Genomic DNA, 82426 nt, shown 5'->3' on the forward strand with positions numbered 1-82426 from the left:
GTGCTACCATTCGTGTCGTGGAGTCAGCGGAGGGGTGGGTGGTGCGCGGGCGGAGAGACAGGATTAACGGGATGGCATGATTGACAGGATTAACGGAGGTGGATGGATAGACGGATGCGGGCGTTGTGAGCAGGCGAGGCATTCCTGCGGGGGGGATCCGGAATTGAGTGGCCGCAAAGAGGCGTAAAAAAGGAGGGGAAAAAAGGGATTCTGAAGGAACGGAGCCTTGTTCGCGGAGGCTGCGAAGGACAGGGTGGCGGAGGGGTTCACGGGGGTGTTACTCCTGTTCGGAAGGACACAAAGGACGGAAGGGACTGAAAGGACGGCGTGTTCTAGGACAGTTGGATGTTTGGCGCTGTTCGTGCGTAAACGCTGTTCGTGCGTAAACTTTGGATAGTGGTTGCCTCGGCGTTGTGGAGGGGCAGTTTGAATCATTGTTCACCCATGAAAGAAAAAAAAGAAACCATCCCGGCCTGGTACGTGGTGCATACGCGCCCGAAGTGCGAGCATATCGCGGCTTCGCTGATGGTGGGGCTGGAGGGTGTGGAGACGTACTGCCCGCGCATCCGGTTTCAGAAGAACACGCGGCGGGGCAAGGTGTGGTTCGTGGAGGCGCTGTTTCCGAGCTACTTTTTTGCGCGATTCATTCCGAATGATTCGATGCGGGCGGTGAAGTACTCGCAGAGTGTGATCAAGGTGGTGGATTTCGGGGGCAACCTGACGTCGGTGCCGGACTCGGCCATCGCGGCGCTGAAGGAGGAGATGAAGGACCTTGAGATTTGCGAGGTGGAGGTGGGTGTGAAGGTGGGTGACACGGTGGAGCTGACGGAAGGGCCGATGCGCGGGATGAAGGGGATCGTGAATGCGATGCTGACGGGTGTGGAGCGTGTACGGATTTTGCTGGAGTTTTTGGGACGGGAGAATGCGGTGGAGGTGCCGCTGTCGAAGATCCTGACGGAGCATACGCCACGGACGGTGCTTGCGGCGTCGCGTTGAGAACGCCGGCGGCTTTTGCGGCCATTGCGGACGAGTGTGGAGCCCTAGTTTTGACAAAGGAATGTCAGGCAGAGGAATGGTCTGCATTCAGGCGGTCATTCCGGGAGGAATTGCAGGAAGATGAGGAGAGTTTTTAACCGCTGATTTGACGCTGATGAGACGCTGATCAAGGCATCCAGAAAATCCTGAGTTTTGGATTGTTAGTTCGGTGACTGGGTGGCGCGTGTGGAGCCGTTGGTTTTAGCAAAGGAATGGGTGAGCAAGGGAATGACTGAGGTGAGAGCTTGGGGATGAGACAGAGTGGGATTTGAACCACTGACTGGACACTGACTGACACTCATCAAGGCAGCGGAAAATTTGGATTCTGGATGGTTATTCGATCACTGGCAGTGGGTATGGGGCTTTGGTTTTTGGCAAAAGAATGGTGGGCAAAGGAATGGCAGAGAAAAGAGCTTGGGGAGGTGGTTGTTTTGTCTGGTTGCTGCACGGTGCCTGGTTTTTGCACGAGTGAAAAACGGGCTTCATTGAGCGGCCTTCCGGTGTGGCATCTGCGGTGGAGTACGACCGCTGTGCACGCGAGGTGCGATTTTTTACAGGGCAGCGCTGTGGCGTTGTTCACTCCATCAAAACCCAACACCCTTATTTATGAAAACGTTCATTCTTAACGCGATGGCCGTGGTTTCTCTGGCCTCCTGCGCCACCGGGCCAAACGCCCAAACCGGCTCTGTGATCGGCGGCCTGGGAGGTGCGGCCGTGGGCGGCATCATTGGCAATCAAAGCGGACGCGGCCTGGAAGGCGCGGCGATTGGCGCCGGCCTGGGAGCTCTCGCAGGCAACGCGATCGGCAACTCGCAAGACCAGCGCCGGTACTACAACACGGGCTATGGCTATGGGCCGTATTACAACCGCCCGTACTATAACCGTCCTTACTACGGGCCCGGTCCGGGCTACTATCGTGGGTATTGATTGTTGAAGCGCCTCATTGCGGACGTTTCGTTCGATGTGAATCGCCGCTGATTGGGGTGGTGGTTGGTACGCCGCCCTTTTTCAGTCTTGCCTCCAAGCCTGCCGGCAGCAAGTCCTGCTGCTTTGACAATTGCCGCTTGGGGTGCTTTTGCGGCCATTGCTGACGTGTGCGGAGCCCTAGTTTTGACAAAGGAATGTTAGGCAGAGGAATGATCTGCATTCAGGCGGGTCATTCCGGCAGGAATTGCAGGCTGAAGATCAGAGTTTTTAACCGCTGATTTGACGCTGATTCAGAATCGGAATCAGTCCCATGATCGCGCTGGGCGATGGACAGAGGGTTTTGACATTACGTATGTGCTGAGAATTGTTTCTGAATCAGGCCGCTGCGCGGCTGCTTCACGCGGTCTTTCCTGAGAAATCGTTTTTTTTCCAAACAAAGTCTTAAATTCATTTGTGGAATGGGTCATTTGGGTGATTATCACCTGTGACTTTTACACAAAAAAGCATAGGTTGCCGAAATGGCAGAGCCTGCGCTGCGCGGAAAGAGCGCGCTGGATCGCCAAGGTCGAGATCGCAGCAGAATATTATCGATCAAAGAATCACCGCGAAAAATCTACATTTTGCCCGGCCTCTTATCGAAAGGTCGGCTCACGGTGGGCATGAGAACCTCCATGACTCTCTCGACCGATCCCAGGCCTTATTCTGTATCCGCCTCTTGACTTCATATTGCCAAAACTGTTCATATGAGTATCATTTTTGCAATGAGCCTAGAATACCGAGCGCCCCACGTCATTGGATTTTTGTGCACCGAAATCCGGTTACTGCACAAATCAACGGAACGCGATTGCATACACAAATTTATGTGCGAAAGAACATTAAATCATGTGCCAACAGCCAAAGGTTCCGTGACGTACTCCACATTCATAGACGAACTCGATAGGGCAGGACTCACTGTTCGTGGGTTTGCAGATATCATCTCTATGAATCGCAACTCTGTATCAAACTATGCGAGCCAAGGCATGGTTCCCCACCACCTAGCAGTTATTGCCGCGCTACTAGGCGAGATGAAATCCAAGGGCGTAGATTTTACGACTGTTCTGAAGCGCGTCGAAGGAACAAAAAAAAGGCCCCGAGGCAGAGCTCGAACTGGGAGATTTGGAGGCGACCCCCAAGAGCAACTTGAATTTAACTAATCGTCTATTTTGAACTCCGCACACAAAATTAAATTGGTGGAAAAAATGCCAAGTCTGAACAAAAGCAAGAAAGGCCGCAAAGCAGTCGCAACAACTCCGACTGCTGAATCGATCCCTCTCAACTCTTTTTTTGCTGGCATTGGAGGCTTTGACTTGGCGTTTAAACGCAATGGCTTTGAGACTTCATTTTATTGCGAAAACAATCCATTTTGCAGAAGTGTGCTGGAACGGCATTGGCCAGGGATCAAGAATGCCGACGATATATTAAACCTAACCGCTGATAATATCCCCAAGTCAGACATTTGGACGGCGGGCTTCCCTTGCCAGGATCTCTCACTAGCTCGTACGCCTCATGGCTCCCGAAGTGGGTTAAGCGGAACGAGATCCGGCTTGTTCTACACGTTTGCCAATTTATTAGCTGCTCACAAACCACGAGTAGTTCTCCTTGAAAATGTGGTTGGATTGCTCAATGCACACAAGGGAGCCGACTTTAATAGTATTTTGGACTCACTAACCGCGCTAGGATACGCAGTCTCTTGGCGAATACTGAATGCCCGGTACTTTGGCGTGCCGCAGTCTCGTCCGCGTGTGTTTATTTGTGCCTGGCTCAATTCACCTGAGCAAGCACTGAATACTTTGTTTGAACCAGAGGAAGTGCTCGCGCCCTCAGATGTCAGGCTAGGATTTTTGGAAGAATCAAAATGTCCTAAATCTGGAATTTCTGTGCCTCAGGTATCTTTTTGTATTTCCGCGACTTCAGGCCGACACACTGGGCTAGATTGGGCAAGATCATACGTTACATATCCCGATGCTGTTAGGAGACTCACTCCCGTTGAATGCGAGCAACTACAAGGGTTCCCGAAAAATTGGACCCTGCCCGGTGATGATTTGAAAATTGCGACCCGCCGAATCGAAAGCAGTAGATACCATGCGGTCGGCAATGCTGTTTGCGTACCGGTTGTTGAATGGATAGCCAAGCGCATTTTGGCCCAATTTAATAATCCAATAGAATATGGGGAAGCAATAACGCCCGCTCAACACGCGGTATTCAGCAAACTAAGCCCAAACTATTTACCGGGAACGTTACGCCCTCAGAGCGACACGACGGCTTCCATCACTCATACATGGAGGTCTGGCGGTGTCGCATATGGTCAACATTTCATCACAGGCGCAGTGCCTCCTTGCCCGGTCAAAAGTGTCACATCTCGATTCATTGACATCATCGAAAAAGACAATGTCAGCCCTCACTATTTTCTAAGCGTAAATGCCGTTAAGGGGATTATACGTCGCGTGGACAATCTTGGTCGAACACTGTTCCCCCCCCTTGACTCGACACTGCGTTCGCTAGTAGGTGACCCCGTACGAGACCGCCGACCGGTTTTTATTTCCGCTAAGAGGAACGAAATACGTGCATCAGCATAGAATCGCTAAGATCAATAAAGGGAATGCAAAATTTTTTCATCATCCGGCTCGGCGCTGATAGCGAAAGCGAGATTCGTAATATCGATTCGTTCACGCAATATTTTACCGGGGAACTACCAATCAGCGTTCTTTGCAAGCAGGTTCCAACGGATCTGCATGAAGACGATTTCGCAATCGTCTGGCTTGGGACCAATAATAACAAGGGCGGCAAGACCTCTTGGATACAAGGAATACGCGCCGTAGGAAAGATAACACGCGTTTCTATTGGAGGGGGGTATTCAGATACAAAATCAGTAAAGATTAGCATCGGAACAATCCTTCCTCGATCCATTACAAAAATCGAAATCATAACCAAGCAACCGCTGTTATATACCAAGCTTGTGGAGATGCCGGTCTTAGGCGCAAATAACTATAGCAGTCAGGTTATTCAGCGGATACATTTGGATAATAAAAACCAAGATATCAATGCGTTATTTGTAGCGCTCGATTATATCGCCCCTGGATTCCAATCGACAATTTGCTCCGCGTATCCCGATTTATCAAACTTTTTTCAATACCCCATCCCTTTAGGCGATTTACAAACTATTGATGTCAATAAAGCAGACTCTACTGGCATTGAAACGGACGACGCCTTCGAAGCTGAGAGCGACTCTGGATCTGATATTATTGAGGTTCCTTTTGATCCCTCAAAGATTGATATCATTGCCAAGCCTATGACGATTAGCAGCTTGGAGGACCGCCTAGACAATGAAGAACTGGACTTAACACCCGAGTTTCAACGACAAGCCAACCTTTGGGATATAAAACGTAAATCCCGTTTGATAGAATCGATCTTGCTCAAGATTCCACTGCCATCATTCTACTTTAGCGAAGATTCTAATGGTAGCTATGCAGTGGTTGACGGACTTCAGAGGCTATGCGCCGTATTCCATTTTAAAGACAATGCTTTACTCAACAGGGTGACTGGCGTTCAGCTCGCACCTCTCGCTCTATCAGGGTTGCAATATCTGAAGGAACTTGAGGGTAAGTTGTACATAGATCTTGAACGCAAGTTTCAACGCAGAATATCTGAATTGGAGGTCACTGCGAATGTGATCCGTGCTAACACGCCTTCTGCTGTCAAATTCAATGTCTTTGCCAGACTGAACCAAGGCGGGATGCCTTTAATCGCTCAGGAAATTAGAAACGCCATTTTTCCAGGTCCCTGGCGGAATGAGGTCCGAAAAATGGCCGAGAGCCAAGAATTTCGAATTGCCACAGAATATAAAATACCCAAAGCACGGCAAGAGGACATGGAACTGGTTCTGCGTTTCGTTAGTCTTTGGCAACTTGGATCTTCATTTTCAAGGCCAACAAATCAAACTCTGGATGAGTTCCTTAATTCTGTCGTAGAACATACATTAGTTCAGTGGAAGTCAGAGCAATGGGACGATGCCCGGCAGGCATTTTATCGTGGCTTAACTCTCTCTACGCAATTATTTGGCAAACACGCATTCCGCAAAAGCGTAGGCTCAAAAGCTCGAACACCGATCAATAGAGGGCTCTTTGAAGCTGAAATGGTCGCTCTGGCTGAGCTAGATTCCGGTCATGCCTCAGTTTTACTCCGAAAAAGCCAAAGCCTTGAAAAGGACCTTCATGAAGCGCTTAGCTCAAACAAGAGCTTTGTACAATCCTTACTTTCTGCGACGGGCTCAGCAGAAGCCTCGAATATGAGAATAAGTACGCTAAGAGAACTGATCTCACGAAACCTAAAATGATTAAACGTCTTGAATTAAGAAATTTTAAGTCGGCTCAAAAGATCGACTTAAATTTTGGGACACTAACAGTTCTAACTGGGCTAAACGGCTCAGGAAAGAGTTCTGTACTTCATTCCCTAGCCCTGATTCGTCAGAGCATAGAGAATCGTAATCGTATTCCACGACTGCTTTTAGGGGGAGAATTGCTATGTCTAGGTCGAAGCGAAGATATAAGATTCGAAGCTGCCTTGGAGGATGACATCGGAATAAAGGTTGTAACCGAAGACGGCACATTGTCTATAGTAGCACATGCTACACAAGGTAGCGATACTCTTAAAGTTACATGTATTCCAGAAGACGTCAGCGTGGTGGCTAAATTATTCTTGGAAGGGTTCCAATACATCCAGGCGGACCGAATAACACCGGCAATTCAATACTTGGTGACGAATACTTCTCAACGTGAATCAGGCTGGTTAGGGTGCCGAGGCGAATTCACTATTGATTATTTACTTCAAAATTACGGCAAGAAAGTTTCATGCAAGAGGCAATTTCCAACGGATCACAAATCTGTCTCGCCAGAACTTCTAGTTCAAGTTGCTCCAACTGATGGACTCCTTGACCAATCTTCAGCTTGGCTCCAGCTCATTAGTCCTGGTGCGAGATTGAGAATTGCTGCGGTAGATCTGGCTGATGTAACGTCTCTCCGCTTTGCATATACAGGCACAACTGTTGATTCTGGTAGTAGGGAACACCGACCAACGAATGTGGGATTTGGATTGACTTACGTACTGCCAATCATTGTTGCGGCGCTCTCAGCTGCTCCAAACGCCCTAGTTCTTGTTGAGAATCCCGAGGCCCATTTGCATCCCCAAGGACAGTTCGCCCTAGGACAGCTTTTGGCACGCTGCGCCGCCGATGGAATACAGATTGTCGTTGAAACCCATAGTGATCACCTTCTTAACGGCATACGTGTTGCAGCTAAGAATGGCATTGTTTCACACGAAGCCGTAGCAGTCCACTTTTTCACCCGTGATATAGAGTCAGGCGCGTCCAAAGTGGATTCTCCAGTTTTGTTTTCAACCGGGCGTTTCAGTGAATGGCCTGATGGATTTTTCGATGAATGGAGCAAGGCTCTGGATGAACTTCTCGATATTTGAGTCATGAGCATTCCTCTCTTATTTTTGGATTCTGCCTCGTGTGGGCGGCGCAGCATGGGAAAAGACGAAGCAACGAAAGCGATTACAACGCTCTTAGATGTGCTCAAATCGCTACGACGAGTTAATAAAAAGATCTCTTTGAACTGCGATTGCCCTGTTGGACAACTCGCAATTTCTACCGAATGGACTATTTCTGCTCTCCTAGGAGGAAATGAATTCAAAGAAGAATGGGGATTTATCCGAGATTTAAACGCGAGGTCACCAATCGGCATAGGACTAGAACAGCTAAGGACGACAGTTGATGGTGCTGAATTTAAAACAGACCCTTCCGGCATAATCTCAATCGCCGTCGTATGGGCCATCCTAGCTGATACTGGAATTGTCAGTTTGGTCAGTCACCCGGATTGGTCTGAGGCATATATTGTTGGTGCATATCGATCTCTCGGTGAGGATGCTGATATTCTGGAGCAAAATAGGTCCGTGCGAAATATGTCGTTAGAGACACACGTCGTAGTCCATGAAGAATGGCTTGGAAAGCTAGGATTTCGTCGTTACCCCAATGTTGAAGAGCTGTGGGAGAAAAGAGACGAGCTATTTCCTTCCGTTATCTTACTGCCGAACGTGAAAAAAAATCTGGAGGACTTAGTGGCAAGCACTCTCGCATACCGGCAAGCTTTAGATACCCTAACGGAAATCTCGACAGCGTTGCAAACGTGGGATCCTCGCCGTCCAATCAAAGAGGTCCTTGCTCATGCCACTCCAGAAGGCGAGACTCGAAAACGCGTTTGCTGGTTCAAAGATCCATTCACTGGTGAAAAGGAGCTTTTTGATATGCATGTTCGCTTTACCGGAGGTATTCCTGGACGAATACATTTTCGGACGGACGGGAGTGGTTCTCTGTATGTAGCCTATATTGGATGGAAGATTCCTGATCCATAACTGTACACAGAGTGTGTGGACCATACCTCGCTGGGTTTTGTTGGGCCGAAGTCTTTATGGCGGAGCGGCTCTGGCGAATTCCGAAGTGATTTCCAAAAGGGGGGCACGGGGACGTTTGGCGGCGGTTGGAGGACCAAGCGCCCAACCTGCGTGCTTTGCGAGGGCCTCCTACTTGTGAACGCGAGAATGGTCGCGAATAAGGGGGAATCAGAATTCAAGGCTGCGGCTTGATGCTGAGCGTGCTTTTTCGTGTGGAGGAGATTGGGGGAGGTGCGAAGGTTGTTCTTGGTGCGGGGTGGCAGGCCGGAGCCGATTAAAAATCGGCGCTCCCAGTACGGATCCGGAGGCGGCCTGGGGCATGCTTGGCCTTGCAAGTGGCGTGGGGTGAGGTAGCTGATCTGCCCCCATGCTTACCATTCGCGACGTCACCAAGACTTTCAATGCCCGCACGCTGTTCAGCGCGGCATCCATGACCATCAACTATGGAGAGCGCGTGGCGCTGGTGGGGCCGAATGGGGCGGGGAAATCGACGCTGTTTTCGCTGATCCTCAAAACCGATGTGCCGGATGCGGGTGAGGTGATCCGGGATGAGTGGACGACGGTGGGATTTCTGCCGCAGGAGAGCGAACCGGTGGGTGACGAAACTGTGCTGGAAGTGGCAACGGGCAAGGCGGGGGAGATTGAGGCGCTGGAGAAGGCGCTGAGCGCCTTTGAGGCGGCGGGGGATGTTTCGAGCCCGGAATATTTCGAAGCGCATGCGAAGCATGATGCGCTGCAGGACCCGCAGACGGAGGCGAAGGCGAAGCGCATTCTGAAGGGACTGGGCTACAAGGAGGAGGATTTCGCACGGCCGGCGCGGGAGTTCAGCGGTGGCTGGGTGATGCGTGCGCATATGACGCGGCTGCTGGTGATGGAGCCGGATCTGCTGCTGCTGGATGAGCCGACGAACCATCTGGACCTGCTGTCGCTGATGTGGTTCCGGAATTACCTGAAAAACTACCCGGGGGCGCTGCTGATCATCTCGCATGACCGTGACTTCATGGATGAGCTGGTGCAGCAGGTGTATGAGATCGAGGAGGGGAAGCTGCAGTCCTACCAGGGGAACTACAGTGACTACCTGAAGCAGCGCGAGGAGAACTACGAGCGCGCGATGCAGTCGTACAAGAATCAGCAGAAGGAGATCGAGCAGATCCAGGACTTCATTGACCGGTTCCGGTCGGTGGCATCCAAGGCATCGCAGGCGCAGAGCCGTGAGAAGCAGCTGGCGAAGATGGAGAAGCTGGACAAGCCGCGGCCGCTGCGGAAGGGCTTCCGCTTTAACTTCCCGCAGCCTCAGCGGAGCGGGCAGCGCCTGATCGCGCTGACGGACATTCATCAGGCGTATGGCACGAAGCAGGTGTACAAGGGCCTGGACCTGGAGATCGAGCGTGGGGAGCGGACGGTGCTGGTGGGGCCGAACGGATCTGGGAAATCGACGCTGATCAAGATTCTGGCGGGCGAGGTGCCGTTTCAGAAGGGTGAGCGCAAGCTGGGGACGAATGTGAAGCTGGGGTATTTCTCGCAGCACCGGGCGGATACTTTGGACCCGGACTGCAGTGTGCTGGAGGAGCTGAAGCGTGTGGCGCCGGAGCTGCGTGAGGATGAGGCGCGGAGCATTCTGGGGTCGTTCCTGTTCAAGCGTGAGGACGTGCACAAGAAGTGCCGGGTGCTGAGCGGTGGTGAGAAGAGCCGGGTGAACCTGGTGAAGTTTCTGGTGGATCCGCCGAACCTGCTGCTGATGGACGAGCCGACGACGCATCTGGACATTTGGGCGATCGAGGGGCTGATCCTGGCGCTGCAGAAGTTTGAGGGGACGCTGGTGTTCATCAGCCATGACGTGCATTTCATTCGGTCGCTGGGAACGAAGGTGCTGCACATCGTGGATGGGAAGGTGACGGCGTATGCGGGGGATTATGATTATTACCTGCAGAAGACGGGCGCGGAGGAGAATGCGCGTGCGGCGGTGGTGGCGGGGTGAGAATGACGGAGGGCGGAGGTGGCCGCAAAAAGGCGCAAAAATGGGGATTCGTTTTTGCTGAGGGTGTGTTTTGCGGTTTTTGTGACTGAGCTTTTGCGGAGGGGTGGGGCGGAAGGGTGGTTTGTGGACGTTCGTCCGGAACCGCCTGAAGGCGGGACTACAATACGTATGCTGGGTTTGCGAGGGTCGGGGAGGAGGTGTGCGGCGGTGGGGATGAGGTGGCCGCAAAAAGGCGCAAAAAAGACGCAAAAATGGGGATTCGTTTTTGCTGAGGGTGTGTTTTGCGGTTTTTGTGACTGATCTTTTGCGGAGGGGTGGGGCGGAAGGGTGGTTTGTGGACGTTCGTCCGGAACCGCCTGAAGGCGGGACTACAATACGGGCGCTGGGTTTGCGAGGTCGGGCAGCAGGTGCGCGGCGGTGGGGATGAAGTGGCCGCAAAAAGGCGCAAAATGGGGATTCGTTTTTGCTGAGGGTGTGTTTTGCGGTTTTTGTGACTGAGCTTTTGCGGAGGGGCGGGGCGGAAGGATGGTTTGTGGTCGTTCGTCCGGAACCGCCTGAAGGCGGGACTACAATACGTATGCTGGGTTTGCGAGGGTCGGGGAGGAGGTGTGCGCCTCCAGAAACCGCACTCGGAGAGTGCGGACCAGTTCACGCTGGTTGGGCGAGAGGATGATGAGCGAATGATCAGTTTCGGGACCCGTTGCGGCGCATGGGTCCAAGGCATTGCCATGCGACAGGACGCACCTTTGGTGCTGATGAACGGGGTCGGGCTGCGAAGCCGCGAAGCGAAACCCCGTCGCCTTGGGCACGTAATTCGCGCGGTCTACTTCGGCGGGGCGGGGACGAGGAGTTTGGCGCGGTCGGCGGCGTCGCGGTCTTTGGGACGGAAGCGGAGGAGCTCGCGGGCGGCGGCGGGGGAGCCCTGCTGCTTGAGGGAGGCGAGGTAGTCTTCGAAGGACTGGCGCTCGAAGGGTGATAGGGGGCGGGTGGAGGTGGTGGCGAGGAGCCAGCGGGCCCAGGTGACGGCGGTTTCTTCGCCTTTGGCGGGCGTTTTGGGAATGGCGGCGACGGCGGCTTCGTAGTCCTCCAAGGACAATTCTTCCATGTTGCCTGCCGGGGTGAGGCGAAGGCGGGCGAGGCCTTCGGCGAGCTGCAGGAACCACTCGGGCAAGGTGGTGCCTTTGGGGGGCATGGCGGCGCTGAAGAAGCCGTGGCCGGCGACGCGGAAGAGGACGCTGCTGCCGTCATCTGAGACGCGGGCGACGACGATGCCTTCTTCCTCATTGTTGCTGCGCGGGGTATCGCGGATGCCGGGGGTGAGGCAGTCTCCGGTGCGGAGCTCCCAGACGCGGAGTTCGCCTTCATCCGTGACGGTGACGAGACGCTGATCATCGGGACTGAGGGCGATCACCGGTACATAGGAGTGGTGCTGCATGGTGACGATGTTTTGGCGAGTGGCGATGTCCCAGACGCGCACGGCGCGATCGCGACCGGAAGTGATGAGGAGTTTTTCATCCTGGCTCAGGGTGACGGCTCCGACGGCCGGCGGATGATGGAAGGGCTTGCCGAGGGGCTTGAGCGTTTTGGCATCGTAGATGAAGACCGTGCCGTCTGGATCTGCGGCGGCGTACATGGTCTTTTTGCGGTTGGCGCCGCCGGCTTCGGAGTAGCGGAGCTGCTCGGGCGAATTGTCCGGGCCTTTGATGCGAGTGATGAGATTTTTGTCGAGGACATCGACGAATTTGCGACCGGACATGCGCTCATGGACGTCCCAGGCCTGGACGAAGGGATTGCCGCCGGGAGCGAGGACGAGGAGAGAGCCGTCGCGGGTGAATTTGGCGTCTTTGACGGTGTGATCGATGTGGGAGGAGAGGAGGGCTCCGGTTTGGATGTCGAACACGCTGACATCGCCATGCCTTGAGACGGTGGTGATGAGGCTGGTGTCCGCGGCGGGCATGGCCTTGATGATTTCGCCGTCATGCTTGCGGATGGGATAGCGGAGCTGGCCGTTGCTGAGATTCCAGACGTGGACGTAACCGCCCCCGTCGCCGACGACGACGGACTGGCCATCGGCGCTGAAGGCGAGCGAGGTCACGGAGGAAGGATGCACCAGAGCTGGCAGGACCTCGCCCGCATTGCGGAAGCTGCCGACAAAGACTTCGCCTTTGCTCATGCCGAGGGCGACCAACTCCTGCACGGGCTCGATGGCGACATGGAGGAGGCCTTTGTCCACCTCGATGGGATCGCCGACGGCCTTGCCGAGACGGAGATCCCAGGTGGTGGCGGCGCCGCCTGGGCCGGTGGGGTCGATGAGGCTGCCGCTGAAAATGGAGGCGGCAAAGACGCCGTCGTTGTCCACGGCGATCTCGCCGACGGCGCCTTTTTGCTTCATGACGACGGCGGGGTCCTGCGGCTGGCGGAGGTCCCAGAGGTGGATGGAGCCCATGTCGGCGGCATCGACTTCACTGCCGGCGAGGAGCTTGGTACCATTGCCGGAGAAGGCGATGCAGGTGACGATGTTTGGCAGGCGCGGCTGGAGGGTGCGGCGCTTGCCGTCTTTGAGGGTCCAGAGCTCGACATTGCCATCGTCGCGTGCGACGACGGCGTGCTGGCCGTCGGGGGTGACATCGAGGCAGGTGACTTCCACGCCGGGCGGGACGGGATGATCGGTGCGCTCCCCGGTTTTCATGTCCCAGATGGAAATGATTTCACGGCGGGGTGCGCGCACGGCCACCTGGCCGGGGGTGGCCTTGGGCTTGAGGAAGGAGGCTGCGACGACCTTGTTTGTCTCACGACTGACGGCCACCTTGGCGGCTTCCACGGTTCCTTCGGGCAGGGCCAGCGGGGCGGTGTCCGGACGAATGAGGTGAACGTTTGCCAGGAGCGAGAGGAGATTGGTGGAGGAAAGCTCGTTCGTGGGATCTGTGCGCAAGGAGCGCGTGAGATAAGCGACGGCGTCATTGTACTGACCGCGCTCGGAGAACTGGCGGGCCATCTGCTCGTCGGAACGGCTGAAGGATTTTTTGAGGTTTTCGCGGCCGAGCTCGGCTTCGATGCGGTTGCGCTCCGCTTTGAAGTACAGGGCGGTGCTGGTGATGCCGCCGATGAGGACGGCGAGGGAGATGGCGATGGCGGCGGCGACGCCGACACGGTGACGGCGGACGAACCGGGCGATGAGGTAACTTCTGCTGGGCGGACGCGCGGTGATGGGCTCGTAGCTGAGGTAGCGCGTGATGTCGTCTGCGAGATCGTCGGCGCTGCCGTAGCGGCGGTTGGGGTCGCGTTCGAGGGCCTTGAGGGCGATCCAGTCGAGGTCTCCCTGAACGGTGGGCTCGATGGTGGAGGGCTTGGGGGGATCTTTTTCCGCGAGATCGCGCAGCAGGACGTGGATGGGCTTTGCGGCGATGTCCGAAGGGGTGATGAGAGCGCGGCCGCAAACGAGCTCGAAGAAGACGCCGCCGAGGGCATAGACGTCTGAACGGGTATCGACATGCGAGCTGCCGTTTTCGATCTGCTCCGGGCTGATGTAGCCGGGGGTGCCGACGAGTTGATCGACGCCGGTGGCGATGGTGTGGCCGGAGCCTTCGCCTTCGAGAACCTTGGCGATGCCGAAGTCGATGACTTTGGGGACGGCCTTGCCGGCTTCGTCCATGACCATGATGTTGCCGGGCTTGATGTCGCGATGGATGATGCCCTTTTGATGGGCATGATTCACGGCGCGGCAGACCGGAATGAAGAGGGCGAGGCGCTGGCGCAGATTGAGATCGTTCTGCTTGCAGTAGCTGGTGATGGAGCGGCCTTTGACCATCTCCATGACGAAGAAGGGAGCGCCGATGTCTGTCTCGCCCGCGTCCAGAATGCGGGCGATGTTTGGGTGCTCCATGATGGCGAGCGTGCGCTGCTCAATGGCGAAGCGGCCGAGGATGTCTGAGGAGGTGACGCCTGCCTTGACGATCTTGATGGCGACGATGCGGTGGATGGGCTTCACCTGCTCGGCACGATAGACGACGCCGAAGCCGCCTTCGCCCAGTTTGTCGAGCAGACGGTAGCGATCGCCGATCCAGCCGTCGTTGCCGGTGAGGGACTCCATGTGGGAGCGCGGCCTGGACGTGGTGCCCATGGAGGCCATGGAGCCCGCCGTGGCGGCAGGGAGGCCGCCGTGGCTCGGCATGGTGGAGGCGCCGGGAAGCGTGGCGGCACCGGGCAGGGTGCCCGGTTTGCCCGTGTGGATGGCAATGGTCTGATCCTCCGGACCGAGCGTGATGTTGCCGGTGTCCAAAGAGGGCGCAAATTTTTGATTCGATCCGCTGCCCATCGTAGCCGCAGGGAGACTGCGGCTGGGATTGGGGATGGCGATGGTCTGATCTTCGGGGCCCAGGGTGATATTGCCGGTGGGTAGCTCGGGAGCGGGAGGCTTGGGCGTGACTGGCGGGGTCACGGGCTTGAGATTGGGAATCGCGATGGTCACGTCCTCCGGGCCCAGAGTGATCATTCCTGTCGGTGCCTCAGCGGGTGGCATGAACTTCGCATCCTCGTTTGAGGAGGAGGGTGGAGCTGGCTTGGCCGGATCAGGGTTCACGGGTGAAGAGGAAATACGGGGGCAATGTTTCAGAGAACCGGGGTGCGGGCAAGCCTTGTAAGCCGGGGGAGGTAAAAAGGTTGGACCCACGAATGAGGGGGCGGTCTGGCAGGATGCTTTTGTTATCAAGGCACGGCGTGGACTGCTGGCGCGTTTTTCCGGACTGAGCTGAAGCTCAGCAGTACTTTACTTGAACTGACGCAGGCGCAGGCTGTTTAAAATCACTGACACGCTGCTCAAGGACATGGCCACACTGGCGATCATGGGATTGAGCAGCCAACCGGTGAAGGGATAGAGGATGCCGGCGGCGAGGGGGATGCCGAGGCCGTTGTATAAAAACGCGAACATGAGGTTCTGGCGGATGACCTTCATGGTGGCGTGGCTGAGGGCGAAGGCCTGATGGAGGGCGCGGAGGTCTCCCTTCACGAGGGTGACGCCGGCGCTTTGAATGGCGACTTCGGTGCCGGAGCCCATGGCGATGCCGACATCGGCGGCGGCAAGGGCGGGAGCGTCATTGATGCCGTCTCCGGCGAAGGCCACATGGCGGTCTTTGCCGCGTGCCTGATAGACGTGGAGCAGTTTTTCCTTGGGAGAGACTTCGGCGGCGACTTCGTCGATGTTCAGATCTTTGGCGACGCGCTGCGCGGTGGCGAGGGCGTCTCCGGTGATCATCTGCAATTTCAAACCGAGCGCGTGAAGCGATGCAATGGCTGCCGGGGCGGACTCCTTGATCTTGTCCTTGATGGCGATGAGGCCGAGCGGTTTCTCGTTGAGCACGACGACCACGACGGTGCAGCCCTCTTCCTGCATTTTCACCGATTGGGCGCGGCATTCGGCGCTGATGAAGACGCCGTTCTTTTTCAAGAAGGACTCCTGACCGATGAAGACTTCGCTATCACCGACATTTCCCAGCACACCGCCTCCGGTGACTGACTGGAAATCGGTGACGGCAGCGATGGGGATGTTGCGCTCCTTCGCGGCATTCACGATGGCGGTGGCGAGGGGGTGCTCGCTCATGGATTCGACTGCGGCGGCGCAGGCGAGGAGATCGCGGGCGGAGAGACCGGGGAGTGGGAAGACTTCTGTGACTGAGGGTTTGCCCTCGGTGAGGGTGCCGGTTTTGTCGAGCATCACGATGTCGATCTCGTGAAGGCGTTCGAGAGTTTCGGCGTTCTTGATGAGCACGCCCAGCTGCGCGCCACGACCAAGGCCCACGGTGACGGCCATGGGTGTGGCCAGACCGAGGGCGCAGGGGCAGGCGATGATGAGGACAGCGACAGCATTGACCACGGCAAAGGCGAAGGAGGGCTGCGGGCCAAACTGCCACCAGAGGAGGAAGGTGAGGACTGCCACGCCCACGACTGCGGGAACGAACCAGGCGGAGACGCGGTCTGCGAGACGCTGCACTGGGGCGCGACTGGCCTGCGCCTTGGCGGTCATTTCCACGATCTGACTCAGGAGGGTGTTCGCGCCGACGCGATCCGCACGCATGAGGAAGGTGCCGCTGCCATTCACCGTTCCGCCGGTGACTGAAGCGTTCGCTTCCTTTTTTTGCGGCATGGATTCGCCGGTGAGCATGGACTCATCCACGGTGGAGGAGCCTTCGGTCACGCTGCCATCGACAGGAATGCGCGAGCCGGGTTTGATGCGGAGGACATCGCCGATTTGGATATCATCCACAGGGGTCTCGATTTCCTCGCCATTCCGAATGAGCAGCGCGGTTTTGGGCGCGAGATTCATCAAGGCGCGAATGGCGGAGCCGGTGGCCTTGCGGGCGCGGAGTTCGAGGAGCTGGCCGATCAGGACGAGGACGGTGATGACGGCGGCGCTTTCAAAGTAGAGCACCATGCCGCCGTGGGTGGCAGCGTGGGGAAGCAGGTTCGGCGCGGCCAGCGCGACGGTGCTGTAAAGCCATGCGGCGAGCACGCCGAGGCCGATGAGCGTGAACATGTTGAAGCGCAGGGTGCGCAGCGAATTGGCAAAACGCACCAGCAGAGGCCAGCCGACCCAGAAGACGACGGGCGTGGCCCAGACGAACTGCATCCAGCCGGAGGCTTCGTGGGGGATGTCGCGGATGAGCGGCAGGTCCATGCCCATCGAGAGGAGGACCACCGGAGCGGTCATCGCGGTGCTCCAGCGCACGCGCCACCAGAGATCATTCACTTCGTCGTCACCGCCGTCGCCGCAGCATTCGGGCTCGTTGCGGTGGGCCAGTGGATTTTTTTCCAGAGCCATGCCACACATCGGGCAGGCGCCGGGTTTGTCAGAACGGACGCCCTCGCACATCGGGCAGATGTAGGCGGCGGGAGGCAGGTTTTCCTTCACAGCAGCGGCTGGCTGCGCCTCGTGCGAGGAGCAGTGCGGGCAAGGTGTGGGTGCGTTGGGAAGCATCGCGGTGGTAAGGTAGCCGCACAAACAACGCCATCACCAGCCGATTTTTGGCGAAAGGTGCGCTATGCCCGAGGTTTGCGGGGTGCGGGGAAGAGCGTGGGATGTGTTGTGACAGGAGGTGCTGGGTGGCGCGTCCGGAACCGGCTAAAGCCGGGACTACAATACGTACATTGAGGAATGCGGTGCGTGCGGCAGGTTTGGCGGGACGCCGCTTTGGGTGGCTGGAGGAAGGGTTGAGGACGGAGGCCATTTAATAGCCTGCGAAAGCGGTAGCTCCGATGCAGGCTTGCGCCTTGCATCTGCGCGACCGCACTCCAAAAGGCTGTCGCGTGGCTGCACCTAATCTCCAAAAAGCATGATGTATGTTCTTTACTGGCCGGGTGTCGTTCAAGCCTGACATCAGCCTTTGGTGATGCACTCGTCGAGATTGAGGATGGTGCTGGCGATGGCGTACCAGGCGGCGAACTCGGCGGGGGGGAGGTTTTTGGGGAGTTCTACGTCGGCGCTGAGTTCCTGGGTGGCTTTGGGGTCTGTTTTGGCGGTTTCGAACTGGGTTTCCCAGAGAGTTTTGAGGACGGTGAGTTCCTGGGGTTTGGGTGCGCGCGCGAGGGCGAGACGGAAGGCGTGCTGGAGGCGGGAGTCGAGATCGGTGCCGGGGGATTCGGCGACGATGCGTTTGGCGAAGGCCCGGGTGGCTCCGACGTAAACGGGATCGTTGAGGAGGGTGAGGGCCTGGAGCGGGGTGTTGCTGCGGGAGCGGCGCACGACGCAGGCCATGCGGGCGCTGGCGTCGAAATTCATGAAGCTTGGATAGGGTGAGCCGCGCTTGAGCACGACGTAGAGGCCGCGGCGGTATTGCTCGGCTCCGGGGCTGACGACGTAGTTGTACTGCTGGCCGCCGACTTTCTTCCAGAGGCCTTCGGGCTGAGGCGGGCGAATGGGGGTGCCGCCCTGCTTGAGATTGAGGAGGCCGGCGATGGACAGGGCGTTGTCGCGGATGGTTTCGGCGTCGAGGCGGAAGCGAGGGCCGTGCCAGAGGAGGGAGTTGGAGGGATCGACGGAGGCGGAATTTATGATTTTTGATTTATGATTTATGATTTCCGGAGAGGGAGGCGCGTTGGCCAAAGGGTGGATGGAGCTGCTTTGTTGGTAGGTGGCGCTGAGGACGATTTTTTTGAGGAGGTGCTTCATGTTCCAGCCATTGTCCGCGAACTCGGTGGCGAGCCAGTCGAGGAGTTCGGGATGAGTTGGAGGCGCGCCTTTGATGCCGAAGTCTTCGAGAGTGGAGACGATGCCGGAGCCGAAGAGCTCGGCCCACCAGCGGTTGACGGTGACGCGGGCGACGAGGGGGTTGTCGCGGCTGGCGAGCCATTTGCCGAGGGTGATGCGGTTGGGCGGGCCGCTGAGTTTGCTGTTGAAGATGGCCGGGACTGAGGCGGTGACGGGGTCGGCTGGATCGGTGTAAACGCCGCGTTTGAAAATGGCGCTCATGCGCGGCTGGGGCAGTTCGCGCATGACCTCGGTGGTGGGGACGGCGAGAGCGGTGATCTGCTTTTGCAGTGCGATCTTTTGTTTTTCGAGCTTGGCTAGTTCGGGGTCTTTGGAAAGCGGTGCGGGTGCGGCTTTGCCTTTGCGCCCCTTTTGAACGACGGGCGCGGGCTCTTCGACGTCGGGGAGGCAGGCGGCGACACTGCCTGCGATGCTGGAAATGCGCAGGCAGCCAATGACCAAGCCGTTGCCGAAATTTTGCGCCATGTGGATGCTGAGCTTGGTGCCGGGAGTGATGGCCACGGGCTGCTGGAGTTCAAAGGCGGCCCAGTGAGGTTCGTGGAAGCGCTGGCCGATGGCCCAGGCGCTTTTGCCGGTCTTGGTGATGAGGCTGGCGACTTCGTAGCCTTTTTGCGAGTAGTCGGCGTAGGCGGTCTTGAAGGTCAGCGGCTGTGTTTTGCCGTCGGGGGTGGTGAGGGTGCAGTCGAAGGAGTGGAGAACGAAGTTGGGGCGATTGACCCCTCCCCTTCCCGGCCCATCGCCGGGGATGGAGGTGTGGGTGAGGGTATCGAGCATGAGACCGCTGAGTTCGCCGGCGGTGAGTTCGGTTTCGAATGTGTAGGTGTCTTTGTCGGGGGCGGGGCCGGTGAGAAGGACGCTGCCGTCGGGCTGGAGTTCGGACTCGGCATCGCTCTCGGTGATGAAGGTGGTGGGCTTGAGGGCTTTGACGGCGCTTGATGGGGCGCTTTTGTCGGAGGGTTTGCCGGTGGTGGCGACCTGCTTTTGATAAGCGGCGAGCTGCGCATTCAAGGACTTCATCTGCGCGGCGAGCTGCTCGCGCTGGGCGTCTCCACCGGAGTCGCTGATTTTAAAGGGCGAGCCCTTGAACTGAATGGAGCCGGGTGTGGTGGGGCTGGTGCGCTCGGCCTCTTTCTCGGTGTTGTTGTAGTAGGCGAGGAGTGAGTAGTAGTCGCGCTGGCTGAAGGGGTCGTATTTGTGGTTGTGGCACTGGGCGCATTCGAGCGTGGTGCCGAGCCAGACGGCACCGGTGGTGTTGACGCGGTCGATGACCTGATTGATGCGGCTTTCCTCGGGTTCGGTGCCGGCTTCGACGTTGGTGGGGGTACAGCGGTGAAAGCCGGTGGCGATGATTTGTTCTGGCGTGGCGTTTGGCAGGAGGTCGCCGGCGATTTGTTCGAGGGTGAACTGATCGAAGGGCATGTTGGCATTGAGCGCGTTCACCACCCAATCGCGCCAGGCCCAGACTTCGCGGAGGTCATCGCGCTGGAAGCCGTGGGAGTCGGCGTAGCGAGCGAGATCGAGCCAGGGGCGGGCCCAGCGGACGCCGAACTGATCGGAGGCGAGGAGGCGGGTGGCTAGATGCTCGATGCTAGATGCTGGATCCTGGATGTGTTCCTGAGTGAAGGCGGCGACTTCGGCGGGGGTGGGTGGGAGGCCGGTGAGGTCGAGGGAGAGGCGGCGGATGAGGATTTCGGGAGGGGCGGGGGGAGAGGGAGTGAGGTTGTTGGCTTCGAGTTTGGCGAGGATGAAGCGGTCGATCTCGTTCTGGGGCCAGGATTGGTTTTTGACGGCGGGCAAGGCGGGGCGCTGGGGCGGGATGTAGCTCCAGTGCTGGAGGGTTTCGAGTTTATCGGGCCAGTGGGCGCCGGCGGTGATCCAATCGCGGAGGTGGGAGATTTCGGCGGTGGTGAGGCGGTCGCCGCGTTTGGGCATGGCGTCCTTGTCTTCCTTGGGCAAGGCGACGCGGCGGAGGAGGTCGGAGCCGATTTTGAGGTGTTGCGGAGAGGGGGTGTCGAGGCGGAGGTCGGCTTTGTGGTGCTCGGGGCCGTGGCATTCGAAGCAGGCGCGCTGGAGGACGGGATAGACGTCTTTGGAGAAGTCGGTGCCTGCGGCGTGAAGGGTGGCTGTGGTGAGCAGCGCGATGAAGGCGGGACGGAGCATGCTGCTGTATGAACGAGGCGCGGGGGGCGGACTTTCGGGATCTGTAGAGGCGGGAGCGTGTGCTACAGCAAGAGTGCGCAGGATGAATCGTCAATCTGCGGCGCTCAGGAGTTCTGCGGGCGTGAGTGATTGACGATTGTCGAACAATCGATTGTTGATTTTTGAAGTATCGATCACAGCCTAATGAGAGCGTGTTTGGCGTGATGCATCCTCAGGTGAAAAGCATGGCATGCTGGAATGCCATTCCGTGATGGGTGGTCATCGGAGGCTGGGGTGGCATTGGAACGTCGTCAGACAGCGGAGCCAATCTGCGGCGGCACTGGTTGCAGACGCTGCTGGTGAGCTCTGGGTGCGGTGAAGTGCTGGGTTTGCTTCCCGTGTGGTTTTGGCACTACCCAGGGTCGCCTCGCTGAGGCTCGGCTGACCCTGGGCTGTAATCCGCAGCTCCGTTGGAGCTGGTGTAATGCGGAGCGAAGTGTGGGAAGATGCGTTAGTCAGACAAGGAAGCCAGCGTGCAGGGCACGATGCGCTTTGATCGCCTGAGGCTGGGCATTATGGCGTAGCACTGATACGAATGCGACAGCGTCTGGGAAACGAAGCACAGCGGGTATGTGTGCGGCAAAGTTGGGCGCGAAGTCGCTTTCGCAAACTGGACAGCGGGTTAAGGACGAAGCACATTCTTTACCCCGCGAAAGCGGCAGCTCCGATGCAGGCTTGCGCCTTGCATCTGCGCGACCGCACTCCAAAAACGATGTCGCGGCCTTGGTGGCTGAGTGTTCAATGCACACTGCACATCCCTAGACGAGTGCCGTTCCTTTTATCCAGTTAAGGAATCCCGATGGTTCTGCTACAAGAGGCGGCGGGCGTTGCGGAGGCCGTCGGCGGTGACGACGGCTTGATTGCGGGCGGCGACCATGAAGTCGAGGTAGTTTTGCCACTGCATGGGGCGCAGGGAGGCGAGGCCCATGCTGCGGCGGCTGTAGCCGTAGTCGGCAATTTCCCAGCCGAAGTCGGAATGGCGGTTGCGGTAGTCGGTGCGGTGAATCCAGGCACCGAATTCGTCTTTGCGCCAGACTTCGGGGTCGTTGCCGGGAATGACCTGGGCGAGACTCCAGACGCTGCGGACGACTTCGAGGTCGTAGCCTTCGGCGCTGTGGCTGGAGAGGGGTTCAGACATGGAGAGAATGGAGGATAACAGGGTGAGCTTATTTGGAAGCTGTTTGCATGAACTCAGTTTCCAGATTCCGGCTGAAGCCGGGACTACAATACGTACGCTGGGTGCTTCAGATTTGGGGTGATGCGGGGCTTCCAGAACGGGCTACGATCCCGAATTACGTACTCAGAGGAACTGCTGATTTGTTATTCGGGAGATTTTCCTGAAGAGGACTGAGGTGCATGGACTTGTTCAGCGATTCGTTGCTTACTTCAATTCGATGTTGTCGATGAGACGGGTGGTACCGAAGAAGACGGCGACGGCAATGACCACGAGTTCGGTGGTGGCGGACACGGGCTGTAGGGTCGTGGCATCTGCGGATGCCACGTAGTCGATGCGGCTGGAGGGGGCCTTTTCCTGAATCGTTTTGGTGATGAGACGCTCCAGAGCGGCGGGGTCACGCTCGCCGTTTTTCCAGGCGTCACGTGCAGCAATGAGCGCGGTGCGGAGTGCGGGGGCTTGCGCGCGTTCTTCGGGGGTCAGGTAGCGGTTGCGGCTGCTCATGGCGAGGCCGTCTGCTTCACGAACGGTCTCGATGCCATGCAGCACGACGTTGAAATCGAGGTCGCGCACGAGGCGGCGGATGATGGCGAACTGCTGGTAGTCTTTTTTGCCAAACACGGCGTCGTCGCACTGGACGAGGTTGAAGAGCTTGGCGACGATGGTGCAGACGCCTTCGAAATGGCCCGGGCGGCTGGCACCGCAGAGCAGCTTTGACAGGCTGGTCTCGTAGAGGGCGATGCTGCGATCTGCGGGATAAAGATCATCGGCCTTGGGCGCGAAGATCATGTCTGCGCCGTTATCACGGCAGAGGCTGAGGTCCTCGATGAGGGTGCGAGGGTATTTGCTGAAGTCTTCGCCGGGACCAAACTGGAGAGGATTGACGAAGATGCTGACGGCGACATTGCCGCTCTGTCCGGCGATCTCCCGTGCGGCACGGATGAGCGCGGCATGACCCTCATGCAAAGCGCCCATGGTGGGCACCAAGACACAGCGCGATCCTTTGTTGATGGTGCTCCAGGAACGAAGCTGGCGGATGTTGTTGATGACGTTCATGATTTTAAGTCTCTGGATTCAAATACGGCGTAGCCCAGGGTAAAGAGCGTAACGTTTACGGCGAGCAGCACTGCAAAGCTTCGCGCAATGATCGGCCAGTCGATGGTCTCAGCGAGAACCCGGGCCCAGACGGAGATGTGCTTGGTCAAAAGGAGATGCTCGTACCTTTCCATGAACCGGCTCTCACGCAGAATCATGTCCACCAGAGAATAAGATAATGCACCAATGGTGGCGGCGGCGGGTTTGATGGGGAAGCAGGAGAGGAAAAACGCGATGCTGCTGATCGTCGTCATGCCCAGACCGAGTGTGATGGCCGCCAGCATGTAGCGCTGGAGCCCGGGCAGCCAGTCATAGAAGGCAATGACATTGATTTCCGGGGCAAACGCGAAGAATCCGCCCCCAGGCCCCTTCATGGCAATGCCAAGCAGGAAGGCCACAAAGAACAAAAAGAAAATCAACAGCACCGCATACGAACTGGCGGTGAAGTATTTCAGCAGCAGCAGCCGAAAGCGGCTGACCGGACGGGCCAGCAGCAGACGCAAGTGGCCGTCCTCCGCCTCCTTTGCCACGATGTCTCCCGCCACGAGGGTGAGGTAAATGCCGCCAAGGATGAACACGGCCAGCTTCACCACGATGAATGCAAGAGTCAGGGCAGAGATGTAATATTCGAACGAATCCGTCTGGGGCGCGATGACCTTGGCCATCCATTTTTCGAAGCCCAGGGTTTTCAGCATGACCAGAATGACCACCTGTAAAACGGAAAAGACCCCGAACCCAATGTAGGTGCGCTTTCGTGCAAAGAGCTTCAAGAGCTCGCCATACCACTGCTGGAAGAAGAGCGTCATGATCTTGAGGAGAGTCCCATGTAAAGTTCTTCCAGCGTGTGATGATGCGTCTGCCAGGCATTGACCTGGACTTTGCCATTCACGAGTGCGGTGACGAGTTCATGGGGCTCCATGTTGAGCGGGACTTCGACGATGCCGTGTTTGTCCATGGTGGCGCCGCAGCGGTCGAGGACTTCGCGGGCGAGGCCGATGTCGTTGGTGTCGAGCTGGAAGATGCGGCGGGATTTTTCCTGCGAGGGGACGGGGCCTTCGAAGACTTTTTTGCCGTCCTTGAGGATGACGCAGCGATCGCACATCTGCTCGACTTCGCCGAGGAGATGGGAATTGAGCATGATGGTCATGCCATGGTGCTTGCGCAGGTGGAGGATGAGTTCGCGGAACTCGCGGATGCCTTCGGGATCGAGGCCGTCGGTGGGTTCGTCGAGGAGGAGGATCTTGGGCTGGGGCAGCAGGGCCTGGGCGAGGGCGAGGCGCTGGCGCATGCCGTGGCTGTAGGTGGCAGTTTTTTGCTGGATGGCGCGGGTGAGATTGACCATCTGCACGACGCGTTTCACCTCGGCCTCGTCCCACCAGCCGGAGAGGGAGCAGAGGACGCGGAGGTTTTGCCAGCCGCTGAGGTAATCGTAAAAAACGGCGGCTTCATAGATGGCGCCGATTTGCTGGAGGGCAGCGCCGCGATTTTGCTGCACGCTGCGGCCGCCAATGCGGACCTCCCCAATATCCGGGCGCACCATGCCGAGGGTGATGCCCATGATGGTGCTCTTGCCGGCGCCGTTGTGACCGAGGAGGCCGAGGATCTCGCCTTCGCGGACTTCGAAGCCGACGTCATCCAAAGCGAGCCGCCCGGTGGGCCAGCGCTTGGTGAGGTGTCTTACTTCGAGGAGTGCCATGGGGTGAGACAGTGGCGAGATGGTGCTGCGGATGCGAGTTTTTATGCGGATTCCAGAGTCGATTTGCGGGGTGGGGTGAGTGGCGCTTTCAGAACGACGTGCGGATGCGTTGGCGGCTGGCGCTGCGCGGTGCCTACCGTTTCCTGTTCGGCCAGTAAAATACTGGCGCTCCCAGTAAAGAGCGCCTTCGGCGCAGAAGAAGTCGCCAAATTCGCGTTTACACCGCCGCTGCCCGACTGCATTACTGCGGCCTGTCCACGCCCCTCTTTTTGCCATGCAGTTTTATTTCCCCACGACCCTCAATCTCGGCCAAGAACATAGCGAAGGCTTTCACCAGGAACTGCTGCGTGGGCTTACTCACAAGCTGAACAACCTGCTGGCGGTGATCCAGGGCTTTAGCAGCCTGATTTTGATGACTGACGACCTGGACCCGGGTGTGAGCGAAAATATGCAGCACATCCGTGAGGCATCCCTGGGTGTGACCAATCTGAGCGAGCGCATCCGCTCCGCCGGCGGCTGTGCGAAGATCACGCCGCAGTCACTTGGTCTGAATGAGTACCTGCCGGTCATCGAAGGTGCGGTGATGGAGCCGTTTCAGAAGGAGGGTGTGCAGCTTGAGGCGGATGTGCAGGCCGGCCTGCCGCCGATCCTGGTGGATCCGACGAAGTTCAAAGACATCCTTACTGAGCTGCTGAAAAACGCCGCTGAAGCCGCCGCCAAGGGTGGTGGCCGCTGTGCGCTGAAGATTTGCGGTCCGGGCACGATCACCCCTGCTGAACAGCGCCGGGTGGACATTCTGGTGAGCAACACCGGATCCCAGATCGCCCCGGAGAAGATTCAGGAGGTTTTTCGTCCGTTCCATGGTTCCAAGAACAGCAATCACCTCGGTCTGGGGCTGACGATTGCCGCGATGCTGAGCCATCAGATGAACATCCAGCTGGGCGTGGCGTCAGAGAACAACACGACCACGTTTTGGCTGAGCTGCCCGATGGTCTAGGACCTCGGCTGAATGTTTTTTGAGTTTTGACGTTTAATTTAGATGCAACGGCGGCACTGCCTGCGTTGTCGTATTGAACATCACCCTTTGGAGGTCTCTCATGAAACGATCTGTTCTGTTCGCCGCCCTGCTGCTCAGCGTGCTTCCGGCCAGCGCTGCTCCGAAGAACTACGGCACGATCACGACACGTGATGGCAGGTCATTCCACGAGTGCCGGGTGCTGCACATCTACCCGGACGGGGTGAGCTTCTCACACAAGAATGGCGCGGCCAAAATCCCCTTCGCAGAGCTTCCTGAGAATCTGAGGAGTGAATTCCGCTACGATCCGAAGGCGGAGGCTGAAAATCAGAAGGAGCAGGCTGCGCTGCGCAAAGCGGAGCAGGAGCGGCAGAAGCAGCGGGAGATCGCGATGCAGGAGCAACTGATGGAGGCGAAGATGGCGGAGGCGAGCTATCTGGCGACTGCCAGCCGCCTCGCGGCGACGTCAGGATCGGCCACTGGGGGGCCATCTCCTTCGTGGGTGGGAACGCCGATCACGGGTCCGGCGGTGGGTGGTCCGGCCTACAGTGGGAGCAACTACTCGCGCTTTGGCTACCCGTATGGGTATTCGGGGAGTGGGTATTATTACGGCGGAAGCTATGGATACCCTTATGGCGGCTACTCGTATGGGAGCTACCCGTATTACCGCGGCTATTCGTATGGGGGCTACCCGAGCTACGGGGGGTATTATGGGGGCGGCTGTGGCCCAACGATCAGCGGCCAGTGGAATCTGGGGCATGGGATCCACATCGGGATCGGAACAGGGGGTTTTGGTTTCGGTGGCATGCATCACCACCACCATTGAGAGATTTGCTTCGGTGATCTGAAGCATTAAAAGCTGGCAAAAGTGGCGTTTTGGAGTCAAATCCAGAACTATTATGAAAACGTTCTCACTTCTGATTGTCACGCTTCAATTGGGATTCGCGGTTTGTGCGAGTGCAGAAGAGCCAACCACGATCGAAACGGCTCAAGGCAAAACGTATGAGCGGTGCAAGGTCATGAAACGTGATCCGGATGGGGTGTTGTTTTCGCACAGCAAGGGTGTGGCGAAGGTGCTGTTTTCGGATCTGTCCGAACCGATGCGCAATGCGCTGGGGTATGATGCCTTCAAAGCGGATGCGTATGAGAAAGAGCAGGCGGAGGCACGCAAGGCGGCGGTGCAGGCCAGACGCGAGCGCGAAGCCAAGATGGCCGAGGCCATGATCGCTGCGCAGGCCAAGTATGCGGCGCAACAGCCGGTGGTGTATGTGCAGCAGCCGAATGGCGGCTACATGCAGAGCCTGGCACCCGTGCTGGGGCTAGGACAAATGGGAGCGTATTATTATGGCGGGGGCTATCATGGACATGGGATGTACCGGAATCGCGGCTGGAGCCCCAGCAACTCCAACATTGGCGCGGGCAGCGGTGGCGTGTATGTGCCACAGGGACATGGCCTTAACTTCTATGGCTCCCCCAACGTGAGCTGGAGCCCGACGCTGGGGTACACGGATCTGAACAACCATCTGCCGGTGATCTTCGGGCCGCTCGGACAATCGAGCACGAGTACGGGCGTGGTTCCCGGTGTGGGGATTCATGGGAGCACCTCGATTGGGCATCATCGATAGAGCGTTTTAAATCTTATAGCGCTCTTAACTGATGCCCTCGTGCGGGGCACAAAAGCCAGTCCCCTCACCCCAGCCCTTTGACTTCGTCTATTTGCCTTACGGCGGTCTTCGACCCGCTGCGCTCCGGTTCCCCCGAAGAAAAGTATTCGGTGTCGTCGTGTGCCAGGGGCGGGGAGAGGGAGAACCGATTTGGCTGCACTTGATTCAGCGGACACGTAACGCTCCAGACCCTTGCCAACTGAGGCTGGGGAGGATTTGATGCCTTGGCAGTTTGTCACGCGCTCAAAGACGGGCGGGCTGTCGCCACACCCATCTTACGGCCGAGGCATGCTTCATGTGCGCCTGGTCCTACACAACTGCACGCTGCAGCCATCCTACGGGGCACGAAAAAGGGCGGATCTGTTGCCAGATCCGCCCGTGGGGAAAAATTAAGGGTGGCTGATTAGATCAGGCCGGCTCCTTTGAGGACGTTGTAAGCGCCGTTCTTGTCGATGGTCTTGAGGGCGCGAGCGCTGAGCTTGACGTCGATGAACTTGTTGAGCTCAGGAACGAAGATGCGCTTCTTGCGAAGGTTCGGGAGGATGACGCGCTTCACACGCTTGGTGATGTGACGACCGATACCGCCTTCTTTCTTGGCTTTACCGCTGCGATGGATGTGGTGGCCGCGAGTAACGCCGACGCCGGTGATTTGACAGATGGTAGCCATGATGAGTTCTGGGGAAAAATTGGGGCGCGATACTAGCCGAGGAGAGAGTGACGTCAACCAAAAGTCTGCCTTTCCGGCTTCAGCGGGTCGGACGGCCCACCATGAGGCTGGTCATCTGGGGGTTCATGAGGTAGCCGATGCCGAAGTTCAGGGGCTTCACAAGATACTTCCCGGAGGAGTAGGCGGCGACCAAATCCGGCTGCTGGTGGCCGGAGAAGATCTCCAGGGTGCCGCGATAGTTGCCGTAGAGCCAAAGATTCCAGCCGTAGCGGCTGAAGTCACGGAAAGGGATGCCGGAGGGATCCTGCACGATGGCGCTGCTGTGGCGCAGCAGGTAGTCGCGGATGTTGGAGAAGCCGCTTTCGTGCATGAGGTAGGAGGCGCTTTTCAAGAAGGCTGGAACGCGGCCCAGGCGAGAAACGAAGGTCAGGAACGGGCCGCTGGGGGTGACGCCGCCATTGGAGAGGTCCTGACGGAAGTAGAAGACGCGCTTGGAGGAGCCAAAGCCGCTGCGGCAGCGAATCATGAGGCCGGTGTTTCCTGAGGAACCGGAGAGCGTGACATTGCCAGCGCCATCCAGACGAACCGTATCCACGGAGTCCACCATGTGGCCGGTCCGTGACATGAAGGCCATCAGCAGCGGCAGCACGCCGCGAAAGCGGGTGGCCTGCAGATTGCTGCGCATCTCCGTGGTGATGAAGTAGCCGTTTTGCATGATGTTGGCGACGGCGTTGTGGAGACCGGTGAGGCCGGCGTCGATTTCGGACTGCGAAAGATCGCTCAGCCGAGGAAGGGGTTCAGCAGGCTCCAGACCGCAGAGGACGTAGGTCTCTGCCGAGGGAAAGAGGGCGCTGGCAAAGAGGAAGTCCGGCCCGCTGAAGGGGTAGAACATGGCGTTGGCATTCCTGATGTCGCCGATCTCTTCACTGGCCCAAGACTGCAAGGGGCCGCGGCGGAGGTTTTGGTGGGCCGCCCAGAGGCTGTCCATGCGCTGCTTGTGCGCGGTGACGGCGGCCGTCTGGCTGTAGGACGAGTCCAAGCCGGCGAACAAGCGGGAGATGTCATTGATGGAGCCCGAATGCGTGGGCACATTCATGGACACGGCACCGTTAAAGAGCGGAACATTGCCTGCGCTCTCTGCACGTTTCACGCTGCCGCCACCGAGGGCATCCAGCACGCTGTTCCACTGGCTGACCTTGGTGGCTACCGAGTAATTTTTAAAGGCGTCCTCAGGCAGTGCACAGGCCGCGAGCAGCAGCAGCGCCGACAGCGCAGCTGTCACCCGGCAGAACGTGGAGAGATCATGATTTCTTGGAGCCATCATAGAGCCACGAACGTACCCGACCGAAAACGACCTCCAAGTAAGTCTTTGTAAGGAGAAGCCGCTTTATTTAGGGTCTTTTTTATTCATTATGAATATTCAGCGCCACTGTTTTAGGGCGCTGAATATTCAAGAATCTGCGGACCTGACTGCTTACTTCGGCTGGTGCATGCCGATGCAATGGAAAGCGCCACCTTCGGTGACGAGATCCTTGGCCATCATGGAGATGATTTCACGGCCGGGGAAGCATTCGGAGATCTTGTCTTCGGCGGCGGCGTCCTTCTTCTTGTGACCGAAGAGCGGGACGAGCACAGCGTTGTTCATGATCATGAAGTTCGCGTAGCTGGCTGGCAGACGGCTGAGGCGCCAGTCCTTCATTTCGATGGCCTGGGGCATTTCGATCTCGATGATCTCGAGCTTGCCGCCATCGGGGGCTTTGACGTCGTCGAGACGCTCGCGGATATCCTTGAGCACGCGGTGGTTCGGGTCAGAATCACGGGGCTCGACCATGCAGATGACGGCGTCTTCACGGATGAAGCGCACGATGTCGTCGATGTGGCCGTCGGTGTCGTCGCCTTCGATGCCTTTCTTGAACCAGACGATGTCTTTGACACCGAGCATGGCCTTGAGTTCTTTTTCGACCTCGGCCTTGTTGCCGGGCTTGCCGCCATGGCGGTTGGGATTGAGGAGGACGGCCTCGGTGGTGAGAAGGGTGCCTTTACCGTTGGTTTCGATGGCTCCGCCTTCGAGGATCATCTTGGAGGTGAAACGCTCCATCTTGAGAGCGGCGGCCGCTTTCTCAGGGATGGCGTTGTCGAGATCCCATGGCGGGAACTTGCCGCCCCAGGCGTTGAACTCCCAGTCGGTGATGGCGACCTTGCCGGTTTCGTTGTGCTTGATGAAGATCGGGCCATGGTCACGGCACCAGACGTCGTTGGTGGCGTTCTCGTAGAGATCCACCTGGCTGAGATCGCCCTCGTTGTCGGCGATGCTGAGGCGGATGTTCATGTGGCTGAGCATCGGGGCATTGATGCGCACGCGCTCATAGCGGGAGATGACGCTGGCGATCTCGCCGAACTTGTCCTGCAGCTTGTGGTAGGTCTTGGGGCAGCTTTCCTTGTTGGAGGGCCAGGAGAGCCAGATTGCCTCCTGCGGCTCGAATTCGGCGGGCAGACGGTAGTTTTGGGGATAGGAGGCGTTACTCATCGATGTAGCGTTTGGTCAGGGGAGCGTAGGTGTCAATGCGGCGATCACGGAAAAAAGGCCAGATGCGGCGGAAATCTTCCACCGCAGAAAGGTCACACGGCACGATCAAAATCTCTTCATCGCTCACGGAGGCCTTTGCAACGATTTCTCCATAAGGATTTGCAACAAAGCTCTGGCCCCAGAATTCGCTCTGCTGCTCGGTGCCGACGCGGTTCACGGCGGCGAGGTAGCAGCCGTTGGCCACGGCATGGCCGCGCTGGACGGTTTCCCAAGCGCAGTGCTGGGCCTTGCCGAGTTCCGCCTTTTCACTGGGCAGCCAGCCGATGGCGGTGGGGTAGAAGAGGATCTCCGCGCCCATAAGCGCGGTGAGGCGGGCGGCCTCCGGGTACCACTGGTCCCAGCAGATGAGGACGCCGATGCGGCCGAATTTGGTGTCCCAGACGCGGTAGCCGAGGTCTCCAGGGGTGAAATAAAACTTCTCTTCGAAGCCGGGGTCCTGGGGGATGTGCATCTTGCGGTACTTGCCCATCACGGTGCCGTCGGCGTCGATGACGGCGGCGGTGTTGTGGTAGAGGCCGGGGCCGCGTTTTTCGAAGAGGGGGACGATGATGACGACGCCGAGTTCCTTGGCGAGGGGGGCGAGCTTGTCGGTGGTGGGACCGGGGACGGCCTCGGCGAGATTGAAGAGTTCGGTGTCCTGCGTGATGCAGAAGTAGGGGGTGTTGAAGAGTTCCTGCAGGCAGATGATCTGCGCACCACGGGCTGCGGCATCACGAATGAGACGTTCATGCTGCTGCACGCTTTCTTCCTTGCTTGAAAATGCCCGGCTTTGCACCAGGCCGAGAGTCACCTTTGCCATAAGAGGGTGACGGTTCACCGCCTGCCGGGGAATGCAAGAAAAGATGGGTGGCGGGAGTGGCGCGGAGGGGACTTCATGCCACGCGAGCGGCATGCCTTTGATGGCTGCATGGACGGCGAACCTTTTTTGGAGCCTGCCATGTTGCAGACCCGAAATTTGGGACCCGCAGCAGCGATTCCCTACCAGCGCCGGGGGCGTGCGTGTGTGCAAGACGCTTGACCTGCGCTGGAGGACGGGCGGGCTATCGCCACACCCATCCTACGAGCCGGAGGCGTCAGGCGCGGTCAGCGGAGAACTTGCCTGCGCCGGTGAAGAGGAGGGTGACGTAGGCGAAGAGGTAGACCATGGCGAGCTCGCCGCTGTGTTCCCCGGTGAGGGCCATCTTATGCACCATGAAGAAGGCGGTGCTCATGGTGATGGCCAGCATGAGTGCTGCCAAGCGGGTGAACAGGCCGAGGATGAGCAGCGCTGAGCAAACGACTTCTGCGAAGACGGCGAGGCCTGCGTTTACTGTGGAGGACATGCCGAACAGCGCTGGGAATTTTTCCGCCGTGGCGGAGAAGTTGAGCAGCTTGCCGCGGCCGTGGAGGAGGAGCATGGAGAGGCCGACGGAGAGACGGAGGATGAGCAGGCCGAAGGAAGGAGACTTGGGGAGGAAGGAGAGATGGAGGAGCTTGAGCATACGTGGGGGGTAGTGTGTGTGTGAGGCGCTGGAGCATGGCGGTGCACAGGATGTGCCGACAAGTTAAAAGATTGATGCGGGGATGCTGGGAAGTGATGGCTGGTTGTTGAAGTAAGGCGCAGGGGCAGCCCGAGCATGGGGCCAAGGGGAGAGGTTCGCGATTTAGCGGCGGGTTGTGTCACCGCTACGCGGTTCCGCGCATGGTGCGGTGCATGGTGCGGTGCACCGTGGGCTGGCGCCCATGGCTACCGTTGTGTCAGCGCTACGCGCTTTATGAGGAGGCAGACGAGACAGATGCTTTTTCCATCGGCTCACTGTGAGATGGGATGGTTGTGCCTGCGTGCGCGCTGAAAGGCGGGTGCTTGAGGAAAGGGGGGAAGCGGGTGGGGCGGCAGGTGGCGCTGGGATGATGGATTCTAGGGACGCGCACAACGCGTCCCTACCAGCCGTGGGGCTGCGGGCCGATGGGTTCTGCGTGGATGGCAGGCATCGCAGTTTCCAAAACTCATTTCCGTTTGGCTGGCTGTTTCTTGATCGAGGATCCAGGGCTTCCATCTTGCTCCTTCGCTTTACGAGCTACGGAGGACGCGTCCCTCTCCTGCGTCGAGCCCCGAAGGATCTGAACTCATGGCGGCTCGATGGTGGAACGGAGGATCACTTTTTTGGCTTGAGGCGAGGAAAGTGCGCAGCGCTTTTGGAGTGCGGCTGCGCAATCCTGAAAGGGTGCAGCTGCCGCTTTCGAACGTCTCGTGGCACGCGTGCGCTGACGGGCTGGCGGAAGTTCACCGGCTCCCGCCTTCGAATAAGCAGTGGTATGCGTGAGCCGAGCAGCACGTCGAAAGCGGTAGCTGTTACTGTTTCCAAAGTTATTCATCGACCGGCGGAAGAGGGGGCATCTGCCAGCCCTCAGTCGCCGACGGTTGTGAATAACTTTGCCGCGCCGCCTGGCGTCGCTGGCAATACATTGTCCCCGTCGGCGCAAGCCGATGGCGGCAGCGCCTCGGACGTGGCACGGTCTTGTGTAGCTCATCTCTCGAAGATTCAACGCAGAACACCGGCCCGTCCGCAGGCTTCCACCTCAAGGTCTGATAGAACCCCGGCTCATGAAGCTCCTGTAACAGCACGACCCCGTGATGGCGGCCAGCCGCAGCCCGCCCAACCTCAACCCTCCAAACGTATGCACCCTCACCAAGAGCTAACGCATCACGCCGGCTTTGACTGGGCCGGTGATCATCATGACATCCTCATCGTCGATGCCTGCGGCGCCGTCGTGGCTGACTTCCAGATCGAGCACACCGCCGCCGGCTGGGTCCGCTGGCGCGAGCAGATCGCGAAGTATCCCAAACTCGGCGTCGCCATCGAGACGAGCTTTGGCATGGTTGTCGAGCAGCTCATCGACAGCGGTGTGACGGTCTTTCCCGTCAATCCCATGAGCGCCAAACGCTACCGTGAACGCAAGCACCCCAGCGGCACCAAGACCGACCGTCACGACGCCTGGGCGCTGGCCGATGCGCTGCGCACTGACGGCCATGCCTGGCGCGCTCTGGGCCCCAAAGACCCGCTCATCGAAGAGCTGCGCATCCTCTGCCGTGATGAAGTCGCGCTGATCGAAGAGCGCACCGCGCTCATCAACCAGCTGCGCCAGGCCCTGCGCGAGTATTACCCCACTGCGCTGGAGGCCTTCGATGTTTGGACGGCGGACTTCTCCTGGGCCTTCGTCGAGCGCTTCCCCAGCGCGGCAGCCCTGAGCAAGGCGGGCAAACGTCAGTGGGAACCGAGCGCAGCGAGATAGACAGCCAGAGGCTGGCCGAAGGCCGGAGGCGAAGCCGGAGTCAAAAGTTCCTGCACACGCACAAGCTCAACCGCCCGAAGACTTATGCCGAGCGGCTGGAGATCTTTGCCAAAGCCGCCGAGTGGAAGGTCAGCGCGAGCATGGTCAACGCCAAGAGCCTTTACGCCGTGGCCAAGGCGAAGCAGCTGCGCACGCTGCAGACTCAGCTCGATGAATACCGCCGCCGTATCGAAGCGCTCTTTGCCAGCCATCCTGACAGCGGCATGTTTGGCTCGCTGCCCGGTGCCGGACCCAAGCTGGGGCCGCTGCTCAGCGAGATCGGCAGCGACCGCGTGCTGTATGAGGACGGTCCGCAGGGACTGCAATGCATGGCTGGCACCGCGCCGGTGAGCTACCAGAGCGGCAAGGTGCAGATACGCCGCGCCTGCAACAAAAACCTGCGCCATGCGATGCATCTTTTTGCCCATAAAAGCACTGAACAGTGCACCTGGGCCAAGGTCTATTACGAGACCTTGATCGAAAGGGGCAAAAGCCATGCGCAGGCGCTGCGCTCGCTGGGCCAGCGCTGGATCAAGATCATCTGGAAGATGTGGCAGACGCACACCTGTTACGCTGCGGAACTGCACCTCAAAAACCAGCTCGCCCACGGTTCCTGGGTCCTGCAAGTCCAAAACTCAACAACCCCTCGCTCACCATGCGCATAACTCCTCGCAAGAAGTCCATTGCAACCGATAGAACTTCTGCGTTCGTTCCTCACTGCGCAACCGCAGTCCATATCGGAGGCGCGCGCAGCGTTTTGGAGTGATGCCTTGTCATTTGGAAAGGGAGACGCGTTGGGAGCAAGGCACGTCCCACTGCCGCGAATGGTCGGATGCCGATAAAACCGTGGAAGTTATGCGGGAGGACAGGTCGACAGGCGGCTGGTTGAGGACAGAGAGCCCTGCCAGCGCTGGACATGCACGTGCCTGACGCGAGGTAGGGCGCCTGGTCCTCCAAGCGCGTCGAGCGCCACCACGCGCTGCTTTCAGGAAATCCGTTTTGGGAAATGCTCTTCTATGATCAGACAAGTCAGATGGCGGGGGCAGGATGCCCCCGCTCCGCTTCTGATTAGCCGAGGGCGGACATCATTTCTTTGAGCTTGGCGAGTTTCTCCTGCCAGTCGGTTCTGCGCTGCTGGTGCTCATCGAGCACTTTTTGCGGGACCTTGGAGGTGAACTTTTCGTCGGCGAGTTTGGCGGTGACCTTTTCCAATTCGGATTCGACTTTGGCGACTTCTTTGCCGATGCGGGCGCGCTCGGCTTCGACGTCGATGAGGCCATCGAGGGGGAGGAAGAGGGTGCCTAGCGGGGTGAGGGCGCTGGGGGTGCCTTGAGTGGGCGCGAAGGAGGCATCGACATCGAGAGGCTCGGCATTGAGGAGGATGCGGAGGACTTCGATCTCGTGGGCCGGGAGTTCCGTGTTCGGCTTGAGGACGAAACGGACACGCTTGTTGATGTTGAAGGTGCTCTTGAGGCCACGGCCGAGATTGACGGCTTCGTATTTGTCGTTGGCGGTCTTTTCGTCCTCGGGGAGAATGCCGAAGTAGGCGAGTTCATCGGCATCGAGGGGTTTCGGCCACTTGGCGAACATGATGCTGTTGCCGCCCTGATCTGCGGGAAGATCGGCGTTGAAGGCCATGCCATGCCAGAGCTCTTCGGTGATGAAGGGCATGAAGGGATGGAAGAGGCGCAGGGTGTTGCTGAGGACGAAGTCGATGACGGCGAGGGTGTTGGCCTTGCGCTTGTCGTCGGTGCCTTGCAGCACGGCTTTGGAGGCCTCGATGTACCAGTCGCAGTACTCGCTCCAGAAGAAGCGGTAAAGGGTGGCGGTGGCGTCGCTGAAGCGGTAGTCTTCGAGGGCGGCGGTGACTTCGGCGATGGCGGTGTTGAGGCGGAGGAGGATCCACTTGTCGTCGCTGCTGAGGAGAGCGGCGCTGATCTCTGTTTCGGTCTCGCCACCCTGCATCTGGCGGAATCGTGCGGCGTTCCAGAGCTTGGTGCAGAAGTTGCGGCCGAGCTCGACGTTCTTTTCGTCGAAGCAGATGTCCTGGCCCAATGGTGCACTGCGCATGATGCCGAAGCGCAGGGCGTCGGCGCTGAAGCTGGCGATGAGTTCCAGAGGATCGGGGGAATTGCCGAGGGACTTCGACATTTTGCGACCTTGTTTGTCGCGGATGATGCCGGTGAAATAGACGTTCTTGAAGGGGAGCTCGCCCATCCATTCGAAGCCGGCCATGATCATGCGGGCGACCCAGAAGAAGATGATGTCCGGGCCGGTGACGAGATCGGTGGTGGGGTAGAAGGCTTTCAGCGTGGCGGTCTTTTCGGGCCAGCCCATGGTGGCGAAGGGCCAGAGCCAGGAGGAGAACCAGGTGTCGAGGACGTCGGGGTCTTGGGTGAAGCCTAGCTCAGTGAGCTTGGAGATCTCCCGTTGTGAAGTGGTGGCAACATTCACCAAGTAGTCATCGCTATCATTGACACTCTCTGTGCTGATGAAGGACTCCTCTCCTTCGATCTTCGAGAACGAAATGGTAAAGCCTGTCGTGTTGTCTTGGTCATCGACATGCAACGATGAGGATCCCTTTTGCAGTGCGAGAACTTCATCGTGGGACGCCTTTTTGCTCCACACGGGAATGCGGTGGCCCCACCAGACTTGGCGGCTGATGCACCAGTCTTGGAGGCCGGTCATCCAGTGGTCGTAGGTTTTGGCCCAGCGTTCGGGGTGGAATTTCATTTCGCCATTGGCGACGACGTCCTGGCTTTCCTTGACGCTGGGGTATTTGAGGAACCACTGCTCGCTGAGGCGTGACTCGATGGGGACGTCGGCGCGCTCGGAGTAGCCGAGATTGTTTTGATAGGGCTCTTCTTTGACGAGGCTGCCGATTTCGGTGAGGAGCTCGGCGGCGCGTTTGCGGGCGGCGAAGCGCTCCATGCCAGCGAGGTCTTTGCCGGCGAGATCGTTGAGCACGCCGTTCGGGTGCATGACATCGATCACGGGCAGGTTGTGACGCTGGCCGATTTCGAAATCGGCCTTGTCGTGCGCGGGGGTGACTTTGAGGACGCCGGTGCCGAAGGTGAAATCGACGTGCTCGTCGGCGATGATGGGGAGGAGTTCCTGATTTTCGACGGGGAGCGGGCGGCGGACGTGCTTGCCGATGAGGTGGGTGTAGCGCTCGTCCTTGGGGTTCACGGCGATGGCGGTGTCTCCAGGGATGACTTCGGGACGGGTGGTGGCGATGGTGAGCCAGGTGCCGGGTTCTTCGACCACTTCGACTTTGAAGTGATACATGATGGCGTTCTGCGGCTTCATGACGACCTCTTCATCGCTGAGTGCGGTGAGGGAGGAGGGGCACCAGTTGACCATGCGCTTGCCACGGTAGATGAGGCCCTTTTTGTAGAGGTCCACGAACACGCGCATGACGCAGGCGTTGTAGTCGGGATCGAAGGTGAAGCGTTCGCGTGACCAGTCGCAGGAGGCGCCGAGTTTCTTGAGCTGCTCGATGATGATGCCGCCGTGCTTTTCCTTCCACTCCCAGATTTTGGCGACGAGGGCCTCGCGGCCGAGGTCGTCGCGGTGCTTGATGACGCCCTGCTTTTTGAGGGTCTTTTCGACGACGTTCTGCGTGGCGATGCCGGCATGGTCGGTGCCGGGGAGCCAGAGGACTTCTTTCCCGAGCATGCGGGCGCGGCGGGCGAGGATGTCCTGGATGGTGTTGTTCAGGACGTGGCCGAGCGTGAGGATGCCCGTGACGTTTGGCGGGGGGATGACGATGGAGTAGGCCGGGCGGCTCTCGCTCACACGAGCGGGGTCGGCTTCAAAGCATTTGTCGTCCAGCCAGCGCTGATACCAGCGGGCTTCGACTTCCGCGGGCGTGTAGGTCTTGTCGAGTTCGGGCATAAAGGGCGGCCAAGATGGGGGAAAGCGGCCGCTTTGCAAATGGGGAGGCGTTTCAGAATGTGCCACTCGGGGTGGCAAGACCGCCCGGCACGCCAGCACGCCAGGGCCTATTCGCTTATAATGTCGCCTTGCTGCCTCAAAACGCGGGCGAGCATTAAGCTGTTCCCCTCACCCCGACCCTCTCCCCGAAGAAAATATTTGTTGTCGGCGTGTGTCAGGGGCGGGGAGAGGGAGAAGCGCTTTGGCAGCCAAGATCTCTCGGATGGAAAGTTATTTAGAACGCTCTAGCGCATGGGCATGGAGAGGGGGCCCATGGGGGGCATTTCGGGGCGGGGATCGCGGATGTTGTCAGGAACGGTGTGGGTGCGGCGGGCTTCTTCCTCCATTTCACGCTCGGTTTTGGGGGGTGATTTGTCGGTCAGAACGCCGCAGGCGGGCAGCAGAGCCGCCGTGAGGAGGATGAGGGTGGTGGTGTGTTTCATAAAATGGATCACTTGGGGAGCCGGGCGTTCAGATCTTCGACGTACTTGCGGTCCTCTTCGCTCAGGCGTTCGAGAGGTACTTCGACGGGTTTTTGGTTTACCAGCAGGCGGATTTTGCCCTCGCGGATGAGGGTGGGCTTTTCGGGCATCTTGGGTGGTGGGGCTTTGCCTGCGGCTTCACGGGCGGCGGCGGGAGTGGCGGCTTCGAATTCGATCACGGCATCCTCAAAGATGATGATGGCGCCGAGGAGGGATTTGCCATCGGTGCTCTTCCACTGGCGGGGCTCGCCGAGACGAAAGTAGGAGGTGAGCCTGGTCTTGGCGGGCGGAGCGGGCTGGGTGGTGGCGTTGACACTGACGCCGCTGGTGCCGCCGCTGCCATTGATGGTGCGGGTCTCAAACTTCTTGCCGGTGGACGGCAGGACCACCTGCGCGCTGAGCGGCGCTGCCATCGCAAAGAGGATGAGCCAGGCTTTCATGGCCGGAGGCTACCATGAGCGGGTGGTGAGGTGCAACAGGCCTCTTGCGGAATTGGTGGGTTCAAAGCGGCGTTTGATCGCGGCGGCGGGGCGGGGCAGGCGCTGCTGGTGAGCGCGGCGTGTGGCGGAGTTTTGGGTTTGCTTCCCGGCAGGGTGATGCTGCTACCAGGGTAGCCTCGCTGAGGCTCGGCAACCCTTCGCTATGGTTCGTAACCCCTTTGGGGTTGTCGGCTTTTCGAGAGGTCTTCTGCCCTCAGCATTGCACCAACAGGCAGCTATTGAGACTCGCAAAACAGGGTGACATTATTCATTGCGTACGTGCGACGATGGTTTCGAACTTCGTCAATCAACGCCTCGATTGTTCGACAATCGTCAATCCTTCAGCTCCAGAACATCTTGGCTGTGCGTGATTGACGATTGATGAACAAGGATTGTTGATTTTTGAAGTGTCGATCCCCTGCCAGGCTGTGTGCCCGGCGTGATGCACCCTCAGGAAAAATTCATGTCAGTCTATTCCGCGAACTTCAATAATGCCGATTATGCGTCGAGCAGGGTGTAGTCGATGGCCTTGAGGCGGGGCTGTTTGGGGCCCATGCGGGGGACGCAGGCGAGGAGGGCCTTGGTGTAGGGGTGCTGCGGATTGCGCAGGACTTCATCGACGGGGCCGGTTTCGACGATCTCACCACGGAACATGACGGCGACGCGGTCCACGACGCTGCGGATGATGCCTAGATTGTGGGTGATGAGGATGATGGACATGTCGAGATCCCGGCGGAGCTGGGCGAGGAGGTCCATGATCTGTTTTTGAATGGTGACGTCGAGCGCGGTGGTGGGCTCGTCGGCGATGAGGAGCTTGGGCTGGGTGCAGAGGGCCATGGCGATCATGACGCGCTGCTGCATGCCGCCGCTGAGCTCGTGCGGGTAAGCGTGGAGACGTTTGCGGGAATCGACGATGCCGACTTTGTCGAGCCACTTGACGATTTCGTCGTCGCGCCCGGCCTTGCTGACATCGGGGCGATGCAGGGCGAGGGCCTCGCCGATCTGCGTGCGGATGGTGAGGACGGGATTGAGCGAGGTGGTGGGCTCCTGGAAGATGTAGGCGATCTCCTTGCCACGGATGGCACGGAGATCGCGCTCGTTCATTTCGAGGATTTCGTGGCCGTTGAGCGTCATCTGCCGTGCGGTGATTTTGGCGGGTGGCTCGGGGAGGAGGCGGGCGAAGGAGAGTGCGGTGGCGCTTTTGCCGCTGCCGCTTTCACCGACGAGGGCGATGGACTCGCCGCGCTTGAGCTCGAGGCTGATGCCTTTGACGGCTTTTACGGGCGCGGCGTCATGACGGCTGAATTCGATCTGCAAATCGCGGATGCAGAGCAGCGGGGCATCTTTGGGAGGAGTGGCTTCGGCGGACATGGGCTCAGGAGAGTCGAGGTTGTACGATGCGGCTGACTTGGATCAAACACAAGGCGGCAAGAGCGATGCAGGCGCCGGACTGGAGCAGCGCGGTGGGATCTGCCAGCGTCTGCATGGCCGACTGAGCCGAGGCGATGGCCAGCGGGCGGTAGATTTTGGCGAGAGGCGCGCTCAATGCATCGATCAGCCGGGGCAGCAGGGCGCAGGCAGCGGCAATGCTCAGGAGGGTGTGTGCACACACGGTGCACAGCCAGGCGGTGAGCATGCGAAACAGGATGAACGCGATGTGAGTGCGCCAGATCATGGAGTCAGTCGCGCCGCAGACACGGGCGGCATCGACAGGCAGCTCTGACTCGATGCGGTTCCAGGCCTGATGCCAGCCTGCGCAGCCGGACAGGAGCACGGCGATCCAGAGAATGATCCATGCGATGAAGGAGGATGGAAGCAGGGCCACGACGCCGAGCGCCCAGAGGAGCCATGGCTGCCACGCGAGCGTGGCCACGAAGGCGTCGGCGGATTTCAGCCTGCCCGGAAGCGGGCGCAGGCACGAGCACAAGAGGGCCAGCATGGCTCCGATGCTGGCGAAGCCGAGTGCGATGCCTGGGGCATCACCGGCACGGAGGCTTTGGGCCATCCAATCCCCCCAGCCCATGAAGTGAAGGGCGTCTTCGATGATGACTAGGTAAACCGGCGCGATGAGGCACAGGGACTGCAGGCGCACCCGCAGCAGCGGCCGCAACTGGCTGAGATGATGAAGCCAGAGCCGCGATGCTTTGGGTACTCCGCGAGCGCGCAGCGAGAAATCGAGATCCAACACGGCGCTGCCATTCATGATGACCGCGTGAATCATTTCACCACACAGGGCCAGAGCCAGCACCAGAGCGGGAGCCAGAAAGTTCCAGAGGGCATGTGCGAGCAGCACCTGCCGGGAGTCTTGACCATCCGGGAACTGCGCAGGCATCAGGGATTCGACCGGCCAGCCCAGACGGCCGATCCAGCCGCTGATGAAGCCCCAGACCAGGACCACCACGGGCACACACGCGAGCGCACGGCCTAGCAGCGCGGTGAAGCGCTCCATGCGCGGGCCCATCTGCCGGGCACGCAGCCCGACGAAGACTCCGATGCACAACGCCAGCAGCAGGGCGATGGCGAGCACGATGAGGCTGGAGCCGCAGCGCGCCCAGAAGTCCGCAGAGGGTGCCACCGGAGCGTGGCGCTTGAAGAGCAGCACCAGCCCTGCGGCGATCATGCCGCCGAGGAGCAGGCGCAATGGCGGCCACCGGGGCGGTAATGAGAATGGCTGCAGACTCATCATTCCGGAAGACGCATTTGGAGTTTGCTGATGGGATCTGCCGGCGTTTTGGGCCGCTGGACCTCCGGCTCTTCATCACGGGAGCGCAGCTGGAGCTTGAGTGCCGGAGCGGGCTGCGTGCGCTTGGGTGGAAGCATGAGACTTTGCAGCGTCCAGCTGGAGACAGGGCCGCCCGTGGAACTCTGCGCGCGGAGGCCCGGCATGGCAGCCGCTTCGTCATGGGTGGTGAACAAACTGAGCAAGGGATGAAGGGGAAGCAGCTTTGCCTCAAGCTCCCGCACACGTTTTGGCACCTGATCGGGATCGAATTCAGCGGAGAGAGCTTCGAGGAGGAGATCGATCTGCGGATCAGAAATGCCGCAGAAATTGCTGCCTCCCGTTTTGGCCTGAGAGGAGTGCCACCAGGGCAGCTGATCCCAGGAAACCTCGAAGCGCTGGTCCAGCAGCACGGCGTCAAAACGGTGGTCATGCAGACGCTGAGAGAGAGATTGAGCGTCCGGGACGTGCTCGATCTTCACTTCGGCTCCGAGCTGCCGCCACTGCGCCACGAGCAAGTCTGCCGTGCGCGTGTGCAGAGTGTCGCCAGCCGGAACGAGCAAGGTGAATCGAAACGGATGCTCAGCATTGCGCGCCACACCCTTGTCATCACGCTTCCAACCTGCCTCAGCGAGGATGTGACATGCCTGCTCCAACTGAAACGGCGGGCTCTTTGCGCGGGTGCTGAACCACAGGCCGGGAGCGAACAGGCTGGCATCCACGTGGCCAAGCCGACCTGGCAGGGTGCGGATGAGTTCATCCGTGTCGGTGGCCAGCGCCAGCGCCTCACGGCAGCGCTCATGCTGCAAAACTTCGTGGCGGGTGTTCCACAGCACGACCAGGCGCTGCCGAGGCGGGGTGAAGCGCAGGCGTTCCAGCTGGGTGCGATCAGTCGCAGGCCATACCAGATCCACGGTATGAGTGCGCATGCCAATCTGCGTCACCAACGGTGAAGCGGAGAAGTTGAACAAGAATCCCGGCACCGATTTGTCCTCATGCACAGGCTTGAGCAGCAGCGAGCGGGGGTCGCGCAGGGCGATGCGGTGGGTGCCCGCACCCGGCGGTGCATGGTGCGCAAAATCAGACTCCTGCGCTGCGGGATGAGCACGCAGCCACTCAGCGGGCAGGATGGGCAGATTTACGAAGACGCAGAGAGCGGTGCCCTGACGGCGGCGGAAGGACACGTGCAGGCGAGAACCTTTGTTCTGTGACTCCAGGGTCTGGATGTTGCTGAGGGCTTCACGATTTGGCAGCGACCAGTCGTTGGCGCGGAGGAATTCGAGCGTCACTTTGGCATCATCCGCCGTCGCGGGTTTGCCATCATGCCAGAGCTGGCCGGGGCGGATGTCGAGGTCGAGCACGGGCTCGCTCAAGGCACCGACTTCCGCGAGCGGATTGATGGACGCGGGTTCTTTTTCACTGGCGTCGAGGAAACGGTGCAGGTCTTCGAGCAGCCGATGCGAATCCCCCGCCACGACGATCTCACAGGCGTTTGCCCCATCGAACCAGACGCGCTGGATCAGCCCCGCCTGCGAGGAGCCTGCCATGAAGAGGTCCCACGACTTGCGCAGCGGGGTGCGGCGCTCGATGCGCCAGAACACGACCGGCTTGAGATCCAGCCCGGCGACGACTTCAAATGCCTGACGGACACCGGCGGAGTTGGGCTCCGAGAAACTCAGCAGGAGACGGTTTTGCAGGACGCGGGCGGAGCTGAGATGCCACTCGGCCCAGCGGTTTTTTTCACCGATCTGAGCTTGGAGCAGCTCCTGCGCGCGTTTGGCGGTGGCTTCGTCCGCGAACCAGCAGGTCACGTCCTGCGTCCAGCGCCAGAACTCCGCCAGCCCGGGCTGCAGGGTGCCGTCTGGACCCAGCCGGATGAGGGGCTCATGCACGAGATCTGTGATCTCGCGCTCAATCTCCGTGGCGGGGAGAAAAGGATTCAGAGCCGGCTCATTCTGCGAGAGCATGACGACCACACCGCCGGCACGATCCGTGCGGCTGAGTCTGGACTCATGCACCGCCCACGCAGCCACCGCTGCAATGAGCAACGGAAAACCAATGATGAACGTGCGGGCCAAAATCATGCGCAGTGCAAACTAGAGCGTGCGCCCGGTGACGGCAAGACATCGCATGGCTAGATGCCGCTCATGATGCCGTCATCTGTGACCTGGATGCGCTCGGCGGCGGGGATCTTTGGCAGCGCGGGCATGCGCATCATGGTTCCGGTGAGGGCGACGAGGAATCCGGCGCCGTTGGCGATTTCGAAATCGCGCACGGTGATGGTGAAGCCGCGCGGGCGTCCGCGCTTTTTCGCATCGTCGGAAAGGGAGTCCTGGGTTTTGGCCATGCAGAGCGGGAGCCTGTCGAAGCCGCTGCGTGCAAACAGCGCCAGCTTGGCCTTCGCTTCCTCGGTGAGCAGAACACCGTCTGCGCCGTAGATCTTGGTGGCGATGGCGGTGAGCTTGGTTTCGACGCTGTCATCAGGCTGGTAAAGGAAGGGCAGCTGCGGGACTTCCGGCGTCAGAGCTGCGAGCACTTTTTCGGCGAGCTCGACTGCGCCTGCGCCCCCTTCCCCGAAGACATTGGCCGTGGCGCTGGGAACGCCGCGTGACTGGCAGAACTCATGCACCAGGGCGAGTTCGTCGGGGTGGTCGTTGGTGAACTGGTTGACCGCGACGATGACGGGGCGCTGAAACTGCGCGGCGCTGTCGAGGTGTGCGGCGAGATTTTCCAGTCCGCGGCTCAGGGCGGCGGTGTCGGTCTGTGTGAGCTGGTCCAAGGCGGCTCCGCCGTGCATCTTGAGCGCACGCACGGTGGCGACGATGACGATGGCGGCAGGTGCGAGTCCGCTCTGGCGGCACTTGATGTGCATGAATTTTTCCCCGCCGAGATCGAAGGCGAAACCGGCCTCGGTGACGGCGAAGTCGGCATGGGCGAGTGCCATGCGGGTGGCGAGCACGGAGTTGCAGCCGTGGGCGATGTTGGCAAAGGGGCCGCCGTGAAGGAAGGCGGGCACGCCTTCAACGCTCTGCACCAAATTGGGCGGCAGCGCCTCACGCAGCAGAGCCATCATGGCGCCGGTGACGCGGAATTCCTTGGCATAGACGGGATCGCCCTCGGCGGTGAAGCCGACGACGATGCGTTCGAGACGATGACGCAGATCCGGCAGCGACTCGGCGAGGCACATGATGGCCATGATTTCGGAGGCGGCGGTGATGTCGAAACCGGTGACGCGTTCGGTGGGTTTGCCCACGGCGGTGCGAACGATGCGCAGGGCACGGTCGTTCATGTCCATGACGCGTTTCCAGAGCACACGGTCGGGCGAGAGCCGCGTTTCGCCGAGAAAGAGCTGATTGTCGATGACGGCGGAGAGGAGGTTGTGCGCGCAGGTGATGGCGTGGAAGTCTCCGGTGAAGTGCAGATTGATGGAATGCGCGGGCAGCACGGTGCTTTTGCCGCCGCCGGTGGCACCGCCTTTGCGACCGAAGACCGGACCCATCGAGGGCTGGCGCAGGGCCAAGGCCACGCTTTGCCCGATCTTCTTCAATCCCTGCGAGAGGCCGATGGAGACGGTTGTTTTGCCCTCGCCCGCCGGTGTGGGTGTGATGGCGGAGACGAGGATCAGCCTGCCGCGCTGCGGTTTATTGTGCAGGGCCTTGAGACTGACCTTGGCCATGTGACGGCCGTGCAGAATGAGATGCTCTGGCGCAATGCCAAGATCAGCGGCGATGGGGGAGATGTCCGGATGCATGCGGGATGGAAGCGCGCAGAATGGCAAGGGCTGCTGTGAAGCAAAGGGTTTTCCAATGCCAAAATGCAGACGGGTCCTTTCGACCGATGAGCTGGGAAGACAGGTGGCCGGGAGGTTGTCTCCAAACAAGCTTCTGATATAAACCGGGGATTGCCACGTCTTCACCGCCAACGCCTGCCGCCATGAACTTTGCCGCTCGTCCCCTGCTCGTCATCACTTTCACGTTGGGCGCCACCTGGCTGGTCGCACAAGTGGCCACGAAAAAAGGCGGGATCGAACCGGGGAGGCTGGCTGGCAGAGGTGGTGTTTTTCCAACGGCTGCCGAGAGACCTCAGGTTTTTTTTGGAAACGCTATCTCAGACAACCCGCAAGCATGAGACCGCATGACTCGTTTTGTGCCGCATGAACCGGCTCATTGTCCTCCTTCTTGTTTTCTTCGTCGGAATTGCTCATGCCGAAACTGTGGCCACCCCAGCGGCGGAGTTTTTTGCCACTGACTCACGCGGTTTCTCACAGGCGGCGAAGGCGGTGGTCATGACGGATTTGTCCAAGATGGAACCGGCATCCGCGCTGATCACCGGCAAGCGGCTCAAGGGAAAGTGGAAGATGATCCCCTTCACCACGGCGGACATGAAAGGCACGGCGCTGTCGATCTACAGCGCGACGAATCCGCCGGGGGTCAGGCTGCCGCTGGCCGAGCGTGGATGGCATGCGGTGTATGTCGGTCTTGCGACGACCTCGGGTGGCTTCAACATCGGGGGCAATGGCATCAAGGCGAAGCTGAGCGATGAGCCGGTCTTCAAGCGGATGGCGAACAATCTGGCGCTGCTGAAAAACCGGCGGGCGGTGATTCAGGAGTGCTTTCTCACGGTGGCGAATCTGCACGGGCAGTCGGTTGAGATCGCGCCGATGCCGGGACTGCCGGCGACGGTTTGCTATGTGAAGGTGGTGCCGCTGACGGATGCGGAGGTGAAGGCGAGCCAGGCCCAATCGCAGCAGCGCACGTCCATTGCCACGTTTGACGGGCATAGCTGGATCTGGCCGTTCAAGCCGACGACGGCGGAGGAGCTGGCGGAGGAGTTTCGCGGCTTTGAAAAGACCGACATTGGCAAGTGGTGGTTTCAGGTGACGGGGGCGGATCTGGTGTGCTATCAGAGCAAGGTCGGCACGTATGCCGGTGAAGGCACGGTGGATTTCCCCAGCGGCGCCTATGCGACCTACACGCGCTCGCTGGAGACGCTGTTCAAGAAAGGCGTGAATCCGCTGAAGGTGGCGCGAGATGCGGCCAAGGCGCAGGGGGCGGAGTTTCACGTGATGCTGCGGCCTGCGGGCTGGGTGGGATCGATGCCGTATGAGGAGACGTTCAACAGCAAGTTCTTCTATGAGCACCCCGAGTGGCGGTGCTTTGACCGTGACGGAACGCCAACGTTTTTCATGAGCTATGCCAACCCTGAGGTGCGGAAGCATTTGATCGAGGTTTTCCGTGAGACGCTGGAACTGCAGCCGGAGGGCGTGGGCTTTCTGTTTAACAGGGGCATGCCGCTGATGCTGTGGGAGGATGCGTTTTGCGAGCGCTTCAAAGCGATGCACAACGCTGATGCGAAGGCGGTGGAGGATGATGATCCGCGCATTCATGCGACGCGTGCGGCGATCATGACGGACTTCATGATGGAGGTGCGTGCGCTGCTGGATGAAACTGCGGCGAAGCAAGGCCGCAAGGAGCGCTACAAGATTTCGCTGGGCACCTTTGCGAAGGAGGCAGACAACCAGCGCTGGGGGCTGGATCTGCCGAACTGGATTCAGAAGGGACTCGTGGATGATCTGGCGACGACGTGGTTTGCGTATCATACGTCGTTTGAGAAGACGCCGGGGAAGATCGACATGGAGTACTACCGGCGCATCACGAAGGGCACGAAGACGAAGGCGTACCCGATGGTGATCGCCTGGAAAACGGGCAAGCCGAAGGAACTGTGCAAGCAGGCGGCTGGATATCTTGCTGCAGGAGATCCGGGCATTGCGATTTGGGATCCGCAGGTGATGAAGGGCTGGCTGGAGGGGTCGCCTGGGAATGTGTTTGATGTGCTGGGCAAGCTGGGGCATCGCGATGAGCTGGAGCGCTGGGCGAAGGAGGGTGTGCCGCAGCCGCTGACGATTCCGCTGACGCGGCTGGATGAGAACCATTTCAGCCGCTGGTTTCCGAACACCGGGTTTTGATCTGGTGCTTGTGGGTTGTGCCCGACTTGAATGATGAGGGGTTGATGGTGTTGATCGCGGGCTTTGGAGCTGGCGGGACGCTGTCCGCGCGGCGGAGCCCAGTGCAGACGCTGCTGGTGAGCGTGGGGTGTGGCGAAGGTGCTGGTTTTGCTTCCCGGTCGTGTATTGGCATACCCAGGGAAGCACTCGCCAAAGCTCGGCATCCCTGGGCTATATTACGCAGCCCTTTCAGGGCTGGTGCAGGCGCGGGGCGGAGTGATGAAGAGAAAGGTATTCCAGCAAGGACGCGCTGAATGCTGGCATCGTGAACCAAAGACAAACTGCCCTCGCTGAGTGGCATTCATGCTTGTCATATTCGCACTGGTTCTTGTAATCTCATTGTATGAGCACCTCACGCCGTTCCTTTCTTCGCACCGCCAGCCTTGCGCCATTCAGCCTGTGGATTCCGCGGGCTTTTGCAGAGGAGACAAGCTTGCAACTGGCGCGCAGTACGCCTGAGGTGCAGGGCGTTGCGGCTGCTGGCATTCTTGATTTCATGGATGCCATCGAGCGGGAGAAGTTTGAACTGCACAGCTTCATGATGCTGCGGCATGGCAAGGTGATCGCGGAAGGGTGGTGGAAGCCGTATGGGCCGGAATTCGTGCACACGATGTACTCGATGAGCAAGAGCTTCACCTCCACGGCGGTGGGCTTTGCCGTGGCCGAAGGGAAGCTGAGTGTGGAGGACAAGGTGGTGTCGTTTTTTGCAGATGACCTGCCGGCGACGATCAGCGAGAACCTGGCGGCGATGCGGGTGAAGGATCTGCTGACGATGTCCACCGGCAATGAGAAGGAGCCGACGGGCGTGGTGGTCAAAGAGGAGAACTGGGCGCGGACCTTTCTGGCGCAGAACTTCGCGCACAAGCCGGGGACGCAGTTCATGTACAACAGCGCGGCGACGTACATGTGCTCGGCCATTGTGCAGCGGGTCACGCATCAGACGGTGCTCGACTACCTCACGCCGCGCTTGTTTGCGCCGCTGGGCATCACGGGCATGAAATGGGAAACGTGTCCGCATGGCATCAACACGGGCGGATGGGGGCTGAGCATTCAGACGGAGGGGCTGGCGAAGTTTGGCCAGTTCCTACTGCAGAAGGGCCAGTGGAATGGCAAACAACTGCTGCCTGCGGCGTGGATTGAAGAGGCGACGCGTTTTCACATCCAGCAGCCGGGCGGAGACAAGAAGGACCGGCCCAAGGCGCAGAACGACTGGCTGCAAGGCTACGGCTATCAGTTCTGGCGCTGCCAGGGCACGGCCTTCCGTGGCGACGGGGCGTTTGGCCAGTTCACCATTGTGCTGCCGGAGCAGGATGCGGTGATCGTGATGACCAGTGAGAACAAAAACATGCAGGGCCAGCTGGATCTGGTGTGGAAGCACCTGCTGCCTGTGATCGATGCCAAGGAACCGAAGGCTGCTGATTTGAGCAAGCTCAAGACGCTGGCACTGGCGCCGCAGCAGGGCAGCAAGACTTCACCGGCAGCGATCGGCAAGAAATTCAAACTCGAAGGCAACGCGCTTGGCCTCAACACTGCGGCTTTCAGTTTTGGTGACGGGGCCTGCAGCTTCTCCGCCGACGATCAGACGATCACGTGCGGGATTGAGTCCTGGCAGCGTGGCGAAGCGGCTTTCCCAGGGACGCCGCCGCGTCTGATTTCTGGCGGTATGCCGAAGAAGCCCGTGCCTTCCAAGATCGCCGCGAGCGCGGCGTGGACGGATGACAAAACGCTGGTCATGCAGTGGCGCTACTATGAGACACCGCACAGTGATACGGTGACGTGCCGGTTTGAGGGCGACGAGGTGAGCATCACTTTCATGAACAGCATCACGGCGATGAATCCGAAGGCGAAGGATGCAAGGGCGCCGCTGAAGGGACGTGTCGTTGCGTGACCCGAATGGCGCTCAGTTATGGGTGTTGATCGTGAGTTTTGGAGCTGGCGGCGCTCTATCCGCGCGGCGGAGCTTATGGCGGACGCTGCTGGTGGCCGTAGGGTGTGGCGAAGGCGCTGGATTTGCTTCCTGGTGCGTGTTGCCATACCCAGGGTCGCCTCGCCGAGGCTCGGCTGCCCCTGGGCTGATTCCGCAGCCCCTTTGGGGCTGGTGCGGGCAAGGTGGCGGGTGGTGAAAGAGAGAGCCGTCCCTGCAAGAATGCGCAGAGAGTGTCCAGCATCTCGGATAGACGACACTTCGCCTTAACTGAGTGCATTCTTGCCTGACACCTTATTGTGGCACGTCGCTGCGACGGAATTCGATGCCTTTGATCCAAGATTCGCCGTTGGGAAGGCAGTTGAATCCGCTGAGAACACGCTGGGTAAAAATCATGAGTGCCATCAAGTGTGGCGGTCATCTTCTTGCGGAGAACAATCCAAAACAAGACTGAGCTGCTTTTTCACATCCGCGCAAAGAAGCAGGGGCGATGAACCTTCACATGACAATCGCCCCATTCGCGTCGAGGAGAGACCCACTTTAATGCAACGATTTACCTGTGAGTGCGGCAATGTGCTTTTCTTCGGCAGCTCACGCTGTTTGAAGTGCAGCAGCGATGTGGGTTATGATCCGCAACGGGGTGCGATGCAACGTGTGCGGCCCGACAGCACAATGAAGCGCTGCCAGAACGGCGTGAAGCACAACGTCTGCAACTGGCTGCTGCCGGCCAGCGCCACGGCGGTGCTTTGTGTGGCCTGCCGCATGAACCGTACGATCCCTGATCTGAGCGCGGACAGAAACCGCATGCTGTGGGCGCGGATGGAGATGGCGAAAAGGCGGCTGATCTACACTTTGCTGCGCCTTGGAATCGGCTTGCCTTCGAAGAAGGACGACCCCAAGAACGGGCTGGCTTTTGACATCGTGAGCACGCTGTCCAATCCAGCGGTGACCACGGGCCATCTCAATGGCGTGATCACGGTGAACCTGGAAGAAGCGGATGACACGTACCGTCAGTTCAACCGGCAGCAGCTCGGCGAAAGCAGCCGCACTTTGCTGGGACACTTCCGGCATGAAAGCGCGCACTACCTGTGGCAGCGAAATTTGTCGGAGCTGGCATGGGATGACCCGCTGCGACTGGCGTTTCGTGAACGCTTCGGAGATGAGTGGATCGACTACGCAGCAGCGCTGAGCACTTATTATCAAAACGGTGCTCCCGGGGACTGGGGGCAGAACTACATCACCGCCTATGCCTCCTCACATCCGTGGGAAGACTGGGCAGAAACCTGGGCGCATTATTTGCAAATCATCGAAGGGCTGGAGACTTGTGAGAGCCTGGGAATCCAGGTGCAGTTCATCGCGCTGCCGCTGGTGATACTGCCGGTGGAATCGGGAGCACTCCCGGCCATGCTGCCTGCCACGCCTGCTGAGGATGGCGAATTTCTCGCGTGGTTGCAGCGCTGGATGTGCCTCTCCTCGGTGCTCAACGAGATCTCATTCAGCCTTGGCGAGCCGGCGCTGTATCCCTTCGTCATTTCGGTGAAGGCAGCGCAGAAGCTGCGACTGGCGCATCATTATGCCCAGGCATGGGGGCTGGGCGGCAGGAAAACGGGGGAGGCCTGAGGAGACGGCCTATGCGGGGTCGCTGAGAACCTGATGCAGTGCTGTCAGAATGGTCCGGGCCGTGAAGGGCTTGGGCAGAAAGTGCTTCACCCCCATGGCGGCGGACCGGGCTGAACTGCCATCGTTGGCGAGTCCGCTGGCTGCGATGATTTTGACATTCGGATTGAGCCTTTGAAGAACCTGAATGGTGGCCTGCCCTCCCATGACGGGCATCATCATGTCCGTCACGACGGCGGCGATGTCTGAGCGATGAATCGAATAGAGCGCCACCGCCTCCGTGCCGTCTGCTGCGACCAGGACGCGGTAGCCATAGGTCTCCAGCGTCTGCTGGGTGATGGCGCGCACAGCGGCTTCATCATCCACGAGGAGGATCAGTTCGTCGTTTCCACGTGGGTGCGTGTCTTCCTGAACTTTGGTGGCCGCACCCACCGGGGCCTCCATGGCAGGAAAACAGATGGTGAAGGTGGTGCCATTGCCGGGCTCGCTGTAGACGTTGAGGAAGCCGCCGTGGCTTTTGACGATGGAGAGCACGGTGGAGAGCCCAAGGCCGGTGCCTTTGCCATGCTCCTTGGTGGTGAAGAAGGGATCAAAAATCTTGTCCACCACCTCCGGCGGGATGCCGGTGCCGGTGTCCGTCACTTTGACCCTGAGGTACCGCCCCGGAATGGAGCCTGGAGTCATGCCGGCGTAGTGGTCGTCCACCTGAAGAGTGGTGGCGGTGACGGTGAGGGTGCCGCCGTTGGGCATGGCATCGCGGGCGTTGACGCAGAGGTTCAGCAGGACCTGATGCACCTGGGTGTGATCACCGGAGAACAAGGGAAGCTCCTTGTCCAGCTCCGCACGAAAGACGATCTGCTTCGGGAAGGTGTCCTGAACGAGATGCTGCATGTCCTGGATGATATGCCGGACATCGATGACCATGCGCTCTCCCTCCACGCCGCGGGCAAAGGAAAGGATCTGCTTCACCATGTCCGCACCGCGTTTGGCACTGGTCTCAATGGTGGAGAGCACCGCCGTGGCGCGCTCATCGCGGCAGGTCATGCGCAGCAGTTCGATGGACATGAGGATCGGGGCCAGGACGTTGTTGAGATCGTGGGCGATGCCCCCGGCGAGCGTGCCGATGCTTTCCATGCGCTGGGCACGAAGGAACTGCTGCTCGAGCTTTTTCCTCTCGGTGATGTCACAGTTGATGGCCAGAACGGCCTGCGGGCGACCCGCTTCATCACGAACCAGCGTCCAGCGTGCCTCAACTAAAAGCAAACCGCCTGCCTTGGTGATCTGCTGAATCTCACCATTCCATTCGCCATGAGTGAGCACGGACGCGATGGCCTGTTCATAGGCGGTCTGATCGCGGTAGAGGAGTTCTCCGGTCTGACGGCCTCTGACCTCTTCAGCCGTCCACCCGTAGAGCAACTCGGCGCTTTTGTTCCAGTAGGTGATGCCGTGCTCGAAGTGCCGCACCAGGATGGCGTCCCGTGCCTTGTCCAGCAAGGAGGCCTGCTCATGCAACTTATCCCTGGAACGTTTGCGTTCGGTGATGTCCTGGGCCACACCGACCACGCGGTAGATCTCCCCGCTGGCATTGGACACGGGAAAGGCGCGGTCGCGTATCCACCGCAGCGACCCATCAGGGCGGATGACGCGGTATTCCTCATCGTAGGTGCCAGCCGCCTGCTGGGTGGTGGCGGCCTGCAGCACACGCTTCCTGTCGTCCGGATGAATCGCCTCCAGCCAGTTGTGCGGATTGCTTTGCAGGCTGGCGCAGGAGCGGCCCCAGATGCGCTCATAGGCCGGGCTGATGTAAAGCATCTGCTGCTTCGTCATGTCCGTGATCCAGAAAACTTCCTGGATGGTTTCGGCGATCTGGCGGAAGCGCTCCTCGCTCTCGCGCAGCGCCTCTTCGGCCAGCTTGCGCTCGGTGACATTTTCATGCGCGACGACGACACGCACCGGACCTTCGCCGCCGAACTGGGTGACGCGCACGACAAACCAGCGCTGCTCGCTGGCGCTATGGTAGGGGTATTCGAGGTGAAATTCAGCCTGCCTCCCGGCCATGACGGCACGGATGCCGGCAGCCACAAGGGCGGCTTCCTCGGAGAATCTGCCGGTCGAGGCATCACAGAGATGAAGGTAGTTGTCTCCCACGCCACGGTGCATCCCCCTGAAGTCGTTTTCGCTGGCAAACCGGTTCCAGGCCTCATTGACTTCGATGATGGTACCATGCTCGTCCAGGATGGCGATATGGGAGGTCAGGGCATTGAGCGTGGACTGCAGGAAACGTTTGGATTCCAGGAGTGCGGTGGCGTTTTTCTTGCGCGCGGTGATGTCATGGAAGGCCCAGATTCTGCCGTAGTACCGGCCATCTTTGCCTACCACAGGGGATGAGTAGCGGTCCAGCACGGTGCCGTCTTTGAGCTCCACCTCATCACGACCGATCTCCTCAGGATGAGTGAAGAGATGATGCACACGTGCGGCAAAGGCCTCGGGATTGACTGTCCTCGAGGTGACCCACTGCAGCTGGCCGCTGTCATCTTTGTCGTCCGCAAATTGCCGGGGGATTTGAAAAATATCGACCATCCGTTGGTTTTGCAGGAGCTTCCGGCCCTGCTGGTCCACCACGAGGATGCCATCAATGGAAGCACAGACCTGGGCTTCGAGAAAGGCTGTCTTCCAGCGCAGTTCCTCCTCCGCTTGTTTGCGGTCGGTGATGTCCCGGCAGGTGCCAAGTGCGCGCAGTGCTTTGCCCTGCTGATCATGAAAGACCTGCCACTGCTCCTCGACGAACTTGATCCTGCCATCGGGCATCAGGAGGCGGTGTTCGAGCGAGTTCACGGAGTCCTGACCTAGCGACTGGTTAAAAGCCTGATTCACCCTTTCGCGGTCTGCGGGATGCACGACATCCAAAAAGTTCTGGTGCGTCGGCTGAAACTGACCGGGCGTGAGTTCAAAGATGCGATAGGTTTCGGCAGACCAAGTCACGGCCAGCGTGGAGAGATCGGTGTCCCAGCTGCCCATTTGGGCCACGGTCTGAGCAGCCGTCAGATGTGCACGTTCGGTTTTCAGTTCCGCCGTCAGTTCCCGCAGTTCCTGCTCGCTTTGCCTCAGCGCCTCGGCGGCCTTGGCGCGCTCTCTGCGCAAACGCCCTTGCTCCAAGGCTTGCCTGACAGAGATCTCGAGCCTGATCAGACGGTCTTTGAGCAGATAATCGGTGGCTCCCAGCCGCATCATCTCCACCGCCACGTCTTCACCGATGGTGCCGGAGATGATGATGAAGGGAATGTCATAGCCGCTCTGCTTCAGCAGTTCCAGAGCACGCGGCCCATTGAAGGTTGGCATCTCGTAGTCTGAAAGGATGACGTCCAGATCAGGCATCAGCTGGTCCAGAAACTCCGGCTCCGTTTCAACGCGGGTCCAGTCCGGATCGAAGCCGGCCTGGCGCAAGGCGCGCAGCACCAGCTCGGAATCGTTGGGATTGTCCTCTGCGAGGAGAACACGCAGTGGCTGGTTCATGTTATTTTTCCAACTTGGGAGGCTGGTTGAGCAGGAGCCAGTACATGCCAAGCTCCTGCACAGCAGCGGTGAACCCTTCAAAGTTCACCGGTTTGACAATGTAGCTGTTGACCCCGAGCTGGTAGCTTTTGACGACATCCACCTGCTCTTTGGAAGAGGTGAGAACAACGACAGGAATGTGCTTGGTGCGAGGGTCACCTTTGATGCGCTCCAGCACCTCCAAGCCGTCCACCTTGGGCAGCTTCAGGTCGAGCAGGATCAATCTGGGCGTGTCCTCAATCCTCCGCCCCACATGAGGGCCTTCGCAGAAGATGAAGTCCAGCGCCTCCGCCCCATCCCGGGCGATCTGGATGCGGTTGCCAAGGTTGGCATTGCGCAAAGCGCGCTGGGTCAGTTCCAGATCCTCCAGGCTGTCCTCGACCAGCAGGATTTCGACGATGTGTGTTTCGTTCATGGTTGGTTGGTTCCTTCTAAAGTGAAATAAAATGTGGCTCCCTGGTCCACGACGGCTTCCGCCCAGACCCTGCCCCCATGGCGGTGGATGATGCGCTGCACGATGGCGAGTCCGACACCGGTGCCGTCGTAGTCCTCCGCGCGGTGCAGGCGCTGGAAGACGCCGAACAGCTTGTGGGCGTAGCGCATGTCAAAGCCGGTACCGTTGTCCCGCACGAAATAAATGCTGACGGGCCCGTCCGTTTTGCAGCCGACTTCGATCACTGCGGATGCGCGTTTCTGGGTGTATTTGATGGCATTGGACAGCAGATTGATCCACACTTGTTTCAGCAGGGAAGGATCACCCTCGCACGCGGGAAGTTCGCCCATGATCAGCTGGATGCCCCGCCCCGCCCGCTGGGCGCTGAGATCCTCCAGTGCGTCCTGAACGAGTCTGCGGGCATCAATGGTGCGTTTGCTCAGAGTCGCCCGGCTCAGTCGCGAAAAGCTCAGCAGGTCGTCGATCAGATTGCCCATGCGCTGGGCGCTGGTGCGGATGACCTGAAGATAGCGCAGTCCATCGGGAGGCAGTTGAGAGCCATAGTCCTCCAGCACCGCGCGGGAAAAACCATCCATCGCACGCAGCGGGGCACGCAGATCGTGAGACACGGAGTAGGAGAAGGACTCCAGCTCCTTGTTGGCGGCTTCGAGCTGCTGGTTGGCCGCCTGCACCTTTTGAGAACTTTGAAAAATCTCCGCCTCCATCTGCTCCATGCGGGCGTTAAATTCCGTGTCTCTGCTGACGGCCCGTGACTTGCTGAGCACGAACTCGGTCACCTCCTCCACGCGATGGATGATGTACTGGACCTTGTGGTCGGCACCGACCACGGGAGAGTTGATAGGACTCCAATAACGTGGCTCAAACACGCCATCCGGGCGGCGGACGTCGTATTTCTGGATGGCCATCGTGTCGACCACACCGTTGGCCAGCACACGTTTGAGCGAGGACCGCAGATTCAGCTCTCCGTTGGCCTCGGGATCATCCGGGTTGTCGGGGAACACCTCGAAAAGCCCTCGTCCCACGATGCCTTCACGGGTGGTCAGGGTGGCCGCCAAATAGGCGTCACTTACGGCCACGATTTTAAATTCTGGTGTGAGCACGAGGTACAAACCCGGCAGCGATTCAAAGAGGCTTTTGAGCTCTGCGCGGCTCTGGCACAGCTCGCGGTTGGCGGTTTCAAGCTGAGCGGTTCGCTCGACCACCCGCTGCTCCAGTTCTGCATTCAGGCGCTGCACCTCCTCCTCGGCAGACTTGCGTTCGGTGATGTCCACCCATGCACCAAAGACCGCACGCTCTCCGGTCTCGGGTACGATGAAAGGCATCTTGATGGTCTGGAGAACACGCGTGCGGCCTGACAAATCCGTGTGGTATTCCTCGGCAATGTTCTTTGTGACGCCAGAATCCAGGACGGCGCGGTCATCCGCCCGGCAGGCCTCCGCCTGCGCCCTGTCTGGCGCCAGTTCGAAATCATCTTTGCCCAGAATGTCCTCAAGAGGAAGACCGCGGGTCTCAGCCAGAGCTGGATTGGCAAAGATGTAACGGCCTGCGGCATTCTTGGCAAAGATGCCATGGGGCACCAGATTGGTGATCAGACGCAGCCACTCCTCACTGGCCCGCAAGGCCGCCTCGGAACGTTTGCGCTCCGTGATATCAGCAAACATGGACACCACCACTGAATCGTTTTCGCCGGGAAAACCGATGAGTTCCATGGAGATCAGCGCGTCCAGCCGCTCGCGGTTCCTGCGCCGGAACTGCGTCTCGCGATCACGAACAAACCCCTGGGCCTGAAGATTCTCCATCACGGCGGTGCGTGTTGCCGGATCATCCCACAACGCCAGATTTACAGACGTCTGGCCGAGGAGCTCTTCGCGCGTGAAATCGAAGAGCTGGCAGTAGCGCTCGTTGACCTCGATGAAGCGGCCATCGCGGATGGTGGTGATGCACATGGCCGCAGGATTGGACTGAAAAGCCTTTGCGAAGCGTGCTTCACTCTGGCGCAGCGCAGCCTTCGCCATCTGCTGCTCTGTGATGTTACGTGCGATCTTGGAAGCCCCAATGACATTGCCATGGGAATCTTTGATGGGCGACACTGTGACGGAGACCGCGATCTGCTCACCCGACCTGGTCAGCCGCATGGTCTCAAAATGCTCCATCCGCCTGCCAAGCTTGACGCGGGACAGAATCAGGTCTTCTTCGTTGTGCCGGTCTGGTGGGATGATTTTTGTGATCGAATGCCCCAGCATCTCACTGGCCGGAAAGCCGAACATGGCTTCAGCACCTTTGTTCCAACTAGTCACGATGCTGTTTAAATCTTTGCCGATGATGGCATCGGCCGAGGAGTCAACGATGGCGGCGAGCAGCGCGGTCGCTTCTTCATCCTTTTGACGTTCACTGATGTCGCGGAGAATGACTGTGAAGATCGACTGCCCTGCCACTTCGACCTGTGAAATGGAACCTTCGATCGGAAACGTTTCCCCATTTGCGCGAACACCTTCCAATGGTTCCAGCAAGCGTTTGGAGGGGGCGGCAGGAGCTGAGTGTCCGGCCTTATCCACATGAAGTACGGGCATGTGAGGAATGAACCTGCTCAGAGGCTGTCCCATGGCCTCCGCCGCAGGGCAGCGAAACATCTCCTCCGCTGCTGCATTGAAGAGCATGATGGAGTGAGTGCTGTCCATGCTGATGATCGTATCCATCGCCGAGCTCACAATGCCCCGCATGCGCGCTTCACTGAGAAGGTTTGATTCACGACTGGCCGTGAGTTCCAGCGTGCGCGCCTGGACGCGGGACTCCAATTGTTCGTTGGCAGCGCGGACGGCAGCCAGCGCATCCGTCACCTGCCGGCTGGACTGCTTCAGTCGTTCATGCACCAGCGCGAAAAGCACGCCCATGCCTGCAAACATGACCACAGAAAGGAAGGCGCGGGAGTCTTGAAAGATGAAGGAGCGCTGCGTTGGAATGAAAAAATACCACACGATGAGCGTGGAGAAGGCCGTCGCCCAGAGTCCGCCGCACAAAGCCCCCCTCCAGGCACTGAAAAAAACGGCCGGGTAGAACAAGAACCAGACAAATGGCTGAAGCCATGACCAGCACAGCCACTGAATGCTAAGCGCCGCCAGCGGGAGCAACACCGCTGACGAAGGTGGCATCCAACGGGAAAGCTTCATTGCCAAGACGTGATGATGCCGACTCCTTCGCGCTGCAGGAAGAGAAGCGGCTGGATTGACCCATGAGAACCGCCAGCGTGGTTGGTGCCGGGACAGTGAGAAAGCAAAGGTATCTTCATGACCGAGCTGAGGTAAGCATGATTATTGCATCATGGGTGATGCATCTATTGTTAGCCAGTCATTGCAACAAGCAAACACCAAGTCTAAACACAATCATCTTAAGTGAATCGGAATGGGCGGCGGATGGCTAAATAAATATTTAGCCATGGCTCGAAATCGGCAATGCCATGCGCGACTTCCCCCTAGTTCCATCCATTAACGTTGCATTGCAAAATGTTGGCAGCCATGCCTTGCAAGAGGCATGCGGCTCAGCCACAATCCATGTGCGCCCAACAACACGCATATCATTATGGCCAAAGGCAACAACGCTCACAAAAAGGAAGTCAAAAAGCCGAAGAAGGAAAAGCCCAAGCCAGCACCTGCAGGCCGCAAGAGCTAGGACTGGCGGCTTGAGGAGCAGTGGATGATATGCTGCTCGGTTTTATGATGAAGGAGTAATCGTTGCCATGCAGGCAATGAGGATTTTTCCATGCACTGGCGCATTCATCCAGAAGTTCATGGAGTGTAAAACCTGAGGACAAAAAAGAGCGGCCATTGCTGGCCGCCCTCGTGGTTTTGGGGTTGTGATGGATGAGGCGCCAGTTGCGGCGCAGCCGGGCTACTTTAGTAGCGGTAGTGATCGGTCTTGTAAGGGCCTTCGACGGGGACGCCGATGTAGTCGGCCTGTTCCTTGGAGAGGACGGTGAGTTTGACACCGATCTTGGCGAGGTGGAGGCGGGCGACTTCTTCGTCGAGCTTCTTTGGAAGCACGGTCACACCGACGGGGCGGGTGTCCTTGGTTTCCCAGAGTTCGATCTGAGCGAGGGTCTGGTTGGTGAAGCTGTTGCTCATCACGAAGCTCGGATGGCCGGTGGCGCAGCCGAGGTTCACAAGGCGGCCTTCCGCCAGCATGAAGATGCTGTTGCCTGCCGGGAAGGTGTACTTGTCCACCTGAGGCTTGATGTTGAGGCGCTTGACGTCCGTGCGGGCGTTGAGCTTGTCGACCTGGATCTCGTTGTCGAAGTGACCGATATTACACACGATGGCCTGGTCCTTCATCTTCTCCATGTGGGCGAGGGTGATGATGTCCTTGTTGCCAGTGGTGGTGACGTAGATGTCGCCGTAGCCGAGGGTGTCTTCGATCGGCATCACGCGATGGCCTTCCATGGCGGCCTGAAGGGCACACACAGGGTCGATTTCGGTGACGATGACCTGGGCGCCCATGCCGCGAAGGGCAGCTGCGCAGCCTTTGCCCACGTCGCCGTAGCCGCAGACGACGCCGACCTTACCGGCGATCATGACGTCGGTGGCACGCTTGATGCCGTCGAGGAGGGATTCGCGGCAGCCGTAGAGGTTGTCGAACTTGGACTTGGTGACGCTGTCGTTCACGTTGATGGCGGGGAAGAGCAGCTTGCCGGCCTTGGCCATTTCATAGAGGCGGTGGACGCCGGTGGTGGTCTCTTCGGAGACGCCCTTCAGATCTTTGACGATCGTGTGGAAAATGCCGGGCTGGTTCTTGGCGATGTCCTTGAGGAGGTCCTTGATGACCTTCACTTCGTGGTTGTCGGAGGGGGAGTCGACCCACTTGTCGCCGTTTTCCATCTCATAGCCTTTGTGGATGAGGAGGGTGACGTCGCCACCGTCGTCGACGATGAGCTGCGGGCCTTTGTCTCCTGGGAAGATGATGGCCTTCCAGGTGCACCACCAGTATTCTTCGAGGGTCTCGCCCTTCCAGGCAAAGACAGGGGTGCCGGTGGCGGCGATGCCAGCAGCAGCGTGGTCCTGAGTCGAGAAGATGTTGCAGGAGGCCCAGCGGACATCAGCACCGAGTTCCTTGAGCGTCTCGATGAGCACGCCGGTCTGGATGGTCATGTGCAGGGAGCCGGTGATGCGGACGCCAGCGAGAGGCTTCTTGGGGCCGTACTTCTCGCGGGTGGCCATGAGGCCTGGCATTTCGCTCTCGGCGATGTCGAGTTCTTTGCGGCCGAAGTCGGCGAGGGCGATGTCTTTTACTTTATAGTCTGACATGAGGTGTGTGTGGTGGGTTCGGGTTAGGGTGAAATGGAACGGATCAACGTATCAGGATACGTTGATATGTTCCAAATAGATGCCTTGATGTCAAACGGGGATTTATCTGGCTGAGACGGACCGTTTGAAGCTGACCACCATGAAACTTGCCTCTCTCTTTGCCTGCCTTTGCCTTGCTGCCTCCGTCCACGCAGAAGATCTTCACCCTGCGGCGGACGCGGCAGGTTTCGTCCCGCTCTTCAATGGCAAGGACCTCGCGGGCTGGAAAACGACGGGGAACTGGGTCGTGGAGGCTGATGGCAGTGTCTCGCTGCACCCGCGTGAGGGGGAGAAAGGCTGGCAGCGGTATGATGCCTACATCGCCACGGAGAAGTTGTACGGCGACTTCGTGCTGGACCTGGAATTCAAGATCAACGCCAAGGGCAACAGCGGAGTGTTCATGCGCGTGGGCGACATGAAGGAGCCGGTGAAGACGGGCTTTGAGGTGCAGATTTTGGACACCTATGGACTCGAAAAACCGGGGCATCATGACTGCGGCGGAATTGTGGGTGGCATTGGCCCTTCCAAGAACATGGTCAAACCCGCCGGCGAGTGGAACCGGTACACCATCACGGTCAAAGGCCGCAGTGTGAAGGTGGTGTTCAATGGCGAGCAGGTCATCGATGCCAGCCTGGACGACATCAAGATGGCGGACCGTCCGAACCTGGGCCACATCGCTTTTCAAGATGAGGCGCTGCGTGTGTGGTATCGGAATGTGCGGATCAAGGAGCTGAAGTAGCATGCCGCTGTCTTCAGCAGAAAATCACCGCCGCAGTTTCAGCACGGCCTCGCGGGCGCGGATGAGGAATTCTGGCTTTGATTCGTCCTCTTGAAGGCGGATGGGCTCGCCGAAGGTGACGCTGCCGAGAACGGGGACGGGCAGGACTTCGCCTTTGGGGAGGATGCGGTTGAGGTTTTCCATCCACACGGGGACGAGTTGCACATCGGGCCGCTTTTTGGCGAGGTGGAAGAGTCCGGGCTTGAAGGGCTGCGGCTCGGGAGTGGTCTGGCGGCCGCCTTCGGGAAAGAGGATGAGGGAGTGGCGGTCTCCCATGGCCTGGACCATTTCGACCAGCGGATTGGCCTCAGGTGTGGGCTTTTTGCGCTCGATGAGAACGGCATTGAATACATGGCAGGCCAGGAAGGGACGCACGCGGCCGACCGACCAGTAGTCTTTGGCACCGACCATGCGGGTGACGGCGCGGACGGGGGCAGGCAGCGAGGCCCAGAGCACGGGACCGTCGAGGTTGCTGGTGTGATTGGCGAAGTAAACCCGCTGCACCAACTCCGGCGCGCAACCCTGCCAGCGGGCGACGGAACCAGAGAACACACGCAGCGATCCGGCGATGAGACTGCGAATCATGTGCAGAAGATGTGCGAAGAAGTAGAGGTTGTCACGCGGCTTGCTTGTTCGTAGTGATTCACTCTCACGCGCATGCCAAATTCCACCCCTGCCCCTCCCGACTCATCCACCTGGATGACAGCGCTGGCCGAGTTCCTGATGGAAGAGCCGGCGATTGAATCGATCCGGTTGAATCCAGAGTCGAAACGAGTCGAGATGGCCACCCTGGGTCAGGTGGATGGCGAGCTGCTGCAGGCGAAGCTCTCCGAAGTGCTGCGGGCGGTGGACGCCCGGTGGCTGAAGCAAAACAGCCAGGTGCCGCCGAGCAGCGGGATGCTGGATGTGCAGCAGAAGGCGGACGGGGCCTTTGTGCTTGAAAAACCTTCCTGCCCAACGGCACCGAAGTTCTGGAAATGGCGCGACTTTGCCTGGCCGGAGCCGGATGAGATGGAGCAGGAGAGCGACAATGAGTGGCGCGTGCTGGCGCTGCAGGCGGGACTGTGCGCCGTGACACTGGTGGCGGGCTACATCACCGAGCGTTTCTTTTCCGCACCGGCGTGGCTGCCGAAAAGCTTGTTCGCCATCTCGCTGATTTCAGGCGGCTGGGATGCGGCGAAGGACACCTGGGAAAACCTGCGCGAGGGGAGGCTCGATGTGCATTTCCTGATGCTGGCCGTGGCCACGGGTGCGGTGTCGATTGGCGCGTGGGAGGAGGGCGCGCTGCTGCTGTTCCTGTTTTCGACCTCGGGTGCGCTGGAGCATTTTGTGATGTTCCGCACGCACCGGGAGATCAATGCGCTGACGAAGGCGGCACCCAAATTTGCGCATGTGCTGCAACCCGACGGAACGACGGCGGACCGTGGCGTGCAGACGCTGCAGGTGGGCGATGTGATCGTGGTGAAGCCGGACGAGCTCTTCGCCGTGGATGGCACGGTCATTGAGGGCTCGACGGCGGCGGATGAATCGACGCTGACCGGCGAGGCGCTGCCGATCGCCAAGGAGAAGGGTGCATCCATCTACGGGGGCACTTTGAACCAATGGGGGATGGTGCAGGTGCGTGTGGACCGGCTGGCCACGCAAAGCGCGCTGGCAAAAATCATCACGATGATCCAGACCGCGCAGCATCTGCGCGCGCCGAGCCAGCGGTTCACGGACCGCTTTGGCACGCGGTACACGCTGCTCACGCTCGGGGTGGTGGCGCTGATGTTTTTCGTGTGGTGGCTGGGCTTTGGCATTCCGCCGCTGGAAAATACCGCCGCTTCAAAGTCTTCGTTTTACCGCGCCATGACGCTGCTGGTGGTGATGAGCCCCTGCGCGCTGGTGCTTTCGATCCCTTCGGCCATTCTGGCGGCGATTGCCTGGGGGGCGCGACGCGGGGTTCTGTTCCGTGGTGGTGCTGCGATTGAAAAGCTTGCCGAGGTGAATGTCATCGCCATGGACAAGACGGGGACGCTGACGGAAGGCGAGCTGAAGGTGACGAAGATCGAAAGCTTCCCCGCCGGCCGGGAGGAGGACGTGCTGCGGATCGCCGCGAGCCTGGAAGCGAATTCGAACCATCCCATCGCGCGTGCGGTGACGCAGTATGCCAAGGCGCAGGGCATCGTGGTGGAAAAGCTGGCCGAGTTTCAATCCATCGCCGGCCAGGGGCTGCGCGGGCGCACGGCCGCTGGGCTGAGCTATGTGGGACGGCGCGAACTCGTCAAAGACAGCGCCCTGGGGGAGGTGCTGGCCGGGGTGCCGGACGCACCGCTGGGCTTCAGCGAGGTCTGGGTGGTGCATGAACAGATCGTGGGCCGGGTGCTGCTGAAGGATGAGATCCGGGCCGGCAGCCGGGCCGTGCTGGAAAAACTGGCCGCCGATGGCGTGCGCACGATCATGCTGACCGGTGACCGCCGTGCGGCGGCGATCGAGGTGGGGGAGAAACTCGGCATCGCTGAAGTGCGCGCTGGATTGCACCCGGAGGACAAGGTGGCCGCGATCCGCGAACTGACGCTGGCCGGCCACAAGGTGGCGATGATCGGGGATGGTGTGAACGATGCGCCGAGCCTGGCGGCAGCCTACGTATCCGTGGCGATGGGGGCGCGAGGCAGCGACGCCGCGCTGGAGCAGAGCGACGTGGTGCTGATGCAGGACAAGATCGAAAAACTGCTGTCCGCACGGCGCATCAGCCAGCAAGCGCGGCGCATCATTCAGCAAAATCTGGTCATTTCCCTGGGCAGCGTGATCGTGATGGCGGTGGCGTCCTTGTTCGGCGTCGTACCCCTCACGCTGGGCGTATTGACGCATGAGGGCAGCACAGTGGTGGTGTGCTTAAACAGCCTGCGGCTGTTGTTTGAGAAGGAATGAAGCCGCCTGCCATTTTTCATCTGCGTAACTCCGTGCTGGACGATTCCCCCCTTTTCTTCATAGAGTATTCAAAATTCTGGCATGCGCATTCTCTCCAAAGTCCTCTGGACCCTCGCTTTCCTCGTCGCCACTTTTGTCTGGATGGTGCTCTTTGAGCACGGATTCAGCATGAAGGGTCTGACGGAAGGAACGGGAGCGGAGCTGCGTGGCATCGCCGCATGGTTTGGTGGCGGGAAAAAATAACCGCCGCCCACTTACATTCAAACACGTCAAGAACCCCCAGCATTATGATCGTTCAGGAAGCAGAACTCGACCCCAAGTACCAAGCCCTTTGGAAAAAAGCCCTCATTTCCGCCGAGCGGAAAAACTGGGATTATGTGATCGACCAGGTGCTGCCCATCGTGACGGCCAACGTCGGATTTCTGGACGGCCGGAAACTGCTGCGCAGCGCTGAAGGCGAAGCCACCGGTGGCAGCGGCGGCAAGAAGTTCAGTTTTGGTCTGGGCGGCCTCAAGCCAAGCTCCAAAAAAGAGCCGGCCGAAGCCATTGCAGACATGGAAGAGAACGTGTTCCGCAAGGACCCCTTCAACCTCAACGCGAATGAGCAGCTCTATGACATCGCGATGAAGATGAATTTCCCGGAGCTGGCCGCGTTTGCCCTGGAGACCATCCGCGCCGGGCATCCTGAGAACACCAAGCACATGCACAAGCTGGCGCAGCATTACATGGCCCATCAGCAGCCGGAGCTGGCCGCTGAAGTGTACCGCCTGATCTCCGTGGTCAATCCGCGTGACATGGAAGCCAAGCAGGGGGAAAAGAACGCCGCCGCGCAAAGCTCCATCAAAAATCAGGGCTGGGGCTCCGCGAACTTCAAGGATGCGATGAAGGACTCCGGCGAGGCCGCCAAGCTGGAAATGCTCAGCCGCCAGGGCATGACGCAGGAGCAGATGGAGCAGTTCCTGGCAGAAACTATCGAGCAATACAACGCCGACCAAGGGAACATCGTCATCGTCAAGCGCATGTCGGATCTGTATGAGCGCCTCGGCCAGCTCGATACGGCGCTGATGTTTTACGATTACGCCCTCACTCTGAACGCCGGTGACGTGGCCCTGCAGCGCAAGGTGGAAATCCTGCGTGACAAGGTGCAGGAACAGAAGATCGCGGATTATGAGCGCGAGATCGAAACTGATCCTGATGCGCCCGACATTGACGACAAACGCGCGCAGCTGGCCGAAATCCGCCGTCAGCGTGCGAGTGTGGTCATCAGCGAGGCGAAGACCCGTGTGGACCGCAACCCGACCGACAAAGGACTGCGCTACGAACTGGGCCAGGCCTACTTCAACGCAGGCATGTATGGCGAGGCACTGCCGGAGCTGCAGCAGGCGAAGTCGAACCCCAACATGCGCATCAAGGCGATCCTCATGCTGGGACGCTGCTTTGAGCGCAAAAACATGAACGACCTGGCAAAAACCTCGCTGCTGGAGGCCTCCAAGGAGCTTCTCGTCATGGACGCCACCAAAAAAGAGGTGCTCTACGAGCTGGCCAACGTGCTGGAAAAAATGGGCGACAAGGCGGGAAGCCTGGACGCGCTGAAGGAAATCTACAACGCCGACTACGGCTACCGGGATGTGGCGCACCGAGTGGAGTCCTCCTACTCATAACTGATCTTTTCAGGTCTCCCCTGCTGACACCCCGTTTCGTATTCCGAAACGGGGTGTTTTTTGTTTGCCTCCAAATGGTACTGGAAAGCCGGGGCACGTCCGCCATCTTGCGGGCTGATGATATTCGAATTTCTCGCCGCCACCGACGTCTGGACCACAATCAAAGACGGTGCGCCCGTCGTTCTCGCCCTGATCCTGATCGAGGGTCTGCTCTCCGTGGACAACGCGCTGGCGATCGCCGCGATGGCATCCCATCTGGATGAAAAGCAGCGCAAGATGGCGATGAACATCGGCTACATCGGCGCCTATGGTTTTCGCATCGTGGCGCTGCTGACCGCCAGCATCATCATGGACAACCACTGGCTGATGCTGGTGGGTGCGCTCTACCTCGTGTGGCTGATGTGCGCGCATTTTGCGGAGCAGGAGGAAGGTGATGAGGACGGGACGGTGAAGGCAGCCCAGCACAGCTTTGGCAAAACGATTGCGATGATCGCTTTTCTCGATCTGAGCCTGAGCTTTGACAACGTGGTCGCCGCCGTGGCCTTCGCACGCGACAGCAAGGTGCTGGTTTATGTTGGTGTGACACTCGGCATCATCACGCTGCGACTGGTGGCCGGTTACTGCATCAAGCTGCTGGCGCGGCAGCCCTGGCTGGAGCACACGGCATTTCTGCTGGTGGGCTTTGTGGGTCTGCTGCTGGGGCTGGAACTTTTTTGGGACCAGAGCGTCAAACAGGTCGTCGAAATCGGTGGTGTCAGCCTTATCAGCGAGGCGGGCGGGCATTACCACATTGCGAAGGCGGTTAAATTTGCCGGCATCATTGGAATCATTCTGGTGCACCTGGCGTATGAGAAAAACGCGGCGGTCAAAGGCGTGGTGCGCCCGGTGATGCGCCTGCTGCTGCTGCCTGCGCGATTGATTTCTGGTGTGGTCGGGGCTGTCTTTTCTGTGATCTCCTGGCCGTTTCGTGCCGTGTGGTCTGCCGTGACCCAAAAATAAGAATCCCCCGGCTGTGAGGCCGGGGGACTCCGTGAATCATGTGATAGCGTTTTCCGTTACAGATTTACGGAAAGGGAGCGTGGAGACGCTCGGAGGCGGCTTGAGGACAAGCCGCCCTACCTCGCGGTGGGCGAAGCCTGTCTGTTACTGCTTCGGCTTGGTGAGCATTTCGAAGTCGTCGCTGCGGAAGGGTGTCACTGGCAGGCCGTCGATGCTGTAGAGATTGCAGACAGGATTGTCGGACCATGCGTAGCGGACGGCCACGGGTTTGGCGACGCCCTTGGCGCTGACTTCGAGCTTGTCTTTGCCGGTGATTTTCGCCTGGGCCCAGACCCATTTTTTGTCTTCGCCGCAGACCACGAAGCCCTTCACTTCCGGAACATCCACCGTGCGCAGGCTGCTGCCGAAGGTGTCGAGGGTCACGATGACTTTGTCTCCTGCGAACTCGGCGGCTTTGAACTCGGGGCTGCGATAAGGCAGCTTCATGCCATAGTCCTTCACCAGCGCCAGTCGGGCGAGACGCTCGGCCACATCACGCTTGTTTTTGGGATGAATGTCATTGGCCTCACCGAGGTCGATGATGACGGCCTGGCCACCGTTTTTGATGGCGTTCTGGGTTTTCGTCTGGCTCTCGCGCAGCTCGGCCCATTGGCTGGCCGTGGCCTGCCCGGCGTCGGTTTTTTCGCCCATGAAGTCAGCCAGCTGCACCCAGTAGAAGGGGAAATCTCCCTGCTTCCATTCATTGCGCCAGTTCTGGATCATGAAGGGGAAGAGGCTGGCGTACTCGTAGGCACGTCCGGCATTGCTTTCGCCCTGATACCAGATGGCTCCTTTGATGCCATAGCCGATGGTGGGGAGGAGTGCGCCGTTGTAGATGTTGCCGGGGCGGGCATTGCCGCGCAGCCAGGCATCAGGTGGGGCAGGAGCGCGGGCGGTGAAGGGTTTGCCGGCTTTCCTGGCTTCATCCGCCTGCTTCTTCCAGTTGGCGAGATCGGCGTCATACTTGGTCTTGGCTGCGGGGGAAGTGAGGAAGGCCTCGTTCTTCTTCGTGTTTTCCATCAGCAGCTTGAAGCGTGCGTCTTTTTCGAGTTCGCCGCGATTCACCCATGCCTCGGCAGCACTGCCGCCCCAGGCGTTGTTGATCAGACCCACGGGCACATCGAGCATGTTGTGCAGGACGCGGCCATAGAAGAAGCCGACGGCGCTGAAGCCGCCGACGGTTGCAGGCGAGCATTCTTTCCACTCCCCCTTGAAGTCCTTTTGCGGCTCCTGAATGCCTACGTTTGGCACCGTGATGAGGCGGATGTTCGGATACTTCGCGGTGGCGATCTCCAGATCGGCGTCCCAGCTGGAACCGACATTCCACTGCATGTTGGACTGGCCGGAGCAGATCCACACCTCGCCGACGAGCACGTTTTTGAGCTCCTTGGCGGTGGTGCCTTTGATCGAAATCGTGGCGGGTTTCGCGTTGGCGGGCACGGGATCGAGTTTCACGGTCCATTTGCCATCGGCGCCGGCCTTGGTGGTCTTGGTTTGGTCTCCAAATTTCACGGTCACTTCGGTGCCGGGAGCATCCCAGCCCCAGAGCGGATTGGTCTGCTTTTGCTGCAGGACCATGTTGTCGCCAATGATGGCGGGGAGTTTGAGTTCAGCGCGGGCAGTACATGCCAGCGCAGCGAGTAGGGTGGTAAGTGAGAGGAGTCTCATGGATGGGTAAAAAGCAGGACGGAACAAACGCAGCCCGAGGCTGGGTTTCAACAAAGTTTCCATCTTCCTGAGTCAGGCCTGAGCCACCCGCTTGAACCAGCTTCGGAGGCATGGTTCATTTCACGGTGGCCTGCGCCGTTCTGGCTTTCTTCACATCCATCTGTTTTTCAGCTTTTTTCTCCGGCGTCCACAGCTTCCAGATGGGGAGCATGCTGCTGGTGGTCTGGGCGGTGGCGGGTGAGGCACGCTCCATGATGGTGACGTAATCGGACTGATTGACAGCCATTGCCTGGAAAGTTTCCGAACGCTCAAATAGCTTTTGATAGGCCTGCTGTGCCGCATCAGCCTGACCTTTGAGTTTGTGATGATTCGCGATTTTGGATCCCAGATCCAAAGCAACGGCCCGCTGCTCCTCGATTTTTATGTCGATGACTTCCACTTTGCGCTTCAATGAGACGATTCGTGACTGCATGTCCTGCTGGATTTCTTGTGAAGCTGAATCGAGCAGATGCTTAGCCTTGGCTATTTTTTCATCGACAGCCATGACCTCGGGATGGTCCGCCTTGTGGCTCTTCAGCAGGTAGTCCCTATCATTTCTCAGCACAAAAAGCTCGCCCTGCGTCTTGATATAAATTTGCTCCATCTCTGACAAATTGCCGCCCTGAAAATTGCGATTCACCACCTTGCTTTGCGCCAGATTGGAAGGCGAGATGTTCATCTGGGTGAGTTCCAGATCCATGATTTCGGTGTGAGCCTGCTCACGCTGTGATTCGAGAGACGTGAGGAGAACCGCCGCCTTGTTGTTGCCATTGGTGATGACAAGAAGGTTGTTTTCGCGCTGAAAACTTTCCAGGGCTTGGATTTTATCCTCCATCTCCTTCCGCTTTGTCACTGTCTCCTGCATGAACCTGTTTAGAACTTTGCCTTGCGTCTGCTCCCGAACACTTTGGCGGAAGGCGATGAACTCATCCAGCAACGCGTCGATATAAATCCGGGCATACTTCGCATCATCACCCGTCCCCATGACTTGAATGATGCCGCTGCCCTTGGTCTGGGATGCGTGGACCTCCACTTTGTGATCCGTCATATCAGGATGCAAAGCGCGCACTCGCTCAACTGCTCTGCGCTGCATCTCCGTGCTTTCGAGCGTTTCGATGATCGTGCCGTAAAAGTCCTGCCTTTGCTCCTGCCATTGGGGGGATTCAGTCGCCCCCATATTTGGACCCGAGACGAGCTTTGCCGTGCTGCGATACAGCGGCGGCTGGGGCACGAAGTCCACCTTGGTGGCGGCGAGCACTGCCAGCAAAACAACGACGACTGCAAGCACGCTCAGAGCGCCCATGCCAATGCGACCGCGCCAGCGGTTTGTCTTGATGAGGGCCTGCACGCGCTGCTTCACACCGTCGTTGCCGAACATGGTCACGCCGAGACCGCTTTTCATGCGTGAGGGCAGGCCTGCGGCGATTTCGACGAGAGTGCGTGCATACTCCGGCGCATGCTCGGCGTCGCTCACAGCCAGGTCATCCGCCGCGTGCTCTGTTTCGATGCGAAGTTGTTTCCGCGCCAGCCAGGCCAGTGGCTGCCACCACCAGAGGCAGAGCACGGCCTGAGAGAGCCACTGCCACAGCCAATCACCGCGCTGCCAGTGCGCGGCCTCGTGTCGAAGCACTGCGCTAAGGCGGCTCTCATCCCACGAGGCGGATTCGGCGGGCAGCCAGATGACGGGTTTGCGCCAGCCTGTGAGCATGGGTGACGTCAGCTCACTCGCCAACCGATATGCCGTCCCGTCTGGCAGTCCGGCTTCGCTGCCGATTTTCTGCATCATTCGCGATGCGGCACTGCAGCGCCGGCTGAGGGCACGCAGACCCAACAACACCCCAACTACACGGAGACAGAACCACAGTGCCGCCATGCCCAGCCAGAAACACACCGCCCATCTGTCAAAACCATCTGCGATCTTTTCCCATGCACTTTTCTCCGGAAGTTCGAAGAGCGGCAGTTCCACCACGGTCGTTTCGAGCTGAAGCGCCGGAGTCACGTCCACCTGCCATTCCATGACAGCCACTGGCGGCGTCAGATCGGGCATCAGCCTCCATGCGCCGACAATCAACAGCGCCACGACACCCAGCCGCCAAACCGCGCTGCGTGACCGGGCGGAGCGGTGTCGCAGCCCCATGGCAGCCGCCGCTGCCACGCAGAAGACTGCAGCGCTGGTGATGAAGGCGGAAACGAGGAGAGCCAGACCTTTATGCAGAGACAGCGTCAGCAGAGCATGATTGATGAAAGTGTTCATGGCTTGCGTGCCTCCTCGATGAGTTGAATAAGCTTTTGCGCCTCTTCAGCGCTGAGTTTCACATTTCGCTGTCCGAGAAGGGCCAGTGCGGCCTCGCCGACAGAATTGTCGAACAGCTGATTCACCATTCGCGTCAGCACGCCCGCCCTGGCCTTCTTGGTCGAGACAGGAAGCGAGAACCAATCCCTTCCGTTTTCCTGGGTCTTCACCAGCAGGTCTCTTTCGACGAGCAGGCGCAAAATCGATCTTACCGCCGAGTAAGTCGGCGCGTCCGGCAGCTTTTCCTCGATCTCACGAGCGGAAACCCGTTCGTGCTTCATCATGATTTCAATCACCTGCCGCTCGCGGCGGCTCAACTCATTGGAATGTTTTTCGTCCCACATGAGTGTTGATTTTTCAACACCTTTGGCGATTCGTCAAGCGTGATGTTGAAATTTCAGCAGGCCATGCCGGACGGCCGATGACTGGGGTACTGGATGATGATGGAAGTCAGCGCTTGAAACCCTGACGCTTTCATCCCATTTGCAGGTCGCGGGCAGGCATGCGATTCAGCGTGGACCATGCGCTTCCGGCCTCATGACTGATGATTGAAATGGATTCCAGAGAACCAGGCAGCTTCCTCCCGAAGAGTGTCAGCAAGCCCGTGAAGACGGGCCATGGCATCAAGATCGGCATCTTCGCCGGCATTCATGGGGATGAAGAGGCGGGCACGCTGGCCACGCATGAACTCATCGAGTGGGCTGCTGAGAGGCCGGAGGAACTGCATGACTATGAGCTGCATTTCTTCCCGATCTGCAATCCCTCAGGGCGAACGCTGGGCACAAGGCACAGCCACAGCGGGCTGGATTTGAACCGTGAGTTTTGGTTTGGCTCCACTGAGCCGGAGGTCGTCTATTTGGAAGCTGAGCTGCGGCGTGAGCGCTATGACGGGATCATCTCGCTGCACTCTGATGACACGTCTGACGGCTGCTATGGATTCGTCAGCGGTGCGCTGCTGAGCGAGCATCTGCTGGAACCTGCGCTGCAGGCCGCGAGTGAGTTTTTGCCGCGCAACGAGCAGCACATCATCGATGGCTTCCTGGCCTCACGTGGCATCATCAAGGAAGGCTATCTCGGCATCCTCAGCGCGCCGCCAGAGCAGCGGCCGCATGCGCTGGAGATTGTGTTTGAGACGCCTGCGCTGGCGCCGATGGACGCGCAGGTGAAAGCGGCGGTGGCGGCGGTGAAGAGGATTCTGGTGGAGTATCGTGAACTGCAGGCGTATGCGGCGAATCTTTGACCTGTTGAAGGTCCCCTCACCGCCCCTGCTTCACACGCAGCAGTTTTTCTCCTGCCGCGTTGAGCGTCTCAAGCTGCTTGGCGTAATGGAAGCGGATGAAGCGGTGTTCGGGTTCGCGGAAGAAACTGGAGCCGGGGACGCCGGCGACGCCGACTTCGCGGACGAACCATTCGGCGGCTTCGGTGTCGGTGGGGAAGCCGAGGGATGAGATGTCCATGAGGACGTAGTATGCGCCGTGGGGCTCGGTGAATGGGAGGCCGGTGGCGCGGAGGTGATTGAGGAAGATGTCCCGCTTCTCGGTGTAGAGATCGCGCAGGCCGTGGTAGTAGCTGTCAGGCAGTTCGAGTCCGGCGACGGCGGCCTCCTGCAAGGGTGCTGCGGCACCGACGGTGAGGAAGTCGTGCACCTTGCGCGCCTGCGCGATGATGTGCGGCGCGGCCTGCACGTAGCCGAGGCGCCAGCCGGTGATGGAGTAGGTTTTGGAGAGTGAATTGCACACGATGACGCGCTCCGCTGCGCCGGGAAGGGAGTGCATGTATACGTGCTCATGCGGTGCGTAGACGATGTGCTCGTAGGGCTCGTCGGTGATGACGAAGGCATCGTGCTTTTCGGCAAGATCGAGGATCATCTGCAACTCGGCACGGGTGAAGACTTTGCCGGTGGGATTGGAGGGATTGCAGACGATGATGGCTTTTGCCCCCTGCGCAAAGGCGCGGGCGAGCTCATCGGGATCAAAGCCGAACTGCGGCGGGCGGAGGGGCACGTAGATGGGTTCGGCCCCGGAGAGGATGGCGTCTGCGGCGTAGTTTTCGTAGAAGGGTGAGAAGACGATGACTTTGTCCCCGGGCTCGCAGCAGGTCATCATGGCGCACATCATGGCCTCCGTGCTGCCGCAGGTGACGACGAGGTTTTGATCTGGATCGACGGGGGTGCCGGAGAAGTGGGTGATCTTTTTGGCGAGCGCCTGGCGGAAGCGCGGCGCGCCCCAGGTCACGGCGTATTGATGGAAGGGGCCGCGGGTGGCGTGTTCCAATGCGGCGAGGAGTTCCTCCGGTGGATTGAAGTCGGGAAAGCCTTGGGAAAGATTGATCGCGCCGTGCTGATTGGAGAGGCGCGTCATCGCGCGAATGACGGATTCGGTGAAGGCGTGGAGGCGGCGGGAAGTTGCAGGCATCCTTGCGATTTGGGCGAGAAGCCGCCAACGTGCAACCAACCAATCTGACCCACATGCGCTGCCGCTGATCATGCCTCCTGAACCCTCCCCTCCGCCACAGCTCAAAGAATGGTTTGATGCCACCCGCTATCGGGCCATCGCCAAGGAACTCGCCAGCATCGCGCCGAAATTTCGTGCGGATGATTTCATGAAGACTGTGCTGGATGGACTTGAAGCCCGCAGCCTGATGCAGCGGGTGCATCAGTGCGCGGTGGCGGTGGATGCGGCGCTGCCGGGGACGTATCAGCAAAAGGTCCGCGCGCTGCAGAAGCTGGCGCCGCGCATCGGCCATGAATTCGTGACGATCTTTCTCGGCGATTTCGTGGCGACGTACGGCCTTGATGATTTCGATTTCTCCATGGAGGCGTTGAGGTTTTTCACGGTCTTTGGCTCGGCGGAGTTTGCGGTGCGACCGTTCATTCTGGCGGATCAAAAACGTGCGTTGCAAATGATGCACGAATGGACGGCTGACCCGGATGATAAGGTGCGCCGCCTCGCCAGCGAGGGATCACGGCCGCGCCTGCCCTGGGGCATGCGTTTGCAGGCGCTGGTGCGCGACCCCGAGCCGACGGCGAAGATTCTGGAGGCGCTGAAGGATGATGACTCGCTGTTTGTGAGACGATCGGTGGCCAATCATTTGAATGACATCACGAAGGATCATCACGACTATGTTTTGCAGCGGCTCGAAGCGTGGGATCTTGAACGCGAGCACCTGAAGTGGATCGCGAAGCATGCGTGCCGCACGCTGATCAAGCGCGGGCATCCGCGTGCGCTGAAGCTCTTTGGCTTTGGCAAAAAGGCGGAGGTCACGGCAAAGCTGGCGGCTTCTCCTTCACGCCTGGAACTTGGGCAGCGGCTTACGTTGACGGCTGCGCTCACTTCCACCTCAAGCCGTTCGCAGCGACTCGCGATCGATTACGTGGTGCATTACGTCAAAGCCAGCGGAGGCAGCGCGGAGAAGGTTTTCAAGTGGACCGAGATCGACCTTCCAGCGCACGCTGAAATCGAACTCGTCAAATCGCAGGTGGTGCGCGATTTCACGACGCGGAAACACTACTCAGGCAGGCACCGAGTGGAGTTGCAGGTGAATGGGCAGCGGGTGGCGGAGACGATGTTTGTCCTGGCCTGAATGTGCCTCCAGGCTCAGCGGTAGAAGGTTTCGAGAATCAAGGTGCAGAGCGCCTGACGATACGTGGCATCTGCGGCATCGCCGGCAGGCCAGTTGGGACGGCCGCGTTTGAAGGAGCCGTCCGGCTGCTGGGCTGCGAGGATTTGCGGCATGACCTGCGAGGCGAAGGTCGTCCACTCGGCCCCGCCATTGAGGAAGAGCGCATTGCTATAGCCATGCCAGCAGTAGAGATTGCAGTTTTTTTCCCAATCCGGGGGCTCGGCCTGGAGGAAGCCTGAGATGAATTTGACGCCTTTTTTAGCGGCTGGTGTGCTTTTTCCAGCAAGCATGAGATGGCCTGCCGCAGCGCCACCACTGAGGCTCCATTGGTTGTAATGTGCTTCGCGGCTGGCACCGCCGAAGCCACCGTCCTTGGTTTGAACGGAGTCGATGTAGGACAGCGCTTTTTTGATGCAGGACTCCAGCCCGTCGATCTTCAAGCTGGTGGCCTTGGCGACATTGAGCGCCTGGAAATGCCAGTTGGCCAAAGACAGATCTGAACCGCTGCCTGGATTGTAAACGATGGTTTCGCCGCCGTAGGTCCAGGAGCCGCGACTGGTCTGCTGGCTGATGATTGTCTTCATGGCTGTATCAAAGGACTCTCGCAGTCCAGGAAGGCTTTTTGAACCCAAGCGGGCCGTGATATAGGCTTCGCCAACGGCAACGGTGGCAATGGCATGCTCGTAGGTTCCAGCTCCGCCACCACCCTGCCCCTGCCATTTTTCGCTAAAAATGCCGCTGGGGTTCTGTTTGGCGAGGGTGATCAAATAGAGCAACGCTTTCACCACAGAGTCTCCATACTCGGGAGAATCGGGTGTCTCACCGTGGCCAAGGAAACACTGGAGCACGAAGCCGGTCATCGCGCCTTTGTTGCTGCGGCCCCATGAGCCGTCGGGGTTCTGGCTGATTTTAAACAGATTCAGGGAGGTCACCACCGCTGCATCCATCTCTGGAGTGCCTCCGCCGCGGCGGATGGCCTCCAGTCGAGTGGCGGGCAGAAAGCGGGCGCGGTAAGATTCGGGGAGGCTTTTGAGAGAGGCTTCCGAAAGGCCACCGGGGGCGGTGCTTACCGGAGCATTCTGCATGGCCAGCCAATGGTCCTTGGCATAGGCCTTGTCAGGGGGACTGAGATTGTCGATGGCGATCTCAAAGTCCGCGCCGCTCTTCAGGCGGACTTTGACCGCACGCTGGGCGACATTCACGCCGACCATTTCGGCCTCGATGATCTGGCCGCTGGTATTCGTCCAGGAACGCATCTCCGCCACTGCCGCGCCGCTGAGCAGCGAGAGACTGAATGCGGCGATGCACCCTGCGCGCTTCATGATTATTTCACTGCGGCTTTGGCCTGGGCCTGGCTTTCGGCAGAGAGCTTGCTGAGTGCCAGAATGTGCGTGACGCCGGTGGAGGGAATTTTGAGGAGTACGCTGTCGCCTTGAAGTCCTGCGAATTCGGCCTCGATGGTCTTGCCTTCGGTGTTGGTCCATTTGAGGACGCCGCCGGCTGCTGCAGGCATGGCGGCCGAAGGTACGGCTGCGGGCGCTGCGCCACCGCCGGTGAGGCTGGCGCCTTCGGTGATCCAGGCTTTGAAAAGGTCGAGTTCGGCAGCGGTGAGTTTGTTCTTGCCTTCCGGAGGCATCACGTCGGCATCGTCATCTGGCAGTGTGCAGTTGATGAACATCGTGCTCTTCATGGCTTCGCCGGGAATGATGTTTTTTCCGGCACCGATCTGCTCGGGCAGCTTGTCATCATCGAGGGCGAGCTTGCCTTTGACCTTCTTGGTGGTGCTGTGGCAGGCATAGCACTTGGTGCGGAAGATGGGGGCGATCTGCGTTTTGTAATCGACCGCAGAAGCAGCGGTGGTGGTCAGGACAAGAGCGAAGAGAAGGCTGAATTTCATGGTTGAGTGCGACATGGAACGATCAAACGGGCGGTTTGCCTAGATTAATTTATGGATTCCGTGCGTTCAGCGAGCGGAGGGGTCGAGCTGACGCAGCTGCTGCAGGGTGGCCAGAATAGCGTCGCGCTGGGCCTGCAGGCGGCTGATGCCCAGCACAGCGCGGCTGCCGGAAAGGGTATTGAGCAAGGGGCTGGCCTCCGGCTGGGAGGAATTCCACAACACGCCGCGCATGGCGCCGGGGTTCTTGGCGGCGAGCGCGTGATAGTCTGCGTTCAAGGCCAGACGTTGTGCGGCAAGCTGAGAGCGGAGAATATCCACCACATTGCGGGATGGAGCGGGAGTCTGGGGCGGACTGGCCTGCTCACGAGCCAGCCGTGACTCCATTTCGCGGGCTTGGAGCTGCATTTTCTCGCGGGCTTTTTCTGCGGCCTCCTGCGGATCGTAGCAGGCCTCCCAGCGGAGGTCCGGGGTGGTTTTCGCGAAGGCGACTCTGACCAAGCCATCGGCGTGCCGGAGGGAAACATCCTCGGCGCTGACGGCGGTGATCTCGGCGTCGCGCAGGACTTTGCCATCGTCCAGGCTCAGCACGGGAAACTTCCTGCCCACCATGGCGCTGCGGCGCTGGGTGCGGAAACGGTCAAACTGAGCTTTGAGAGCCTTGAGCTCCTCCTGCGTCTGGGAGAGCTCCAGCTGGGTCTTTTTCAGAGTGGTCTGTACCGCCGCAAATTGCTGCATCTGTGCCTGCAGGGAGGACAAATCTGCTTGTGATTGCTCCAGGAGATGGTTGGTCTCATCGACACGGGTCTGCAGGGTCTGATTCTCGATCTGCAGAGCATCGTACTCGGTTTTTTTGACACAGCCGCCCAGCAGCAAGAGCATGGCGGCTGTCACTGGAAGAATGCGAGTAGGGTGCCTGCTCATTTCCAAAGAGAATGTAATCCTATTCAATCCCGTTTGTCACGCATCCCCTACCATGATTTTCAGAATGACGGCCTGGCCTCAAGGCTTGCATTCAAAGTATCCTAGCCGAGACTGAAAGCCCCCAAACCACCCTTTATGAGCAAAGCCTCCGTCGAAGACATCAAACTCGCCTCAGCAGGCCTCCGTGGCCAGCTGGCCGAGCAGTTCGCTGATACCAGCACCCCGAACATCCCGGAGGACTCCAACATCCTGCTCAAGCACCACGGCTCCTACCAGCAGGATGACCGCGATGTGCGCGCCGAACGCACCAAGGCGAAGCTGGACAAGGCCTGGAGCTTCATGATCCGCAGCAAGATGCCGGGCGGCCGCATCACCGCGAAGCAGTGGATGATCCATGACGACCTGTGCACCAAGGCCTTTGGCAACATGCGCCTGACCAACCGCCAGGGCATCCAGCTCCACGGCGTGCTCAAGGGTGGCCTGAAGGAAGTCATTTCCAATGTCTGCCACAGCGGCCTCAGCACCATGGGTGCCTGCGGCGACGTGGTGCGCAACACCATGGGACCGGCGGCTCCAATCAAGGACGCCGTGCACGCTGATACTCAGAAGCTTACGGAGGAAATCAGCCAGCGCTTCCTGTGGCGGAGTTCGGCCTATGCGGACATCTGGCTCGACGGCGAGAAGCTGGAGCCCAATTGGATCCAAGATCCAGAGGTGAATCCTGCCGTGCGTGAGGTGACAAAGGCCCCTGAAGGTGATGACCCGATCTACGGCAAGGTTTATCTGCCGCGTAAATTCAAGATCGGCGTGGCCATCCAGCCCTGCAACGATGCGGACATCTTCTCCCAGGACGTGGGCCTCGTGCCGCACGTGGTGGACGGTGCCGTGGAAGGCTACACGATCACCGTGGGTGGTGGCTTTGGCATGAGCCACGGCCAGCTCAGCACCCGCCCCTTCCTGGGCCAGCCGCTGCTGTATGCGAAGCGTGCGAACGTGGTGGATGCCATCGAAGCCGTCGTGACCACGCAGCGTGACCACGGCAACCGCACCGAGCGCAAAAACGCCCGTCTTAAGTACACCGTGCAGACGATGGGCCTCGACGGCTTCCGCGCCGAAGTGGTGCGCCGCCTGCCGGGCATCGAAACTTTCCCGCCGAAGGAGCTGAACTTTGACAGCGTCGAGGACAAGCTCGGCTGGCATGAGCAGGGTGACGGCAAGCTCTACTGCGCCGTGCATGTGAGCATGGGCCGCATTGTGGACCGTGAAAACGGCCCGCACTACCGCAGCGCCTTTGTGGAGCTCTGCAAGACGCTGGACCTGCCGCTGATCGTGACGCCGAACACGAACATGATCATTGCCGACGTGGCGCACGATCAAAAGGACGCCGTGGATGCCATCCTGGCCAAGCATGGAGTCATCCACGCGGACGGCATGACCCGCGCCCGCAAGGTGGCCCACGCCTGCGTGGCCCTGCCGACCTGCGGCCTGGCACTGAGCGAGTCCGAGCGTGTGCTGCCGGGCTTCATGGACAAGATCGACGAAGCTCTGCGTGAACTGGGTCTCGAAGACGAGCCGATCCTCTTCCGCATGACGGGCTGCCCGAACGGCTGCGGCCGCCCTTACAACGCCGACTTCGGCTTTGTGGGTCGCTCGCCGAACAAGTACGCGATGTTTGTGGGTGGCAGCATCCGCGGCAACCGCCTCGCCGGCCTGGAGTACAAGACCGTTCTCGGTGAAGAAGTGCCGGTGAAGGTGCGCGCCTTCCTGGAAGCTTTCAAAGCGGAGCGCAAGGATGGTGAGATCTTCGCCGACTGGTTCGCCCGCACCCGCACCACGGGTGAGGCACCGACGCCGGAGCAGTTCCACATCGAACTGGCTGAACGTGCCGCCAAGCTGGCCGAAGCCAAGACGACGGCTGCTGAGGCGGGTTAATCCTCCCAAAAGCATCGAATTCGAGGCGGCCCGCACCTAGCGGGCCGCCTTTTTTGTGGCTAAGCCGGCTGTCAATTCATCCAAAAGTAGGCCACAATCCTCCAAAAAATTTGCCAAACATCCAATAAAAGGCACTATCCCTCCAAATGAGCACGCCCGTGATCCTCTTTGGTGATTCCCTCCGGGAAGCAGCGAAACCTTGGTTGGAGGAGCTGGGGAAATCAGACAGGGACCGCATGCTGAGGCTGCTCAAGCTCTCCATCACGGAGAAAACCCGGCTGTCCGAGGCGCTGACCCAGCTATTCCCCGGCGAGGACACCCAGACCGCCCTCGCCAATCTGACCCGCTTGCGCAACCGCCTCAACGATGCCGGTGAGGCTCTGGGCCTGAGCTTCAAGGTCGATACCCAGAAGAAGAGCCCGCCCACAGAGCGTGCAGTGTGGTTCACGGGACCGGATGCGGCGGTGCTGCGCGCCACCCGCTTCTCCCAGCAGGCCACGGCGGACATTGAGGGAAAACCCTTCATTCCTTCCAAAGGCATCGCCACCACGGGCAAAGCCATGGAGGGAAAGAAAATCTTCGTCCGCTTTTTTGTCTCGTATGCCCGGGCCAACAAAGACCTGGCGGACAGCTTGGTGGCCGAACTTAAAGACCAGTTTGGCTGCTCCAAACGCTATGAAGTCGAGCTTTGGATGGATCGGGACACCACCGTTGGAGATCGCTGGCACGAACGCATTCAAGAGGCCCTGCGGGCATCGGACTTTGGACTGCTGCTCATCGGCCCCAAGTTTCTGACGCGAGACTACATCCGAGAACATGAGCTGCCTCACTTCATGCAGGATAAAAAACCCATCCTTCCCGTGGGCCTGATCAAAGTGGACTTTCAGCATCAGGATTTGCTGGGACTGGCGGAGCATCAGATCTTCCGCCTGCCGGGGAAGAACGACAGCGCACGCTTTTACGAGGAGATGTCCGGTACACCCAAGAAGCGGGAGTTTGTCCATCAGCTCTTCCTCGCCATCCAGAAGCGTCTTGATGCCTCCTTCGCTGACGGTTCCAAAAATGATGCGGGCACTCCTGCCTGCAGCGAAGACGAGGAGACGTGCGAAGTGCAGGCAGGAGTGCCTGCATCACCACCCGATCTCCAGCGGTACATGCCCACCCCGGAGGAGACGCGGCACTTCCAGCGCACGCGGGGCTACATGCACCAGCTCTCTCAGCGGGAGTCGATTGATCCGGCGCGGGTGAATCTGGGTGAGGCGCGGGACGCGCTGGATGAACTGGAGGCCTGGGCGGTGCGGAAGGAAGGCTCGCCGTTTTTTGCCCTGCTGGGAGAGGTGGGCATTGGCAAGACGACCACGCTGAAGCAGTTCACGCGGCAGTTGATCGAGAAGCGCCTGAAGGAGCCGGCGAAATACTCACTGCCCATCTACATTGATCTGCGTGACTATGTGAGCGACAAGCCCGAGACGGTGCCGACCATTGAGGAGTTGCTTACCAGCGTGATTCAACGTTCCTGGCGTGTCACGGATCGCAGCGTCACGGCAGGTGATCTGCTGCGGCTGGTGCGCGAGGAGGGGGCGCTGATCATCTTTGATGGTTTGGATGAAAAGATCGTCCACCTTACCCCCAGCCGGGCGCGGGACTTCATCCGCACGCTCTGGTCCGTGCTGCCAGATGCCATGCTCCCTAGGAGCGGGGCCACCCTGGCCCCGTCTGGCAAACTGCTCATCTCATGCCGCAGCCACTACTTCCGCGATGTGTGGAGTCAGAACGCTATGCTCACGGGTGAGGACCGCGAGGGCATTGACCGCAGCCAGTATCCGGCGTTCTGCTTGCTGCCCTTCGATGAGGCGCAGATTCGTGGCTACCTCACATCCTTCCTTGGTGATGAGAAACGCGGTGGTGAGGCCTTTGAACTCATCGCTTCCATTCACAATCTGCGTGATCTCGCCGAGAGGCCCTACCTGCTGAGCCTCATCAGCGGGCGGCTGGGTGAATTGGAGGCGCTGCAGATGCGCGGGGAGACCGTCAATGCCGCGCGATTGTACGATCTCGTGGTGCGCTCATGGTTGAGCCGGGATGACGGCAAGCACCATCTCGACGCCATGCACAAGCGTCGCCTCATGGAGGCCCTCGCCGCCGCCCTCTGGCGCAGCGGGGAAAAGCAGTGGGACGTGGACCGTTTGGAGGAATGGTTTGATGAGTTTCTGCATCAAAATCCCGCCATCGCTTCGGCGTATGCGAATAAAGATCGATCCTTGCTGAAGGAAGACCTGCGCACCGCCACCTTCGTGCTGCGGCCGGATACGGAGGCGAAATACTTCCGCTTCGCCCACACATCTTTGCAGGAATACTTTCTGGCCAGCCACCTTGCCCGAGCATTGATGGACAGAATGTACGCAGAATGGAATCTGCCGATGGTCTCGCTGGAGACGCTGGATTTTTTGGGGCAGATTTTGGCGGTGGGTGGTTCTGATGCGGCCATCGCATCGCTGGGGCGCATTCTCGGTGGCGGGTGCCTGAATGCGGCGCGGCTGGCCTTCAAGTACTGGCTGGAAGCCATTCGCCATGATCATCCTGAGCCACAGCCGCAGCAGGTGAATCTGGCCGGGGCGGATCTAGACGAATGGCACCTCACGGGCCGCAGCAAGGACCAACCGCTGAACCTGCGTGGGGCCAATCTGCGTGGCCTACAGCTCAATCGTGCCCGTGTTACGTTCGTGGATGTCAGCGACGCCGATCTAAGCGGACTCGAAGCGCGGCAGGCGTTATTCCAGCGTGTGAACGCCTCTCGTGCGAAGCTGGCGGAAGTGGACTTGGCGGGATTGGAATGGCGGGGAGGGACGCTGCTGGGGGCCACTGTCGAAAGGGAAACGCTGGAGGTGGCGGAGCTGCTGCAGGTCGAGACTGCGGGGCTGGGTCTTGCCCCGGGTCCTCGTGCCTCGCGAGGACATGTATCATCCAAGATATATACCGGGCATCGCGCTGCGGTCACCGCCTGCGCCTGGAATCCGCGCGGGACCGCCTGGGTTTCAGCTTCAGATGATGGCACCCTCAAGCTCTGGGATGC

Annotated in this window: 56 protein-coding genes; 25 read left to right on the forward strand and 31 right to left on the reverse strand. The window is 59.4% G+C overall.

Annotated features, from left to right (window positions below; all coding sequences use genetic code 11):
- Nucleotides 1–444 precede the first annotated feature (444 nt).
- From nusG to AC24GY_RS26770, 7 genes are all read left to right on the forward strand, one after another.
- Nucleotides 445–996 carry a transcription termination/antitermination protein NusG gene (gene nusG, locus AC24GY_RS26740; protein WP_487689275.1) on the forward strand — a complete coding sequence of 184 codons (552 nt, stop codon included), beginning with the start codon at nucleotides 445–447 and terminating at the stop codon, nucleotides 994–996.
- Between the two features lie 645 nt (nucleotides 997–1641).
- Nucleotides 1642–1962: a YMGG-like glycine zipper-containing protein gene (locus AC24GY_RS26745; RefSeq protein WP_487689277.1), complete on the forward strand. Its 321-nt coding sequence runs from the start codon at nucleotides 1642–1644 to the stop codon at nucleotides 1960–1962.
- A gap of 1202 nt (nucleotides 1963–3164) precedes the next feature.
- A complete protein-coding gene (locus AC24GY_RS26750; protein WP_487689278.1) occupies nucleotides 3165–4577 on the forward strand; it encodes a DNA cytosine methyltransferase in 1413 nt (470 codons plus the stop codon).
- A gap of 23 nt (nucleotides 4578–4600) precedes the next feature.
- Nucleotides 4601–6334, forward strand: a complete 1734-nt coding sequence (locus AC24GY_RS26755) for a GmrSD restriction endonuclease domain-containing protein (RefSeq protein ID WP_487689280.1) — start codon at nucleotides 4601–4603, stop codon at nucleotides 6332–6334.
- Nucleotides 6331–7470: an AAA family ATPase gene (locus AC24GY_RS26760; RefSeq protein WP_487689282.1), complete on the forward strand. Its 1140-nt coding sequence runs from the start codon at nucleotides 6331–6333 to the stop codon at nucleotides 7468–7470. Before AC24GY_RS26755 ends, AC24GY_RS26760 begins: the two co-directional genes overlap by 4 nt.
- Nucleotides 7471–7473: 3 nt before the next feature.
- Entirely contained in the window at nucleotides 7474–8409 is a 936-nt protein-coding gene (locus AC24GY_RS26765; RefSeq protein WP_487689284.1) for a hypothetical protein, read from the forward strand.
- 406 nt (nucleotides 8410–8815) lie between these two features.
- A complete protein-coding gene (locus AC24GY_RS26770) occupies nucleotides 8816–10426 on the forward strand; it encodes an ABC-F family ATP-binding cassette domain-containing protein (protein WP_487689286.1) in 1611 nt (536 codons plus the stop codon).
- An 823-nt stretch (nucleotides 10427–11249) separates the two neighbouring features.
- Here the strand turns inward: AC24GY_RS26770 and AC24GY_RS26775 are convergent.
- From AC24GY_RS26775 to AC24GY_RS26805, 7 genes are all read right to left on the reverse strand, one after another.
- The gene (locus tag AC24GY_RS26775) at nucleotides 11250–15005 is read right to left on the reverse strand and encodes a protein kinase domain-containing protein (RefSeq protein WP_487689288.1); all 3756 of its coding nucleotides are present in this window, start codon (nucleotides 15003–15005) and stop codon (nucleotides 11250–11252) included.
- 186 nt (nucleotides 15006–15191) lie between these two features.
- On the reverse strand, nucleotides 15192–17396 hold the full coding sequence (locus AC24GY_RS26780) for a copper-transporting P-type ATPase (RefSeq protein ID WP_487689290.1): 2205 nt from the start codon (nucleotides 17394–17396) through the stop codon (nucleotides 15192–15194).
- 399 nt (nucleotides 17397–17795) lie between these two features.
- Nucleotides 17796–20846, reverse strand: a complete 3051-nt coding sequence (locus AC24GY_RS26785; RefSeq protein WP_487689292.1) for a DUF1553 domain-containing protein — start codon at nucleotides 20844–20846, stop codon at nucleotides 17796–17798.
- 847 nt (nucleotides 20847–21693) lie between these two features.
- The gene (locus tag AC24GY_RS26790; protein ID WP_487689294.1) at nucleotides 21694–22023 is read right to left on the reverse strand and encodes a hypothetical protein; all 330 of its coding nucleotides are present in this window, start codon (nucleotides 22021–22023) and stop codon (nucleotides 21694–21696) included.
- Between the two features lie 243 nt (nucleotides 22024–22266).
- Nucleotides 22267–23115: a pantoate--beta-alanine ligase gene (gene panC / locus AC24GY_RS26795; protein ID WP_487689296.1), complete on the reverse strand. Its 849-nt coding sequence runs from the start codon at nucleotides 23113–23115 to the stop codon at nucleotides 22267–22269.
- Nucleotides 23112–23960: a DUF2705 family protein gene (locus AC24GY_RS26800; RefSeq protein ID WP_487689298.1), complete on the reverse strand. Its 849-nt coding sequence runs from the start codon at nucleotides 23958–23960 to the stop codon at nucleotides 23112–23114. The genes panC and AC24GY_RS26800 overlap by 4 nt, the downstream gene beginning before the upstream one ends.
- Complete coding sequence (locus AC24GY_RS26805; protein WP_487689300.1) at nucleotides 23957–24850, reverse strand: ABC transporter ATP-binding protein; 894 nt, start codon at nucleotides 24848–24850, stop codon at nucleotides 23957–23959. The genes AC24GY_RS26800 and AC24GY_RS26805 overlap by 4 nt, the downstream gene beginning before the upstream one ends.
- A 274-nt stretch (nucleotides 24851–25124) precedes the next feature.
- On the opposite strand from AC24GY_RS26805, the gene AC24GY_RS26810 reads away from it, so the two are divergent.
- The 3 genes from AC24GY_RS26810 (at nucleotide 25125) to AC24GY_RS26820 (ending at nucleotide 27490) form a co-directional block, all read left to right on the forward strand.
- The gene (locus tag AC24GY_RS26810) at nucleotides 25125–25847 is read left to right on the forward strand and encodes a sensor histidine kinase (protein ID WP_294402018.1); all 723 of its coding nucleotides are present in this window, start codon (nucleotides 25125–25127) and stop codon (nucleotides 25845–25847) included.
- Between the two features lie 100 nt (nucleotides 25848–25947).
- Nucleotides 25948–26691 carry a hypothetical protein gene (locus AC24GY_RS26815; protein ID WP_487689303.1) on the forward strand — a complete coding sequence of 248 codons (744 nt, stop codon included), beginning with the start codon at nucleotides 25948–25950 and terminating at the stop codon, nucleotides 26689–26691.
- A gap of 193 nt (nucleotides 26692–26884) precedes the next feature.
- Entirely contained in the window at nucleotides 26885–27490 is a 606-nt protein-coding gene (locus tag AC24GY_RS26820) for a hypothetical protein (RefSeq protein ID WP_487689305.1), read from the forward strand.
- A gap of 442 nt (nucleotides 27491–27932) precedes the next feature.
- On the opposite strand, the gene rpmB is transcribed toward AC24GY_RS26820, so the two are convergent.
- The 5 genes from rpmB to AC24GY_RS26845 form a co-directional block, all read right to left on the reverse strand.
- On the reverse strand, nucleotides 27933–28196 hold the full coding sequence (gene rpmB / locus AC24GY_RS26825) for a 50S ribosomal protein L28 (protein WP_395732180.1): 264 nt from the start codon (nucleotides 28194–28196) through the stop codon (nucleotides 27933–27935).
- A 79-nt stretch (nucleotides 28197–28275) separates the two neighbouring features.
- Nucleotides 28276–29520, reverse strand: coding sequence for a hypothetical protein (locus tag AC24GY_RS26830; RefSeq protein ID WP_487689307.1), 1245 nt, complete (start codon nucleotides 29518–29520; stop codon nucleotides 28276–28278).
- Between the two features lie 150 nt (nucleotides 29521–29670).
- The gene (locus tag AC24GY_RS26835; protein ID WP_422319688.1) at nucleotides 29671–30723 is read right to left on the reverse strand and encodes an agmatine deiminase family protein; all 1053 of its coding nucleotides are present in this window, start codon (nucleotides 30721–30723) and stop codon (nucleotides 29671–29673) included.
- Nucleotides 30716–31582 (reverse strand): carbon-nitrogen hydrolase, encoded by an 867-nt coding sequence (locus tag AC24GY_RS26840; protein ID WP_487689309.1) that lies wholly within the window; start codon nucleotides 31580–31582, stop codon nucleotides 30716–30718. The genes AC24GY_RS26835 and AC24GY_RS26840 overlap by 8 nt, the downstream gene beginning before the upstream one ends.
- A gap of 274 nt (nucleotides 31583–31856) precedes the next feature.
- The gene (locus AC24GY_RS26845) at nucleotides 31857–32264 is read right to left on the reverse strand and encodes a DoxX family protein (protein ID WP_422319684.1); all 408 of its coding nucleotides are present in this window, start codon (nucleotides 32262–32264) and stop codon (nucleotides 31857–31859) included.
- Between the two features lie 1177 nt (nucleotides 32265–33441).
- On the opposite strand from AC24GY_RS26845, the gene AC24GY_RS26850 reads away from it, so the two are divergent.
- Together AC24GY_RS26850 and AC24GY_RS26855 are read left to right on the forward strand one after the other, a co-directional pair.
- Nucleotides 33442–34056, forward strand: coding sequence for an IS110 family transposase (locus AC24GY_RS26850; RefSeq protein ID WP_487689312.1), 615 nt, complete (start codon nucleotides 33442–33444; stop codon nucleotides 34054–34056).
- A complete protein-coding gene (locus AC24GY_RS26855) occupies nucleotides 34032–34760 on the forward strand; it encodes a transposase (protein ID WP_487689314.1) in 729 nt (242 codons plus the stop codon). The genes AC24GY_RS26850 and AC24GY_RS26855 overlap by 25 nt, the downstream gene beginning before the upstream one ends.
- Before the next feature lie 403 nt (nucleotides 34761–35163).
- Here the strand turns inward: AC24GY_RS26855 and AC24GY_RS26860 are convergent, their stop codons facing one another.
- The 7 genes from AC24GY_RS26860 to AC24GY_RS26890 all read right to left on the reverse strand — a co-directional run bounded on the left by AC24GY_RS26860 (nucleotide 35164) and on the right by AC24GY_RS26890 (nucleotide 45462).
- Nucleotides 35164–37992 carry a valine--tRNA ligase gene (locus AC24GY_RS26860; protein WP_487689316.1) on the reverse strand — a complete coding sequence of 943 codons (2829 nt, stop codon included), beginning with the start codon at nucleotides 37990–37992 and terminating at the stop codon, nucleotides 35164–35166.
- Nucleotides 37993–38276: 284 nt separating this feature from the next.
- Nucleotides 38277–38474: a hypothetical protein gene (locus AC24GY_RS26865; protein WP_487689318.1), complete on the reverse strand. Its 198-nt coding sequence runs from the start codon at nucleotides 38472–38474 to the stop codon at nucleotides 38277–38279.
- Between the two features lie 8 nt (nucleotides 38475–38482).
- The gene (locus tag AC24GY_RS26870) at nucleotides 38483–38953 is read right to left on the reverse strand and encodes a hypothetical protein (protein WP_487689320.1); all 471 of its coding nucleotides are present in this window, start codon (nucleotides 38951–38953) and stop codon (nucleotides 38483–38485) included.
- Nucleotides 38954–39490: 537 nt separating this feature from the next.
- Entirely contained in the window at nucleotides 39491–40363 is an 873-nt protein-coding gene (locus tag AC24GY_RS26875) for an ABC transporter ATP-binding protein (RefSeq protein ID WP_487689322.1), read from the reverse strand.
- Nucleotides 40364–40367: 4 nt separating this feature from the next.
- Nucleotides 40368–41633, reverse strand: coding sequence for a hypothetical protein (locus AC24GY_RS26880; protein ID WP_487689324.1), 1266 nt, complete (start codon nucleotides 41631–41633; stop codon nucleotides 40368–40370).
- Between the two features lie 41 nt (nucleotides 41634–41674).
- Entirely contained in the window at nucleotides 41675–43795 is a 2121-nt protein-coding gene (locus tag AC24GY_RS26885) for an ABC transporter substrate-binding protein (protein WP_487689326.1), read from the reverse strand.
- A 50-nt stretch (nucleotides 43796–43845) separates the two neighbouring features.
- Nucleotides 43846–45462: a formate--tetrahydrofolate ligase gene (locus tag AC24GY_RS26890; RefSeq protein WP_487689328.1), complete on the reverse strand. Its 1617-nt coding sequence runs from the start codon at nucleotides 45460–45462 to the stop codon at nucleotides 43846–43848.
- A 402-nt stretch (nucleotides 45463–45864) separates the two neighbouring features.
- Between AC24GY_RS26890 and AC24GY_RS26895 the strand changes: the two genes are divergently transcribed.
- The 3 genes from AC24GY_RS26895 to AC24GY_RS26905 all read left to right on the forward strand — a co-directional run bounded on the left by AC24GY_RS26895 (nucleotide 45865) and on the right by AC24GY_RS26905 (nucleotide 51259).
- Nucleotides 45865–47676 (forward strand): glycoside hydrolase family protein, encoded by a 1812-nt coding sequence (locus AC24GY_RS26895; protein WP_487689330.1) that lies wholly within the window; start codon nucleotides 45865–45867, stop codon nucleotides 47674–47676.
- A gap of 382 nt (nucleotides 47677–48058) precedes the next feature.
- Nucleotides 48059–49603 (forward strand): serine hydrolase domain-containing protein, encoded by a 1545-nt coding sequence (locus AC24GY_RS26900; protein WP_487689332.1) that lies wholly within the window; start codon nucleotides 48059–48061, stop codon nucleotides 49601–49603.
- 579 nt (nucleotides 49604–50182) lie between these two features.
- A complete protein-coding gene (locus tag AC24GY_RS26905) occupies nucleotides 50183–51259 on the forward strand; it encodes a zinc-binding metallopeptidase family protein (RefSeq protein WP_422319662.1) in 1077 nt (358 codons plus the stop codon).
- Between the two features lie 9 nt (nucleotides 51260–51268).
- On the opposite strand, the gene AC24GY_RS26910 is transcribed toward AC24GY_RS26905, so the two are convergent.
- From AC24GY_RS26910 to AC24GY_RS26920, 3 genes are read right to left on the reverse strand one after another with little or no spacing between them, the layout of a single operon-like run.
- Nucleotides 51269–54769: a PAS domain-containing hybrid sensor histidine kinase/response regulator gene (locus tag AC24GY_RS26910; protein ID WP_487689334.1), complete on the reverse strand. Its 3501-nt coding sequence runs from the start codon at nucleotides 54767–54769 to the stop codon at nucleotides 51269–51271.
- Nucleotide 54770: 1 nt separating this feature from the next.
- Nucleotides 54771–55223 carry a response regulator gene (locus tag AC24GY_RS26915; RefSeq protein ID WP_487689336.1) on the reverse strand — a complete coding sequence of 151 codons (453 nt, stop codon included), beginning with the start codon at nucleotides 55221–55223 and terminating at the stop codon, nucleotides 54771–54773.
- Nucleotides 55220–58411, reverse strand: coding sequence for a PAS domain S-box protein (locus AC24GY_RS26920; protein ID WP_487689338.1), 3192 nt, complete (start codon nucleotides 58409–58411; stop codon nucleotides 55220–55222). The genes AC24GY_RS26915 and AC24GY_RS26920 overlap by 4 nt, the downstream gene beginning before the upstream one ends.
- Nucleotides 58412–58790: 379 nt before the next feature.
- Between AC24GY_RS26920 and AC24GY_RS26925 the strand changes: the two genes are divergently transcribed.
- Nucleotides 58791–58928 (forward strand): hypothetical protein, encoded by a 138-nt coding sequence (locus tag AC24GY_RS26925; RefSeq protein WP_487689340.1) that lies wholly within the window; start codon nucleotides 58791–58793, stop codon nucleotides 58926–58928.
- Between the two features lie 224 nt (nucleotides 58929–59152).
- Here AC24GY_RS26925 and ahcY read toward each other — a convergent pair whose 3' ends face one another.
- Nucleotides 59153–60556, reverse strand: a complete 1404-nt coding sequence (gene ahcY / locus AC24GY_RS26930) for an adenosylhomocysteinase (protein ID WP_461526237.1) — start codon at nucleotides 60554–60556, stop codon at nucleotides 59153–59155.
- A gap of 139 nt (nucleotides 60557–60695) precedes the next feature.
- Here ahcY and AC24GY_RS26935 point away from each other — a divergent pair, with 139 nt between their 5' ends.
- Complete coding sequence (locus AC24GY_RS26935; RefSeq protein WP_487689342.1) at nucleotides 60696–61334, forward strand: 3-keto-disaccharide hydrolase; 639 nt, start codon at nucleotides 60696–60698, stop codon at nucleotides 61332–61334.
- 24 nt (nucleotides 61335–61358) lie between these two features.
- Here the strand turns inward: AC24GY_RS26935 and AC24GY_RS26940 are convergent, their stop codons facing one another.
- Complete coding sequence (locus AC24GY_RS26940) at nucleotides 61359–61958, reverse strand: lysophospholipid acyltransferase family protein (RefSeq protein ID WP_422319651.1); 600 nt, start codon at nucleotides 61956–61958, stop codon at nucleotides 61359–61361.
- 72 nt (nucleotides 61959–62030) lie between these two features.
- On the opposite strand from AC24GY_RS26940, the gene AC24GY_RS26945 reads away from it, so the two are divergent.
- The 4 genes from AC24GY_RS26945 to AC24GY_RS26960 all read left to right on the forward strand — a co-directional run bounded on the left by AC24GY_RS26945 (nucleotide 62031) and on the right by AC24GY_RS26960 (nucleotide 66943).
- On the forward strand, nucleotides 62031–64283 hold the full coding sequence (locus AC24GY_RS26945; protein ID WP_487689345.1) for a heavy metal translocating P-type ATPase: 2253 nt from the start codon (nucleotides 62031–62033) through the stop codon (nucleotides 64281–64283).
- 81 nt (nucleotides 64284–64364) lie between these two features.
- Nucleotides 64365–64526 carry a hypothetical protein gene (locus tag AC24GY_RS26950; protein ID WP_184339791.1) on the forward strand — a complete coding sequence of 54 codons (162 nt, stop codon included), beginning with the start codon at nucleotides 64365–64367 and terminating at the stop codon, nucleotides 64524–64526.
- A 44-nt stretch (nucleotides 64527–64570) separates the two neighbouring features.
- On the forward strand, nucleotides 64571–65944 hold the full coding sequence (locus tag AC24GY_RS26955) for a tetratricopeptide repeat protein (protein WP_422319645.1): 1374 nt from the start codon (nucleotides 64571–64573) through the stop codon (nucleotides 65942–65944).
- Between the two features lie 117 nt (nucleotides 65945–66061).
- Entirely contained in the window at nucleotides 66062–66943 is an 882-nt protein-coding gene (locus tag AC24GY_RS26960; RefSeq protein ID WP_487689347.1) for a TerC family protein, read from the forward strand.
- A 144-nt stretch (nucleotides 66944–67087) separates the two neighbouring features.
- On the opposite strand, the gene AC24GY_RS26965 is transcribed toward AC24GY_RS26960, so the two are convergent.
- The 3 genes from AC24GY_RS26965 to AC24GY_RS26975 all read right to left on the reverse strand — a co-directional run bounded on the left by AC24GY_RS26965 (nucleotide 67088) and on the right by AC24GY_RS26975 (nucleotide 71326).
- Complete coding sequence (locus AC24GY_RS26965; RefSeq protein ID WP_487689349.1) at nucleotides 67088–68650, reverse strand: sialate O-acetylesterase; 1563 nt, start codon at nucleotides 68648–68650, stop codon at nucleotides 67088–67090.
- Nucleotides 68651–68765: 115 nt separating this feature from the next.
- Complete coding sequence (locus tag AC24GY_RS26970; RefSeq protein WP_487689351.1) at nucleotides 68766–70943, reverse strand: M56 family metallopeptidase; 2178 nt, start codon at nucleotides 70941–70943, stop codon at nucleotides 68766–68768.
- A complete protein-coding gene (locus tag AC24GY_RS26975; RefSeq protein WP_487689353.1) occupies nucleotides 70940–71326 on the reverse strand; it encodes a BlaI/MecI/CopY family transcriptional regulator in 387 nt (128 codons plus the stop codon). The genes AC24GY_RS26970 and AC24GY_RS26975 overlap by 4 nt, the downstream gene beginning before the upstream one ends.
- 209 nt (nucleotides 71327–71535) lie before the next feature.
- Between AC24GY_RS26975 and AC24GY_RS26980 the strand changes: the two genes are divergently transcribed.
- On the forward strand, nucleotides 71536–72222 hold the full coding sequence (locus AC24GY_RS26980; RefSeq protein WP_487689355.1) for a M14 family metallopeptidase: 687 nt from the start codon (nucleotides 71536–71538) through the stop codon (nucleotides 72220–72222).
- A 16-nt stretch (nucleotides 72223–72238) separates the two neighbouring features.
- Here AC24GY_RS26980 and AC24GY_RS26985 read toward each other — a convergent pair whose 3' ends face one another.
- Complete coding sequence (locus AC24GY_RS26985) at nucleotides 72239–73396, reverse strand: pyridoxal phosphate-dependent aminotransferase (RefSeq protein ID WP_487689357.1); 1158 nt, start codon at nucleotides 73394–73396, stop codon at nucleotides 72239–72241.
- A 70-nt stretch (nucleotides 73397–73466) separates the two neighbouring features.
- Between AC24GY_RS26985 and AC24GY_RS26990 the strand changes: the two genes are divergently transcribed.
- Nucleotides 73467–74564, forward strand: a complete 1098-nt coding sequence (locus tag AC24GY_RS26990) for a DNA alkylation repair protein (protein WP_487689359.1) — start codon at nucleotides 73467–73469, stop codon at nucleotides 74562–74564.
- 14 nt (nucleotides 74565–74578) lie between these two features.
- Here AC24GY_RS26990 and AC24GY_RS26995 read toward each other — a convergent pair whose 3' ends face one another.
- The 3 genes from AC24GY_RS26995 to AC24GY_RS27005 all read right to left on the reverse strand — a co-directional run bounded on the left by AC24GY_RS26995 (nucleotide 74579) and on the right by AC24GY_RS27005 (nucleotide 77379).
- The gene (locus tag AC24GY_RS26995) at nucleotides 74579–75925 is read right to left on the reverse strand and encodes a prenyltransferase/squalene oxidase repeat-containing protein (protein WP_487689361.1); all 1347 of its coding nucleotides are present in this window, start codon (nucleotides 75923–75925) and stop codon (nucleotides 74579–74581) included.
- A gap of 2 nt (nucleotides 75926–75927) precedes the next feature.
- Nucleotides 75928–76500 carry a c-type cytochrome domain-containing protein gene (locus tag AC24GY_RS27000; protein WP_487689363.1) on the reverse strand — a complete coding sequence of 191 codons (573 nt, stop codon included), beginning with the start codon at nucleotides 76498–76500 and terminating at the stop codon, nucleotides 75928–75930.
- Between the two features lie 66 nt (nucleotides 76501–76566).
- A complete protein-coding gene (locus AC24GY_RS27005) occupies nucleotides 76567–77379 on the reverse strand; it encodes a CCDC113/CCDC96 family coiled-coil domain-containing protein (RefSeq protein WP_487689365.1) in 813 nt (270 codons plus the stop codon).
- Nucleotides 77380–77556: 177 nt separating this feature from the next.
- Between AC24GY_RS27005 and AC24GY_RS27010 the strand changes: the two genes are divergently transcribed.
- Nucleotides 77557–79353, forward strand: a complete 1797-nt coding sequence (locus AC24GY_RS27010; RefSeq protein WP_487689367.1) for an NADPH-dependent assimilatory sulfite reductase hemoprotein subunit — start codon at nucleotides 77557–77559, stop codon at nucleotides 79351–79353.
- Nucleotides 79354–79499: 146 nt separating this feature from the next.
- Nucleotides 79500–82426: TIR domain-containing protein (locus tag AC24GY_RS27015; RefSeq protein WP_487689369.1), on the forward strand; the 2927-nt coding region annotated here is incomplete at its 3' end.

The organism is Prosthecobacter sp. Pr1 (assembly GCF_057652315.1).

Bases quoted from the DNA above. Each gene is read 5' to 3' on its own strand.
- nusG (WP_487689275.1), top strand. From the start codon at position 445: ATGAAAGAAAAAAAAGAAACCATCCCGGCCTGGTACGTGGTGCATACG.
- AC24GY_RS26745 (WP_487689277.1), top strand. From the start codon at position 1,642: ATGAAAACGTTCATTCTTAACGCGATGGCCGTGGTTTCTCTGGCCTCC.
- AC24GY_RS26755 (WP_487689280.1), top strand. From the start codon at position 4,601: ATGCAAAATTTTTTCATCATCCGGCTCGGCGCTGATAGCGAAAGCGAG.
- AC24GY_RS26760 (WP_487689282.1), top strand. From the start codon at position 6,331: ATGATTAAACGTCTTGAATTAAGAAATTTTAAGTCGGCTCAAAAGATC.
- AC24GY_RS26765 (WP_487689284.1), top strand. From the start codon at position 7,474: ATGAGCATTCCTCTCTTATTTTTGGATTCTGCCTCGTGTGGGCGGCGC.
- AC24GY_RS26770 (WP_487689286.1), top strand. From the start codon at position 8,816: ATGCTTACCATTCGCGACGTCACCAAGACTTTCAATGCCCGCACGCTG.
- AC24GY_RS26780 (WP_487689290.1), bottom strand. From the start codon at position 17,396: ATGCTTCCCAACGCACCCACACCTTGCCCGCACTGCTCCTCGCACGAG.
- AC24GY_RS26785 (WP_487689292.1), bottom strand. From the start codon at position 20,846: ATGCTCCGTCCCGCCTTCATCGCGCTGCTCACCACAGCCACCCTTCAC.
- AC24GY_RS26790 (WP_487689294.1), bottom strand. From the start codon at position 22,023: ATGTCTGAACCCCTCTCCAGCCACAGCGCCGAAGGCTACGACCTCGAA.
- panC (WP_487689296.1), bottom strand. From the start codon at position 23,115: ATGAACGTCATCAACAACATCCGCCAGCTTCGTTCCTGGAGCACCATC.
- AC24GY_RS26800 (WP_487689298.1), bottom strand. From the start codon at position 23,960: ATGACGCTCTTCTTCCAGCAGTGGTATGGCGAGCTCTTGAAGCTCTTT.
- AC24GY_RS26805 (WP_487689300.1), bottom strand. From the start codon at position 24,850: ATGGCACTCCTCGAAGTAAGACACCTCACCAAGCGCTGGCCCACCGGG.
- AC24GY_RS26810 (WP_294402018.1), top strand. From the start codon at position 25,125: ATGCAGTTTTATTTCCCCACGACCCTCAATCTCGGCCAAGAACATAGC.
- AC24GY_RS26815 (WP_487689303.1), top strand. From the start codon at position 25,948: ATGAAACGATCTGTTCTGTTCGCCGCCCTGCTGCTCAGCGTGCTTCCG.
- AC24GY_RS26820 (WP_487689305.1), top strand. From the start codon at position 26,885: ATGAAACGTGATCCGGATGGGGTGTTGTTTTCGCACAGCAAGGGTGTG.
- rpmB (WP_395732180.1), bottom strand. From the start codon at position 28,196: ATGGCTACCATCTGTCAAATCACCGGCGTCGGCGTTACTCGCGGCCAC.
- AC24GY_RS26830 (WP_487689307.1), bottom strand. From the start codon at position 29,520: ATGATGGCTCCAAGAAATCATGATCTCTCCACGTTCTGCCGGGTGACA.
- AC24GY_RS26835 (WP_422319688.1), bottom strand. From the start codon at position 30,723: ATGAGTAACGCCTCCTATCCCCAAAACTACCGTCTGCCCGCCGAATTC.
- AC24GY_RS26840 (WP_487689309.1), bottom strand. From the start codon at position 31,582: ATGGCAAAGGTGACTCTCGGCCTGGTGCAAAGCCGGGCATTTTCAAGC.
- AC24GY_RS26845 (WP_422319684.1), bottom strand. From the start codon at position 32,264: ATGCTCAAGCTCCTCCATCTCTCCTTCCTCCCCAAGTCTCCTTCCTTC.
- AC24GY_RS26850 (WP_487689312.1), top strand. From the start codon at position 33,442: ATGCACCCTCACCAAGAGCTAACGCATCACGCCGGCTTTGACTGGGCC.
- AC24GY_RS26860 (WP_487689316.1), bottom strand. From the start codon at position 37,992: ATGCCCGAACTCGACAAGACCTACACGCCCGCGGAAGTCGAAGCCCGC.
- AC24GY_RS26865 (WP_487689318.1), bottom strand. From the start codon at position 38,474: ATGAAACACACCACCACCCTCATCCTCCTCACGGCGGCTCTGCTGCCC.
- AC24GY_RS26870 (WP_487689320.1), bottom strand. From the start codon at position 38,953: ATGAAAGCCTGGCTCATCCTCTTTGCGATGGCAGCGCCGCTCAGCGCG.
- AC24GY_RS26875 (WP_487689322.1), bottom strand. From the start codon at position 40,363: ATGTCCGCCGAAGCCACTCCTCCCAAAGATGCCCCGCTGCTCTGCATC.
- AC24GY_RS26885 (WP_487689326.1), bottom strand. From the start codon at position 43,795: ATGATTTTGGCCCGCACGTTCATCATTGGTTTTCCGTTGCTCATTGCA.
- AC24GY_RS26890 (WP_487689328.1), bottom strand. From the start codon at position 45,462: ATGCATCCGGACATCTCCCCCATCGCCGCTGATCTTGGCATTGCGCCA.
- AC24GY_RS26895 (WP_487689330.1), top strand. From the start codon at position 45,865: ATGAACCGGCTCATTGTCCTCCTTCTTGTTTTCTTCGTCGGAATTGCT.
- AC24GY_RS26900 (WP_487689332.1), top strand. From the start codon at position 48,059: ATGAGCACCTCACGCCGTTCCTTTCTTCGCACCGCCAGCCTTGCGCCA.
- AC24GY_RS26905 (WP_422319662.1), top strand. From the start codon at position 50,183: ATGCAACGATTTACCTGTGAGTGCGGCAATGTGCTTTTCTTCGGCAGC.
- AC24GY_RS26910 (WP_487689334.1), bottom strand. From the start codon at position 54,769: ATGAACCAGCCACTGCGTGTTCTCCTCGCAGAGGACAATCCCAACGAT.
- AC24GY_RS26915 (WP_487689336.1), bottom strand. From the start codon at position 55,223: ATGAACGAAACACACATCGTCGAAATCCTGCTGGTCGAGGACAGCCTG.
- AC24GY_RS26920 (WP_487689338.1), bottom strand. From the start codon at position 58,411: ATGCCACCTTCGTCAGCGGTGTTGCTCCCGCTGGCGGCGCTTAGCATT.
- AC24GY_RS26925 (WP_487689340.1), top strand. From the start codon at position 58,791: ATGCGGCTCAGCCACAATCCATGTGCGCCCAACAACACGCATATCATT.
- ahcY (WP_461526237.1), bottom strand. From the start codon at position 60,556: ATGTCAGACTATAAAGTAAAAGACATCGCCCTCGCCGACTTCGGCCGC.
- AC24GY_RS26935 (WP_487689342.1), top strand. From the start codon at position 60,696: ATGAAACTTGCCTCTCTCTTTGCCTGCCTTTGCCTTGCTGCCTCCGTC.
- AC24GY_RS26940 (WP_422319651.1), bottom strand. From the start codon at position 61,958: ATGATTCGCAGTCTCATCGCCGGATCGCTGCGTGTGTTCTCTGGTTCC.
- AC24GY_RS26945 (WP_487689345.1), top strand. From the start codon at position 62,031: ATGCCAAATTCCACCCCTGCCCCTCCCGACTCATCCACCTGGATGACA.
- AC24GY_RS26950 (WP_184339791.1), top strand. From the start codon at position 64,365: ATGCGCATTCTCTCCAAAGTCCTCTGGACCCTCGCTTTCCTCGTCGCC.
- AC24GY_RS26955 (WP_422319645.1), top strand. From the start codon at position 64,571: ATGATCGTTCAGGAAGCAGAACTCGACCCCAAGTACCAAGCCCTTTGG.
- AC24GY_RS26960 (WP_487689347.1), top strand. From the start codon at position 66,062: ATGATATTCGAATTTCTCGCCGCCACCGACGTCTGGACCACAATCAAA.
- AC24GY_RS26965 (WP_487689349.1), bottom strand. From the start codon at position 68,650: ATGAGACTCCTCTCACTTACCACCCTACTCGCTGCGCTGGCATGTACT.
- AC24GY_RS26970 (WP_487689351.1), bottom strand. From the start codon at position 70,943: ATGAACACTTTCATCAATCATGCTCTGCTGACGCTGTCTCTGCATAAA.
- AC24GY_RS26975 (WP_487689353.1), bottom strand. From the start codon at position 71,326: ATGTGGGACGAAAAACATTCCAATGAGTTGAGCCGCCGCGAGCGGCAG.
- AC24GY_RS26980 (WP_487689355.1), top strand. From the start codon at position 71,536: ATGGATTCCAGAGAACCAGGCAGCTTCCTCCCGAAGAGTGTCAGCAAG.
- AC24GY_RS26985 (WP_487689357.1), bottom strand. From the start codon at position 73,396: ATGCCTGCAACTTCCCGCCGCCTCCACGCCTTCACCGAATCCGTCATT.
- AC24GY_RS26990 (WP_487689359.1), top strand. From the start codon at position 73,467: ATGCCTCCTGAACCCTCCCCTCCGCCACAGCTCAAAGAATGGTTTGAT.
- AC24GY_RS26995 (WP_487689361.1), bottom strand. From the start codon at position 75,925: ATGAAGCGCGCAGGGTGCATCGCCGCATTCAGTCTCTCGCTGCTCAGC.
- AC24GY_RS27000 (WP_487689363.1), bottom strand. From the start codon at position 76,500: ATGAAATTCAGCCTTCTCTTCGCTCTTGTCCTGACCACCACCGCTGCT.
- AC24GY_RS27005 (WP_487689365.1), bottom strand. From the start codon at position 77,379: ATGCTCTTGCTGCTGGGCGGCTGTGTCAAAAAAACCGAGTACGATGCT.
- AC24GY_RS27010 (WP_487689367.1), top strand. From the start codon at position 77,557: ATGAGCAAAGCCTCCGTCGAAGACATCAAACTCGCCTCAGCAGGCCTC.